The 92,415-nt window shown below is 61.1% G+C and carries 86 protein-coding genes (1 of these 86 only partly in view); 55 read left to right on the top strand and 31 right to left on the bottom strand.

The genetic code is table 11. The features are described 5' to 3' along the window. Positions 1-168 precede the first annotated feature (168 nt). On the bottom strand, positions 169-660 hold the full coding sequence (locus JGZ97_RS13500; protein ID WP_207063164.1) for a hypothetical protein: 492 nt from the start codon (positions 658-660) through the stop codon (positions 169-171). 398 nt (positions 661-1,058) lie between these two features. Between JGZ97_RS13500 and JGZ97_RS13495 the strand changes: the two genes are divergently transcribed. From JGZ97_RS13495 to prpF, 5 genes are all read left to right on the top strand, one after another. After that, positions 1,059-1,760, top strand: coding sequence for a GntR family transcriptional regulator (locus JGZ97_RS13495; RefSeq protein ID WP_207063163.1), 702 nt, complete (start codon positions 1,059-1,061; stop codon positions 1,758-1,760). Between the two features lie 13 nt (positions 1,761-1,773). Continuing rightward, positions 1,774-2,664, top strand: a complete 891-nt coding sequence (prpB, locus tag JGZ97_RS13490; RefSeq protein ID WP_207063162.1) for a methylisocitrate lyase — start codon at positions 1,774-1,776, stop codon at positions 2,662-2,664. A gap of 67 nt (positions 2,665-2,731) precedes the next feature. Further along, positions 2,732-3,862 (top strand): 2-methylcitrate synthase, encoded by a 1,131-nt coding sequence (gene prpC / locus JGZ97_RS13485; protein WP_207063161.1) that lies wholly within the window; start codon positions 2,732-2,734, stop codon positions 3,860-3,862. A 59-nt stretch (positions 3,863-3,921) separates the two neighbouring features. Continuing rightward, on the top strand, positions 3,922-6,531 hold the full coding sequence (gene acnD / locus JGZ97_RS13480; RefSeq protein ID WP_207063160.1) for a Fe/S-dependent 2-methylisocitrate dehydratase AcnD: 2,610 nt from the start codon (positions 3,922-3,924) through the stop codon (positions 6,529-6,531). Between the two features lie 135 nt (positions 6,532-6,666). Continuing rightward, positions 6,667-7,845, top strand: coding sequence for a 2-methylaconitate cis-trans isomerase PrpF (gene prpF, locus JGZ97_RS13475; protein WP_207063159.1), 1,179 nt, complete (start codon positions 6,667-6,669; stop codon positions 7,843-7,845). A gap of 191 nt (positions 7,846-8,036) precedes the next feature. Here the strand turns inward: prpF and JGZ97_RS13470 are convergent, their stop codons facing one another. Together JGZ97_RS13470 and JGZ97_RS13465 are read right to left on the bottom strand one after the other, a co-directional pair. Continuing rightward, positions 8,037-8,462, bottom strand: coding sequence for a DUF6524 family protein (locus tag JGZ97_RS13470; RefSeq protein WP_207063158.1), 426 nt, complete (start codon positions 8,460-8,462; stop codon positions 8,037-8,039). 57 nt (positions 8,463-8,519) lie between these two features. Continuing rightward, positions 8,520-9,428: a neutral zinc metallopeptidase gene (locus tag JGZ97_RS13465; RefSeq protein WP_207063157.1), complete on the bottom strand. Its 909-nt coding sequence runs from the start codon at positions 9,426-9,428 to the stop codon at positions 8,520-8,522. Between the two features lie 694 nt (positions 9,429-10,122). On the opposite strand from JGZ97_RS13465, the gene JGZ97_RS13460 reads away from it, so the two are divergent. The 3 genes from JGZ97_RS13460 (at position 10,123) to JGZ97_RS13450 (ending at position 13,863) form a co-directional block, all read left to right on the top strand. Then, a complete protein-coding gene (locus JGZ97_RS13460) occupies positions 10,123-10,809 on the top strand; it encodes a sulfotransferase family protein (protein WP_207063156.1) in 687 nt (228 codons plus the stop codon). Between the two features lie 251 nt (positions 10,810-11,060). Then, on the top strand, positions 11,061-11,453 hold the full coding sequence (locus JGZ97_RS13455) for a YbaN family protein (protein ID WP_207063155.1): 393 nt from the start codon (positions 11,061-11,063) through the stop codon (positions 11,451-11,453). A gap of 67 nt (positions 11,454-11,520) precedes the next feature. After that, a complete protein-coding gene (locus tag JGZ97_RS13450) occupies positions 11,521-13,863 on the top strand; it encodes a helicase-related protein (RefSeq protein WP_207063154.1) in 2,343 nt (780 codons plus the stop codon). Positions 13,864-13,900: 37 nt separating this feature from the next. On the opposite strand, the gene JGZ97_RS13445 is transcribed toward JGZ97_RS13450, so the two are convergent. Beyond that, on the bottom strand, positions 13,901-14,293 hold the full coding sequence (locus tag JGZ97_RS13445; protein ID WP_207063153.1) for a hypothetical protein: 393 nt from the start codon (positions 14,291-14,293) through the stop codon (positions 13,901-13,903). Positions 14,294-14,374: 81 nt separating this feature from the next. Then, positions 14,375-16,654, bottom strand: coding sequence for an NADP-dependent malic enzyme (locus JGZ97_RS18535; protein ID WP_207063152.1), 2,280 nt, complete (start codon positions 16,652-16,654; stop codon positions 14,375-14,377). Positions 16,655-16,984: 330 nt separating this feature from the next. Between JGZ97_RS18535 and JGZ97_RS13435 the strand changes: the two genes are divergently transcribed. Beyond that, positions 16,985-17,308 carry a hypothetical protein gene (locus JGZ97_RS13435; protein WP_207063151.1) on the top strand — a complete coding sequence of 108 codons (324 nt, stop codon included), beginning with the start codon at positions 16,985-16,987 and terminating at the stop codon, positions 17,306-17,308. 29 nt (positions 17,309-17,337) lie between these two features. Here the strand turns inward: JGZ97_RS13435 and JGZ97_RS13430 are convergent, their stop codons facing one another. Together JGZ97_RS13430 and JGZ97_RS13425 are read right to left on the bottom strand one after the other, a co-directional pair. After that, entirely contained in the window at positions 17,338-18,033 is a 696-nt protein-coding gene (locus JGZ97_RS13430; protein WP_207063150.1) for a glutathione binding-like protein, read from the bottom strand. 165 nt (positions 18,034-18,198) lie between these two features. After that, positions 18,199-19,878 (bottom strand): alpha/beta hydrolase, encoded by a 1,680-nt coding sequence (locus tag JGZ97_RS13425; RefSeq protein WP_242521764.1) that lies wholly within the window; start codon positions 19,876-19,878, stop codon positions 18,199-18,201. A gap of 216 nt (positions 19,879-20,094) precedes the next feature. Between JGZ97_RS13425 and JGZ97_RS13420 the strand changes: the two genes are divergently transcribed. Continuing rightward, the gene (locus JGZ97_RS13420; RefSeq protein WP_207063148.1) at positions 20,095-20,331 is read left to right on the top strand and encodes a glutaredoxin family protein; all 237 of its coding nucleotides are present in this window, start codon (positions 20,095-20,097) and stop codon (positions 20,329-20,331) included. Here JGZ97_RS13420 and JGZ97_RS13415 read toward each other — a convergent pair. Continuing rightward, entirely contained in the window at positions 20,326-21,129 is an 804-nt protein-coding gene (locus JGZ97_RS13415) for a TatD family hydrolase (RefSeq protein ID WP_207063147.1), read from the bottom strand. The genes JGZ97_RS13420 and JGZ97_RS13415 overlap by 6 nt on opposite strands. A gap of 110 nt (positions 21,130-21,239) precedes the next feature. Here JGZ97_RS13415 and JGZ97_RS13410 point away from each other — a divergent pair, with 110 nt between their 5' ends. Then, on the top strand, positions 21,240-22,178 hold the full coding sequence (locus tag JGZ97_RS13410; protein ID WP_207063146.1) for a chemotaxis protein CheV: 939 nt from the start codon (positions 21,240-21,242) through the stop codon (positions 22,176-22,178). A 6-nt stretch (positions 22,179-22,184) separates the two neighbouring features. Then, positions 22,185-22,979: an MOSC domain-containing protein gene (locus tag JGZ97_RS13405; protein WP_207063145.1), complete on the top strand. Its 795-nt coding sequence runs from the start codon at positions 22,185-22,187 to the stop codon at positions 22,977-22,979. Here the strand turns inward: JGZ97_RS13405 and JGZ97_RS13400 are convergent. After that, a complete protein-coding gene (locus JGZ97_RS13400; protein WP_207063144.1) occupies positions 22,976-25,075 on the bottom strand; it encodes a transglycosylase SLT domain-containing protein in 2,100 nt (699 codons plus the stop codon). The two genes, JGZ97_RS13405 and JGZ97_RS13400, sit on opposite strands and share 4 nt — an antisense overlap. Positions 25,076-25,202: 127 nt before the next feature. Between JGZ97_RS13400 and JGZ97_RS13395 the strand changes: the two genes are divergently transcribed. Beyond that, complete coding sequence (locus JGZ97_RS13395; protein ID WP_207063143.1) at positions 25,203-27,116, top strand: ATP-binding cassette domain-containing protein; 1,914 nt, start codon at positions 25,203-25,205, stop codon at positions 27,114-27,116. Positions 27,117-27,137: 21 nt separating this feature from the next. On the opposite strand, the gene JGZ97_RS13390 is transcribed toward JGZ97_RS13395, so the two are convergent. Further along, positions 27,138-27,572 carry a universal stress protein gene (locus JGZ97_RS13390; RefSeq protein ID WP_207063142.1) on the bottom strand — a complete coding sequence of 145 codons (435 nt, stop codon included), beginning with the start codon at positions 27,570-27,572 and terminating at the stop codon, positions 27,138-27,140. 89 nt (positions 27,573-27,661) lie between these two features. Between JGZ97_RS13390 and JGZ97_RS13385 the strand changes: the two genes are divergently transcribed. Both JGZ97_RS13385 and JGZ97_RS13380 read left to right on the top strand, forming a co-directional pair. Beyond that, the gene (locus JGZ97_RS13385; RefSeq protein WP_207063141.1) at positions 27,662-28,168 is read left to right on the top strand and encodes a hypothetical protein; all 507 of its coding nucleotides are present in this window, start codon (positions 27,662-27,664) and stop codon (positions 28,166-28,168) included. Beyond that, a complete protein-coding gene (locus JGZ97_RS13380; protein ID WP_370584068.1) occupies positions 28,165-28,410 on the top strand; it encodes a DUF1653 domain-containing protein in 246 nt (81 codons plus the stop codon). The genes JGZ97_RS13385 and JGZ97_RS13380 overlap by 4 nt, the downstream gene beginning before the upstream one ends. On the opposite strand, the gene JGZ97_RS13375 is transcribed toward JGZ97_RS13380, so the two are convergent. Further along, positions 28,392-29,129 (bottom strand): hypothetical protein, encoded by a 738-nt coding sequence (locus tag JGZ97_RS13375; protein ID WP_207063140.1) that lies wholly within the window; start codon positions 29,127-29,129, stop codon positions 28,392-28,394. The genes JGZ97_RS13380 and JGZ97_RS13375 overlap by 19 nt on opposite strands. A 197-nt stretch (positions 29,130-29,326) precedes the next feature. Between JGZ97_RS13375 and topA the strand changes: the two genes are divergently transcribed. Together topA and JGZ97_RS13365 are read left to right on the top strand one after the other, a co-directional pair. Beyond that, positions 29,327-31,996, top strand: coding sequence for a type I DNA topoisomerase (topA, locus tag JGZ97_RS13370; RefSeq protein ID WP_207063139.1), 2,670 nt, complete (start codon positions 29,327-29,329; stop codon positions 31,994-31,996). A gap of 40 nt (positions 31,997-32,036) precedes the next feature. Beyond that, entirely contained in the window at positions 32,037-32,561 is a 525-nt protein-coding gene (locus JGZ97_RS13365; RefSeq protein ID WP_207063138.1) for a DUF6586 family protein, read from the top strand. A gap of 40 nt (positions 32,562-32,601) precedes the next feature. Here JGZ97_RS13365 and JGZ97_RS13360 read toward each other — a convergent pair whose 3' ends face one another. Together JGZ97_RS13360 and lexA are read right to left on the bottom strand one after the other, a co-directional pair. Then, complete coding sequence (locus JGZ97_RS13360; protein ID WP_242521763.1) at positions 32,602-33,042, bottom strand: cell division inhibitor SulA; 441 nt, start codon at positions 33,040-33,042, stop codon at positions 32,602-32,604. Positions 33,043-33,047: 5 nt separating this feature from the next. Continuing rightward, entirely contained in the window at positions 33,048-33,656 is a 609-nt protein-coding gene (lexA, locus tag JGZ97_RS13355; protein ID WP_207063137.1) for a transcriptional repressor LexA, read from the bottom strand. A gap of 88 nt (positions 33,657-33,744) precedes the next feature. Between lexA and JGZ97_RS13350 the strand changes: the two genes are divergently transcribed. The 4 genes from JGZ97_RS13350 (at position 33,745) to JGZ97_RS13335 (ending at position 38,719) form a co-directional block, all read left to right on the top strand. Next, complete coding sequence (locus tag JGZ97_RS13350) at positions 33,745-34,083, top strand: glutathione S-transferase N-terminal domain-containing protein (RefSeq protein ID WP_207063136.1); 339 nt, start codon at positions 33,745-33,747, stop codon at positions 34,081-34,083. Next, on the top strand, positions 34,080-36,194 hold the full coding sequence (gene dinG, locus JGZ97_RS13345; protein WP_370584066.1) for an ATP-dependent DNA helicase DinG: 2,115 nt from the start codon (positions 34,080-34,082) through the stop codon (positions 36,192-36,194). The genes JGZ97_RS13350 and dinG overlap by 4 nt, the downstream gene beginning before the upstream one ends. A gap of 128 nt (positions 36,195-36,322) precedes the next feature. Then, positions 36,323-37,633 (top strand): ATP-dependent RNA helicase RhlB, encoded by a 1,311-nt coding sequence (gene rhlB, locus JGZ97_RS13340; RefSeq protein ID WP_207063135.1) that lies wholly within the window; start codon positions 36,323-36,325, stop codon positions 37,631-37,633. Positions 37,634-37,669: 36 nt separating this feature from the next. After that, the gene (locus JGZ97_RS13335; protein WP_207063134.1) at positions 37,670-38,719 is read left to right on the top strand and encodes an NAD(P)H-dependent glycerol-3-phosphate dehydrogenase; all 1,050 of its coding nucleotides are present in this window, start codon (positions 37,670-37,672) and stop codon (positions 38,717-38,719) included. On the opposite strand, the gene JGZ97_RS13330 is transcribed toward JGZ97_RS13335, so the two are convergent. Next, positions 38,704-40,503 (bottom strand): PglL family O-oligosaccharyltransferase, encoded by a 1,800-nt coding sequence (locus JGZ97_RS13330; protein ID WP_207063133.1) that lies wholly within the window; start codon positions 40,501-40,503, stop codon positions 38,704-38,706. The genes JGZ97_RS13335 and JGZ97_RS13330 overlap by 16 nt on opposite strands. A gap of 101 nt (positions 40,504-40,604) precedes the next feature. On the opposite strand from JGZ97_RS13330, the gene JGZ97_RS13325 reads away from it, so the two are divergent. Beyond that, the gene (locus JGZ97_RS13325) at positions 40,605-41,516 is read left to right on the top strand and encodes a DUF4892 domain-containing protein (RefSeq protein WP_207063132.1); all 912 of its coding nucleotides are present in this window, start codon (positions 40,605-40,607) and stop codon (positions 41,514-41,516) included. A gap of 40 nt (positions 41,517-41,556) precedes the next feature. Here the strand turns inward: JGZ97_RS13325 and folE are convergent, their stop codons facing one another. Both folE and JGZ97_RS13315 read right to left on the bottom strand, forming a co-directional pair. Continuing rightward, a complete protein-coding gene (folE, locus tag JGZ97_RS13320) occupies positions 41,557-42,096 on the bottom strand; it encodes a GTP cyclohydrolase I FolE (protein ID WP_207063131.1) in 540 nt (179 codons plus the stop codon). A 39-nt stretch (positions 42,097-42,135) separates the two neighbouring features. Further along, a complete protein-coding gene (locus tag JGZ97_RS13315) occupies positions 42,136-42,708 on the bottom strand; it encodes a Smr/MutS family protein (RefSeq protein WP_207063130.1) in 573 nt (190 codons plus the stop codon). Between the two features lie 90 nt (positions 42,709-42,798). On the opposite strand from JGZ97_RS13315, the gene prmB reads away from it, so the two are divergent. The 4 genes from prmB (at position 42,799) to phaR (ending at position 46,769) form a co-directional block, all read left to right on the top strand. Then, on the top strand, positions 42,799-43,713 hold the full coding sequence (gene prmB / locus JGZ97_RS13310; RefSeq protein ID WP_207063129.1) for a 50S ribosomal protein L3 N(5)-glutamine methyltransferase: 915 nt from the start codon (positions 42,799-42,801) through the stop codon (positions 43,711-43,713). A 35-nt stretch (positions 43,714-43,748) separates the two neighbouring features. Then, entirely contained in the window at positions 43,749-44,852 is a 1,104-nt protein-coding gene (gene aroC, locus JGZ97_RS13305) for a chorismate synthase (protein WP_207063128.1), read from the top strand. A gap of 8 nt (positions 44,853-44,860) precedes the next feature. Then, positions 44,861-46,012 carry an MFS transporter gene (locus JGZ97_RS13300; protein ID WP_207063127.1) on the top strand — a complete coding sequence of 384 codons (1,152 nt, stop codon included), beginning with the start codon at positions 44,861-44,863 and terminating at the stop codon, positions 46,010-46,012. Between the two features lie 238 nt (positions 46,013-46,250). After that, positions 46,251-46,769: a polyhydroxyalkanoate synthesis repressor PhaR gene (gene phaR, locus JGZ97_RS13295; RefSeq protein ID WP_207063126.1), complete on the top strand. Its 519-nt coding sequence runs from the start codon at positions 46,251-46,253 to the stop codon at positions 46,767-46,769. Between the two features lie 2 nt (positions 46,770-46,771). Here phaR and phaC read toward each other — a convergent pair whose 3' ends face one another. From phaC to JGZ97_RS13280, 3 genes are read right to left on the bottom strand one after another with little or no spacing between them, the layout of a single operon-like run. Continuing rightward, the gene (phaC, locus tag JGZ97_RS13290; RefSeq protein WP_207063125.1) at positions 46,772-47,836 is read right to left on the bottom strand and encodes a class III poly(R)-hydroxyalkanoic acid synthase subunit PhaC; all 1,065 of its coding nucleotides are present in this window, start codon (positions 47,834-47,836) and stop codon (positions 46,772-46,774) included. Beyond that, positions 47,833-48,774 (bottom strand): poly(R)-hydroxyalkanoic acid synthase subunit PhaE, encoded by a 942-nt coding sequence (locus JGZ97_RS18530; protein WP_207063124.1) that lies wholly within the window; start codon positions 48,772-48,774, stop codon positions 47,833-47,835. The genes phaC and JGZ97_RS18530 overlap by 4 nt, the downstream gene beginning before the upstream one ends. Before the next feature lie 58 nt (positions 48,775-48,832). Continuing rightward, positions 48,833-49,720 carry a LysR family transcriptional regulator gene (locus JGZ97_RS13280; RefSeq protein ID WP_207063123.1) on the bottom strand — a complete coding sequence of 296 codons (888 nt, stop codon included), beginning with the start codon at positions 49,718-49,720 and terminating at the stop codon, positions 48,833-48,835. 115 nt (positions 49,721-49,835) lie between these two features. Between JGZ97_RS13280 and leuC the strand changes: the two genes are divergently transcribed. The 24 genes from leuC (at position 49,836) to JGZ97_RS13160 (ending at position 74,224) form a co-directional block, all read left to right on the top strand. Beyond that, complete coding sequence (gene leuC, locus JGZ97_RS13275; protein WP_207063122.1) at positions 49,836-51,266, top strand: 3-isopropylmalate dehydratase large subunit; 1,431 nt, start codon at positions 49,836-49,838, stop codon at positions 51,264-51,266. A 10-nt stretch (positions 51,267-51,276) separates the two neighbouring features. Continuing rightward, positions 51,277-51,921: a 3-isopropylmalate dehydratase small subunit gene (gene leuD / locus JGZ97_RS13270; protein ID WP_207063121.1), complete on the top strand. Its 645-nt coding sequence runs from the start codon at positions 51,277-51,279 to the stop codon at positions 51,919-51,921. Between the two features lie 39 nt (positions 51,922-51,960). Further along, a complete protein-coding gene (gene leuB, locus JGZ97_RS13265; protein ID WP_207063120.1) occupies positions 51,961-53,037 on the top strand; it encodes a 3-isopropylmalate dehydrogenase in 1,077 nt (358 codons plus the stop codon). 110 nt (positions 53,038-53,147) lie between these two features. Beyond that, on the top strand, positions 53,148-54,263 hold the full coding sequence (gene asd, locus JGZ97_RS13260) for an aspartate-semialdehyde dehydrogenase (RefSeq protein ID WP_207063119.1): 1,116 nt from the start codon (positions 53,148-53,150) through the stop codon (positions 54,261-54,263). 276 nt (positions 54,264-54,539) lie between these two features. Next, positions 54,540-57,416, top strand: coding sequence for a FimV/HubP family polar landmark protein (locus JGZ97_RS13255; protein ID WP_207063118.1), 2,877 nt, complete (start codon positions 54,540-54,542; stop codon positions 57,414-57,416). A gap of 1 nt (position 57,417) precedes the next feature. Beyond that, positions 57,418-58,257 (top strand): tRNA pseudouridine(38-40) synthase TruA, encoded by an 840-nt coding sequence (gene truA / locus JGZ97_RS13250; RefSeq protein WP_207063117.1) that lies wholly within the window; start codon positions 57,418-57,420, stop codon positions 58,255-58,257. A gap of 56 nt (positions 58,258-58,313) precedes the next feature. Further along, positions 58,314-58,940 carry a phosphoribosylanthranilate isomerase gene (locus tag JGZ97_RS13245; RefSeq protein WP_207063116.1) on the top strand — a complete coding sequence of 209 codons (627 nt, stop codon included), beginning with the start codon at positions 58,314-58,316 and terminating at the stop codon, positions 58,938-58,940. 13 nt (positions 58,941-58,953) lie between these two features. Next, complete coding sequence (gene trpB, locus JGZ97_RS13240) at positions 58,954-60,144, top strand: tryptophan synthase subunit beta (RefSeq protein ID WP_207063171.1); 1,191 nt, start codon at positions 58,954-58,956, stop codon at positions 60,142-60,144. A gap of 15 nt (positions 60,145-60,159) precedes the next feature. Further along, positions 60,160-60,966, top strand: a complete 807-nt coding sequence (trpA, locus tag JGZ97_RS13235) for a tryptophan synthase subunit alpha (RefSeq protein WP_207063115.1) — start codon at positions 60,160-60,162, stop codon at positions 60,964-60,966. Between the two features lie 66 nt (positions 60,967-61,032). After that, positions 61,033-61,896, top strand: coding sequence for an acetyl-CoA carboxylase, carboxyltransferase subunit beta (gene accD, locus JGZ97_RS13230; protein WP_207063114.1), 864 nt, complete (start codon positions 61,033-61,035; stop codon positions 61,894-61,896). Between the two features lie 25 nt (positions 61,897-61,921). Next, on the top strand, positions 61,922-63,196 hold the full coding sequence (gene folC / locus JGZ97_RS13225) for a bifunctional tetrahydrofolate synthase/dihydrofolate synthase (RefSeq protein WP_370584065.1): 1,275 nt from the start codon (positions 61,922-61,924) through the stop codon (positions 63,194-63,196). Further along, entirely contained in the window at positions 63,193-63,771 is a 579-nt protein-coding gene (locus JGZ97_RS13220) for an SPOR domain-containing protein (protein ID WP_207063112.1), read from the top strand. The genes folC and JGZ97_RS13220 overlap by 4 nt, the downstream gene beginning before the upstream one ends. A 61-nt stretch (positions 63,772-63,832) precedes the next feature. After that, positions 63,833-64,327: a CvpA family protein gene (locus JGZ97_RS13215; protein ID WP_207063111.1), complete on the top strand. Its 495-nt coding sequence runs from the start codon at positions 63,833-63,835 to the stop codon at positions 64,325-64,327. Positions 64,328-64,435: 108 nt separating this feature from the next. Continuing rightward, on the top strand, positions 64,436-65,950 hold the full coding sequence (gene purF, locus JGZ97_RS13210; RefSeq protein ID WP_207063110.1) for an amidophosphoribosyltransferase: 1,515 nt from the start codon (positions 64,436-64,438) through the stop codon (positions 65,948-65,950). A gap of 9 nt (positions 65,951-65,959) precedes the next feature. Further along, on the top strand, positions 65,960-67,177 hold the full coding sequence (locus JGZ97_RS13205) for an O-succinylhomoserine sulfhydrylase (protein ID WP_207063109.1): 1,218 nt from the start codon (positions 65,960-65,962) through the stop codon (positions 67,175-67,177). Between the two features lie 249 nt (positions 67,178-67,426). Next, the gene (locus tag JGZ97_RS13200; RefSeq protein WP_207063108.1) at positions 67,427-69,055 is read left to right on the top strand and encodes a methyl-accepting chemotaxis protein; all 1,629 of its coding nucleotides are present in this window, start codon (positions 67,427-67,429) and stop codon (positions 69,053-69,055) included. 102 nt (positions 69,056-69,157) lie between these two features. Beyond that, a complete protein-coding gene (locus JGZ97_RS13195; RefSeq protein WP_207063107.1) occupies positions 69,158-70,057 on the top strand; it encodes a DMT family transporter in 900 nt (299 codons plus the stop codon). 63 nt (positions 70,058-70,120) lie between these two features. Then, positions 70,121-70,795 carry a haloacid dehalogenase type II gene (locus JGZ97_RS13190; protein ID WP_207063106.1) on the top strand — a complete coding sequence of 225 codons (675 nt, stop codon included), beginning with the start codon at positions 70,121-70,123 and terminating at the stop codon, positions 70,793-70,795. Between the two features lie 23 nt (positions 70,796-70,818). Next, on the top strand, positions 70,819-71,406 hold the full coding sequence (locus JGZ97_RS13185; RefSeq protein ID WP_207063105.1) for a carboxymuconolactone decarboxylase family protein: 588 nt from the start codon (positions 70,819-70,821) through the stop codon (positions 71,404-71,406). A 13-nt stretch (positions 71,407-71,419) separates the two neighbouring features. Continuing rightward, a complete protein-coding gene (locus JGZ97_RS13180) occupies positions 71,420-72,208 on the top strand; it encodes a DUF547 domain-containing protein (RefSeq protein WP_207063104.1) in 789 nt (262 codons plus the stop codon). A 60-nt stretch (positions 72,209-72,268) separates the two neighbouring features. Then, positions 72,269-72,907, top strand: coding sequence for an RNA polymerase sigma factor (locus tag JGZ97_RS13175; protein WP_370584064.1), 639 nt, complete (start codon positions 72,269-72,271; stop codon positions 72,905-72,907). Continuing rightward, positions 72,901-73,149, top strand: a complete 249-nt coding sequence (locus JGZ97_RS13170; protein ID WP_207063103.1) for an anti-sigma factor — start codon at positions 72,901-72,903, stop codon at positions 73,147-73,149. The genes JGZ97_RS13175 and JGZ97_RS13170 overlap by 7 nt, the downstream gene beginning before the upstream one ends. A 125-nt stretch (positions 73,150-73,274) precedes the next feature. Continuing rightward, entirely contained in the window at positions 73,275-73,820 is a 546-nt protein-coding gene (locus JGZ97_RS13165; protein ID WP_207063102.1) for a hemerythrin domain-containing protein, read from the top strand. A gap of 2 nt (positions 73,821-73,822) precedes the next feature. Continuing rightward, positions 73,823-74,224 carry a PilZ domain-containing protein gene (locus JGZ97_RS13160; RefSeq protein WP_207063101.1) on the top strand — a complete coding sequence of 134 codons (402 nt, stop codon included), beginning with the start codon at positions 73,823-73,825 and terminating at the stop codon, positions 74,222-74,224. A 38-nt stretch (positions 74,225-74,262) separates the two neighbouring features. Here JGZ97_RS13160 and JGZ97_RS13155 read toward each other — a convergent pair whose 3' ends face one another. Both JGZ97_RS13155 and JGZ97_RS13150 read right to left on the bottom strand, forming a co-directional pair. Further along, positions 74,263-75,411 (bottom strand): sensor domain-containing diguanylate cyclase, encoded by a 1,149-nt coding sequence (locus tag JGZ97_RS13155; protein WP_207063100.1) that lies wholly within the window; start codon positions 75,409-75,411, stop codon positions 74,263-74,265. A gap of 74 nt (positions 75,412-75,485) precedes the next feature. Next, entirely contained in the window at positions 75,486-76,094 is a 609-nt protein-coding gene (locus JGZ97_RS13150) for a riboflavin synthase subunit alpha (RefSeq protein WP_207063099.1), read from the bottom strand. A gap of 72 nt (positions 76,095-76,166) precedes the next feature. Between JGZ97_RS13150 and JGZ97_RS13145 the strand changes: the two genes are divergently transcribed. Beyond that, positions 76,167-77,093, top strand: a complete 927-nt coding sequence (locus tag JGZ97_RS13145; RefSeq protein ID WP_207063098.1) for a TIGR01777 family oxidoreductase — start codon at positions 76,167-76,169, stop codon at positions 77,091-77,093. A gap of 12 nt (positions 77,094-77,105) precedes the next feature. Here JGZ97_RS13145 and JGZ97_RS13140 read toward each other — a convergent pair whose 3' ends face one another. The 9 genes from JGZ97_RS13140 to JGZ97_RS13100 all read right to left on the bottom strand — a co-directional run bounded on the left by JGZ97_RS13140 (position 77,106) and on the right by JGZ97_RS13100 (position 85,573). Further along, complete coding sequence (locus tag JGZ97_RS13140) at positions 77,106-78,731, bottom strand: BatD family protein (RefSeq protein ID WP_207063097.1); 1,626 nt, start codon at positions 78,729-78,731, stop codon at positions 77,106-77,108. Positions 78,732-78,903: 172 nt separating this feature from the next. Next, positions 78,904-79,101, bottom strand: coding sequence for a hypothetical protein (locus JGZ97_RS13135; RefSeq protein ID WP_207063096.1), 198 nt, complete (start codon positions 79,099-79,101; stop codon positions 78,904-78,906). Between the two features lie 126 nt (positions 79,102-79,227). Further along, positions 79,228-79,695: a hypothetical protein gene (locus JGZ97_RS13130; protein ID WP_207063095.1), complete on the bottom strand. Its 468-nt coding sequence runs from the start codon at positions 79,693-79,695 to the stop codon at positions 79,228-79,230. Between the two features lie 62 nt (positions 79,696-79,757). After that, a complete protein-coding gene (locus JGZ97_RS13125; RefSeq protein ID WP_207063094.1) occupies positions 79,758-80,750 on the bottom strand; it encodes a hypothetical protein in 993 nt (330 codons plus the stop codon). 363 nt (positions 80,751-81,113) lie between these two features. Continuing rightward, complete coding sequence (trmJ, locus tag JGZ97_RS13120) at positions 81,114-81,830, bottom strand: tRNA (cytosine(32)/uridine(32)-2'-O)-methyltransferase TrmJ (protein ID WP_207063093.1); 717 nt, start codon at positions 81,828-81,830, stop codon at positions 81,114-81,116. A 55-nt stretch (positions 81,831-81,885) separates the two neighbouring features. Next, on the bottom strand, positions 81,886-82,752 hold the full coding sequence (locus tag JGZ97_RS13115) for an alpha/beta fold hydrolase (RefSeq protein ID WP_207063092.1): 867 nt from the start codon (positions 82,750-82,752) through the stop codon (positions 81,886-81,888). An 8-nt stretch (positions 82,753-82,760) separates the two neighbouring features. Then, positions 82,761-84,128 carry an adenylosuccinate lyase gene (gene purB, locus JGZ97_RS13110; protein WP_207063091.1) on the bottom strand — a complete coding sequence of 456 codons (1,368 nt, stop codon included), beginning with the start codon at positions 84,126-84,128 and terminating at the stop codon, positions 82,761-82,763. 98 nt (positions 84,129-84,226) lie between these two features. Continuing rightward, entirely contained in the window at positions 84,227-84,895 is a 669-nt protein-coding gene (gene hflD, locus JGZ97_RS13105; protein WP_207063090.1) for a high frequency lysogenization protein HflD, read from the bottom strand. Between the two features lie 45 nt (positions 84,896-84,940). Beyond that, positions 84,941-85,573 carry a pseudouridine synthase gene (locus JGZ97_RS13100; protein ID WP_207063089.1) on the bottom strand — a complete coding sequence of 211 codons (633 nt, stop codon included), beginning with the start codon at positions 85,571-85,573 and terminating at the stop codon, positions 84,941-84,943. 252 nt (positions 85,574-85,825) lie between these two features. On the opposite strand from JGZ97_RS13100, the gene JGZ97_RS13095 reads away from it, so the two are divergent. The 3 genes from JGZ97_RS13095 (at position 85,826) to JGZ97_RS13085 (ending at position 91,468) form a co-directional block, all read left to right on the top strand. After that, positions 85,826-86,554 carry a DUF599 domain-containing protein gene (locus tag JGZ97_RS13095; RefSeq protein WP_207063088.1) on the top strand — a complete coding sequence of 243 codons (729 nt, stop codon included), beginning with the start codon at positions 85,826-85,828 and terminating at the stop codon, positions 86,552-86,554. A gap of 91 nt (positions 86,555-86,645) precedes the next feature. Then, positions 86,646-88,547, top strand: a complete 1,902-nt coding sequence (htpG, locus tag JGZ97_RS13090; protein ID WP_207063087.1) for a molecular chaperone HtpG — start codon at positions 86,646-86,648, stop codon at positions 88,545-88,547. 182 nt (positions 88,548-88,729) lie between these two features. After that, positions 88,730-91,468 carry a bifunctional acetate--CoA ligase family protein/GNAT family N-acetyltransferase gene (locus JGZ97_RS13085; RefSeq protein WP_207063086.1) on the top strand — a complete coding sequence of 913 codons (2,739 nt, stop codon included), beginning with the start codon at positions 88,730-88,732 and terminating at the stop codon, positions 91,466-91,468. A gap of 30 nt (positions 91,469-91,498) precedes the next feature. Here the strand turns inward: JGZ97_RS13085 and JGZ97_RS13080 are convergent, their stop codons facing one another. Further along, entirely contained in the window at positions 91,499-91,783 is a 285-nt protein-coding gene (locus JGZ97_RS13080) for a metalloregulator ArsR/SmtB family transcription factor (RefSeq protein ID WP_207063169.1), read from the bottom strand. Positions 91,784-92,070: 287 nt separating this feature from the next. Between JGZ97_RS13080 and JGZ97_RS13075 the strand changes: the two genes are divergently transcribed. Continuing rightward, positions 92,071-92,415, top strand: partial view of a universal stress protein gene (locus JGZ97_RS13075; RefSeq protein WP_207063085.1) — the 5' end (the start) only. The gene runs 603 nt beyond the window's last position; the window shows 345 of its 948 coding nt (coding positions 1-345); its start codon is at positions 92,071-92,073; its stop codon lies off the right edge, out of view.

Genomic DNA, 92,415 nt, shown 5'->3' with positions numbered 1-92,415 from the left:
AGGGGTGAAAACTGAAACGACTGTGGTAACATTTTGCTCACGGCTGTAGCTGCGTGGAAGTAGGCTCGACACCAACAACCATAAGGCTTTCAGCCGTTTCTGTTTACCCCTTCATGAAAAATGCGGGCTAGCGACAAGCCATTCAACTTTTGCGTGTAAATGTCTTGGCTAGAGGCTATGCGAGCAATTCTGATGATCAAGCGCATGAGCCATGCGCTTGACCATCCTCTCCAGGAGATCGACAACCCCCCACTCCTTGGCATCGATAAGGGCGTGTGCAATTTGATCTTCGTCGTAATCTTCAAAAAAAGAAGCCAGAAGTTCTTCATCATCACCAAAGGGCTCAATGGAAGGCAATGGATCTGAAGGCTTAACTGAGCCAAACCATGTTTTTGCTTCCTCAGGGTCAAACCGATGCACGCCATAGACATCTGCATACAGATTTGGACTTAAAAGCACTACTGCATGTGCATGCTCATACTCATAGGAATTATGCTCATCATCAAACAAACGATCTTTGTTTGGAACAACATGCTTCCTTGTGATGGTTGCTAAAGATAACCCTGTGATCCGATGGAGCGCTATCGCGAAACTATGGCACTGACCACCTGTATATAGGCACTCTTCATCTTTATGGTTGCTTTCTTTGATAAGTGGCATAGAACAACATTCCAAACACTGTTGGCCAGATATTTGGCCAATGCTAGTTATAAAGGGCGAATCCCACAGCTATGTCGCATAGCCCCTGTAAAGAGCAAACCATTCATCTATCAACACAAAAGGTGAATGGCTTGGGCTAGCGACGGTTTTTCTCCTGGGCCGGGCGTTTTGCCCGGTTGGCCTCGATGGTTCCCTCTCTCCTCTGGATGCTTCCAGAAAACCCTCTTTTTAGCGGGCGCCTGCCTTCTATACCCAAGATGGTTCCGACCGGGGCCATAGAGGGAATACCCGTATACTTTTGTCTAGGTTTTGGCAAATTGTCGACAATCCTGGTTGACGCTGTTTTGGGCCGGCGTTAAGGTGGTCCTCCAAATCACATTGTCGACAATCTGCTCCCCATGAGTTCACCGATTTCAGCTCTGCAACAAGAACAGCCCGAATCCCGGACCCTGGCCGACCGGGTTTGCCAGGAGATTGTCACCGCGATTATCGTCGGCGACATTCCGCCGGGGCAGAAGATCAGCGAGCCGGAACTGGCCCGCACCTACGGTATCAGTCGGGGGCCGCTGCGCGAAGCGATTCGGCGGCTCGAAGGGTTGCGCCTGGTGGTGCGGATTCCCCACGTGGGCGCCCGGGTGGTGTCGCTCTCCATGGAGGAGCTGATCGAGATCTACCACGTGCGCGAAGCAATGGAGGGAATGGCTTGTCGGCTTGCGGCCCAGAGCATGACCCCGGAGGAAATTCAGAGCCTGCGCAACCTGCTGGACGAGCACGAGCAGAATCTGGAAGAGACGGAAGGGCGTGCGTACTTCCAGAAAGAGGGTGACTTGGATTTCCACTACCGCATTGTTCAGGGCAGTAAAAACAGGAAGTTGAAAGAGCTTCTTGGTGGAGAGCTTTATCATTTGGTGCGGATGTACCGCTACCAGTTCAGTCTCTCCAGCTCGCGTCCGGTGCGGGCTCTCGCCGAGCACCGGCATATCGTGGAAGCGATTGCCAACCGGGACGGCGAACTGGCCGAGATGCTGATGCGCCGCCATATCAGCGCGGCGCGCAAGAACATCGAGCGCAAGCTCAAGCAAACAACCACAGAGCAATAAAAGAGGATACGTCATGGTACAGAAATTGACCGCAGGCGGACGCTTTCGCAAGGCGCTGGCCGAGAACCACCCACTGCAGATTGTCGGCACCACTAACGCCTACCATGCGCTGATGGCCGAGCGCGTCGGTCACCAGGCGATCTACCTGTCCGGTGGCGGTGTCGCCAACCACTCCTACGGTCTGCCGGACCTCGGCATGACCACCATGAACGATGTCCTTGAGGATGTGCGCCGGATCAGCAGCGCCGTGGAGACCCCGCTGCTGGTGGACATTGATACCGGCTGGGGCGGCGCCTTCAATATTTCCCGCACCGTTAAGGAGATGATCAAGGCTGGCGCCGGCGCGATCCACATGGAAGACCAGGTGGCTCAGAAGCGTTGCGGCCATCGTCCTAACAAGGAGATTGTCTCCCTGGAAGAGATGGTTGACCGGGTAAAGGCCGCCGTTGACGGTCGTACTGACGACGATTTCTTCATCATCGCCCGCACCGACGCCTTCCAGATGGAAGGGCTGGACGCCGCCGTCGAACGGGCCCAGGCCTGCATCGAGGCCGGCGCCGACGGCATCTTCGCCGAAGCGGTTCACACCCTGGAAGATTACAAAGCGTTCAGCTCCAAGATCGACGCTCCGCTGCTGGCCAACATCACCGAGTTCGGCGCCACACCGCTGTTCAACAAGAACGAGCTGGCCGAGGCCGGGTGTTCCATGGTGCTCTATCCCTTGAGCGCCTTCCGGGCAGCCAACAAAGCGGCCCTGGCAGTGTACGAGAACATCCTGTCCAAGGGCGACCAGAAAGACGTGGTGGACCTGATGCAGACCCGCATGGAACTGTACGATTTCCTCAACTACCACGATTTCGAGCAGAAGCTGGACCAGCTCTTTGCCGAAGGTAAAAACAAGTAAAACGATGATACAGGTGGGGCCTGCGGGCCCCAGCGCAATAACTCGAAAAACCTGATAGGAGTTTGTTATGTCAGACGCGAAGAAACTGGGCGGTGCTGGCCTGCGTGGCCAGTCCGCTGGTACTACCGCCCTGTGCACCGTGGGTAAGACCGGTGCCGGCCTCACGTACCGTGGCTATGACATGGTGGAGCTGGCCGAGAAGGCGAGCTTTGAAGAAGTGGCCTACCTGCTGCTCAAGGGTAAACTGCCCAACCAGTCCGAGCTGGACGCCTACGTTGCCAAGCTGAAGACTCTGCGCGGCCTGCCCGACGCCCTCAAGACGGTGCTGGAGCAGATTCCCGCCTCCGCCCACCCCATGGATGTGATGCGTACCGGCTGCTCCATGCTGGGCAACCTCGAGACCGAACAGGACTTCAGCGAGCAGGAAGACAAGGTCGATCGCATGCTGGCGGTTTTCCCCTCCATCATCAATTACTGGTACCGCTTCAGCCATGACGGCGTTCGCATCGAGACCGAGACCGATGACGACTCCATTGGCGGCCACTTCCTGCACCTGCTCAAGGGTGAAAAGCCCAGCGAACTGCACGCCAAGGTGATGAATGTCTCGCTGATCCTCTACGCCGAGCACGAGTTCAATGCCTCCACCTTCACTGCGCGGGTGTGTGCCTCGACCCTCTCTGACATCCACTCCTGCGTCACCGGCGCCATCGGCTCCCTGCGCGGCCCGCTGCACGGCGGCGCCAACGAGGCGGCCATGGAGATGATCGAGAACTGGACTTCCCCGGACGAAGCCGAGCGCGAGCTGCTGGGCAAGCTGGAGCGCAAGGAGAAGGTGATGGGCTTCGGACACGCCATCTACCGCGAGTCCGACCCGCGTAATGCCGTCATCAAGGGTTGGTCCCGCAAACTGGCCGAAGACGTGGGCGACGACGTCCTGTACCCCGTTTCCGTCCGTTGCGAAGAGGTCATGTGGCGCGAGAAGAAACTGTTCTGCAACGCCGACTTCTTCCACGCGTCCGCTTACCACTTCATGGGCATTCCCACCAAGCTGTTCACGCCGATCTTTGTCTGCTCACGCCTGACCGGCTGGGCCGCCCACGTGTTCGAGCAGCGTGCGGACAACCGCATCATTCGCCCCAGCGCCGATTACGTTGGCCCCGAGAGCAGCACCTGGGTGCCCATCGAAGAGCGCGACTAAGCCTGTTACGGTGCGGCCCGCGGCCGCACCGACCTTCACTTTGCTCCCTGGAGTAAGCCATGAATACCGAATACCGCAAAACGTTGCCGGGCACGGGGTTGGACTACTACGACACCCGTGAAGCCGTCGAAGCGATCCAGTCCGGCGCTTACGCAAAACTGAACTATACCTCCCGGGTACTGGCTGAGCAGCTGGTGCGTCGCTGCGAACCGGACGCCCTGACCGACTCCCTCAAGCAGATCATCGAGGGCAAGCAGGAGCTGGATTTCCCCTGGTACCCTGCGCGCGTTGTCTGCCATGACATCCTGGGTCAGACCGCGCTGGTCGACCTGGCGGGCCTGCGTGACGCTATCGCCGAGCAGGGCGGTGACCCAGCCAAGGTCAACCCGGTGGTCCCGACTCAGCTGATCGTTGACCACTCCCTGGCCGTTGAAGCCCCTGGCTTCGATCCCGACGCCTTCCAGAAAAACCGCGATATTGAAGATCGCCGCAACGATGACCGCTTTCACTTCATCAACTGGTGTCGGACTGCGTTCGATAACGTTGACGTGATCCCCGCCGGTAACGGCATCATGCACCAGATCAACCTGGAGAAGATGTCGCCGGTGATCCAGGCTCGGGACGGCGTTGCCTTCCCCGATACTTGCGTGGGTACCGACAGCCACACCCCGCACGTGGATGCGCTGGGCGTCATCGCCATCGGGGTCGGCGGCCTGGAAGCTGAAACCGTGATGCTGGGGCGTCCTTCCATGATGCGCCTGCCCGAGATCATCGGCGTCAGGATCGTCGGTGAGCGCAAGCCCGGCATCACCGCCACCGATATCGCCCTGGCGATGACCGAGTTCCTGCGCAACGAGAAGGTGGTTTCCGCCTACCTGGAGTTCTTCGGTCCTGGTGCCGCGTCCCTGTCCATCGGAGACCGCGCCACCATCTCCAACATGACTCCGGAGTACGGCGCTTCGGCCGGTATGTTCTATATCGACCAGCAGACCCTCGACTACCTGAAGCTTACGGGTCGTGAGCCCGAGCAGGTAGCGCTGGTGGAACAGTACGCCAAGCAGACCGGCCTGTGGGCGGATGACCTGGTTGAAGCCGAGTACCCGCGGGTGCTGGAGTTTGACCTGTCCTCCGTGGTTCGCAACATGGCGGGGCCTTCAAACCCGCACCGCCGTCTGCCGACCAGCGCTCTGAAGGAGCGCGGTATTGCCGACGAAGCCAAGCTGGCCGCGGCCAAGGCCGAAGAGGCCGAAGGCTTGATGCCCGACGGCGCTGTGATCATCGCCGCGATCACCAGCTGCACCAACACCTCCAACCCCCGCAACGTGGTGGCTGCCGGTTTGGTCGCCAAAAAAGCCAACGAGCTGGGACTGGTTCGCAAGCCCTGGGTGAAGACCTCCTTTGCACCCGGCTCCAAGGTGGCCAAGCTGTATCTGGAAGAAGCCGGGCTGCTGCCGGAACTGGAAAAACTGGGCTTCGGCATTGTCGGATACGCCTGTACCACCTGTAACGGCATGTCCGGTGCCCTGGATCCCAAGATCCAGCAGGAGATCATCGATCGCGACCTGTACGCCACCGCCGTGCTGTCCGGTAACCGTAATTTCGACGGCCGGATTCACCCCTACGCCAAGCAGGCGTTCCTGGCATCCCCGCCGCTGGTGGTGGCCTACGCCTTGGCCGGCACCGTCCGTTTCGATATCGAGCAGGATGTGCTGGGCACTGACGGCAACGGCAATCCCATTACCCTCAAGGACCTGTGGCCGAGCGACGAAGAGATCGATGCCCTGGTTGCCAAGAGCGTGAAGCCGGAGCAGTTCAACCAGGTTTACATTCCGATGTTCGATCTTGGGGATGTGGAGAAGGCGCCGAGCCCCCTCTACGATTGGCGCCCCCAGACCACCTACATCCGCCGTCCTCCTTACTGGGAAGGTGCCCTGGCGGGTGAGCGCACCATGAAGGGCATGCGTCCGCTGGCGGTGCTGGGTGACAACATCACCACCGATCACCTATCGCCGTCCAATGCGATCCTGCCAGACAGCGCGGCGGGCGAATACTGCGGCAAGATGGGCCTGGCGCCTGAGGATTACAACTCCTACGCCACCCACAGGGGTGACCACCTGACGGCCCAGCGCGCAACCTTCGCCAACCCGAAACTGCTCAACGAGATGGTGCGGGACGAAAGCGGTGAGGTGAAGCAGGGCTCACTGGCGCGGATCGAGCCGGAAGGTGTTGAGAGCCGCATGTGGGAAGCAATTGAAACCTACATGGAGCGCAAGCAGCCGCTGATCATCATCGCCGGGGCCGACTACGGCCAGGGCTCATCCCGTGACTGGGCCGCCAAAGGGGTTCGCCTGGCGGGTGTGGAAACCATCGTTGCCGAGGGCTTCGAGCGGATTCACCGCACCAATCTGGTGGGTATGGGCGTGCTGCCGTTGCAGTTCAAGGAGGGCGATACCCGCCACACCTACGGCATCGACGGTACTGAAACCTTCGACGTGGTCGGTGAGATCAGCCCCCGTTGCGACATGACCGTGGTTATGACCCGCCGCAACGGCGAGCAGGTGGAGATTCCCGTCACCTGTCGCCTGGATACCGCCGAGGAGGTGGTGGTTCACGCCGCCGGCGGCGTTCTGCAGCGCTTTGCCCAGGACTTTCTGGAAGGCAACGCGTAATCGCAGGGGAGGGTGCCTGCGGGCACCCTCCTGCTTTTTCGAGAAACCGGCTCGGTGCCAGCGCTATGAATCTTAAGGGTCAATAGCCCTTACGGATCAATAGCCCTGTCACCCCGCTATAGAGGACATTTTCCTATGGCCCACGTACCCCAGATCAAAATTCCCGCCACCTACATGCGTGGCGGCACCAGCAAGGGCGTTTTTTTCAGCCTGAGCGACCTTCCCGAGCGCGCCCAGGTGCCGGGTGAAGCCCGCGACAAGCTGCTGTTGCGGGTGATCGGAAGCCCCGATCCCTACGGCAAGCAGACCGACGGTATGGGCGGCGCCACCTCCAGCACCAGCAAGACCGTCATCCTGGCCAAGAGTGAGCAGCCCGATCACGACGTCGACTACCTGTTCGGCCAGGTATCCATCGACAAGCCTTTCGTCGACTGGAGCGGCAACTGCGGCAATCTGACCGCCGCCGTCGGCGCTTTCGCGATCAGCAAGGGGCTGGTGGACCCGGCGCGCATTCCGGAAAACGGCGTTGGCACCGTGCGCATCTGGCAGAAAAACATCGAGAAGACCATCGTCGCCCAGGTGCCGATGACCAACGGTGAAGTGCAGGAGACCGGCGATTTCGAACTGGACGGGGTGACCTTCCCCGCCGCCGAGGTGCAGGTGGAGTTCATGAGCCCGGTGGACGCCAGCGAGGCGATGTTCCCTACCGGCAACCTGGTGGATGACCTGGAGGTACCGGGTATCGGCACCTTCAAGGCCACCATGATCAACGCCGGTATTCCTACTGTATTCCTCAATGCCGACGCGCTCGGCTATACCGGGACCGAGCTACAAGAGGCGATCAATGGCGATGCGGTTGCGCTGGAGCGCTTTGAAACCATTCGTGCATACGGTGCCCTGAAGATGGGGTTGATCGGCAGCGTCGAAGAGGCTGCCGGCCGCCAGCACACCCCCAAGGTGGCATTCGTTTCACCGGCCAAGGGCTACACCGCCTCCAGCGGCAAGGCGATCGAGGCCGACGCGATTGACCTCAACGTGCGTGCGCTCTCCATGGGCAAACTGCACCATGCCATGATGGGGACCGCCGCGGTGGCCATCGGCACTGCCGCGGCCATTCCGGGCACCTTGGTGAACGCAGCCGCCGGGGGCGGTGATCGCGCCAGCGTGGTCTTTGGTCACCCTTCCGGCACCCTCAAGGTGGGCGCCGAAGCGCTCCAGGAGGGCGGGCAGTGGACCGTCAACAAGGTGGTGATGAGCCGCAGTGCACGGGTTTTGATGGAGGGCTGGGTGCGGGTGCCGGGCGACTCTTTCTAGACGATTCCCCTCTGGGGCCTTAGCCCCGCGGCGCCGCTTCGCTCGTGCCGCAGATGTTGCCTCTGGTAATGCAACAGGCCGGCGGACCAGCCTATCAGGGTCCTCACCGGCCGGAGGTCTTGGCCTCGGTATCTTCTGGTACCGAGGCCTTTTTTGTGGCGCGATACTTTACGCTTGCCGGGTGCGCCCCTTTATTCGTCGATATCGTCGACGTGCACCTGTCCGGAGAGCCGGCGGTGAATATGGGACCAGCTCATGCCAATGGCCAGCAGCAGCGCGATGAGAATCAGGATCAGCCAGGCGATGACCGAACTGCTGGCGAGTGTCAGCCAGCCGATGTCCACCAGCAGCCAGATCACGGCGACGAACAGCGCAGAGGCCAGCACCAGTCCCAAGGTGCCGAGGGCTTCCATGGTGGCCTTGACGTACACCACCCATCCGATGACCAGCAAAATTCCACTGATGGCCAAAAACGGTGTCACCGAGGGAAATACCTCAACCAGCCGGTGAATAAACGAGTGCCCGCTGGGGTTGTAGGTCAAAAAAACCAGTGCCGAAGAGAACAGCAGTCGGCCCAGAAAACTTAAAAAATCAAACTTTTCACTTTTCGCAGCCATGCTAATGACTCCCTGTCATCGTCCACCGTTGTATTCGAGAGCGGGTTCCCGGCTGATTTAAAGCGGGTCTGCTGAAAAGGTGTCGCAGGCGCTGACCTCGCCGCCGTCAAAGCCGGCGAGGAACCAGCGGTGCCGCTGTGCCGAGGTGCCGTGGGTAAAGCTCTCAGGTACGGCATAGCCCTGGGCCTGCTTCTGCAGCCGGTCGTCGCCAATGGCCGCCGCTGCGTTCAGCGCCTCATCCAGGTCGCCCTGTTCCAGCATCTGTCGGTCCATATTGGCATCGTGCCCCCAGATCCCTGCAAGGCAATCGGCCTGCAACTCCAGACGTACCGACAGGGCGTTGGCTTCGGCTTTGCCGGCGGCCTGTTGCAACTGCCTGACCCGGTCGCTGATCCCCAGCAGGTTCTGCACATGATGGCCAATTTCGTGGGCGATCACGTAGGCCTGGGCGAAATCACCGGGGGCGCCGTGTCGGGTTTTCAGGTCACGGTAGAAGCTCAGGTCGATATAGACTTTGCGGTCCAGCGGGCAGTAGAAAGGCCCCATGGCTGCCTGCCCCAGGCCGCAACCGGTGTTGACGGCCCCGGAAAACAACACCAGCACCGGCTCTTCGTAGCGTTTTCCCTGGGCTTGGAAGCGTTTGTTCCAAGTGGTTTCCGTATCGCCCAGTACCACCGACACAAAGTCGGCAAGCTCCTGGTCCTGTTGTGAAAGGGCTGCGGGTTCCTGAGGCGGGGGAGCGACGCCCTGGCCGGTGAGCAAGCCCAGCAGATCTATCCCCAGAAGGCGTGCGCCGAAAAACAGGATGACGCCCCCGATCAAGAGTCCTCGCCCTTTGCGTGATCGAAGCAGCCCTGGAAGGAAACGGAGCAGCAACAGGAGGCCGCCGCCCGTTGAAGCGTGACGTACCGTCTCGCCCCGCCTGTCTTCTACGTTACTGCTGCGACGTCCAGATTTCCAACGCACGGTCGTATCTCCTCAGTGTCGATGCCCGTCTCCCGGGAATGATGGGAGGGTCGACTCCGAGAACTGCCTGACCGCCACACTATGGTCTGGCCCGAAGTCAGCAGCGGTGGTGGAAAGTGCTCCGGCGATGGCCGGTGGTATCGGTGGCAAATCGCTTACGGGTTGGGTTTGACCCCATGCTCTGCCGATAAACGCCTGCTGAAGGGTGGCTTACTAAGGGTAAGCCTGTGAAGCCAATCCGCCAATGCGTGCAGACAGGAGTATAGAAAGACTAAAGGTTCTTTTCCTGAAAATAGGCCGAGTGTTCCGTGTCGCTGAGGGTTGCCTTCGACATGTCGGGTAAACACCTGAGTCGCGTAGGGCGGATGAGGGGTGGGGGGGAGGGATTGTCTTTACCCCCTCGTTGGCTGAACTATTATTGGATGGCACGATTTGGACGGGTGCCGTGTCGTTGTCCGTGATTATCCTATCGGTCGTGCCACCGGACCTGGGTTGACGGCGGCACTACGGATCATGGGGTACTTTGAAGTCAATACATTAGACGCGTCCCGAGGTGAGGTGTTCGCCTCTTTTCCCGGCGGATTTGATAACGCTGCTGCCAATTTGTCGGTCGAAACCGCCTCCTCAGCGGCTGTATGAAAGCGAGCATGCCTAACGGGATTGTTAGGTGCAGGAACTTGAAAATGGATGACTTATGATATCGGAAAAATATGAGTGTGTTTTCGTACATATCCCCAAGGCGGCGGGGCAAAGCATTGAACGTTTCTTTTTAAATTTACATGGGTTGTCTTGGAAGGAGAGGGCCCCCCTTTTGTTGAGATACAACCCCGAGCCTGATCTGGGCCCTGAGCGGCTGGCGCACCTCAAGTCCAGCGAGTACGTGAGTTGCGGCTACCTTGATGAAGACCAGTTCAATCGTTACTTCAAATTCACCTTTGTAAGAAATCCCTGGGCAAGGCTGGTCTCAGAATTCCGTTATCGGGATTATGATAAACAGATGTCATTCAGGGATTTCGTGCTGGGCGGCCTGCCCGAAGAGTGCGACTATTCTGACGCTTATCGCCATATCGCCCCGCAATACGACTTTGTTTATGACGAATCCGGCAAGCTGCTCGTCGACTTTGTTGGCAAATTCGAGAACCTGCAGGACGATTTCAAGGTTGTATGCGAGGCGCTTGCAATACAAGGCTCAACCCTGCCTCACGCCAATTTGTCTACGCGGGAAAACTCTCTCAAGGAGAGGGTTAAAAAGATCATATGGCGCAAAAAGCCCAGCCGGCGATACCACTATACCGAGTACTATGACGCGGAAACCAGAGAAGTGGTTGAGAATATGTACGCGAAAGACATAGCAACATTCGGCTACGCGTTCGGGGATTGAGTCCTTAACGAAGCCCGTGCTTGGGTGTTCGCAGCTTTAGCCCGTTGAGTCGGAGAAGAGCCCGCCCCGTTACGGCCCTCTCCTCTGTTGACGCGGTTGGTTGAGCTGCTCGGCTGTGTAGATCGTTGCTTCTCCAGCGCCCTCTGCTGTCCGGGGACCTTGCCCGTTTTTTGCCTTCGTGCCAGGGTGTGTCTTGCGGTGCTGCGGATTGCCCTGGCTTCCGTACAGACCCTGTCATACCGGAGCTGTTTATGCCGCGCCTGCTGTACATATCGTTGGGGTTTTTGTGCCTGTTGCTAGGGCTGGTAGGGGTGGTGTTGCCGTTGCTGCCGACCACGCCCTTTGTGATCCTGGCGGCGTTCTGCTTCTCCCGCGGCTCCGACCGGTTGCACCGGCTCCTCCTCAATCACCGCCTGTTCGGTCCACTGATACGCCAATGGGAAGCGCATGGCGTGATTCCCCTTAGGATCAAGTGGCTCTCCACCACCATGATGCTGCTGATGGTGGGGTATCCTGTGCTGTTTAAATCACTGCCGTTGTGGGCTGATGTGGGCATGGGCGGGGTAGTGCTGCTGGCCCTTGCCTATATCTGGAGCCGCCCTTCGCGTCCATCGACGCTCGAGGCCGGTGCTAACCGCCTCTGAAGCGGCTGGACTTGGATTTTTTGCCGTGCTTCGTACACTGGGCGCTTTGCGCTAGGCTCAAACCGGCATGACTTCGTCTTTACCTATCGATTCTATCAAGGGGGCCGTGCTCAGCACGCTGGCCCGGCAGCACCTGGTGGTGCAGGCTGATACCGGCTCAGGCAAGTCGACCCGGCTGCCTCTCTGGGCGCAGGAGCAGGGGCGGGTGTTGGTGGTGGAACCGCGGCGTGTGGCTTGCCTAGCCCTGGCGGATTACCTTGCCTCCCAACTGCACAGCGCCCCCGGCGAAGCGGTAGGGTATGCCATCCGATTCGATAGCTGTTTCTCCGCCGCGTCCCGTGTCGTTTTCGTTACCCCGGGAATCGCGCTCCGTTGGCTGGCTGATAACGGCCTGAGCGACTTTGACCTGGTGATCCTGGATGAATTTCATGAGCGGCGCTGGGATACCGACTTGCTGCTGGCGTTGCTGCGTAACAGGGACACTCACCGGTTATTGTTGACCTCGGCCACCTTGGATGCCGAGCGCCTGGCCGCCTTTGCTGACGCACGGGTGCTGCGCGCGGAGGGGCGTAACCATCCGGTCTCGGTCGCGTACCAGAGCGGCGGTGACGTCCGCGCCATGCCGAGCCTGGCAGCCCTGGAGGAGCGGGTGTGCAAAGCGGTGGAGTCGGCGCTGCCGAAGACGGAAGGGGACCTGTTGGTGTTTCTCCCCGGGCGGGGCGAGATTCAACGCTGCCGGACGGCGCTCAAGGGCGTCGGACCTGAGTTGCTGGCGCTCCACGGGTCGGTTCCGGCCGCCGAGCAGCGTCGTGCCCTGGCATCGGGAACCCGACGCCGGATCATCCTGGCCACCAATATCGCCGAAACCTCCCTCACCATTCCTGGGGTGCGGGTGGTGATTGACAGCGGGCTGGAGCGCCGCACCCATCAACGCAACGGTCGCACTGTTCTGGGCCTGCGCTCAGTGTCTCTGGCCAGCGCTGAACAGCGGCGCGGCCGGGCGGGACGCGTAGCGCCCGGCCATTGTATCCGTCTTTATGGCGAGCACGCCCCCCTGGAACTCAGCACTCCGCCGGAGGTGCTGCGCGAAGAGCTTACCGAACCGGTGCTCGCGGCTGCCTGCTGCGGCGTTCCGGTTGAACAGCTCCAATTTCCCGATCCGCTTCCGGTTAAGTCGCGGTGCCTGGCGCAGGAGAAACTGCAACGGATGGGTGCCCTTGATGCCCAAGGGCTCGCGACGGATCACGGCCGCCGGCTGTATCCGCTCCCTATTGACAGTTTCTTTGCACACCTGGTCAGCGCCATGCCCGATGAGGGTTGCCGGGGGGCGACCGTCGACTTGGTCGCGGCCCTGAGTGTTTCCGGGCGTTTGTTGCGCATGCCGGGGGACGAACAGGGACGACAGGCTCTGTCTGCCTGGCAGCCGATCGCCTGCGATGCTACGACCCTGGTGAAACTGGTCCGTGAGCCATTCCCGGAGGCGCTGGTTCCGGACTCGGTCACGTTGGAAGATGCCCGTCGGCTGGCGAAACAGTTGCGCGACGCCCTGGGCCTTGGGCCGCTGCGGGCGGGCCAGAACCATGACCGCGAGCGTTGGCTCCGGGCTCTGGTTGAGGCGGCGCCGGAGATCGCTTTTGTCCGTCGCCAGAAAAGGCGTGAGGCAATGGGTAACGGGTGGTCCGAAGTGGTAGTGGGGCGCGACAGCCGGCTCAGCGACGAAGCCGAGGCTGCCCTGGTGCTGGACCAGTACGCGCTACCCGGGCGAGGGGTCAAGGAGACGCGGAACATCGCCACCTGTTGCGCGCCTGTTTCCCTGACGCTGTTGGCGGTCGCCGGGGTGGGGGAAGAGCGTCTCGCTGAAGCCTCCTGGGAGGCGGGCCGGCTGCGGGTACAGGCACAACGGGTCTATGCCGGGCGTGTGATCGCCTTGCGGGAGCGCGCACCCGGCGGTGCGCTGGCGAGACAGGCCCTGGCTGAGCTTATCCTGGCGGGGCGCCTGCTGGCCCCGGCCGGGGCTCGGTTACAGGACGACCTGGCTGCCTGGGCCCTTTACCAGTCCCTGGCTGAGGAGCAGGCACCCACCACCCCCGAGCCGATTTGTTGGCTGGAGGAGCGCTTGGCCCGCCTTGGCGTGGAGCAGGGGGAGGATCTGGCCCTGCTGGAACCCGAGGATCTCGCCTTTGAGGGGGTGCCTGAGTGGGAGCGGGAGCGGTTCGACGCCGCCTATCCCCGGCAGCTATCCCTGGGTGATTTGAAGCTGCGAGTCAGCTATGAACCGCGGCGCAAGCGGGTGGTGGTAGAGCCCGTGGAAGGTACCCGCAAGACCCTTCCCAAGCGCTGGGAGCTTCCGCGCTGGAAAGGGTGGACAGTGCGCTATCAGAAAGCGAGCCGGGTGGTTGAGTTGAAATAAGCTATCGACGCCGTTTCGAGGCGCTGAGCGGGCTTGGTTAGCGTCCGAAACGGATGGCCAGAGCAGTAACGACGCCCCAGATCCAGTTAAATATAAGCACCAGCAGCGGGGTCAGCAGCCCCAGCCCCAGGCCGGCGATTCCGTGCTGGGTCTTGAGGGGGAAAACCACGAACAGCTGGACCGCAGAAGGGATCAGGCTCAGCAGGGTGCCCTTGAAAAGGGGGCGGGACCCGGCGAACGGAAGCAAAAACAGCAGGCCCCAGAGCCCGCCCCAGACAATCCGGGGGTAAAGCCAATGGGGGCTGAGCGTGGGGGCGATGCTCACCCCAAGGGCGGCAGTGATACCCAGGTCGCCCGCAAGCCAGACCGCCAGGCTGTTGGCGAGGGCGCCCAGGCAGCCGGCGCTGTAGGCGACCATTAGTTTACGCACGCTGGAATTCCTGGTGGGGGGCTGTCCGGGGCCGGCCGAGTTGAGCCGGCGTCCCGGAACAGTATAAGCCAGACTTCGTTATCAGGCCTGCTCGCCCAGGTTCTGGGCCTCGGCCACGGCGATGGCGGTCATGTTGAAAATACTGCGTACGCTGGTGCTGGTGGTCATGATATGGATGGGTTTTTCGGCCCCCAGCAGGATCGGGCCTACAGAGATGCCGCCGCCCAGGGTCTTGAGCAGGCCATAGGCAATATGGGCCGACTCCACGTTGGGCATTACCAGCAGGTTGGCCTGTCCACGCAGCACCGAATCGGGCAGCACCTTGTTACGCAGCTCTTCGGAAATGGCGGTATCGGCGTGCATCTCGCCGTCGACGATCAGTTCCGGGGCCTGCTCGAGCAGCAGTTGGCGGGCCTTGCGCATCTTCACGGCCGAGGGCAGGTTGTTGGTGCCGAAGTTGGAGTTGGACAGCAGCGCGACCTTGGGCAGGATGCCGAAACGGCGCACCTCTTCGGCGGCCAACAGGGTGCTCTGCACCACTTCCTCCGCGCTGGGGTCGGGGGTGATGTGTGAGTCGCAGATAAAGAAGGTGCCGGTGGGCAGGCTCAGCACGGTCATGGTTGAGTACTTGCCGCTGCCGCAGGACTTGCCGATCAGGCTGTCGATGCGCTTGAGGTGTTCGTGGAAACGGCCGTGGGCACCGCAGAGCATGGCGTCGGCGTCACCGCGCAGGCACATCATGGAGGCGATCACGGTCTTGTCGGAGTGGAGGATGGTCTTGGCCTCGTCCGGAGCGATCCCCTTGCGGCCCATGAGGGCGCAGTAGTCGGCCAGGTAGGGCTCGAACCAGGCACCGCCTACCGGATCCACGATGGTAAAGTCCTGGCCCTCGCGGATCCGCAGCTGCAGTGCCTCGATCTTTTCCTGGATGCGGGCGGTGTTGCCCACCAGGATCGGTTGCGCCACGCCTTCGTCAACCACTTGCTGCACCGCCTGCAGTACCCGGTTGCTCTCGCCCTCAGCGAACACCACCCGCTTGGGGGTCTGCTTGGCCCGCTCCAGGACCGGGCTCATCACCTGGGAGGAGCGGTAGGCATAGCGGGCCAGGCTGCGGCGGTAGGTTTCCAGATCCTCGATGGGCCGGGTGGCGACCCCGGTTTCCATGGCAGCCTTGGCCACTGCCGGGGCGACCTCGAAGATCAGGCGCGGATCGAAGGGCTTGGGGATCAGGTAGTCGGGGCCGAAGCGCAGGGGCTGGCCGGCGTAGGCTTTCTGTACCCGGTCGATGGGCTCGGCCATGGCCAGGTCCGCCAGGGCTTTGACGCAGGCCACCTTCATCGCCTCGTTGATGGTGGTCGCGCCGCAGTCCAGGGCGCCGCGGAAGATGAAAGGGAAGCAGAGAACGTTGTTGACCTGGTTGGGGTAGTCCGAGCGGCCGGTGGCGATGATGACGTCAGGACGCACTGCGCGGGCTTCATCCGGGTTGATTTCGGGCGTCGGGTTGGCCAGGGCCAGGATCATCGGGCTCTTGGCCATCTTCTCCACCATGGCCGGCTTGAGCACGCCGCCGGCGGAAAGCCCGAGGAACACATCGGCGTCGGCGATAACATCGTCCAGGGTGCGGGCAGAGGTGGCCTGGGCGTAACGGGCCTTGTACTCGTCCATCTGCTCCTCGCGGCCCTGGTAGACGACGCCTGCGATATCGGTAACCCAGATGTTTTCACGGGGCAGGCCCATGTTGACCAGCAGGTCGAGGCAGGAGAGGGCGGCGGCGCCGGCGCCGGAGGCGACCACTTTGATCTCGGCGATGTTCTTTCCGACCACCCGCAGGCCGTTGTAGACCGCGGCCCCGGCAACGATGGCGGTGCCGTGCTGGTCATCGTGGAAAACGGGTATGTTCATCCGCTCCTTCAGGGCCTTTTCGATGATGAAACACTCGGGCGCCTTGATGTCCTCCAGGTTGATGCCGCCAAAGGTGGGCTCAAGCCGTGCTACCGTCTCGATGAACTGCTGCGGGTCGTTCTCTGCAACTTCGATATCGAACACGTCGATGTTGGAGAACTTTTTAAACAGGACCGCCTTTCCCTCCATGACGGGCTTGGAGGCCAGAGGACCAATATTCCCCAGTCCCAGCACGGCGGTGCCGTTCGAAATGACCCCGACCAGATTGCCGCGGGCTGTGACGGTGGAGGCTTCAAAGGGGTCGCGGACGATTTCGTTGCAGGCAGCCGCTACCCCCGGCGAATAGGCCAGGGCTAAATCCCTTTGGGTAGCCATGGGTTTGGTGGCGATAATCGCGAGCTTGCCCGCGGGGCCGGAGCGGTGGTAGGCCAGTGCGTCTTTGTCGAAATCGTTGGACATTGGTTTGTTTCACCCTTGTGGTTCGTTTTCGTTATATTCGGTCAGCCGGTGTTGGCGGTTTGAGTGGCGGATTTTCGCCAAATATCACCGGGCTGTTGTGCGGAATGCCGCCGTTTACGGACGGTATTGGCGGCAGATGACTAAAAACCAACAATCCCTGCATCTTGTGTGCCATTTGAATGGGCGCTGAGTTCATTGAATTGCTATGGTTATTTTAAAATTCGTGGCTAAATGGACGCGTGGAGGGATGCCCTCAGCGAGACAGAATTAAGGCCCGGGGTGTGTGGTCTTTACTGTTTGGTCATGTGCCGTTATCAAAGGAGGGAGCTGATGTTTATCTGGATGCTGGGTCTGATCACCTTGGTCGCCTTCTTGGTGTTGAACTGGGCGAGCCTGGGCGAGCGGCTTCGGGCCCGGCCCCTGGGGATTCTGCTGGCCTGGGCGGGCGGCGCCCTGGTGCTCTGGCGCTTTGCTGCCGAATCCCTCCATGGGCAGGTGCCTTTTGCGGAACTTGTGGCCTTCGCGTTTTACCTGCTGGCGCTCGTCGGCGGCTATTACCATTTGCAGCGCTATGCCGGAGCACGGCGGCAAACGGCGCGTTCCCGGGCAGGGGTGCGCCGCAAAGTGCGCTCCAAACGCAAATCTCACCGTTAATCCATCAGGCGCTTTGACCCAGGGCTGGTTCAGCGGATACTAGATGCGTTCTGGCCAAATAATAGTTTCTTGGCCTCGTCACTCATGCCATCTTTGCTGTTGACCGCCCGTCCCTTGGTGTAGGCGGCGGTCACTGCCGGGCGCAGGGCAATTGCTTCAAACCACCGTCGTAGGTGTGGAAAGTCGTTCAGGTCCTGCTGTTGCTTCTCGTGAGAGGCTACCCAGGGGTAGCAGGCGATGTCGGCGATGGAGTATTCGCCCGCCAGATAATCCCGGTCTGCCAGCCGACGGTTCATCACCGCATAAAGGCGCGCGGTTTCGTCGACGTAACGCTTGATGGCGTAGGGGATTTTTTCGGGGGCGTACTGGGTGAAGTGGTGGTTCTGCCCGGCCATGGGGCCCAGCCCGCCCATCTGCCAGTAGAGCCATTGCAGCACTTCGAAACGCGGGCGGGGCAGTCGGGGCAGGAGCCGGTCCTGTCGGTCGGCCAGGTATTCGAGAATGGCGCCACTCTCAAATATGGAAATCGGGGCGCCGCCGTCCGCGGGGTCATGGTCGACCAGGGCGGGAATGCGGTTGTTGGGGGCGATTTTCAAAAAGCCGGCCTCGAACTGCTCCCCCTTGCCAATGTCTACCGGCACCAGGCGGTAATCGAGCTTAAGCTCCTCGAGTAGAATCAGTGGCTTGTAGCCGTTAGGTGTGGTCCAGAAATAAAGATCGATCATGGTTAACACTCCTAGCTGGAAAACGACGCCTGCCGGCGGTGCCACGCAGTTCGCCTTAGGGTAGCCCCTTGGGCGGCTCAAGGCGATATGTCGTGACGGGTAGGCCGCGCTCGCGGTAAAAAAAACGGGACCGTTGGGTCCCGTTTCTGCTGACGCGGTGTCGAATCAGTTGATCCGTTTTTTAACGTAACGACCGGGTGCCGGCTCGATGGCCTGGAAGCTGTCGTTGCCCAGGGTTTGGGGGGCGTCCACCTGCTTGCCGGCGCGCTTTTTCAGCCACTCGCTCCAGTGGGGCCACCAGCTGCCGTCCTGACGCTCGGCGGTTTCCAGCCAGTGGTCAGAACCCTTGCCGCTCTCGCCGCCCAGCCAGTAGTTGCGCCGGTTCTTGGCTGCCGGGTTAATGACCCCGGCGATATGGCCGCTGGCACCGAGCACGAACTCGTGGTTGGGGAATGTTTCGGCCCCTTGGAAGGTGCTCTTCCAGGGCGCGATGTGGTCCTCGATGCAGGAGAGGAAGTAGCAGGGGGTCTTGATCTTGCTAAGGTCCACCTTCTCACCGCAGACTTCCAGTCCGTTGGGCTGGCAGAGCTTGTTCTCAAGGTACATGTTGGTGATGTAGTAGGTGTACATCTCCGCCGGCAGGTTGGTGGGATCGCTGTTCCAGTAGAGGATGTCGAACGGTGCCGGCGCCTGACCCTTGAGGTAGTTGTTGACCACGTAGGACCAAATCAGGTCGTTGGAGCGCAGCATGTTGAAAGTGGTGGAGAGGTTTTTGCCGTTCAGCACCCCTTCACTGCGTACCTGCTGGACCAGCTTGGAAACCTGGGCCTCGTCGATGAATACGCCCAGATCACCCGGATCCTCGAAATTGGTGAGGGTGGTGAGGAAGGTGGCCGAGGCGACACTGGTGTCTTTGCGGGCGGTCATTACGCCCAGGGCGCTGGCCAGGATGGTGCCGCCCACGCACCAGGAGACGGCGTTGACCTTGGAAGCGCCGCTGATCTGCTTGGCGACTTCGACCGCTTTCAGTACACCATCACCTACGTAGTTGTCCCAGGAGAGGTGGCTCTGTTCCTTTTCGGCGTTGACCCAGGAAATCAGGAACACGGTCTGCCCCTGCTCCACGGCATAGCGGACAAAGGAGTTGCCCGGTTGCAGATCGAGAATGTAGAACTTGTTGATGCAGGGGGGCACGATCAGGGTCGGGCGCTCTGCCACCTTCTCGGTCAGCGGCTTGTACTGGATCAGCTGCATGATCTCGTTTTCGAACACCACAGCACCTTCGGTGACGGCGAGGTTCTCACCCAGGGTGAACGCGGACTCGTCGGTCATGGTGATGCGGCCCTTCTCCAGGTCGCCCAACAGGTTCTGCAACCCGTCGATCAGGCTCTGGCCCTTGGTTTCGATGGCCTGCTGAATCACCTCGGGGTTGGTGGCGGCGAAATTGGTGGGAGAGAGGGCGTCGATATATTGCTGGGTGTAAAACTCAAGCTTGGCCTGGCTCCTCTCGTCCAGGGGGGCGTTGGCCACCAGCTTGTTGAGCATGTTGGATGCGATTAGATAAGACTCTTTGATGTAATTGAAAACCGGGCTTTCGCTCCACTCCTCGGCGATAAAACGGCGGTCACCGTTGGCGGGTGAGGACTGGGTGCTGGTCTGGCCGGTGAGTATGCCGGACCAGAACTCCATTGAGGTCTTCTGGTATTCGGTGATGGCATCCACCCACCCTTGGGGGTCGTGCGGGCGATCCAGCAGCTGCTTCCAGGCACCGTTCAGGTTGTCCAGGTATTCTTCCCCAACCTTGCCGGCGAACATCTCCATGACTTTGTGGGTCTCGGTGCTCATTGCGGTCAAGAAATCCTGTGTTTGATTGGTGTCCTTGCTATCCATATTTACTCGCATCTCTGTGGTAGGCGGGTTGCATCCAAGTACCCTCCATAAGGCTTTTATTTAGGCCAACGGGTACCAATTCGACCCAGTATACCCTAAGGGCAAGCCTATCGTAACGGTTTGGTCAAGGCCCCAAGTCTGGTACCCTGATTGATTTTTTGCGGTACCGTTATGCGAACCCTGACCTTCTACACAACCTCGGGCTGCCATCTTTGCGAGTTGGCCGAAGCGATGATCTGCGCAACGCTCGATCTGGACGCCCTGAGCGTCGAAGCCGTGGATATCGCCGATTCGGATGATCTGATCGACCGCTACGGCACCCGGATTCCGGTTTTGCAAGAGGGGGCGCGGGAGCTGGGGTGGCCCTTCGATCAAGCTCAGCTTACCGCCTTCGTCAACGGCTCATAGGTCGAAAAAGGCCCGCGCCGTCGCGGTGGTGGCGGCCGCCAGTTGGGCCAGCGTCTCGCCCCTGCAATCCGCCACCCTCTGGGCGACATGGGGTAGCAGGCAAGGCTCGTTGCGACGGGACTTGGGTTTGGGGCGCAGGTCGCGGGGCAGCAAGTAGGGGGCGTCGGTTTCCAGCATCAGCCGGTTGGCGGGAATGTTCCGCACCAGGGGCTTGAGGTGCTCGCCACGGCGCTCGTCGCAGATCCAGCCTGTGATGCCGATATGCAGGTCGAGGTCGAGGCAGGCAAAGAGTGCCTCTCGACTACCGGTGAAACAGTGCAGGACCGCCCGGCTCAGGTGATCCCGGTGCGCTTTTACCCGCTCAATAAAGGCCTGGTGGGCGTCACGCTCATGCATCAGCAGCGGCATGCCGGTTTCGCAGGCCAGCTCCAGTTGTTGTTCAAAAGCCCGCAACTGCTGCTCCGGGGTGGAAAAGTTGCGATTAAAGTCCAGCCCGGTTTCCCCGAGCGCCCTCACTGCCGGCTCCTTGCATAACTCCTTGAGAGAGATCAAGCTGTCGCTGTTGAAGTCTCTGGCATAATGCGGATGAATGCCCGCAGTGCAGAATAATTGCCGCGGGTGTTGTTGACAGAGCTCGAGGGCGGCTTCGCTTTCCGCCAGGGTGCTGCCCGGAATCACCACCGCGGTAACGCCCGCGTCTGCGGCCCGGGCCAGTACCTCCCTCCTGTCGGGGGCGAATGCCTTGTCGGTAAAGTTGACTGCGATGTCGATCAATTCCGGGGAAGTGTCAGGGTTCATAAACGCCAAGCTCTGTCTCGGTAGGTTCATGGGTGGTCATTAGGGGCCGGAAAGGCCCGGCGCCGCCAGGCACCACCAAAAAGATTTTTCATACTAAGGGTACGAATGCAATGACCGGAATTCTTGATGCTGTTGACCAGCGGACACGCATGGTAGGTCAAAATCGCTTTGAGCTGTTGCTCTTTCGCCTGGGCCGCCATCAGCTCTTCGCAATCAACGTGTTCAAGGTCAAGGAGGTGCTCAAGCTGCCCCGCCTCAACGCCTTGCCCAACTCCCACCCGGTGGTCTGCGGCGTCACCAACATGCGTGGGCGTACCCTTCCTGTCATCGATTTAAGCGCTGCCATCGGTATGCCGCCGGCGGCCAGCACCGAGGGCGGGCACATGATCGTGGCCGAGTATAACGGCGCGGTGCAGGGTTTTCTGGTCAGCGACGTCGAGCGCATCGTAAACCTCGACTGGGCCGATGTCATGCCCCCGCCGCCTTCCGCCGGTCGGGCCCATTACCTGACTGCGATCACCCGTCTGGAGGACAACCGCCTGGTCGAGATTGTCGATGTGGAGAAGGTGCTGGCGGAAATCACTCCCTACACCACGGATATTTCACCGGAAATTGTGGACGAGCAGGCACGCCAGGCCGTCGCAGGACGCAATATCATGATCGTTGACGACTCGCACACCGCTCGGGATCAGGTCAGGCGCTGCCTCGCCCAGCTTGACGTCAACCTGGTGGAGGCGGTTAATGGCACCGACGCGCTACAGCAGCTCAAGGATTTCGCCGCCGAGGGAATCGATATAGCAGAAACCTTCCTCATGCTGATCACTGACGCGGAAATGCCGGAAATGGACGGTTACCGGCTGGTGACGGAGGTGCGCCAGGATCCGCAGCTACGCGATCTCTATATCATGCTGCACACCTCGATGTCGGGGTCGTTCAACGAGGCCATGGTCAAACAGGTAGGTTGCAACGACTTTCTTCCCAAGTTTGAGTCTGATCGGCTCGCCGAGAAGGTGCTGGAGCGGGTCAAGCAAGTGCAACGCCTGGGGTAGCAGGCTTTGGCCCTGTCTTTATCGGAACTGCGGATTTACCCGGTCAAGTCGGCCGCCGGATCCGTTGTTCGGGTCGCGGACGTGGATCGTTTCGGTCTCGCCGGCGACCGCCGTTGGATGCTCATCGACGAGCGGGGTGACTTCGTCACCCAGCGCACTCAGCCCCGCCTGTGTCTGGTACAGGCAACGCTCACGCCATCCGGTTTGAACCTTGCGGCTACCGGGTTTCCGCCCCTTGACGTTGCGACGCCTCGCGCAACCCCCTTGCGCCGGGTCCAGGTGTGGGCGGATAGCTGCCAGGGCCGGGATGGGGGAGAGGCGGCAGCCCTGTGGCTGAGTCGTTTTCTGGGCATGCGGGTGCGGCTGGTTCACATGCCCGGAGAGGTGCGTCGTCCGGTGGATACCGCGTATGCGCCGCCGGGCAAAACCGTGAGTTTCGCCGACGGTTTTCCCTTTCTTCTGATCAGTCAGGCGTCCCTTGCAGCGCTCAATGAGCGACTTGCCGAGCCCGTCAGCATGACACGCTTTCGTCCCAACCTGGTGGTATCCGGGGGCTGCGGTTTTCAGGAGGATGAGTGGCGCCGCATTCGTATCGGCGAGGTGGTGTTCTCCGTGGTCAAGCCCTGCGAGCGTTGCCGTGTCACCACCGTGGACCCCGCCACCGGCGAGCGGGGCAGGGAGCCTCTGAAAACACTCGCCGCCTTTCGCCGCGCTGGCAACCAGGTGCTGTTCGGGCAGAACCTGGTCCAGGAGAACGAGGGGCGTTTGCAGGTCGGCGATCCGGTGGTCGTGCTGGCTTAGCCCGAGGCGCGCGGCTCCAGGCTGGCGGCCGGCGGGCGCGCTTCGGCCGGTTTGAGAAACTCCTTGCCGAATCCCAGTAAATCTCCGTAAATCACCGAGTAGCTCAAGACGTTTTGCACGTAGCGGCGGGTTTCGTCGAAGGGGATGGTCTCGATCCAGACGTCCACCGGCAGCTCGCCCCGCTCGCGCAGCCAGCGACTGACCCGTCCGGGTCCCGCGTTGTAGGCGGCGGTGGCCAGTACCCGGTTCCCTTCGTAGCGTTTGAGCATCTTGGCCAGATAAGCGCTGCCCAGGTGGATGTTGATGTCCGGGTCCGTGAGTTGGTGGGGCCCCTGGTAGCTCAGCTCTACCGACCGCGCTGTCTGCTTGGCGGTGGCCGGCATCAGCTGCATCAGGCCCACGGCACCGGCGTGGGACCTGGCATCGGGCATAAAGGCGCTTTCCTGGCGGGCGACGGCCAGGACCCAGGAGGTGTCAATCTTAAAGCGGCTCGCGTAATCCAGCACTTCGCGTGAGTAAGGGGACGGAAACCGGATCAGCAGGTCGTCCCACTCGCGGGCGGCAATCGCCGAGCGGATGCCCTGCTCGTACCAGCCCCAGCGGCGTGCCAGCTTGGCGGCCAGGTAGTGCTGCTCGCGTGAGAAGTCCGCCGTTGCCAGATCCCACTCCCTGCGCGCCTGGGTCAGCTGGTTGTGGTAGACCAGCTCCCGGGCTCGCACCAGCGCGGGGTCTTGCGCGAGCCGTGTCAGGGCATGATGGTCGGTATCGCTCGAGCGGTTGTTGAGGCTGTAGCCGCGGCCCAGGCGGTGGCTGGCCAAAAATCCGTAGAAGCTGCGTTCGTTGGCAAGTTCCTGGTAGATCTCTTCCGCCTTTTGGGTCGCGCCGTCGCGGGTCTCGTTGTCGAGGATACGTGCCTGCCAATAGCGCCAGCGGTCCTCAAAACGCTCCTTGGCCGGGAGTTTTTCCAGAAGTTCTCCTGCGCCTTCCCAGTCGCCCTGGCGCAGTTGAAAGCGGATGCGCCACTCCAGCAGCTCCAGATCCTGGTAGCCCGAGTCAATGCGCCGCAGCCAGGTTTCGCTTTCGGGGTGATAGCTGCGAAGCATGCGCAGCCCCATGCGCCGTTGAATGCGAAACAGTTCATCATCGCTTAGCTTCAGCTCTTTTTGCATCGTGCCCAGTAGCCCGAGGGCCGCGGGACCATCCTGGCGTCCGAGGCGCTTGAGGGTGTGAATAACCAGTCGCGGGTAGACGCGGTTGTCTTCGGGGAGTGTCGTGGCGGTGAGCCGCTCGGGGTGGCGGTGAAGGCCAAGCGCGGTCTCGGCCAATTGCACACGCTCTTTGTCCTCCAGAAACCGCACCAGGTAGCGGGCGAGGCGAGGGCGGTTACGCTCCAGTGCGAGCCAGAACCGCTCCCATGCATGGTCCTCGGTCTGCTCACCGGCGTCGATCCAGGCTTTGAACAGGGCGTCACAGCTACGGGGCTGGGAAACCCCTACCACCCAGAGGTCAGGCACTTGGGACAGGGCTTCGCTGCGTTGGCCCAGCTGGTAGTCGGCCCATAGCTTCTGACAGCGAAGGCCGGTGCCCGCCAGCGCGGGGTCGTAGTTATCGACAAGGCCCTGCCAGCGCTCTTCTGCAGCCAGGTTTGAGAGCCAGTGTCGGTGCAGCCGTCTTGGCAGGGGGGTATAACTGTATTCCTTCCGAAAGGTCTCAAGCGTCGCTCGGTCCAGTTGGTCCAGCTGCTGAAGATGCTGCTCGTAAACCAGGTAGGGTTGCAGCGGGTAGTCCTCCAGCAGTTTCAGAGCCGTTGCGAATCGCGTCTGATCCTTATCGGCCAGGGCCTCGCGGGCCTCCCGGTAGGTCTCCCGCATACGGGTCAGGGTTTCCTTGGCTGGCAGGGCGATGTCGGCGGCACGGTCGGCAGCGTACGGGGGGGCAAGGGTGTTGATAGCCTGGGAGTTGGTTGTTGTTGAGCCGTCGATCTGGGTGGCGACGGCGGCCGCCTCTTGGGCCTTCGCCGGCCCCCACAGCAACAGCGGAATCAGAATCAAGGCGCTCCCCACTGGGTTGAGGGAGCGGTTACAAAGGTACGTCAAGGGACCTCCGGGAAACGGGTGCTGGTTGGAAAACTACCGGATGACTGCAGCCTTTGTCTACGTCGCTCTACCCAGGTTCAATTTCAAGATAGAATAGCCAATTTTCTACCGGAACTAGGGAGTGCTGATGGCGCTTTTTCGATTGGATCAAGCCTGCCTGGCGTTTGGCGATCATCCCCTGCTTGACCACGTGGACTGGACCGTGCAGCCCGGCGAGCGCATTGCCCTGATCGGCCGTAACGGCGCGGGAAAATCGTCGCTTTTAAAAGTGGTCAGCGGCGCGTCCCCGCTTGACAGTGGCCAGGCCTGGCGCCGGCCCCACCTGCGCGTTGGCGTGCTGGAACAGGAACTGCCCCACGCCGATGAACAAAGCGTTGCTGAGGTGGTGGCGGGGGGGCTGGCTGATGTCCAGGCTCTTCTGGCCGAATACGACGCGCTGGCCGGCTGCGCCAGCGATCCCCAGGCGCTGAAAAAACTGGAAAGCCTGCAGCAGCGCATCGAGGCCGTGGACGGTTGGCATCTGGAACAGCGGGTCGAGCGCGTCCTCAGCCGCCTGCGATTGCCTGCCGAGAAGCCGATGCGGGCCCTGTCCGGCGGCTGGCGCCGCCGGGTGGCCCTGGGGCGGGCGCTGATCGGTGAACCTGACATTCTGATTCTGGATGAGCCCACCAACCACCTCGACCTGCCCACCATCCGCTGGCTGGAAGAGCAGCTGCTGGAGTTTTCCGGAACCCTGCTGTTCGTGACCCACGACCGTGCTTTTTTGCAGCGGCTGGCCAACCGCATCGTGGAGCTGGACCGGGGCAGACTGTTGAGTTGGGAGGGGGATTACGCGAGCTTCCTGGATTACCGGGAGCGGGTGTTGGCGGAAGAGGAGCGGCGCAACGCTCTGTTTGACAAACAGCTGGCCGCGGAAGAAGTCTGGATCCGCCAGGGTATCAAGGCCCGGCGCACCCGTAACGAAGGGCGGGTGAGGGCCCTTAAGGCCATGCGCGAAGAGCGCCAGGAGCGCCGGGAGCAGCAGGGTAAGGCCAGCTTCAACCTCGAGCAGGCTAAGCGCTCCGGAAAACTGGTGGTGGAGGCCGAGGGTATCAGCTTTTCCCATGGGCGGGATGCGTTGGTGAAGGAGTTCAGCACCCGCATCCTGCGAGGCGACCGCATCGGGCTGCTGGGACCCAACGGCGCCGGTAAAAGTACCCTGCTGAAGCTGTTGCTCGGGCGCCTGGCGCCCGACGAGGGCAAGGTGGAATTGGGTACTGGGCTGGAGGTGGCTTACTTTGACCAGCTCCGGGAGCAGCTGGACCCCGACAAGACGGTGATCGACAACATCTCCGAAGGACGCGAGTTTATCAGTCTCAACGGTAAGCAACGGCACGTGATCAGCTACCTGGAGGACTTTCTCTTTGCCCCGGCCCGGGCGCGGGCGAAAGTGAGCTCGCTCTCCGGGGGAGAGCGTAGTCGCCTGCTCCTGGCCCGGCTCTTCAGCAAGCCGGCGAATCTGCTGGTAATGGATGAGCCGACCAACGACTTGGACCTGGAAACCCTTGAGCTGCTGGAGGAGATACTCTGCGAGTTCGAGGGCACCCTGCTGCTGGTGAGTCACGACCGGGCCTTCATCGATAACGTGGTGACCAGCACTCTGGTGTTTGAGGGTGGCGGCCGGATCGGGGAGTACGTGGGCGGCTTTGAAGATTGGCTGCGACAGGGGGGTGAACTGCAGGCGTCCATCGCGCCCCTGGATGAGAAGAGCCCGCCAGCCGCCGTCAAGGCCGCGCAGCCGGCAAGCCCGGTGAGGGATAAGCCGACATCCCGCAAGCTCAGCTACAAACTGCAGCGCGAACTCGACGGGCTTCCCGCACGCCTCGAGACGCTGGAGGCGGAGGTGGCGGCGCTGCAGGAAGAGACCGCGGCTGCGGATTTCTACCAGCAGGATCACGCCCAGGTGGCGGCCCGGCTGGAAGCGCTGCAGGCCAGCGAGGCGGCCCTGGAGGCCGCGATGGAACGCTGGGTCGAGCTCGAGGCCTTACAGGAAGGCGGCTAGAGCAAGGGGGTTAGGCGCTCCTCACTCGCTGTGCACCCGCACCGCCAGCACGTCACAGGAGGCCCCGTGGAGTACACCGTTGGCGGTTGAGCCGAGCAGCAGGGCCAGGCCGTGACGGCCGTGACTTCCAACGATTACCAGGTCGATGTCGTCCTGTTTGGCGATGCGGTGGATCTCGCTTTCGGTGTGGCCGGTAAGCACGTATTGTTGCTGCACCGGGATTCCGAGACCCGCGGCAAACTCGGTCAGACGCTCCTGAGCGTGCTGGTCAAGCTGCTCCTGGATGGTGGAGAGGTCCATGGGAACATCGCCGCCGTAAGCGAAGCTTAGCGGCTCGATGACATGAATCAGGCTGAGTTGGGCGTTCGTTGCCCGGCATAATGCGACGGCGCGGTCGGCCACCTGGCTTGACTCTTCTGTCAGGTCGATTGCCATTAGCACCCGTTGATAACTCATGGTCGTTCCCTCTGTATTTGCTTAATAAATAACTTAACATAGGCCGCGCAATTCCGCCCTAGGGGCGTGGTTAATGCTTGGGAGATCGGATGAACTGGGTCTTTATCGTACTGATATTGTTGGCCATCGTTGGTTCTATGATGTGGATGATGCCGTCGCCGCGGCAACGGGCTCAGGCTTTGTTGCGGCAAAAGGCGATGCGCCTCGGGATTCAGGTGCAAATTTCCAGGTTGCTGTTTCCCCGTGCTCTCGGGGAGGCGGTGGCCGACGAACGCGACTGTACGGCTTATCGGCTAGCCAGAACCCAGGACCGGCGTCGCGGGCGCCAGGCGCCCGTGCCGTGGCAGATTTTCAAGGTGCGGAGCCACGCCAATACAGGACTGCCGGAGGGGTGGAGCTGGGGGCGAGGAGAAGGGCAGCTGACTTCGGAGCAACTGGCCCTGATCGCGGGGCTGATCGAGATTCTGCCTGCGGATGTCTACGCGCTCGAGTCGACACCGGTCTCTGCCGGGGTTTACTGGAACGAACATGGTGACCTGGATACGGTCGACCTGGTCTTTGAAAATCTGGAAAAAATGTTGGAGGCCAACCTGTGACTGGCAGCGAGCTGCAAACGCCGGCCGCACCGGAGCCGGGTCTCTATCGCCACTACAAGGGTGGCCTGTACCGGGTGCTTGGGGTGGCGCGACATTCAGAGACCGAGGAGTGGCTCGTTGTCTACCGCCCGTGTTACGGGGAGCAGGGGCTGTGGGTCCGCCCCTTGGCGATGTTTCTGGAATCGGTTGAGGTGCAGGGGCGGGCCACGCCCCGGTTCCTGCGTCAGGGCGAGACCGGCTGATTCGGGGCGGTTGCCTCGGGCACGTCGCTTGACTGCTCTTCGGCGGGCTGCGGCGCTTTGTTTTTCTTGAACGGATTAACTTCGTCGTTGAGCTTGTTAATCTCGGAAATCTTTTCCTGCTTGCGAGGGTCCCGCGTCGGCACTTTGCTGATGGTTACCTTGGCGTGCTTGAAGTGGGACATCGCCAGTGCGGTTTTGCCGCTGGCCGCAAAACGTTTGCCCTGTTCGACGTAGGCGTCCGCCTCGATTCGGTGATGGAGCCAAAGCAACTCGTTGCGGAACTCAGCGAATGCCGGTGGCGTGAGTTTGCCGCGCTGTTGCAGATGCCCGAGAATCTTGATCGCGTTGCGAAGTCCAGCCTGGGCGCGTTGAATGCCGTTGGCGCTGCTCAGGTTGGGTGCCGAGGGGCCGCCCCCTTCCCGCTTTTTAGCCTGTAGCTGTTGCGCCAGGTCGGACGTGGGGGTGAGTGCCGTTAGCTGGCTGATCAGATCGGTGGAGTAGCCTTCCAGCAATTCACGAATAGCCGCCGGTGCTGAGGCGGCTTGCAGTACCTGCAGCGCTTCGAGTACCCGCTCGATCTCCCCCTGGTACTGTTTCATGAGGCGCTGGCGTTGCAGACGCGCCTGCTCCTTCTGGTGGAAAAAATAGTTTACGCCAAGGGTGGTCAACACGATGGCCAGAAGGCAGATGATCAGTAGCAGAGTATTGGCGTTGGCCATGGTAAAAGCAGCCCTTAAACCGGACGGGTTGGAATCTCATCTATAGTACTCAAATCGCTGAATACAGACCAGAATCCGAAGGTGGCTGGCGAAGGTGGTAAAGGGTGGTGCGCTTGACCCTCGCTCATTGAGTCCGTATATATGTCGCTCGCAAGGCCATCCATCTCTGCAATGCCTTAATTCGAGTTTTTTATTCTATGGGTAAATCCTTAGTCATCGTCGAGTCGCCGGCCAAAGCCAAGACCATCAACAAATACCTGGGTAGTGGCTTTGTCGTTAAATCCAGTGTGGGCCATATTCGTGACCTGCCCACCAGTGGCGCGCGTAAGCCTGTCGACGCCAAGGCCCGAGCGAAAGCGGCCGCAGAAACCCGCAAACTCGACCCGGAGCAGCGGGCGCTGCACAAGCAACGCAAGGCCCGCGAACAGCTGATTGCCCGAATGGGGGTGGATCCTGACGCGGGTTGGGAGGCGCACTATGAGATCCTGCCGGGCAAGGAGAAGGTCGTTGAGGAGCTGCGTCGTCTGGCCAAGAGTTCCGATGCCATCTATCTGGCGACGGATTTGGACCGCGAGGGTGAGGCTATCGCCTGGCATCTGCGCGAGGCGATCGGTGGCGATGAGGCGCGCTACAAGCGGGTGGTCTTCAACGAGATTACCAAGAACGCCATCACCGAAGCCTTTGAGGCACCCTCGGAGCTGGACATGCACCGGGTCAACGCGCAGCAGGCCCGTCGTTTCCTGGATCGGGTGGTGGGGTACATGGTGTCCCCGTTGTTGTGGTCCAAGGTGGCGCGGGGGTTGTCCGCCGGCCGTGTGCAGTCGGTGGCCGTGCGCCTGATCGTCGAGCGCGAACGTGAAATTCGAGCCTTCGTGCCCGAAGAGTTCTGGGAGGTGGATGCCGACCTGATGACGCAGCGGGGCGCCAAGGTCCGCTTCGAAGTCACCAAGGAGGGCGGAAAAACGTTCCGTCCCACCAGCAAGCAACAGACCGAAAAGGCCCTCGACGCCCTTCACTCCGGTAGCTACGAGGTGGCAAAGCGCGAGGACAAGCCGACCCAGAGCCGGCCTGGCGCGCCTTATATCACGTCCACCCTGCAACAGGCGGCGAGCACCCGCCTTGGCTTCGGGGTGAAAAAGACCATGATGCTGGCCCAGCGCCTTTACGAGGCCGGTCACATCACTTACATGCGTACCGACTCCACCAACCTCAGTCGCGAAGCGGTCGAGGGTTGCCGGGCGTTCATCGCGCAGCAGTTTGGCGAAAAGTACCTGCCGGACGCGCCCATAACCTATTCCAGCAAGGAAGGCGCTCAAGAGGCCCACGAGGCAATCCGACCCTCCAATGTGGAGGTGCGTGCTGCCAATCTCACGGACATGGAACGCGATGCGCAGCGACTGTATGAGTTGATCTGGCGCCAGTTCGTTGCCTGCCAAATGCCGGCAGCCGAGTTTACCAGTACCCGCATTCAGGTTCGCTGCGGCGATTTCGAGTTGAGAACGCGGGGGAGAATCCTGCGCTTTGACGGCTTCCTGAAGGTGCAGCCCCCGGCCGGGAAAAAGGAGGAAGACGTCATTCTTCCCGAGCTGGAGCCTGGGGAGAAACTGATTCTGAAAGGGCTCGATCCCAGCCAGCACTTTACCAAGCCGGCCCCGCGTTATTCTGAGGCAGCGTTGGTAAAAGAACTGGAAAAGAGGGGCATTGGTCGCCCCTCCACCTATGCCGCCATCATTTCCACCATTCAGGACCGTGGCTACGCGAAGCTTGAGAACAAGCGTTTCTATGCCGAGAAAATCGGTGACATCGTCACTGACCGGCTATTGGAAAGCTTTGAGGACCTGATGGACTTTGGCTTTACCGCCAAAATGGAAGAGGCCCTCGATGACGTGGCAAACGCCAAGCAGGAGTGGAAAGCCCTGCTGGACCGTTTTTACGCGGATTTTCAGAAGAAGCTGGAGAGCGCGGAGGACCCAGAGCAGGGGATGCGTCCAAACTCTCCCACCGAGACCGATATTCCCTGCCCGAACTGCAATCGCCCGATGATGATTCGAACCGGCAGTACCGGTGTATTCCTCGGATGTTCGGGGTACGCACTGCCGCCGAAAGAGCGCTGCAAAGGCACCCTTAACTTGGTGCACGGGGATGAAGTGATCAGCGCTGATGCCGATGACGAAGCTGAATCTCGGCTGCTGCGTAAGAAGCACCGCTGTAAGCTTTGCAGCACGGCCATGGATAGCTATCTCGTTGATGAGGCGCGTAAGTTGCACGTGTGTGGCAACAACCCCGCCTGTCCCGGTTACGAAGTGGAGCAGGGGCAGTTCAAAATCAAGGGCTATGAGGGCCCGGTGATCGAATGCGACAAGTGCGGCGCGGATATGCAGCTCAAGACCGGCCGCTTTGGGAAGTATTTTGGTTGCACCGCCGATGGTTGTAAAAACACCCGCAAGCTGCTGCGAAACGGTGACGTCGCGCCTCCGAAAATGGATCCCGTGCCCATGCCGGAACTGTCCTGCGAGAAGGTGGACGACCAGTATGTTCTGCGCGACGGGGCATCGGGGCTGTTTCTGGCCGCCAGCCAGTTTCCCAAAAACCGCGAGACCCGCGCGCCCTTGGTGAGCGAGTTGGTGCCGCACCGGGACGAAATTGATCCCAAGTACCACTTCCTCCTTGAGGCACCGCAGCAAGACCCGGAGGGGAACCCGGCGGTTATCCGCTTCAGCCGCAAAACCAAAGAGCAGTACGTGATGTCTGAAGTGGATAAGAAGGCGACCGGTTGGCGGGCTTTCTACCAGGACGGGCGCTGGGTGGAAGAGACTACGAAAAAAACCAAGGCCAAGCCGAAAGCTAAATCAGCCGCTAAAAAGTAGCCGCCAGAGCCGGACTGCATTTGAATGACAGGAGTTATTGATGTCCAGCGTGTATATTTCCCGCACTAACCAGAAACTCAATTTTGCCCGCTTGCACCTGGATCAGCTCAAAGGAGCCCGTGAAAGCGTGGGTTGGAGCAAGCACGCGCTCGTGGAGTCGTTCAACGAGTCGGTACTGTTTCATCTGGCCTGCGCCTACGGCAGCCTGCTGCGTGAAATCGCTGAAGTTTACCGTGCCGAGCCGGCCAGTATCGATTCGCTGGAGCAGCTGGAAGTTGCACTCAGCGCTCAAGGAGTGGAAACCCCCGAGGTGCGCGAGCTGAAGCAGTTGCTCGCTGCAGAGGGCTGGTTGAGTGCAATGTTGGGCGCCTACAATGCTTGCTGGTCGGCGGAGGATAGGGTGCAGGCGCAAAGTGCGTCCCACGCCAGTCTCTCGGAAATTCACGTGATCCAGGTCAATCCGGATCACAATGAGGAGGGGGCTGTTATTGAGCAGCTTGAGCAGTGGCTGGATGGGTTCCGCGAACTGGTAGACCGGCTGCGCGCCTCGATGAAAGAGTGGTAAAGCAAACGTTCGTCGGGCTTGAAGTCACTGGATCGCGCCCCTAGCGGGGGCGCACCAGAATGGCATGGCTCTGGCCGTGCCGTGCGGCCGCTTCCAGCTCCTCGCGGTCTTGTTGGCGGAGATCGCCGGGCCAACTGATCACCGCATGGCAGGTGCCGGTTTCCAGCGCGCGCCGGGCCAGTTTAAGGGCGCTGTGGCTGCCGCTGGGCTGGAGCAGTATGATTTTGTTGATGTCGATCCCTGCCTGCAGCAGCCAGGCTTTGGGTAGTTTCAGCGGTGGTGCAATCCAGGCGAACCAGCGGTCGTCGCGGCTCAGCTGGGCCAGTAAAGGCATCAGCAGCTGGAAGTTGTACTCATCTTCATCGGCCAGGATGATTTCGGTGAGTTTGCCTCCCATTCCAAAACCCAGGCCTGTTCCCTGGCGGCGCGGGCGCGCTGTCGTGCGGTGGGGCTGTTCGCTCCGAATCAGTTCTAGTTGCATATCCATCAACTCCCTTGTCTCAGCACGCCCACGGCCAGTCCTTCGATGACCAGTGCTTGCTGTTCGAGATCGATTTCGATCGGTGAGAAGTCGGGGTTTTCGGCTATCAGCAGGACCTTGTTTCGGTCCTTTTGAAAGCGTTTCACGGTCACCTCGTCCTCGATGCGTGCGACGACGATCTGGCCGTTGCGGGCTTCGCGGGTTTGGTGGACCGCCAGCAGGTCGCCGTCGAAAATTCCTGCGTCAATCATGCTTAGTCCCTGAACACGCAGGAAATAGTCCGCTTTGGGGGAGAAGAAGTCGGGGGCGAGGTTGCAGTAGTTGTCGATGTGCTCTTGGGCCAGGACGGGGCTGCCGGCGGCGACGCGCCCAATGATCGGAAGCCCCTGGCTGGGTTCTTCCATGTCGGGTATGCGAATCCCCCGGGAGGTGCCGGGAATAATCTCGATGGCGCCCTTGCGGGCAAGGGCCTTGAGGTGCTCTTCGGCGGCGTTGGCGGAGCGAAACCCCAGCTCCCGCGCAATATCTGCCCGGGTTGGCGGATATCCGGTGCTTTCTATATAGTGCCGGATGCAATCGAGTACCTCGGTCTGCCGTTGAGTCAGTTTTATCATTGCTCGCTACGCCATCTGTTTTTTTGTACAGTATATGTGTTTTTATACAGCTGTCTAGCTAATCTACCGCGTTTTTTGGAATCTGCCTTTGAAATCAGTTCGTCGCGCCTTGGGATTGGGTGTCTCTGTTCTTGAGACGCTGGTACCGCGTAACCGCAAACGTACGCTTAAGGGTCTCAGTCTTTATCACTACCCGGCCTGTCCGTACTGCTTACGGGTTCGGTTCGCCATGCATCGCCTGGGGGTTGCTGTTGAGTGCCGCGATATCGACAGGCGGCGGCGTTGGCGGGAGCAGCTGGAGGGTGAGGGGGGTAAGGTGCAGGTGCCCTGCCTGCGGATCGCCGGTGGGGATGGTGATGTCTGGCTGTACGAATCCGCCGCAATTGTCGACTACCTGCAGGCGCGTGCGCGGGAGGAGGGGCGGTGAGCGATTTGCCCAAGGCCCTGCGCGAAGAAGTACAGGGTGCCTATCGTCAATACCTGGAAAGTAAGGGCTATCGGCCCCGCTACGGGCAGCGGCTGATGATCGCTGAAGCAGTGAAGGGGCTGCTGGGGGCGGAAGGGCGACCGGCCTTTGCCGTGGTAGAGGCGGGTACCGGTACCGGGAAGACGGTGGCGTATATGCTCGCGGCGCTGCCCGTGGCCCGTCATCTGGATAAACGCCTGGTGATTTCGACAGCCACGGTGGCCTTGCAGGAGCAGATCGTTTTTAAGGATCTGCCTGACCTTCAGGCCCACAGTGGCCTGGAGTTTACCTTCGAGCTGGCGAAGGGGCGCGGTCGCTATCTGTGTCTGAGCAAGCTTGATCAGTTGTTGCAGCAGCACGAGGAGCAGGACCCCAACCGGGCGCTTTACGAAGATGAGCAGGCGCTGCGACTCGATGAGGGGAGTTACGCGCTTTACCGGGAGCTTAGTGAAGCTTACGTGCGGGGTGACTGGGACGGCGACCGCGATAACTGGCCGGATGAGCTCGATTATCGACAGTGGCAACCGGTGACGACCGACCATCGCCAGTGCACCAACCGGCGCTGCGCACACTTCTCGGGGTGCAGCTTTTTTCGTGCCCGGCAGGGGCTGGAGCAGGCGGATTGTATCGTCGCCAACCACGATCTGGTGCTGTCCGATCTGTCCCTGGGGGGCGGGGCCATCCTCTCCGACCCCCAGGATACGCTTTATGTGTTTGATGAGGGGCATCATCTGGCCGATAAGGCGCTGCAGCATTTCAGCCACCGGGTGCGGGTGCGCGCTACCGGTGCCTGGCTTAAGCAGTTGCCCAAGACGCTGCACCGATTGCTAAAGGAGCTTGGCAATCCCGACGCATTGGCGCGTCACCTAGCCCCGACCGGTGAGCTGATTGAGACCGCGGTGCCGCTGCTGACGTCCCTGGATCAGTTGGGGCTTGAGCTGGAACAGCAGACCGGAAGCAGCAGGGAACGCGAGCAACATTTTCGTTTTTCAGGTGGGCAGCTGCCGTCGGCGCTGATAGAGCTCAGCGGTCAGCTGTCGGGAATCTTCGGCCGATTGGCGACCCAGCTGGATGCCAGTGTTGAAACCCTGAAAGAGGCGATCACTGAGCCTCTTATCGGTATTCCGCGGGAAGAGGCCGAGCGCTGGTTCCCGATTCTGGCGACGATGCAGGGGCGGCTGGAAAATGCCCTGGGGCTCTGGCGCGATTACGCTGCTGCGGCCACGGAAGGGCCTTTGCCCCAGGCGCGCTGGCTAAGCCGGTTGGAAAGCATCACGGATGGCGAGGATCGGGAGTTCTGCGCCAGTCCCATCCTCGCGGCTGAAGCGCTGCGCGAGCAGTTATGGGACAAGTGTGCTGGAGCGGTGGTGACGTCTGCCACCCTAACTGCGCTCGATCGCTTCGACCACCTGTTGCTGCAGACCGGACTGCCGGCCGATGCCCGCTTCTCCCGGGTGCCCAGCCCGTTCCAGTACGAGCAGGCGGCGGAGATCCGAATTCCTCGCCTGAGTGCTGATCCCAGCGACCCCCAGGGGCATGATGCCGCGGTGGTGGAAACCCTGGAGTCGGCGCTAAAACCCGACCAGAGCGCCTTGGTGTTGTTCACCTCCTGGCGGCAGATGCTGGCGGTACGGGACGCGGCCAGTAAGGAGTTGCGGGCCCGGATTCTGGCGCAGGGGGAGCACTCCAAGCAGGAGTTGCTGCGCCGTCACCGCGAGCGGGTGGATGAGGGCAAGGGGAGCGTGCTGTTCGGGCTGGCGTCCTTTGCCGAAGGCGTTGACCTGCCCGGCGCTTACCTGCAGCACGTGGTGATTGCCAAGATACCCTTTGGGGTTCCGGGTCATCCGGTGGATGCGGCGCTCTATGATTGGGTTCGTGAGCGGGGCGGGGACCCCTTTATGGAGCTTTCAGTGCCGGAAGCCTCGGTGCGCCTGATCCAGGCCTGCGGGCGCCTGATTCGCTCGGAGCAGGATCGAGGGGTGATTACCCTGCTCGATAACCGCCTGCGCAGTAAGCGTTATGGGCGGGCCCTGCTGGATGCGCTCCCCCCGTTTAGACGTTGTTTCGACTAAGGTGAATCAGTAGGCGTCTCGGCGCTTTTGCTTTACAATCCGGCAGCGGTTGTTACAGGGAGCGTGGCTGTTCGACCAGTCCTGGCCTCGGCGACCATCCCTCTTTTTCCTGGGAACGGAGATTTCTGTTGTTTAGCAAGTGGACCGAAAAGAACGATAACCCATCTGCCGCGCAGCCCGCGCGGGATGACACCACCTCAGAGCACACTCCGCGCAACCCTGCTGCCGCGGCTTCCTGGTCCCCTGATCAGTTCAAGGTGGCACCCGCTGAAGGCAAAGTGCGGTTTCACGATCTCGACCTTCCTGACGTGGTGATGCAGGCCATCGCCGACCTGGGATTTGAATACTGCACCCCGATCCAGGCCAAGACCCTGGTCCATACCCTTGAGGGTAAGGACCTGACCGGGAAAGCCCAGACCGGTACCGGCAAGACTGCCGCCTTTCTCATCAGCATCATTACCGATCTGATCGACTACCCCCTCGAAGGCAGGCGCAAGAAGGGCAAGCCGCGTGCCCTGGTGGTTGCACCGACTCGCGAGCTGGTGATGCAAATCGCCAACGACGCCGCGGGCCTGGTCAAGTATGCGCAGCTTAAAGTGCTGACCGTGGTTGGCGGCATGGACTACGAGCGCCAGCGCCGCCAGCTGCGCGAACAGGAAGTGGATATTCTGGTGGCGACACCGGGGCGCCTGCTCGATTTCAATGAAAAGGGTGATGTGGACCTCAGCGGAGTGGAAGTGCTGGTGCTGGACGAGGCCGACCGCATGCTCAGCATGGGCTTTATTCCCGATGTGCGCCGTATTATTCGCAGCACGCCGCACAAGAAGGATCGCCAGACGCTGCTTTTCAGCGCGACCTTCTCCTACGATATTCTCAACCTAGCCCGTATGTGGACCCTCGACGCCGAGCAAGTCGAGATCGAACCCGAGCGGGTCACCGCCGACACGGTGGAGCAGCAGGTCTACCTGGTGAGCGAGGAAGATAAATTCAACCTGCTCTACAACGTGGTCAACCAGAAACACCTGGAGCGGGTGATGGTGTTTGCCAACCGGCGCGACCAGACCCGCCGACTGTGCGAGCGGCTCAAGCGGGCCGGGGTTGCTGCGGATATGCTCTCCGGCGAAGTCACCCAGAAACAACGGGTGAAAACCCTGGAGGCGTTCCGCAGCGGCAAGATCAAGGTCCTGGTCGCCACCGACGTGGCGGGGCGCGGCATCCACGTGGAAGGCGTCAGCCACGTCATCAATTACAACCTTCCGGAGGACCCGGAAGACTACGTTCACCGGATTGGCCGCACCGGTCGGGCCGGTGCCGAAGGTGTCTCCTTCAGCTTCGCCTGCGAAACCGATGCGTTCATGCTGCCGGAGATCGAGGCGCTGATCGGTCGTAAGCTGGAGTGTATCCACCCTGAGGCGGCCTTGCTGAAACGCCCCGCCTAGGGCGAAGCCGGTGTCTGAAACAAGGAAGCGTTAGCCATGAGCGATTCGCTGCAAATAAGTGTGTTGGGCGGGGGCAGTTTCGGCACCGCCCTGGCCAATATCGCGGCAGGAAATGGGCATCGGGTCTACCAGTGGATGCGCAATCCGCAGCAGGCGGAGGAAATGGCCCTGAGCCGGGAAAACCGGCGCTACCTGCCGGGAACGGAGCTGCATGGCAACCTCCACCCGGTGACCGATTTCGAGTCCCTTGCCAGCGCCGATGTGATCTTCGTCTCCATCCCCAGCAAGCACTTCCGGGATGTGATGGGCCAGGTGAAGCCCTGGCTACAGGCAGGGCAGATGCTGGTCAGCACCACCAAGGGGGTGGAGGCCGGCAGCTTTAAACTGATGAGCCAGGTGTTGTCCGAAGAGGCCCCTCAGTGTCTGGTAGGGGCGTTGAGCGGCCCCAATCTGGCCAAGGAAATCGGCGCCCGGCAACTGACCGCCACCGTGATCGCCAGCCGTTCTCCGGAGCTCTGCAGCCGCGTTCAAGCGGTGCTTCACTGCGACTATTTCCGCGTCTACGCCGGCGCCGATGTGGAGGGCGTGGAGCTCGGGGGGGCATTGAAAAATATCTATGCCATCGCCGCGGGGATGTGCGCCGCCATGGGGATGGGCGAAAACACCCGCAGCATGTTGATCACCCGCAGTCTAGCCGAAATGAGCCGTTTCGCGGTGGCCCAGGGTGCCGATGCCATGACCTTTCTGGGGCTGGCGGGGGTGGGGGATTTGATCGCCACCTGCATGTCGCCCCTGAGTCGCAACTACCGTGTCGGCTATGCCCTGGGCGAGGGAAAAACCCTCGATGAGGCTGTCGGCCAGCTTGGTGAGGTGGCCGAAGGGGTCAACAGTATCCGTTATATCAAAGCTCAGGCTGAAACTGCCGGTATTCCCATGCCGCTGGTTAATGCCCTTTACGCCGTGGTGTTTGAAGGGCAGTCGGTCGCGAGCGTGGTGCGTAACCTTATGTTGCGTGAGCAGGCAACTGACGTCGAGTTCGAGGGTGCGAGCGCACCCTCGGCAAGTGAGGATCAGGGCTTAAGGTAGCCCGGTCGCGGCACGTTAAATTCCAGCCCCTGTTTGTTGAGGTAATCCTCCGCCTGGCGTACCGGCGCCTGAGTTGGGTAGAGCGCTATGGCGTGGGTGATCATCTCAGCTCCTTCCTGTTCCTGCCCGTTTTCATAGAGGGCAACCGCCAGGGCCGACATGATGCTGGCCTCGGGAATTACCTCCAGAAACGCCTCCGCCCAGTCGATGTAGCGCGGCAGTAGCGCCGGTTCCGGTTTGGCCAGGGCATAACGTAGCAGCCCCTGCATAGCGATAAACTCCGCGCGGTCCTGATAAAAGAGGTTCTGTTCGGCAAAACGCAATTTCTTGGCCTGCTCGGCTTGCGGCGCCTGGGTAAAGGTGACATCGGTCAGGTAGCGATTGGCCACCAGGCTGTGGCTCATAAACACGGTAACGAGGGTGGGGATTGCCACCCCGGTGGCAAGAACCAGCGGGCGTGCCATTCGAGATAGCCGCACCGGGCGGGTGCGGACATGATGACTGGCCGCGAGCGCCACCAGTAGCATCAGGGTCAGCCAGTGGAGTTGTGAAATATAGAATGGAAGCTCCACTTGGGTGTGTAGGGTGATGGGAATCACCAGGGCCAGGTAGGCGCCGCCCCGCTGCCATCCCAGCCGAAAGATCTGGCGTAAAAACGCAACCGCGACCACCAGCAGGCCGAGCAGTGCCAGCAGCCCGCCCTCTAGCCCCCAGAACAGGATTTCGTTGTGGGGATGGGTGAGCCGATCCTTGAGGAATGCGGCGTCGGGGTGTTTATCGTGATACAGGGGCTTGTAGTCGTGCCAGGCTTTTTGAAAGCCGCCGATACCGTGGCCCATAATGGGTGCCTGCTTAAACAGGTCCCAGCTCGAGCCATAGATCATCAGGCGCACGTCACCTCGTTGCGGGTCGTCGGTGCCGCTTGATACGGCTTCGAGCTTGTCCAGTGTCGAGGAAAAGCCGCCTGTTCGGCTTTCAAGCTGGGTGCCGATGCCGGCGCCAATCAGCACCGCGACCAGGAAAAAAACGCCGTAACGGGGCCGGTTCAGCAGCGGTCGCAGGCGGCAGGCGCCGATCAGCAGTAGTGAGATAGTCGCCGCTAGGAGGCCGACCCGCGAACCCGCGGTCAGAAGGATCATTGTATTTAGAGTGGCAGCGCTCAGCAGCAGGGCTTTGGCGGCTGCGGCGCTGCGTCGGAAGCCGGGCGCGGTAACCAGGTAAAAACAGGCGGCAAGGCCGGTGGCCAGGAAGGTGGCCGCCAGGTTTTGTTGCTGGAAGATCCCCCTCGGCACCCCGGGGGATTGCGGCAGCCATCCCAGCGGTGGAGACGTGATCGTCAGCTGGGCCAGGCATATCAGAGCCTGCAGCAAGCTGGAGGCAACCAGTACATAGAGCAGGCGCTCGCCCCAGCGCCGGTTGAGGGGGAACTGGGCCGCCGCGAAAAACAGCAGGACGCCGCCCCAGATGGCGAGGTTGCGAAACAGCCAGGAGACCGGGGTGGAAACCTCGTTGATCACCCCTAAAAGTGTGGTCACCGCGACGAAGAAGAGCAGGGGCAGGGTCAGTGGCGGAACCCGCACCTGGTTGCTGGTGAGCAGGCGAATCAGCCCCAAGCCGATGATAAAGGAGGTGAAAACCCAGACAACATTGTTGAAGGGGATGTACAGCCCCTCGCCGCCGAGATTATCCTGATAGTAGAGCGGGGCCAGCAAAAAAAGACCGCCGCAAAGGGCCACGAAAGCGCGGTTGAAGCGTAAAAGGTGAGGGCTTTCTGCTAGGCTCATCATCGTACTCCCGGGATACTGAGGTGACGATCATAGCGAAACTTGGTCCTATCGAATACCGCCCCGGTTTTTTTGTTGTGTTGTCCTCCACAAGGAGCGTTATGAACCTGTTTATTAGGCAGCGGTGCCGGTTGAATGCGCTTGTTTGCTGTTTTTTCTCTTTTCTTTTCAGCCTGATGGCGGTCGCCGCGACGGATGTCCCCGGCTCCAGTGACCTGCCCGGTATTCCCCGTTACCCGCTTTCCTACATTGTCGACTATCAACAGCAACCAGTGCCCGAATACCGGCTGGCATTGGGGCCTATGCGTAAAATCAACGGTGTGATCTCTCCCGAGCGTGAACGCTATGTCGAGGGCATGCTAACCCGCATCACCTACCGAATTCCTGCGGGGCACACCAGCAAGGAGGCATTTGATTATCTTTTCCGCTCCCTGGCGCTCAAGCCCGACCAGGTGCTCTATCAGTGCGCGGGGCGGGACTGCGGGCCGAGCAACCAGTGGGCCAATGCGCAGCTGGGGATTGCCCGTCTTTATGGGATAGATCGCGAGCAGTTTTACCTGCTGGCGCAGTTGGAGGGGGAGCGAGCCGGATACCTCGTGGCCTACGCGATTCGCCGGGGCAATCGCCGGGTTTACCTGCAAGTAGATCACGTTCGACCGCCGACAGAGGAGGTTGGTTCCGATCCGATCTCGCTGGTGTTGTTGTTGAGCGAGGGGCGGCGCGTGTACTTGGGTCTGGAGCCCTCTGAGTCGCAGGTCCAGGATCTGGCGCAGGCGCTCGGGGAGCTGCTGGAAGGGAATAGCGACCGCCAGGTCTGGCTGGTCGGGCATACCGACTGGCGGGGTGATCCGGGGGCTCGGGGCCCGGGCCGGGCAGCCGCCCGGCGCCTGGGTAGTCGTCTGGCGGCGCTGGGGTTGCCCGGAGAACGGCTGCACGTCGAGGGGGTCGGTTTCCTGGCCCCTGCCTACGACAGGGATGTTCCGGACCGCCGGATCGAGGTGCTGGTGCGGTGAGTGCGTTTGCGGTAGCCGTTGTCTCGGTGCCCGTCGCAGCCTAGCGGAGCAGGGAGAGGAACTCGGTGCGGGTGGCCGGGTTGTTTCGGAACAGTCCCAGCATCATGGAGGTTTTCATCAGCCCGTTCTGCTTTTCCACCCCCCGCATCATCATGCACATGTGTTGGGCTTCGACGACCACGCCGACGCCCGCTGCACCCGTGACTTCCATAATGCTGTCGGCGATCTGCTTGGTAAGGTTTTCCTGAATCTGTAACCGCCGGGCGTACATGTCTACGATGCGGGCGATCTTGGAGAGTCCGAGCACCCGTCCCGAGGGAATGTAGGCCACGTGTGCCTTGCCGACAAACGGCAGCATGTGGTGCTCGCACAGGGAGTAGAGCTCGATGTCCTTGACCAGCACCATCTCGCTGTTGTCGGAGTCGAAAAGCGCACCGTTCACCACCTCGTCCAGGGTCTGTCCGTAGCCTTTGGTCAGGTAGCTCATGGCCTTGGCGGCCCGCTCGGGAGTGTCCCGCAGACCTTCTCGATCCGGGTTTTCTCCGACGGCTCTGAGTATGGAGGTGAATGCGTCTTTCATGGCGGCTTCCGGGGAAAATAAAAAAGTGCGTACGCTACGCTAAAGCGGCGATGAGGTAAAGGGTGTATCCCGGTCTCGGCGCAACAGCACGTAAAGCGCGCCGGTGCCGCCGTCGACGGGTTGTGCTGAGGTGAAGGCCAGTACTGCCGACAGCTGGCGCAGCCAGTCGTTAACGTGAGACTTGATTATCGGGGCGGTTCCGTCCCCGTTGAGCGCCTTGCCGTGCACGACCAGGACGCAACGCAGGCCCTCGCGGGCCGCGTCCCTGATAAAGCGGCCCAGTGCTTCGCGGGCGTCGTCGACCCGGTAACCGTGCAGGTCGATGCCCTGTTGCCAGGGGATATGGCCCTTGCGCAGCTTGCGCAGGGTGTTGTGCTGCACGCCGGGAGCGGCAAAAACCAGGCTTTCTTCGGATGAAACCGGGGAGCATAGGGCGTCTGACAGGCCGCTACTCACGCCCTCGGTCTCCTCGACAGCCGCTTGGCGCCGGTAAAGGTGTCCCGGGCCGCGGGGGCGGACCGCTCCCGTGTCGGCACGGTCATGCCGGTGTCGCTGCACGTTGCCGATCAGATCGGCAAAGCAGGGCGTGTCTGCGGTATCAGGGTCGGACATGGCGCTTTATCAGCAGATTCATTACTATAGGATCCCATTTTACCCGCCCTGGCCGCAGAGGCCAGTGTTAACCGACGTATCCAGACATTCATGACTCCAAAAGATCCGGCTTTTGACGAGCTACACAGCATCCTTGACTTTATTCGCCTCGGTGCGGCCCGCTTTCGCCGGGCCGGGCTCTTTTTCGGACACGGCACTGATAATGCGTGGGATGAGGCTGTGCAGCTGGTGCTGCATGCCGCGGGTTTGCCCTGGGACGCAGATCCCCAGGTGATGCATGCGCGTTTATTGAAATCCGAAAAAGCCGAGGTGCTGAGCCTTTTTCAACGCCGCATCGAGGAGCGTTTGCCCGCCCCCTACCTGACCGGGGAGGCCTGGTTTTGCGACTTGCCCTTTTACGTTGACGCGCAGGTTCTGGTGCCCCGTTCACCCATCGCTCAGTTGATCCGAAACGGCTTCGAGCCCTGGCTTTTAGAGGTGGCGGTGGACAGTGTTCTGGATCTTTGCACCGGTAGCGGTTGCATCGGTATTGCCTGCGCTAAGGCGTTCGAAGACGCATCGGTGGATCTGGTCGACCTTTCTCCCGAGGCGCTTTCGGTCGCCGAGCGCAACATCGAACGCCACCGTCTGCAAGACCGGGTTAGGACGCACCAGGGTGATCTTTTTACAGGGCTGGAAGGGCGGCGCTACCAGCTGATCGTCAGTAACCCGCCCTACGTGGACCAGCAGGATTTCGAGGCCATGCCGGCGGAGTATCGTCATGAGCCGGTGATGGGGCTTATCTCCGGGGAGGATGGCCTGGATATCACCCGTCGGATTCTGCGCCAGGCCCTGGATTTTCTCACCCCTGACGGGCTGCTCGTCGTTGAGGTGGGTAACTCCGAGGCCGCCCTGCAGGCGGCCTATCCGGAAGTGCCCTTTATCTGGGTGGATCTTCCGGAAGGGGGGAATGGCGTTTTCGTGTTGAGCGCCGAGGATCTGGCGCGTTACCAGAGTCAGTTTTAAACCCGGCCTTCGGAGGCCGGTGAGCGGAGTCGAGCATGTCAGGAAACACAATCGGAAAGCTGTTTACCGTCACCACCTTCGGTGAAAGCCATGGGCCCGCCCTGGGCTGCATCGTTGATGGCTGCCCTCCCGGGGTTCCGCTTACCGAAGACGATTTGCAGGCGGATCTTGACCGGCGTAAGCCGGGCACCTCGCGACACACCACCCAGCGTCGTGAGCCCGACCAGGTAAAGATACTTTCCGGTGTGTTTGAGGGGCTCACTACCGGCACCCCGATCGGTCTGATCATCGAAAATACCGATCAGCGCTCCAAGGACTACTCCGATATCAAGGAAAGCTTCCGGCCGGGTCACGCCGACTATAGCTACGAGCAGAAGTACGGTCTTCGGGATTACCGGGGCGGAGGACGCTCATCGGCCCGGGAAACCGCGATGCGGGTCGCAGCCGGTGCTGTGGCCAAGAAATATCTGCGGACCCTCGGGATAGAAGTGCGGGGTTACCTTTCGCAGCTGGGGCCGATCCGGGCCGAGCAGCTGGTCTGGGAGGAGGTGCATAAGAACCCGTTTTTCTGCCCTGACCCGGACAAGGTTGAGGCGATGGAATCTTACATGGACGCCCTGCGCAAAGAGGGAGACTCCATTGGTGCCCGCATCAGCGTGGTGGCCAGCGGCGTACCGGTGGGGCTGGGTGAGCCCATCTTCGATCGCCTGGATGCGGACCTGGCCCACGCCCTGATGAGCATCAACGCGGTGAAAGGGGTGGAGATCGGCGACGGCTTTGCGGTGGTCGAACAGAAAGGCACCGAGCATCGCGATGAAATCACTCCAGAGGGCTTCCTCTCCAATCACGCCGGCGGCGTGCTGGGGGGGATCAGCAGCGGCCAGGATGTTGTCGCTCATATCGCGCTCAAGCCCACCTCCAGCCTGCGCCTGCCCGGGCGCAGCGTCAATAAGGCCGGCGAGCCGATCGAGGTGGTCACCAAGGGGCGTCACGATCCCTGTGTCGGAATCCGTGCCACCCCCATTGCGGAGGCGATGATGGCGCTGGTGCTGGTGGATCACCTGTTGCGCCACCGTGGGCAGAATGCCGATGTCAGCAGTCGGGTGCCGCGGATCCCCGCCCACGCTCCCGACCGCTGAGGGCTGTCATGGAGTGCCCCGGGAGCAGCTACTGGCGGCTCTCCTCGTTCTATCTGGCATATTTTGCGCTCCTGGGAGGGATTGTTCCCTTCTGGGGGTTGTATCTGCAGTCTCTGGGGTTTGATGAAGTCGCCATCGGCGCCTTGATGGCAATGTTAATGGCTACCCGCATCATCGCCCCCAACCTCTGGGGCTGGCTGGCCGATCGCAGTGGCCGCCGGGTGCTGGTCATCCGCCTGGGGGCTTTTGCCACCCTGGCTGTTTTCAGCTTTGCGTTCGAGGCGAAAGGATTTGGACAGCTGCTCTGGCTGATGTTCGGTTTCAGCTTCTTCTGGAACGGCATTCTCCCTCAGTTTGAAGTGGTGACCCTGCGTGCGCTCGGTGAGCATAAGCACCGCTACAGCCGGGTCAGGGTCTGGGGCTCGGTGGGTTTTATCCTTGCCGTCGTTCTCCTCGGTGCCCTGTTTGATTACGTGGAGATCGGTTATTTGGTGCCGATTCTCTGGGGGCTGATGCTGCTGCTGGCCCTTTCGACCTTGTGGGTTCCGGCAACGACTGAAAACGTTGTCTCTCGGCACCACGGAGCGCTGTCAGCAACTCTGCGCCGGCCGGAGGTGCTGGCCTTTCTGGGCGTCTGCCTGTTGATCCAGCTCGGGCACGGCCCTTATTACAGCTTCTACTCCATCTACATGGCAGAGCAGGGCTATGGCAAGGTGGCGATTGGTCTGCTCTGGGCGCTGGGGGTGGTGGCCGAAGTGGGGGTCTTTCTGGTGATGCACCGCCTGATCGCCTTTGTCGGGCTTCGTCGGCTGGTTCTCGCCAGTCTGCTGACCTGCGTGCTGCGGTGGTGGTTGACCGCGGGCTATCCGGACGTGTTGCCGTTGGTGTTGATCGCCCAGGTGCTCCATGCGGTGACGTTTGGCTGTCTTCATGCCGCTGCCATCGCTCTGGTTCATCATTTTTTCCCCGCCTCGACTCAAGGCCAGGGGCAGGCCCTGTACAGCAGCGTCGGTTTTGGAATCGGCGGAGCCTTGGGGGCCTATTTGAGTGGTGTGATCTGGAGTGGTTTCGATGGAGAGGCCATTTTCTGGTTTGCAGCGGTCGTGAGCCTCATGGGGTGGGTGGTGGCCTGGCGTTGGTTGAAACTGGCGTCCATGTGAGCGTGCGATGGGCTTGTTACACGCTTGGCGCATTCAAATAAAACGACAAAATATCCTTATCAAAGAATCTATTGTAGGATTGCCAGCAATAAGCTTTTAAAAGCATCGCGTGACTTGCATCGCTTGTTGTTATTTGTCCCCGCGAAACTGTTGAGCAGGAAATTACAAGCGAAAGGCGCTAATAATAAGACCAGCAGGGCTGCCCCGTTTAGGTCTGCCAGGATGAGGAAGAGTTAACTTGCGAATTTTAAGAAAGTACACCAACCGCCGCCTCTACGACACCTCTCGAAGCTGTTATATCACCCTTGAGGATGTGAAAGAGCTGGTCCTGGAAAACGTGCAGTTTCAGGTTCAGGACTCCAAAACCGGTAAAGACCTGACCCGCAACATTCTGCTTCAGATCATCAGCGAGCAGGAAGGGGAAAGCGCGGGCATGCTGACCAACCAGGTACTGCAGCAGTTGATCCGTTTTTACGGGGACAGCATGCAGGGAATGATGCGCCAATATCTGGAGCAGAGCATCGGTGCGTTTCTTTCCCAGCAGGACCGTATTCGCGAGCAGATGGAGTCGATGATCGATGCGGCCAATCCGCTCAATATGATGAACAAGATCGCCGACCAGAACATGGCGATGTGGAATATGTTCACCCCGGGCGAAGAGCCGAAATCAGCCAAGCCGGAGTCGGAGGCTGAAACGCCAAAGGCTGCTGCGGCCGGTGAAGACAAGCAGGCACCGGACGAGAGCAGCGGCAAGTAAGGCTATTGGCGCGCCTTTAGCCAACGTCCGATTAGCGCCGGCAGGCGCGCCTGGGCCTGCCGGCCCGCGAACACGCCGATATGGCCGCCGGGGAGTTCGTGGGCGCTGTAATCGCGGCTTCCGGTGATCGCCTCCAGTGCGATGGAAGCCGAAGGTGGGACCAGGTGGTCCCGGGCGGCATAAAGGTTGAGTACCGGTCCTTTGAAAGCGGCGGGGTCGACGGCGCGGTTACCGATTTTTAGACCGCCGGTGATCAGTGCGTTTCGCCGGTAAAACTGCTCCACAAATTCGCGGCAGGCTTCCCCCGCCAGATCCGGACTGTCCTGTATCCATTGCTCCATTCGCAGGAAGTTTCCTGCCTTCTCCTGATCCGCCAGCTGCATCGGCATTTCAAGTTTCTTCTGTATCCCCAGGCGTGCCGGCATCAGACTGTTGTAGAACTGTGCCAGCAGAAAGCCCGGCACGTTGCCGTAGGTGTCCAGCGCAAGTGAAAGGTCCAGTTCCCGGGTCAGTTGGCCCAGCAGGTTGTCGTCCGTGCGAAAGTCAACCGGTGTCACCAGGGTAACCAGATTGCGGACCTTGTTTGGGTTGAGGGCGCTGTAACAGAGGCTGAAGGTACCGCCCTGGCAGACACCGAGCAGGTTTAAGGTATCTTTGCCGGCGTGACTCAGGGTCTGGTCCACGCAGTGGTCGAGATAGTTGTTCAGGTAGTCGTCCAGGTCGAGGTGGCGGTCGGTCTGGTCGGGGTAGCCCCAATCGATCAGATAGACGGGAATGCCATGCTCAGTGAGGCCTCGGATCAGCGACCGATCCGGCTGCAGGTCAAGGATGTAGGGGCGGTTGACCAGCGCATAGACGATCAATAGCGGTGCGTGGCTTGGCGTGCCGCTGCGTGCGGGATAGTGAAACAGCCGGAGCTTGTCCTCGGCGTAAATCTGGGTGCGGGGGGTGCTGCCGACCTCAATCGGTCCGAGCCCCTGAAGGGTGGTCATTCCTTTCAGAAGGGTCCGGTTTAGGGCGACCATTTCGGCGGTCAGTGCGGCGGGGTCCAGGTTAAAACGCTTCATCGGCCTTCGGGGGCTTCAGGGGCCGTCGCGTGTACCTGCTTCTGGAGTGATTTCAGGCGCTGCTCGACCCGCTGCAGGGTTTGCTGCTGGGATTCTTGAGAGGCGCGAAGCTGGGCGAGCTGTTGTTCGCTCTGGCGCAGCTGTTTGCGTAGCTGATGATGGGCGCTGAGGAGGTCGCTATAGTCCTGTTGGGAAACCAGTCCCATTAGCCGGTATTCCGGCTCCCAGTAACGGCGGGCCAGCTGTTGCAGGGCCAGCGCGGCGTTGGCCAGGCGTCCAAAGCATGTTTGGTAATGCTCGCTCTGCAGCTGTTGGTGGTAGCAGTGCTCGTAACAGTCGATCCAGAGCCGGTGCAGCCCGAGCAGGCTTTCCGGCGGATCGGTGCGTAGCGTCTCGAACATGCGGGTGCGGGTCTGGCGGTTTACCCGGCGCAGGCACTCCAGGTATTCCTGCAGGGCGTCGCGGTAACGCCGGTAAAGTTTTTGCGCTTCGCGGGTGCGTTCGCGCCACGGTGGCATCGGCGGATGGCCGGGCAGATCCAGAGGAAAGCCGCTGCCCAGGGTCTGGGTTAGGCGCTCAATAAACGCCTCGATCTGGGGCGAGGGCTCCCAGTGGCGAGCGGTGTCCAGATCCGCTTGGTGCAGTAGCTGCTCGCAGAATGCTTCCAGCGCGTCCTCTAACTCGGGGATGTCATCCGGTGTTTTCAGCGCTCGCAATAGGCGTTCGCCGCACCGGCAGAACCCCTGCACCTGTTTCGCCATCGATTCCATCAGTTTGGCATCGAGGGGGGCAGTGGCAGCCTGTGCCTGCCGCCGGCAGGCTTCGAACAGTGTCTCCCAGTCCTCGGGAGCAGCGTTTTCATCCCCCAGCAGACTCTGCCAGAAGGCGTGTTGCGCCTCTAGCCAGTCGTGCAATGTCTGCTGTGAATTCTGCGTCACCGTTCTCCTCCCGGCCCGAATATGGGCAGTGCCAATGGTACCGGTCGTGCCCGGGAACTCAAAATTTGTTTTCCGAGTCGCCTGCCGATTCAAGCAGTTGAATAAAGGCCCGGGCGGCGTTGGAAAGGGTGCGTTCCTTGTGAACGATCAGGCCCAGAGGGCGGATGATGTCCTCGGGGGAGGCGGGGAGGACCTTAAGGGAGGCGTCGATCAGGGTCTCTGGCAGCAGGCTCCAACCCAGGCCGATGCTGACCATCATGCGGATGGTGTCCAGGTAGTTGGTGGACATGACCACCCGCAGATCCAGGTTCTGGGCCCGAAAGCTCTGTTCAACGATCTGTCGGGTGAATGTGGCCCGCCCCGGGAGTATCGCGTTGTAGTCGGTCAAATCCTGCAGGCGGACCTGGGAGCGCTGGGTCAGCGGGTGGTCCTGGGCGACGCTGTAGCGTAACCGGTCGGTCCAGATCGGGGTGGAGGCGATCTGTGGATGCGGGTCCGGCGAAAGGGTGATCACGGCCAGCTCAAGCTGGCCTTGCAACACGCGGTCGTAGGCGACCTCGGACTCGGCAAATTCCAGATCCAGTTCCACCTCGGGGTATTCCCGGGAGAAGCGCTTGAGCACCCGGGGCAGGCGGTGGAGGCTGATATGGTGGCTGGTGGCCAGGGACAGGCGTCCGCCCACGGTGCCGCTGAGGTTGGACAGCTGGCGCCGGGTATCGTCGATCTCCTGCAAAATTGACCGGGCCCGGGGCAGCAGTTGGGCGCCGGCCTCGGTCAGACTGACTTGGCGGCCGATGCGGTCGAACAGGCGCTGGCCCAGCAGCGCCTCAAGGTTGGCGATCCGCTTGCTGACGGCGGGTTGGGTCAGAAACAGGCGCTCGCCGGCGGTGGAAAAAGACCCCGTGGTGGCGACGCAGACGAAGGCGTTGAGGCTTTGGGCGTCCATTTCGAATTCCTTTTTGGAATGCAAAACATAAAAAAAATAAATTTGTGTTATTTAAACGCGCTCAATAGGATGCGGTCAAACCAATTCATCCATCGGCGAGTTAGGAGATGCACGAATGGCCGGCAAAACGCTCTATGACAAACTCTGGGACGCCCACCTGGTGCGAGAGCAGGAGGACGGCAGCGCCCTGATCTACATCGATCGCCAGCTTTTGCACGAAGTGACCTCTCCGCAGGCATTTGAGGGTTTGCGCCTGGCGGGGCGCCAGCCCTGGCGCCTGGATGCCAATCTTGCCACCCCGGACCATAACGTCCCTACCACAGCCAAGGAGCGGGCCATCGGGGTCGAGGGGATCGAGGATCCGGTTTCCAAAATCCAGGTGGCGACCCTGGACGAGAACTGCGACGAGTTCGGCATTCTCGAGTTTAAGATGAAGGACCAGCGCCAGGGGATCGTGCACGTGGTGGGGCCAGAGCAGGGCGCCACCTTGCCCGGAATGACTGTGGTCTGTGGCGACTCCCATACCTCCACCCACGGGGCCTTTGGCGCCTTGGCACACGGGATCGGTACCTCCGAGGTCGAGCATGTGCTCGCCACTCAGTGCCTGATCGCCAAGAAGATGAAGAACATGTTGGTGCGGGTCGACGGCGAGCTGGGTCCCGGAGTGAGCGCCAAGGACGTGGTGCTGGCGATTATCGGAGAAATCGGCACCGCCGGCGGTACTGGCTACGCCATCGAATTCGGCGGTAGCGCAATCCGGAGTCTCTCCATGGAGGGGCGCATGACCGTCTGCAACATGGCGATCGAGGCCGGCGCTCGTGCCGGCATGGTGGCGGTTGACCAGACCACCATCGACTACGTCAAGGGACGGCCTTTTGCCCCCGCCGGGGAGAGCTGGGCCCGTGCCGTGGAGGCCTGGGCAGACCTGCACAGTGACGTTGACGCGCGGTTCGATGAGGTGGTGGTGCTCGATGCCGCAACCATCAAGCCCCAGGTGACCTGGGGCACATCGCCTGAGATGGTACTTCCCGTGGATGCGCGGGTGCCTGACCCCGCGCAGGAGGTAGACGCGACCCGGCGCCAGGGGGTTGAGCGGGCGCTGGCCTACATGGGGCTGGAGGCCAATCAGCCAATCACGGATATCAAGCTGGACCGGGTTTTTATCGGCTCCTGCACCAATGCCCGCATTGAGGACTTGCGAGAGGCGGCCGCCGTGGTCAAAGGGCGCAAAGTGGCGGCTTCGCTCAAACAGGCGCTGGTGGTGCCGGGCTCCGGGCTGGTTAAGGCACAGGCCGAGGCCGAAGGGCTGGACCGAATCTTCACCGAGGCCGGTCTGGAATGGCGCGAACCGGGCTGTTCCATGTGCCTGGCGATGAATGCCGACAAGCTGGGGCAGGGGGAGCATTGTGCCTCCACCTCCAATCGCAATTTTGAAGGGCGCCAGGGTTTTGGTGGCCGCACCCATTTGGTCAGCCCGGCGATGGCGGCAGCGGCAGCCATCGCCGGTCACTTTGTCGATGTGCGCGAAATGTTGAACCAGGGCTAGGAGTCAAAGCATGAAATCCTTTAGTCAGCACCGGGGTGTCGTGGCGCCGCTTGACCGCGCCAACGTGGATACCGACATGATCATTCCCAAGCAGTTTTTGAAGTCGATCAAGCGTTCGGGATTCGGCCCCAACCTGTTTGATGAGTTGCGCTACCTGGACGAAGGTAAGCCCGATCAGGACTGCAGCGGCCGGCCTAAGAACCCGGACTTCGTCCTCAATCAGCCGCGTTACCAGAACACCTCGATTCTGCTGGCGCGCAAGAATTTTGGTTGCGGTTCGAGCCGTGAGCATGCCCCCTGGGCGCTGGACGACTTTGGAATCCGGGCGATCATCGCTCCCAGCTTCGCTGAGATATTTTTTAACAACTGCTTCAAGAACGGCCTGTTACCGATTGTTTTAAAAGAGAGCGATGTTGACGTGCTCTTTGCAGAGGTAGGGGCGCAAGACGGCTACGAGCTTGAGGTCGACCTTGAGCGTCAGCAGGTCATCAAGCCTGACGGCGCAGCACTTGGGTTCGAGATCGACGATTTTCGCAAGCACTGCCTGCTCAACGGGCTCGATGACATTGGTCTGACCTTGCAGCACGGCGAAGAGATTCGCGCCTACGAAGCCAGAAGGCGCGAGCAGGCGCCCTGGCTGTTCGGCTCTCGTTAAACTCCCGTAAATATCAGCACAGGTAAGGACAAATCAATCATGAGCAAGCGAATTCTGGTACTGCCCGGCGACGGTATCGGCCCTGAGATCGTTACCGAGGCCTGCAAAGTGCTCGAACGGCTGAAAAGCCTCACCGGGCTCGCGATCGAGATGGAGCAGGGGTTGCTGGGCGGTGCGGCGGTGGATGCCACCGGGGTGCCGCTGCCGGAGGAAACCCTGGCGCAGGCTAAAGCGGCGGACGCCATTCTACTGGGTGCCGTGGGCGGGCCCAAGTGGGATGCGCTGGATCCAGCGATTCGGCCCGAGAAGGGGTTGCTGGGCATTCGCTCCCAGCTGGATCTGTTTGGCAACCTGCGTCCTGCCATTCTCTACCCGCAGCTCGCGGCGGCCTCGACGCTGAAGCCGGAGGTGGTCGCGGGCCTCGATATCTTGATTGTGCGTGAGCTGACCGGCGGCATTTACTTCGGGCAGCCCCGGGGGGTGCGGACGCTGGAGAACGGTGAGCGCCAGGGGTACAACACCTATGTCTACGCCGAGTCTGAAATTCGCCGGATTGCCCGGGTTGCGTTCGAGTCGGCCCGTAAGCGGAACAAGAAGGTCTGTTCCGTGGACAAAGCCAATGTGCTGGAGGTGACCGTCCTCTGGCGGGAGGTGGTGGAAGAGGTCGCCAAGGAGTATCCCGACGTGGAGCTCAGCCACATGTACGTGGACAATGCTGCCATGCAGCTGGTCCGCGATCCCAAGCAGTTTGACGTCATCGTCACCGGCAACATGTTCGGCGATATTCTCTCCGATGCGGCGGCGATGCTGACCGGTTCCATCGGTATGCTGCCCTCGGCGTCCCTCGACGAGCAGGGCAAGGGGATGTATGAGCCTTGTCACGGGTCGGCGCCGGATATCGCAGGCCAGGGTGTGGCCAACCCGCTGGCAACGATTCTCTCTGCGGCGATGATGCTGCGTTACTCCCTGGGCGAGGAGGCCGCGGCCCAACGGATCGAGGTGGCGGTAAGCCGGGTTCTCGACCAGGGCTTGCGCACGGCAGATATTCAGAGTGCCAATACTCGGCGGGTTTCAACCTCCGAAATGGGGGATGCGGTGGCCGCGGCCCTGGAATAAAAGGGCTGATTCGCTGGCGCCCTCCGGTTGCGGGCGGCGCCAATTTACGTAATCCTAAAAAGCTGATGCCGTTTCGGCATTTCGTGTTTTTTTCAAAATAGGACTCCAAGATGCGTGTAGGTTTTGTCGGCTGGCGAGGTATGGTTGGCTCCGTACTGATGCAGCGTATGCTCGAGGAGCGGGATTTTGACTCCATTGATCCCGTGTTTTTTACCACGTCCCAGGTAGGTCAGGCCGGGCCTGATATTGGTAAAGAGATTTCGGCGTTAAAAGACGCAACCAGCATCGACGAGCTGGCCCCCATGGATGTCATCATCTCCTGTCAGGGTGGCGACTATACCAAGTCGGTTTACCCGGCACTGCGCAAGGCGGGCTGGGACGGTTACTGGATCGATGCCGCCTCCTCTCTGCGCATGGAGGATGACAGTATTATCGTGCTGGATCCGGTCAATGGCGATGTCATCGCGCAGGGTCTGGACAAAGGCATCAAGACTTTTGTCGGCGGCAACTGCACGGTAAGTCTGCAGTTGATGGCCCTGGGCGGGCTTTTCAAGGCGGGGCTGGTGGAGTGGATCACCTCCATGACCTACCAGGCCGCCTCCGGGGGCGGGGCTCAGCACATGCGTGAGCTGGTGCGCCAGATGGGGCAGATCCACGGCGCCGTGGCTGGTGCCCTGGATAACCCGGCGGCCGCTATTCTGGACATCGACCGCCAGGTGGCCGAGACCATTCGGGGTGACGGCCTGAGTACGGATCATTTTGGCGTTCCCCTTGCCGGCAGCCTGATTCCCTGGATCGACACTCAGCTGGAAAACGGTCAGAGCCGGGAGGAGTGGAAGGCCCAGGCTGAGACCAACAAGATCCTGGGTCGCCAGGATAACCCGGTGCCGGTGGATGGTACCTGTGTGCGCATCGGCTCCATGCGTTGTCACAGCCAAGCCTTTACCATCAAGCTTAAGCGTGATTTGCCGCTGAATGAGATTGAGGCCCTGATGGCCCAGCACAATGACTGGGTGAAGGTGATTCCTAACGATCGTGAAGTGACCATGAAGGAGCTCACTCCCGCTGCGGTTACCGGTACCATGAGCGTGCCAGTCGGACGGATTCGCAAGCTGAACATGGGGGGCGAATATCTGAACGCGTTCTCGGTAGGGGATCAGTTGCTCTGGGGGGCTGCTGAGCCGCTACGTCGTATGCTCCAGATTTTGCAGCGCGGTTCGGCCTAGGGTTGTCGCGACTGGATTTGAAAAAGCCGGCTACTGGACAGGTAGCCGGCTTTTGTGTTTTTGGCGGTGTAGCTTTTATCTAGGTCAATAAAAAGGGGATTTGCGGTTTTCCCCCCCAGGCCGGGATATTGATTAAAGGCTGTTAATAAATAATACTTTCACCCGCATTCGTATGAGCCTGTCGGGGCTTTGACCACGCTTTTTACGTGGACTCGGTGTGAATTTCTTTATCTACTTCGAACAACGCTTCGAGGCTGTGCACAAAAGGAAGAGAGTATGTTGCGAAAGTTTGCGGTCGGTCTTGCTGCCCTGGGTGCGCTCAACGCTGCTCAGGTCAAGGCGCTCGGCCTGGGTGAGGTGACGGTCCACTCCGCCCTCAATCAGCCACTCGAGGCCGAAATAGACCTGCTTCAGACTCGGGATTTGTCGGCGTCGCAAATTATTGCGGGTCTTGCTGATACCGACGAGTTCTATCTGGCGGGTGTAAAACCGACGGCGGTGCTTTCGGATATTCGTTTTGAGCTCGAAATTCAAGAAAAGGGCGGAAAAATATACCTGAGCACCCGCGAGCCTATTCGTGAGCCCTTTCTTAATTTCCTGGTCGAGGTGAACTGGCCGAGCGGTCGCCTGGTGCGAGAGTACACCGTGCTGCTGGATCCGCCCGTGTTTACCGCCAAAGACCTTGCTCCTCGTGCCGTGCCGCTGCCTCCCACAGCAGCCGCGCCATTGGAACAACCTGTTAAGCCAGCGCTTGACGTCCCGGCAGAGACCACTCCGGCGCCGCAGGCTGCTTCCGTTGCTGATGAGTATCGGGTCGGCAAGCATGACACGCTCTGGTCTATTGCCCTGAAAACACGCCCGGAAAGTAGCATCACGCCCCAGCAGATGATGCTGGCGCTGCAGAAAACCAATCCCGATGCCTTTATCGACAACAATATCAACCGCCTCAAATCGGGTGCGGTGTTGAGGATTCCCAGCGCCGAGCAGGTTGCCATTTTGGGCAGGCAGGAGTCCATTGAGGAGGTTAAGCGACAGAATGTCGCCTGGCGTGGTGAAGGGGAGCAGCAGGAGGCGTCTGCGCAGGGCGAATCCCTGGATGCGGTCGCGGCCTCTGAGGCGGCAGAGGGTGATGCCGGTGAAGCCGAGGAGTCGCGCCTGCGTATCGTCAGTCAGCCCGAGGAGCCTGAAAGCGCTGTCGAGGAGCCCGCGGAACCGGTTGTCGCCGACGAGGCGCAGGCCAGTGACAGCGGTGCCGAGGCTGTTGAGCAGGAGCTGCTGACAAAAAACCGCGAGCTCGAAGAGCAGTTGGTGGTGACCCTGGAGGGGCTCGACAAGGTTGAGCGAGATAACGCCGAGATGTTCCAGCGTCTGGAGCAACTGGGCGAACAGATGGCGTCGATGCAGCGTCTGCTTGAGCTGAAAGATCAGCAGTTGGCCACCCTTCAGGCCGAGCTGCGTGAAGCTCAGACGCAGCCGGCCCCTGAGCCGGCGGGTGCGCTGCAAAAGCTGATGAACACCCCGGCTGTTTTGTTCGGCGGGCTCGGTGCGCTGGTGGCGCTGCTGGCCGGAGGCTTGCTCCTGGCGCGTAAGCGTAAGGCCCAAGAGGAACAGGACGTCGAGGCTGCGATGGCGGAGTTGGATTCGCGGGAGCAGGAGGAGGCGAACGAGCGAACCGCTTCCGATACCAAGGTGGTAGCGGGGGCTGCGGCGGCGTCAGCGGCGGTGGCGGCGGCCCAGGCCGGCCAGGACGATGAGCCGGAGGACCCGTTCGATATCGCGACTGAAGAGATTGCGGACGATGAGTTTGACAGCCTGACCTCTGAGGATCTCGAAGCGTCTCTTGGCGACGATCTGGACATGGATCTTCGAATCGATGAGCCGGTGGAAGAAGACCCTGAAATGGCTGAGTTTGCTGAGTCGTTGCTCAGTGATGATGAGTATGACCTGTCTGTTGATGAGTCGGCGGGCGATGAGATCGAGCCTGCGGTTGATGACGATGCTTTGGAAAGCTCTCTGCACTCTGAGGAGGATGATGACCTGGATTTTGTCCTCGCGGATAGCGCTAGCAGTTCGCTAGAACGGGTTGATTCCGCCGAAGAGGCGGAAGAGGTTGAGTCGCTGGGAGATTTGGATTCTTTCTTTGGCGCTAGTGATGCGGCTGAGAACGCCCTCGAGGCAGAAGCGGCGAGCAGTGGCGACGATGACGGTCAGGTGCTGGACGAGCTGGATGATATCCTGGGCGGGGGTGGCGATGCGTCCGTCGAGGCAAGTGCCGAGGTTGCCGAGGTTGCCGATGACTTCGAAACAATCGCTTCGGAAGTGGTAACAGAGCAGGCCGAGGAAGAGGATGTCGACCTGCTGGGTGGGCTCGATGACATCCTGGGCGAGAGCGACAGTGCTGGCGCGGTCGAGCCCGAGGGGTCTGAAGAGGTCACTGAGGAGGCCGGTGAAGAAGTTTTGCCTGACGCGGCGGAAGCTGGGATTGAGGCTGAGCTTGATGAGCTTTTAGAGCAAGCAGGCGAGCAAAAACTGCAAGATCAAGAACTGCAAGATCAACAGCTGACTGCTGATGTGGTCTCGGAGGGCGGACTGGAAGTTGAGTCCACGGCGTTTCCTGATGCTGCCGAGGCCGAATCTGAGGCCGATCTGGACGCGCTTTTTGCCAGCTTCGATAGCGGAGCGGAAGAGCAGGGCGGTGCCCAGGAAGAGATGGCTGGTCATGACGAGACGCCGGCGGCGGAGGAAGGGTTTACCCTGCAGCTGGACGATGATGATGTCGAAGCGGCACCGGAGGCGTCCGCGGAGCCGGTAGCGCCCCTCGAGGTCATTGAGGAGGCACCGACCGCCTCGGGTTTGCAGCTCGAGGACGATTTCGACGGTGCCGAAGAGCGCGACCTTGAGGCGGAGCTCAACCAGATGCTGGAGCAGGAAGGGAACGCGTTGTCCTTGGAGGAGACCTCCCTGGAGGAGGGTGGTACTGAAACCGATTACCTTGAGGGAGCTGACGAGGTGGGCACCAAGCTGGATCTGGCGCGGGCCTATATCGACATGGATGACAGCGATGGTGCTCGGGATATTCTCCAGGAAGTAATTCGCGAAGGGTCTGCCGAGCAGGTCGAAGAAGCGAAAGAGATGCTGGCAGCATTGAAATAAAATGAATCGAAATGCAGTAACCCAGGAGGCGGCCGGTCCGCCTCCTTTTCGTTATGCGCTGGCGGTAGAGTACGACGGTAGCGCCTACCATGGTTGGCAGAGTCAGCCGGGGGATGTGGCCAGCGTGCAGGGGTGTGTCGAGCGCGCGTTGTCCAGGGTAGCAAACGAGCCAGTCTTCGTGCAGTGTGCCGGGCGCACCGATGCCGGCGTTCACGCCTCCCACCAGGTCATCCACTTTGACACCCATGCCAAGCGCGATGAGCGCGCCTGGGTGCTCGGCACCAATACCAACCTGCCGCGGGATATTGCAATTCGTTGGGCTCGGCCGGTATCAGGCGATTTTCACGCCCGTTTTTCGGCGCTTGAGCGGCGTTACCGGTATGTCATCTACAACGGCCCGGTAAAGCCGGGGCTGCTGCACCGGCAGATGACCTGGACCCATAAGCCGCTGGACGTGGAGCCCATGCGTGCCGCAGCCGCCCACCTTGTGGGGCGTCATGACTTCAGCGCGTACCGTGCCGTTGCCTGTCAGGCGCGCAGCCCTGTGCGCGAAGTGAGGCGCCTCTCTGTGGAGCGCTTCGGGCACCTGGTGGTGATCGATGTCAGCGCCAATGCTTTTTTGCACCATATGATTCGTAATTTTGCCGGTGTGCTGATGAAAATCGGCGCCGGCGAGGCGGATCCCCTCTGGGCTAAGGAAGTGCTGGATGGGCGTGACCGGCGTCTGGGTGGCGTTACCGCGCCGCCGTTTGGGCTGTATTTTGTGGATGCCCGCTATCCGGCTGAATTCGGGCTCCCGGCGTCGGAGTTGGGGCCGGCATTTTTGCCGTTCCTCGACTAACCAAGCGGTCACGCATCTGATAGTATTTGGCTTTTTTGCAGCGGATAAGTATTAGCGTGCGAACCAGGGTCAAAATTTGCGGCATCACCCGGGTCGAGGATGCGCTGAGCGCGGCCGACGCGGGCGCCGACGCAATCGGGCTTGTCTTTTACGAGCCCAGCCCGCGTGCCGTTGGGCTCGAGCAGGCCGCGGCGATTTGCGCACAGCTGCCGCCCTTCATTACTGTCACGGCGCTCTTTGTTGACCCGGAGCCCGAGCTGGTGGCGGCGGTTTGCAGCCGGGTTTCACCGGACCTTCTGCAGTTTCATGGCAAGGAGCCCCCCGAGCAGTGTCGGGGCTACGGGCGACCCTATATCAAGGCGCTGCGGGTCAGGCCCGCGCTGGATCTGCTCGCAGCCGCCAAGACCTATGACGACAGCCGTGGCCTGCTGCTGGATGCGTACCGTCCCGGGGTACCCGGAGGGACCGGCGAAACCTTTGACTGGAACCTGATTCCCCGGCAATTGCCGCAGCCGGTGGTGCTTGCCGGTGGGCTCTGCGAGTTCAACGTGGCGCGGGCAATCAAAGAGGTCGCGCCGTACGCGGTCGATGTCAGCGGGGGGGTCGAGGCAGCCAAAGGCATCAAAGATCCCGCTTTGGTAAAAAACTTTTTGCACGAGGTGCGTTGTGCCGAAAAACATTGATTTCAAGACGCTGATGGACCTGCCCGATACCCAAGGGCATTTTGGTCCCTATGGCGGGCGTTTCGCCTCCGAGACCCTGATGGGGGCCCTCGACGAGCTGGCGGAGCTCTACGAGCGTCTCTGGCACAGTCCTGAGTTCCAGGAAGAGTTTGACCGCGACCTGGCCCATTACGTAGGTCGCCCCTCCCCCCTGTATCATGCCGAGCGGTTGAGCCGTGAGCTGGGCGGCGCGCAGATCTATTTAAAGCGCGAGGACCTGAACCACACCGGGGCGCACAAGGTTAACAACACCATTGGCCAGGCACTGTTGGCCAAGTTCATGGGCAAGCCGCGCATTATTGCCGAGACCGGCGCCGGTCAGCACGGAGTCGCCAGCGCTACGGTGGCAGCGCGCCTCGGCCTCAAGTGTGTGGTCTACATGGGCGCCGAAGACGTTCGGCGCCAGGCTCTGAATGTCTACCGAATGAAGCTTCTGGGCGCGGAAGTGGTGCCGGTCGAGTCCGGTACCCGTACCCTCAAGGATGCACTCAACGAGGCGATGCGGGACTGGGTCACCAACGTCGATGATACGTTCTACATCATTGGCACCGTCGCCGGTCCCCACCCCTATCCCAAGCTGGTGAGGGATTTTCAGTCGGTGATCGGTCGCGAAGCGCGTCGCCAGTGCCTGGACCAGATCGGCCGCCTGCCGGATGCGCTAGTTGCCTGCGTGGGCGGGGGCTCCAATGCGATCGGGCTGTTCTATCCCTTTATTCCCGATGCCGCGGTACGGATGGTCGGCGTCGAGGCCGGCGGTTACGGCATTGAGACGGGTAAGCATGCCGCTCCGCTGTGTGCAGGGCGCCCCGGTGTTTTGCACGGTAACCGCACCTATCTGATGGAGGACGATGCCGGTCAGATCATCGGCACCCACTCGGTTTCCGCCGGTCTCGATTACCCCGGTGTGGGTCCGGAGCATGCTTGGCTGAAGGACACGGGTCGTGCTGAATACGTCGCCATTAACGACGATGAGGCACTGGATGCGTTTCGCACCCTGACCCGGGTGGAGGGGATTATGCCGGCCTTGGAGTCCAGTCATGCCGTCGCCCAGGCCATCAAGATGGCACCGGGCATGCGTCCGGACGAAGTGCTGGTCGTTAATCTGTCCGGAAGGGGCGACAAAGATATTCATACTGTCGCTGAAATCGATGGCATCACGGTATAAAAGGATTCTGTTCATATGAGCCGTATAGAGAACCGTCTGGCTCGGCTTAAAGCCGAGGGTCGCAGTGCCTTGATCCCGTACGTGACGGCGGGAGACCCGGCGCCTGGCGTAACCGTGAATCTGATGCATGCCTTGGTGGAGGCCGGCGCCGACATCATTGAGCTCGGCGTGCCTTTTTCCGATCCCATGGCCGATGGCCCCGTGATTCAGCTCGCCTGCGAGCGGGCGCTGGTTCATGGGGTCACCCTAAAAGATGTGCTCGCCATGGTTTCGCAGTTCCGTGAAACAGATGCCGATACGCCGGTGGTGTTGATGGGCTACACCAACCCGATCGAAGCGATGGGCTACGCTGATTTCATCGAGCGGGCCAAGGTTGCCGGAGTGGATGGCGTGCTGACGGTCGACCTGCCCCCCGAAGAAGCTGAGGCATTCACAGGGCCTCTTAAGCAAGCGGGAATGGATGCCGTGTTTCTGCTGGCACCGACCACCTCCGAGGCCAGGATGCGGTCTATCTGCGAGGCAAGTAGCGGTTATGTCTACTATGTGTCGGTGAAGGGTGTTACCGGCTCGGCCGCGCTGGATGTGGAGGCGGTGGCTGGGCAGCTGGAAAAGATTCGCGCCCAGACCGGTCTGCCCCTCGGGGTGGGCTTTGGAATTAAAGACGGGGCTTCTGCCGCCGCCGTGTCCCGTATTGCCGACGGGGTGATCGTCGGCAGCGTGCTGGTAAATAAAATCGCAGAGCTTGCGAGCGAGCCGGACAAGGTGCCGGCGGCAGTGGCTGCCATCGTCGCCGACATGCGTGCCGCCATGGACCGCGCGTAGCGAAAAGATCGAGAGCATCGAGCGTAACGCCGAGGCCGACCTGAGGCGGCCTCCCCTGGAGAGATTATGAGTAACTGGCTAGATAAAATTGTCCCCTCCCTGATTCGTTCTGAGACTAAGAAGAAGCAGGATATCCCCGAGGGGTTGTGGAAGAAGTGTCCCAAGTGCGAGGCGGTACTCTACCGTCCCGAGCTGGATAAGAATCTCAACGTGTGCCCCAAGTGCGACCACCATATGCGCCTTCGGGCCCGTAAGCGGCTGGAACTCTTTCTCGACCCCGACAACCGGATCGAGATCGGGGCCGATGTAGAGCCGGTCGATCGCCTCAAGTTCCGCGATTCAAAAAAATACAAGGATCGTCTCAGCGCCGCTCAGAAGGGCACCGGCGAAAAGGACGCCCTGGTGGCGATGCGCGGAGAGGTGGAAGGCGTCCCCCTGGTGGCGGTGGCCTTTGAATTCAGCTTTTTGGGCGGTTCCATGGGAGCGGTGGTCGGTGAACGTTTCGTGCGGGCGGTCAACGTCTGTCTCGAGCAGCGTCTTCCCCTGATCTGTTTTGCTGCCAGCGGCGGTGCCCGTATGCAGGAAGCGCTCTTTTCGCTGATGCAAATGGCCAAGACCAGCGCCGCGCTGGAGAAGATGAAAGCCGAGGGCATTCCCTACATTTCCGTGCTAACCGACCCCGTTTTCGGGGGCGTGTCGGCGAGTCTGGCAATGCTGGGAGACCTCAACGTTGCCGAGCCTAACGCGTTGATCGGCTTTGCCGGTCCCCGCGTCATTGAGCAGACGGTACGCGAAAAGCTGCCCGAAGGCTTCCAGCGCAGTGAGTTTCTCCTGGACCACGGGGCGGTGGATATGATTCTACCCCGGGAGCAGATGCGCGAGCGCTTGGCGGCGATTTTGCGTAAGCTGCAATCCTTGCCCGCTGCCTGATCCTGCTGCCCCTGCATAGATGGCTGTGGAATTTTCATCCCTTTCCGAGTGGCTCGCCTTTATCGAGGCGGTCCACCCGGTGGAAATCGAGCTGGGACTTGCGCGTACCCGGGCGGTCGCCGAGGAGCTGGGGTTACTGGAGACCTCTGGCCCCAAAGTGATCACCGTGGCCGGGACCAATGGCAAGGGCTCGACCGTCGCTTACATGGGGGCGATGCTGAAGGCGGGCGGATACCGTTTCGGTGCCTATACCTCGCCCCATTTTCTGCGCTACAACGAGCGGGTGCAGCTCGACGGAGAGGCCGTCAGCGATGCCCTGTTGTGCGAGGCGTTCAGCTGCGTCGAAGCGGCGCGTGACCGTTGCAATGTTTCCCTGACCTATTTCGAATACGGCACCCTGGCGGCGCTCTGGATTTTTCGTCAGCAGCCGCTGGATGTGGTGCTGCTTGAAGTGGGGCTGGGCGGGCGCCTGGATGCGGTGAATGTCATCGATCCCGACGTGGCGGTGGTGACCACTGTCAGCCTTGATCACGAGGCGTGGCTGGGAGCAGATCTTGAACAGATCGGTCTGGAGAAGGCCGGTATTTTCCGCGCCACTGCGAAAGCCGTGCTTGGAGACCCCGGACTGCCAGCCAGCGTCGCGGCGAAAGCCAGATCGCTGGGTGTTGAACCGCTGGTTCTGGAGCAGGATTTCGGGCGCCGGAAGGGGGTGGAGGACTGGTGCTTCTACGGTGTGGATCAGTCGAATGCTGCGCGGTCGATTGGTGCGATCGGTGAGCCCCGGCTTCCCGAGGAGAATGCTGCCACCGCCATCCAGGCCCTGCTGTCTGCCGGTCTGGCGCTGTCTGATGAGGCTGTGCGCACCGCAGTGAGCCGGGCCCGCCTGACCGGTCGCTGGCAGGAGTGTGCCTATCATGGTCGAAAACTGGTGCTGGATGTTGCTCACAACCCGCAAGCGGCGGCCTACCTTGGCGCCCGCTTGGCACGGGAAGAGGGGACTACCCGTTGCGTACTGGGAATGCTTGATGACAAGGACGTGCGTGGTTGTATTAAAGCCTTGGCCCCGCACGTGACAGATTGGTGTCTGGCGTCCCTGGGTGTGCCCCGGGGGCTCCCTGCGACGGTCCTGCTGGATGCTTTGCAGCAGACGGATAGTGAGGCGCTAGCGACTTGTCATGACACCGTCGATGAGGCTCTTGATAGGGCGGTGGCGGAAAGTGCGGCCGGGGAGCGAATTCTGGTCGCCGGTTCTTTCTTTACCGTGGCCGGCGTCTTGGCCCGGCTGGAGCAAGAACAGTGACCCCACAGCGTAAGCAGCGGATACTCGGTTTTGTGGTGTTGCTCAGTGTAGCGGCGATTTTTCTGCCCATGCTGCTGGACGGTGAGGGTTATCGACAACGGCAGCTGAATACCGAAATTCCCCCGGCCCCCGAGGCCCCTCCCTGGGCGGAATTCGAGCCGGAAACGACGCCGCTGGAAGAGACAACCGACCTGGCGCCGCCCCGGCCGCAGCCCGATCCGGCGCCGGTGGTGGCGACCACGCCGAAAGCCGTCGAAGCACCCGCTGCCTCCGAAGTGTCGCCCGCCGTTCCGACCGAGGCCCTGCCGCTGGAGACCGATCCACCGGTGCTCGACACCCAGGGGGTTCCGGTGGCCTGGACCTTGCAATTGGCCAGTTTTCGCGATCATGGCAACGCCAGCAAGTTGCAAGCCCGCCTGGTCAAGGCAGGATATAAGGCCTACCTCCGGCAGAAATCGGAGCTGACCCAGGTTTTTGTCGGGCCTGACGTACAGCGCAGCAGCGTCGAGCAGCTTCGTCAGCGGCTTAAGCGGGATTTTAACCTCGACGGATTGGTGCTGCGCTTTCGCCCCTAGTGCTTGGGCATGACCGGGGGCTCTGTTAGAATTCGCAGCCGTCGCCATTGAGAGATATCACATGAACTGGGCAGACTGGGTTATCGCCGTCCTGATCGGCGTCTCCGCATTGATCAGCCTGAAGCGGGGCTTTGTCAAAGAGGCGCTTTCGTTGCTCACCTGGGTGGCGGCCTTTGTTATCGCCCGCTTGTTTACCGATCAGCTCAGTGCGGTCCTGGCCGGATACATCGATACCCCTTCGGCGCGTGTGGTGGCCGCTTTCCTGCTCTTGTTTATCGCCACCCTGTTTGCCGGCGCGCTTTTAAACAATCTGATCAGCGCCTTGGTGCGGGCCACCGGGCTGAGCGGCACAGACCGGGTGCTGGGCATGGTTTTCGGGGCGGCCCGGGGCGGCTTGATCGTGGTGGTGGCGGTGGCGCTGCTGGGCATGACTCCGGTGATTCAGGATCGCTGGTGGAGCGAATCCACGCTGATTCCCCATTTCCAACTCATGGAAGACTGGACCCGGGATGTCGCTTCGGGGGCATCTAGCCTGATTCTGAATATCGGTCGCTGATTGAGCGTTTTATAATATTTGCCCAGTGACGTCGGGGGTTGCAAAAAGCGGTCTGTCAAAGCCCGTTTTTTATAAATCCTGATTCTCGCAGTTGATGAGGTGCATTTAATGTGCGGCATAGCAGGCATCGTTGCCAAATCCAACGTTAACCAGACTTTGTTCGATGCGCTGACGGTGCTGCAGCACCGGGGCCAGGACGCGGCCGGCATGGTCACCTGCCAGGAGAGTCGTTTCCACCTGCGCAAGGACAACGGGCTGGTGAACGAAGTCTTCCGCACCCGGCACATGCGGCGGTTGCTGGGCAACATGGGCATCGCCCACGTGCGCTATCCCACCGCGGGCAGTTCCAGCTCTGCCGAAGCCCAGCCTTTCTACGTGAACTCTCCGTACGGAATTGCCCTGGCCCACAACGGCAACCTCACCAACGCCAAGGCGCTGGCTGAGGACATCTTCCGCACCGACCTGCGCCATATCAATACCAACTCCGATTCGGAGGTGCTGCTCAATGTCTTCGCACACGAGTTGCAGCGGCTGGGAAAGCTGCAACCTTCCGCCGATGATATTTTCACCGCTGTAGAACAGGTCCACAAACGCTGTCAGGGCGGTTACGCGGTGATCGGCATGATTACCGGCTACGGCGTCCTGGCGTTCCGCGATCCCAACGGTATCCGGCCGGTAGTTTACGGCAAGCGCGAGACACCCCAGGGGGACGAGTACATGGTGGCCTCGGAAAGCGTGGCGCTGGATAGCTGCGGCTTCACCCGGGTGCGGGATCTTGCTCCTGGAGAAGCGATCTACATCACCCGTGAAGGGGAGGTGCATACCCGCCTTTGCGCCACCCAGACACAACTGCGCCCCTGTCTGTTCGAATTTGTCTACCTGGCCCGTCCGGACTCCATCATCGATGGCATCTCCGTTTACAAGGCGCGTCTGCGGCAGGGAGAGCTGCTGGCCGAGAAGGTGCTGCGCGAGCGGCCGGATCACGACATCGATGTGGTCATTCCCATTCCCGACACCAGCCGCACCGCGGCTATGGAGATGGCCAACCGGCTGGGGGTCAAGTTCCGCGAGGGCTTTATCAAGAACCGCTACATCGGCCGCACCTTTATCATGCCGGGCCAGGAGCTGCGCGAGCGCACCGTGCGCCGCAAGCTCAACCCCATTGAGCTGGAATTTCGCGACAAGAACGTGATGCTGGTGGATGACTCCATCGTCCGTGGCACCACATCACGCCAGATCGTGGAGATGGCCCGGGAAATGGGCGCCAAGAAGGTCTATTTCGCCTCCGCGGCGCCGGCGGTGCGCTACCCCAACGTCTACGGCATCGACATGCCTTCGGCCAGCGAGCTGATTGCCCACGATCGCACGGACGAGGAGGTCGGGGAGCTGATCGGTGCCGACTGGATGCTCTACCAGGACCTCGAAGACCTGATCACTTCCACCCAGGGCGGTGATGCGCGCATTACCGAGTTCGACTGTTCCGTGTTCGATGGCCGCTACGTTACCGGGGATATCGACGATGCTTATCTCGCAGAACTCGATGCCCAGCGCAATGACGCGGCCAAGCAGGACAGTCCGCAGGTCGACAGCGACGAGACCAACAACCTGCACAACAAGCTTTGAGAGCCGGCCATGAGCGACCAGATTAAAGCCCCCAAGTGGCGGCTCGATTCCGACCTGCGCGAAACCGATTTTGAGACCCTGGCGGTTCGCGGTGGCCACTACCGCACGGCCGAGGCCGAGCACGGTGAGCCCATTTTCACCACCTCAAGCTTCGTATTTGAGAGCGCGGCCCAGGCCGCAGCGCGCTTCGGCGGTGACGAGGAGGGCAATATCTACTCTCGCTTTACCAACCCCACGGTGCGGGTTTTCGAGGAGCGCATTGCGGCCCTGGAAGGCGGCGAGCGGGCCGTGGCCACGTCGTCGGGGATGGCGGCCATTCTCAGTCTGGGTCTGGGCTTGTTGGAGCAAGGGGACCATGTCCTGTGCTCCTACAGCGTGTTTGGGTCTACCGTATCCTTGCTGGAAAAGTACTTCACCCGCGCCGGTATCACTACCAGCTTTGTCGACCCCACCGATCTTGAGGCTTGGCGCCAGGGCATGCGTCCCAACACCAAACTGCTGTTTCTGGAAACGCCCTCAAACCCGTTGGCCGAAGTGGCGGACATTCGCGCCATTGCTGATGTTGCCCACGCAGGCGGTGCCTGGCTGGCGGTCGACAACTGCTTCTGCACGCCCGCCTTGCAGCGCCCCTTGGCGCTGGGCGCGGATATCGTGGTGCACTCTGCCACCAAGTTTCTCGACGGTCAGGGCCGCTGCGTAGGCGGGGTGGTGGTCGGCCCCGATGCGCTGATGGAAGAGGTCTACGGGTTTGTGCGTACCGGCGGCACCTGCCTCAGTCCGTTTAACGCCTGGGTCTTCTTCAAGGGGCTGGAAACCCTGAAGCTGCGGATGGATGCCCAGAGCCGTAGCGCCCATGCCTTGGCCGAATGGATGCAGGAGCAAGGCGGGATCAGTCGCGTCTACTACGCGGGGCTGGCTTCCCACCCCCAGCACGAGCTGGCCAAGACGCAGCAGAGCGCATTCGGCGCCGTTCTCGCTTTTGAGGTCGAGGGGGGGCAGGCAGCCGCCTGGCGCTTTATCGACGCTACCCGGATGGTCTCCATCACCGGCAACCTGGGCGACACCCGCACCACCATCACCCACCCGGCAACCACCACCCACGGCCGCCTGAGTCCCGAGGCGCGGGCCGAAGCGGGCATCGGTGATAACCTGATTCGCCTCTCCGTGGGGCTGGAGGCGCAGGCCGATATTCAGCAGGACCTAGCGCGGGGGCTGCAGGCGCTGTAAAAACCGCCGGAGGTTTTTTGCGCCCGGGTGAAAAATTGACCGGGCGCAAAAAAAGGTTTTAGCCTTCCCATCCGTGCTTTACATCTTCATGCAGGCGCGTAATATCCCTCCCATCAAAAAGAACAACTTCCCAATTCCCCGCCTGTTGTAATCGAACTGGATGTTCCCGCCACCCGCGAAGGGGGCTTTGCTTTTGGATAACGGCGTTACAGGCGCCCCTATTCCCGTGCAGCAATAGCAGAGGAACTCATGCTTAAGCAATTGACGTTGGCCCAGCGTATCTGGCTGCTGGCCATACTTTCTATCGTGATTTTCGCCGCGACCTACCTGGTGGAGGTGCTTAACAAGCGTGAAGAGCTGATGGCCTTCAAGCAGGACCATATCCGTGGTGAGGTTGAGACCGCCCACGCGGTGTTAAAAGGGTTCGCCGAGCGGGCCGCCGCCGGGGAGCTGTCGGAGGCCGAGGCCAAGGAAGCGGCCAAGCAAGTCGTCGCCAGCCTGCGTTACGACAGCGGCGAGTACTTCTGGATCAATGACATGACGCCGCGGGTGGTGATGCATCCGATCAAGCCGGCGCTTAACGGCACGCCGGTGGGCGATGTGGCGGACAAAAAGGGCAAGCGCCTCTACAGCGAGTTCGTACGCGTGGTGCGGGAGCAGGGCGCCGGTTACGTCGACTATTACTGGCCGCGTCCAGGCAGCGACGAGGCCGTGCCCAAACTCTCCTACGTGAAGGGGTTTGCACCTTGGGGCTGGGTCGTGGGCACCGGCGTCTACGTTGATGACGTGGATCAGGCTTTCCGCGCCCAGCTGATGAGCCGGCTGCTGATGCTGGGTACTGTCTTGTTGCTGCTTCTGGGTCTCTCCTTCCTGATCTGCAACAGCATTATCCGGCCCCTGCGGCGGACTACGCGCGCGATGCACGATATCGCCGCGGGTGATGGTGACCTCACTGTGCGGATGGACGCAGACGGCCGCGATGAGCTCTCCGAACTGGCCGCCGGCTTTAACGCCTTCGCGGAGAAAGTTCAGCACACGGTGCTGCAGATGCGGGGCATCGGTGAGCACCTGGTCTCCTCTGCCGAGGATATGGCAGTGGTCACCGAGCAAGCCAACCAGTCCCTGGGCATCCACCAGGAAGAGACCCACCAGGTGGCGACGGCGGTCCATGAGATGAGCGCCACCGTGGCGGAAGTGGCGAAGAACGCTGCCGATGCAGCGGCTTCCGTACAGGCGGTGCGTGAGCGCGCCCTGGACGGGCAGACCGTGGTTCGCGAGAGTGTTACCTCGATTAACCGCTTGGCCGAGAGCGTTGACGAAGCGGCGCAAAGCATCCAGGTCCTGGAGTCCGAGGTGCAGAATATCGGCGGCATTCTGGATGTCATCCGCTCCATCGCCGACCAGACCAATCTGCTGGCCCTGAACGCGGCCATCGAGGCGGCCCGCGCCGGGGAGCACGGGCGGGGCTTCGCGGTGGTCGCCGATGAGGTACGCACCCTGGCCCAGCGCACTCAGGAGTCCACCGAAGAGATTCAGGGGATGATTGAGCAGTTGCAGACCGGGGCGGGCAAGGCGGTGAGCACCATTCGTTCTGGCCGCGAGCAGGCGGAGATCAGCGTGACCCAGGCCAACACCGCCGGGGAGGCGCTCAACGTCATCACCGATGAAGTGCTCAAGGCGGCGGACATGAATACCCAGATCGCCTCGGCCACGGAAGAGCAGAGCGCCACCGTGGAGATGATCAACCAGAACGTCAACAACATTAACCAGGCCTTCACGGAGACCGCCGGCGGCGCCGATCAAGTGGCCCGTTCCGGGGTGCGGTTGAAGGAGCTGGCGGACGATCTGCATCGCTTGTTGGGGCAGTTCAAAGCCTGATACAATCGCCGTTCTTTGGAAATAAAAGGCACCGCTTAGCAGCGGTGCCTTTTTGGTTTCGGCGACACCCAGCGGGGGTGTCGCAGGCGTTGAGAATGCGTGATGTCCGACCGTTCATTTGCCGCTGCCAGCCTGCTGGTGGCCATGCTGCTTTGGGCCAGCTCTTTTGTGGCGCTCAAGTTTGCTTTCCGTTACTACGACCCGATGCTGGTGGTCTTTGGCCGTATGCTGGTGGCGACACTCTGTTTCGCGCTCGTCTGGCGCTGGCTGCCACGACCCGCCTACCGCCCTGGCGATGCGCTGCTGCTGTGTTTGATGGTGCTGAGCGAGCCCTGTCTGTATTTTCTTTTCGAGGCCCGCGCCCTGGAGCTGACCAGCGCCTCCCAGGCCGGGGTGATCACCGCTATGCTGCCGTTGCTGGTGGCCATGGGGGCGTTCGTCTGGCTGCGTGAGCGGCTGGACCCCATCGCCTGGGCCGGTTTTGCCCTGGCGATGCTCGGCGCGGTATGGCTTAGCCTCGGCGCCGACAGCCAGGAATCGGCGCCAGCCCCCCTGCTGGGCAACTTCTTTGAATTCTGCGCCATGGTCTGCGCCACCGCCTATACCCTTTGTCTGAAGCGCCTGAGCGGCCGTTACTCCGCCTGGCTGCTGACCGCATTCCAGGCGTTTGCCGGTGCCTTGTTTTTCCTCCCCTGGGCGCTGGTGGCGAGCTGGGAGCAGCCGCCCGCGTACTCCGGTCCCGGGCTGGCCGCGATCATCTACCTGGGGACGCTGATCAACATCGGTGCTTACGGCCTCTATAATGTGGCAGTAGCCCGGATCAGCGCGAGTCAGGCCTCGGCTTTCGTCAACCTGATCCCGGTGTTTACCGTACTGTTGGCCTGGTGGCTGCTGGGTGAGCAGCTGAACGTTGAGCAGTGGCTTGCCGCCGCCCTGGTAATCGGGGGCGTGTTCCTGAGCCAAATGAAGCTAACCGCGCGGGCGGCGAGCGTGGCGGGATAACCGGCGCCAGCCCCCACCCGGATCTGTTCAGGCCGCCGCTACCGCAAACTGAGGAGAGGACGGATGAGCACGCACGCCTTGGCACTGGATGTGTACGGCACCCTTGTCGATCCCCTGGAGGTCAAGCATAAGCTGCAGGGCCTGGTGGGAGAGCAAGCCGAAGAGCTGGCGGCCGTGTGGCGTCAGAAACAGCTGGAATACAGCTTTCGCCGCGGCCTGATGGATCTCTACGAGGACTTTTCGGTCTGCACCGCCCAGGCGCTGGATTATGCCCAGGACCACTGTGGGGTCAGCCTGGCAGCGGAAGAGCGACAGCAGCTGTTGGAACAATACCAGGAGCTTGCCCCGTTCCCTGATGTCATTCCAGCCCTGGAAACCTTCGCCGCCCAAGGTTACAAGAAGGTCGCTTTCTCCAATGGTCACCCTGACCAGGTACGTCAGCTCCTGAGTTACGGCGGCGTGCTGGCCCATCTCGACGGGGTGATCAGCGTGCATGAAGTGGAAGTCTTCAAGCCTGCGCCCAGGGTCTATCAATATCTCCTTGATCAGCTTGGGACGCCCGGTGACCGCACCTGGTTGGTTTCCAGCAATCCGTTTGACGTGATTGGCGCCAAGGCTGCCGGCCTCAGGGCCGCCTGGGTTAAGCGTGCCCCCGGGGCGCTGTTTGATCCCTGGGGCATCGAGCCGGATCTGGTGGTGGCCGACCTCAAGGAACTCGCCCAACGCCTGGGTACCTGATACCCGCTTTTCCAGGAGCCGGGATGCACGTACAAGATAAGCCGCTCAAAGCCTACCCCTGGTGGCTGAAACCCTTTTTCTGGAGCCAGAAACGCCGCTATGGGCAGGTGTTGAAGCCGGGGTTGCTGTGGGCCCGGGTTCCGCGGCTGTTCGCCGCCGTGGCGCTGCTTTATGGCGTGCTCGATCGGCGCCGTTCGCCGGTGGACCCGGTGCTCCGTTCGCTGGTCACGGTGCGCGTCTCCCAGATCAACCATTGTGCATTCTGCGTCGATATTAACGGGGCGACCCTGGCGCGGCGTGCAGGGACCGAGGACAAAGTGGCTGCTCTGGCCGGGTGGCGGGAGAGCACGCTGTTCGATGCCCGCGAACGGGCGGTGCTGGCGTACGCCGAGGCGATGACCTACACCGACCGGGATGTCGGCGCCGGGCTGGTGGCGACACTCCGTAACTACTTCGACGATGACGGGCTGGTGGAGCTCACCGGGTTGATTGCGTTCCAAAACCTATCCAGCAAGTTCAACGCGGCCTTGGACGTCGCGCCCCAGGGGTTCTGTCAGGTGCCCGGCCTGACAGACGGTTTTGACGACGGCGCTCCCCCCGAGCGGCGTTGAAGGGGGAGCGCTCATGGGGAATAGCCGCCGTAATGGGCCTCATAAACGGGGCGGCTGGCTGCTCATCATCGGGCTTTGGCTGGGCTTTGCAGCCCTCAGTCAGGCGCAAGGCCAGGGCCAGGAGCAGGAGCAGGAGCTGCTCTGGGTCCTTTACGATACGCTCTTGCAGACTTACGTCAGTCGCCACCGCAGTGAGGGGGTGGAGCTGGCCTGGGTCGATTACAGCGGGCTGAGGCAAGATCCGCGCTTTCAACAGTTGCTCGCTGGATTGGCGGCCTATCCCGACGCGGCCCTGCGGGCGCGCGAGGCGCGCTTGGCCTTCTACATCAATGCCTACAATATCCTGGCGATCAAGGTGGTGCTGGATCACTGGCCGCTTGCGAGCATCAAGGACGCCGGCCCCTGGTACCGTTCGGTGTGGGATCTGGAAGCCGGAGAGGCGGCGGGGGAGCTGCTATCGCTGGACCAGATCGAGCATGAGCGCCTGCGCGTTCTGGGCGAGCCCCGCATCCACTTCGCCATTGTCTGCGCCTCCTTGAGCTGCCCGGACCTGCACACCGAAGCCTACCGGCCTCAACACCTGGACAGGCAGCTGGACGATCAGGCCCGTCGCTTTCTCAACAACCCCACCAAGGGGGTGAGGGAGGATGCCGACGGCTTTTGGGCTTCAAAAATTTTCGACTGGTTTGCTGATGACTTTCAGCCGCAGGGCACGCTTAACTACATTGTGCGTTATCGGCCCAAGCTCACGCCCGTGTTGAAAGGCTATCTGGATTACGACTGGTCCCTGAACGGGGAGTAGCGGCATTCTGTCAGGGGTGTATCCTGCGCAATTGAACTGTGTTGTTTACCGGAGCCCGATGTGACCCGAACGTCCGCCCCTGTTTCTACGGTTGCCGATTTTGAACGGGAGCTGTTGCCTGGACTCCGCCGGCGCGATGAGGCGAGTTTTAACCGCCTGGTGGCGGCGTATTATGCCCCCATGCGTTCCCTGGCCAGCACCATCGTGGGTGAATCCATTGCCGACGAGGTGGTGCAGGAAGCCTGGATTTCGGTTTACCGCGCCCTGTCCGGCTTTGAAGGACGCTCAAGCCTTAAAACCTGGATTTTGCGGATCACCGCCAATGAGGCCAAGACCCGATTGCGCCGCGAAAAGCGCTATACATCCCTGGAACAGCTGCAGGGAGACAGCGGGACTCTGCTGGCCGACCGCTTTGCGGACGACGGGCACTGGCAGCGTCCGCCGGTGCAGTGGCACGCGGACGCACCGGATGCATTGCTGACCAACGCGGAGATGGGGCGGTGCATCGAGCAGACGCTGCATCAGTTGCCGCCGCTCCAGCAGGCTGTGTTCACCCTCAAGGACCTGGAGGGCAGCGGGTTTGATGAAATCTGTAATATCCTCGAGATTTCGGCCTCTAATGCCAGGGTTCTGTTGCACCGGGCCAGGGTTCGTTTGTTTGGCAAAATTGAACATTTTCAGGAGACGGGCGAATGCTGAAATGCGAGCAAATTGCTGAAAAAGCCAGCGCCTACGTGGATGGTGAACTGGGCTTCTGGGCGGCCCTGCAGTATCGCCTTCACTTGGCTATGTGCCGTCCCTGCCTGCGTTTCGTTCGCCAGTTTCGCCGCACAATTGAAATGGTGCGCCGGCTGCCCTGCTCACCGGTTGAGCAGGCTAAGATCGACGCGGTTGCTCAACGCCTCGATAGTCTGGAGAAGCGCGAGTCGCCGCCAGGATGATGCTCTCCCCGGGGCGCGTTGCTTGACGCTCATCAAAGGCTTGCGCTGCGCCTTAGGCTATAGTCAGCTGTAGTCCGTGTCCGGTGTCGCTGCCCGGGGATCAGTTTTCAACGGGAGTTGTAGGCATGATGCCTTTGATGAACGAGCTGCACGAAGATCACCAGCATATCCGTTCGCTCCTGACTCTGTTGCGCAATAAGCTCGGGACCGTGGCGCTGGGACAGCCGGTCAATTTTAAGTTGATGGCCGAGGCGGTGGATTACCTGTGCGACTATGCCGACCGTTTCCATCATCGCAAGGAGACCCGGGTGTTTGAGTTTTTGCGCCGTTGGTACCCGGAGTCGACGGCCCAGGTGAACCGTCAGTTGCACGAGCACGTGGAGCTGGAAGCCGCCACCGCGCAACTGCGCCAGACGCTGGGAAGAATTAAATCCGGGGATGCCGTTGCCGAGAAGGACTTCCCCCCTCACCTGGAACGCTTCATGGATAAACAGCTTCGGCACCTCACGCGGGAGGAGGAGCGCTTATTTCCGCTGATTGAGCGCACCCTGACACCCGATAACTGGCTTCACTTCCAGGCGACGGCCCCCGAGCTTGACCGCACTGGCGAGCGACAGCTCGCCGAACGCTACCAGGCCCTCTGCGAGGCGCTGATCAAGGATCTGCACTGAATATGGCGAAGATGCTGGCTTACGTTCAGGATGCCCGTCAGGCGCCGCGGGTTGAGGTGGCGCTTGAAGGGCGGGTGCGTTGCGCAGGCGGGCGCGAATCGTCGGCGAAACTCACCAACCTGTCCAGCAGCGGTGTCCGCCTGGAAGGGAGCCGGGCGCTGGTGGACACGATTCTGCCTAACCACGGTGGCGGTGAAGCACGCCGTCGCGCGGCCTCTGTCGAGCTGGAGTTCACGCTTGATGGCACCCAGGCGCAGGCGCCGATCCTGGTTCGCTGTCAGAGCGTCTACGTGCGCCGCATTGGTCGCGACTGGTTCCAGCTAGGGCTGCTTTATACGGCGATCGAGCCGGCTTCCCAGGCGCGCCTCTCCGGATTTATCCGCGAACGGCAACGCGAGGCCTAGCGCGACACACGCGAAGCTTAGAGCGACACACGCGCAGCTTAGAGCGACAGTGGGAAGCTGCGCGGCTCCGGCGCTTCGGGCGACGCCTCGACGCCGCTTAGGGGCACGAAGATCACCTGGTCCCGTCCTGACTCCTTGGCCATGTAAACCCCCTTGTCGGCACAGGCGACAATTCGGCGAGCACAGCGCTCGAGACTCGCGTTGTCATGGCTTTGCGGTGGGCAGGTTGAAATGCCAATGGAAAGGGTGACGGGGATGGCGACCCCGTCCTCGGAAAAGAAACTGGTCCCGCAGATGTGCTGCCGAATACTTTCCGCCACCGCCAGGGCACGATCATGGTCACAGCCGGGCAGTAAAACAGCGAACTCCTCGCCCCCGTAACGGGCAATAAAATCGGTCTGGCGCAGTTTCTGTTTGATCGACTGGGCCACGCGGCTCAGGACCCGGTCGCCGGTCTGGTGTCCGTGACTGTCGTTGATCTGCTTAAAGTGGTCCAAGTCCACGAACAGGCAGCTCAAGGGCTGGTTGTTGCGCCCGCTGCGAGAGATCTCGCGCACCAGCTCCTGGTCAAAGGCGCGGCGGTTGTTCACCTTGGTCAGCATGTCCACGATGCTGAGCCGCCGCAGGGTCTCCTGGTTGATGCAGTTTTCGATACAGACCGAGACGATCGAGGAGAGGTGGTTGATGTAATCGGTGGCCACGTGCTTGTTGTAGCGGCTGGCGTCGTTGCTGCCCAGGTGCAGGCTGCCGATGATCACGTTCTGGCGAACCAGGGGGAGCAGGGCGCAACTCATGATCCTCGGTTTGCCGGGAAAGGCGAAGGCCCGGGTGTCGTGGCTGGGAATACCGAGGTGGGTGCGTGGCTTGCCCGGATAGAGCTGGCGCAGGTGAGCGTAGGTTTCGGTGAATTCGAGGCTGGCGGCGCCGCTGGGAGGCTTGTACTCGCCGATCAGGTCACGGGCGGCGTGCTCCGGGTCGAACAGCACCAGGTTGACGGCATCCAGCTGGAAGTATTCGCGCAGGCTGATCAGAATCATGTCCAGCAGGTCCGCGAGGTTGCCGCAGGACAGCAGCCGCAGTTCTATTTCCTGGAAAGTGTGCAGCACGTCCCGGTTTCGCTCAGCCTTGCTGATAAGGACGTGGAGGGTGCGCTTTAAGCTGCGGTTCTCTTTTTCCAGCGGGTTCATACTGCATCGATGCCCTGAGTCACCGGTTGACATTACCACCCTGTCGGGAAAAAGCCCAGTACGGCCACGCAGGCTCAGCCACGTTCTGCGAGCACCCGTTCGACGGTTTCGACAATGGCCTGTGTCTGAGGGTCGACCTCGATATTGACCCGGTCCCCGATTTGGCGCCAGCCGAGGTTGGTTCGCTCCAGCGTTTCGGGGATCAGGTTGACGCAGAAGCGGTCGCCCTCAACCTCGCCGATGGTGAGGCTGACTCCGTCAATGCCGATATAACCTTTGGTAAACAGGTAGCGGTGCCAGGGGGCGGGTACCTGGAACCAGAGTTGCCGGTTGTTTTCGGTATCGATTCGGTCACAGACGGGGGCCGTGCAGACGATATGGCCGGACATGGCGTGGCCGCCGATGTCGTCGCCGAAACGGGCGGCACGCTCCACGTTAACCCGGTCTCCAATCTTTAGCGTGCCCAGGTTGGTCACCTTGAGCGTCTCCTGCATCAGGTCGAAACGTACCCGGTCGTCTTGAATATCGGTGACTGTCAAGCAACAGCCGTTGTGCGCGACGGAGGCGCCGGTGACGAGCCCCGGTAACAGTTCGCCGGGAAGTGCCAGGGTATGGGTGCGCAACCCTGGCTTTTCTTCGAGGGCGACAATTTCAGCGGTGCCCTGGACAATCCCGGTAAACATGAATGGTTGCTCCTGTAGCTGGCTGCTAAGCTTTTTTGCATCGTTGCGCCATTTTATGAGGTTGGGTAAACAATGGAAAGCCAAGGAAAAACCAAAGTGGTGCTGGTTACCGGGGCCACTGGATTTATCGGCTCCCACCTTATCGATTCACTGCTCGCTGATGGTCATGACGTATGGGGGGTAAGCCGCTCCCCCTCGAAGCTGAAAAAACGCTGGGGAAAAGGGGTTCGTGCCTTGGATTCATTGCAGCAAGTGCCGGAAAGCCAGCCCATCGACGTGATCTTCAACCTGGCCGGTGCCCCCATCCTGGACCGGCGCTGGAGCGAGGCGCGCAAGCAGGAACTTTACGATAGCCGGCTGAAAACCACCGAGGCGGTGCTGGGGCTGATCGAACGGCTGTCGGGTCCTGCGCCGACGCTGATCAGCGGCTCGGCGGTGGGGTTTTACGGCTCCCAGGTCGATGACCTGAAGCGAGGCGAGGGGGCCCAGCCTTCTCACTGCTTTGCGCACAAGCTCTGTCACGACTGGGAGCAGAAAGCCTTACAGGCTGAAAACCTGGGCGCACGGGTCTGTCTTTCCCGGACGGGGATTGTGCTGGGTGGCGACGGCGGCGCTCTGAAGCGCATGCTGCTGCCCTTCAAGCTGGGGCTCGGCGGCCCGATCGGAAGTGGCAAGCAGTGGTTTTCCTGGATCCATATTGACGACATGGTGGCGGTGTTGCGTTTTCTGATGGAGCGGGAGACCCTCGCCGGTGCTTTCAACGCCACGGCCCCGGAACCGGTAACCAATGAAGTTTTTACCCGGGAGCTTGCCGCCCGCTTGAAGCGTCCCGCGCTGTTCCGTGTTCCCGCCCCGGTATTGAACCTGTTGTTGGGGGAGGGCGCGGAGTTGCTGGTGGAAGGTCAGCGGGTGGTCCCTGCGCGCCTGGAAGAGGCGGGGTTTGAATTCCGCTACCGAACGCTGGAAAGGGCTCTTGCCGCAGCGGTCAAGGGCGGATAAAAGATTGCCGGGCTAGCGCCGGCGGCGCCGGCGCAGGCGGTCCACCTGGCTCAGCAACAGATCTCCCATCCAGGGGTCGTCGTCGACTCCGCTGAGACTGTGTTCCAGGTTGCGCAGAAGGTAGCTGAGGGTGGGGTCCTGGGCATTGATCTCCAGGTCGGAAAAGCTGCCGATCGCCTGCTCAGGCCAGCTGTACTTTGCCCATTGGATGAGGGCCCGTGTCGCACCTTCCGGGTCGTTTTGCCGGCAGGCGTGGGCGAGGGCGTTGAACGCATGCGCCTCTTCTTCACGATAGTCCGCCTGGGCGTTGGCCTGGCGTTGCGTTTGCAGCTCCTCACGTGCTTGCGCCAGCAACGCTTCAGTCTGTCTGAGCTTGCTTCGACTCAAGGACCAGCCTGCTGCGCAGATCAGCCCGATCAGGGCCCAAAGCCAGGCACTCCACTGTCCCCCGACAAAACTGCCGGCAGCGGCTTCCGAGGGAGCCGCGGGGCGTGCCTCGCTGGGGGCCGATTCCGACTCGGTGTCAACAAATCCCTCGATCACCAGGTTGGTGGCGGCGAGTTCTGAGCGTTCCGGGCGCTCGCGGACGCTGTCCCACCAATCCAGCGCCAGGCTGGGGAGGGTGACCGGGCCGGGGCGGGTAAAGAGCAGGCCAATATCCATCTCCAGGCGGCTGACCAGGGTTCCGTTGCGGGTGTCCTGGGTCCTGCGTACCGGCTGGGGAAACACTCGTACACCTTCCGGTGCTTCAAGGGACGGCACGGGAAGCCAGCTGGCGGGAATGCCGTGGGCCTCGATTGTGATCGTGCGGTTGAGGGTGTCTCCGGCGCGCAGGTTCTGCGGCGGTTGGGCCCATTGTTGGCTGAGGCGCAGTTCGGTGGCTGCAAGCCAGGGTTCGACGCTTTCGGCTGGGGGCGGTAACACCTCAAGGCTCAGGGGTTCGGTTTTCAGGCGGAGCCCTTCGGCAGAGCCCGAGGGCGCAACGCCCTCAAATTCGATGGGGGGAATTTCAAACGTTCCGGCATGCTCGGCCAGGAGCAGGTAGTGCTGCTCGATGGTGCGGTACGCTTGACCGTCGACCGTCTCCTGTCCGTGGTGAGGTTCGCCGAGGGCCTCGATATGCAGCCCCTCGACGCTCGGTTCGGTGAGTTCCGCATGGCTGAGTGGCACGGCATAGTGGAGCCGGACTCGAAGCTGGTTGGGGGTGCGGCTGTACACCAGCGTTTCCAGCAGCTCGACGCTTAAGCGCACGGAGTTTTTTGAAGGCGTCGAAAGGGCCGGTTTCTGGGCGCCAGGCGTGGCCTGATATCGAAACAGCGGGCTGCGCTCATAGCCCACGACCAGGGGGGGGATGGTCAGGGTGCCGGTAGTGCGGGGCTTAAGCTGTAAGTTCCAACGGTGGGTGTAGAGGCTTTGACCGCCTTGAAAGCTGGAGCGGGAACTGTGTCGCTGGCTGAGGATTTCAAACTGGTTCTTTACCGGGGCTAAATCCAGGCTCGATATCGGGCGGGACTGGGTAGCTTCGATCACCAGTTCGAACGCGGTGCCGGCCGGCCCCGAATCGCGTTCGGCATTGAGTTGAACCTCGGCCAAGGCCAGAGAGGGGAGCAACAGCAGGGGCAAACAACGGGTCAGCATTCGGGTCCTGGGGGCGACGCCTGACTCTCAGCCGCGAGCGGTGAAAAGTACAGCGGGTGTTAAGGTCGGCAAATGCGGAGGATTTTATCCCGCCCCCCCGGGGTTGAGCAAACCCCGGGGGCGAACGGCCACTCCTTTGATTTATGTCGTGCGGTGGTTGATCGAAAACGGCTTATGCGCGGGGGCGCGATGTGGGTGGGGGTTGCAGTTCATCCCGGGTGCAGCTCGTTACCTCGCCCCGCGGGTCGCGAACCAGAAACCGGCCACCGGTTTCGGCCACGACTTCACCCAGAAATCCCTGCAGGTGCATCTGACTGTCGCAATAGCCGGTTACCACGAAGACCTCCGTTCCTCTGGTTACGGTAAACATAGACGCCTCCTGTATCGCTTTGTCTGCACACAGTATTGCAGCCGGCACGTACATTTGCCCCGAGAGTTGTATGGTTTTTTGCGCGGGCGCAAGACGTAGCCCGAATTGATGTGCTGCGCAAGGGGTTCAGAGTCCGCCGTAAGCTTTCAGTAAAGTGTCGAGCTCCTCCCGGGTTGCGGCCAGGTTATCCTGAAATACCAGGGAAAACTCCTGGCAGGCTTGGCGTTGGCGCTCGTTTAGGCTTTGGTTGAGACCGACCAGTCCCGGTGCGCCCAGCAGGCTGGCGATACCGCGGCTGTTCTCCTCCAACAGTTGCTGTACCTGGGGCGATTGGAACAGTGCCTCGAATCCGGCACGGTGTTCCTCCCTGAGCCTGTCCAGCAGCCAGCGCCGGGCTGCCTCCAGGTTGTGGGGGCTGGCCGCTGAAGCCCCGCATGGGGTGGCGTCGAGTTTTTGCAGTTGGTCGGTGTAGATCAGGTACTCGACGCTGAGAAAACGGAGCTGTTCAAGTACGCTTGGCTGAGCCTGTGCGTTAGCAGTGTTTGCTGTCAGGCAGACGAATAGCGCCGTAGTCGCCAGCATGTTTTTGGTCATGAAGCCCCCTCCCGGTAAAAATCGCCATTTTAACAACAGCGGCCTTGCGCTGGACAGGTGGCTTAGCGCACAGGAAGGTCTGGGTCGCCCGAGGCGCGGGAGGGTTGGCCTGCCGTGGCTTGCTTGAGCGAGGTAGCGGCGAGCGGATGGGGCGGCATCAGCAGGGCAAAGCCCATCGTTTCAAGCTGGCGGCAAAACGCGGGCATGGGCGGGATCGGGCCACCGTAGGCAAAACGCTTGCCGGGGAATTGGCGCTTGAATGCCGTTACCCAGCGGGCGGTGCAGTCCAGGTCATGGCAATCCAGCTCAAGAATCAACACATCGGCCTGTTTTCCCCACTGGCAAATGGGGCGAAACCGCTGTTCTATGGCGTCATCACTGGGGGCAGGGCCGAGGCTGCCGGTTCTGGCCAGGATCAGCGTCCCCGCGTCGAGTACATCCGCGGCCAGGTGGGCGGCGATGAGACGCTTGATCATCAGCTCCGGGTTCAGGGGCTTGAGGGAGGCATCAGGCTGCAGGCTGCTGGAGTCCAGAATCACCCCCGCTGCGCCGGCGGCAATCAGCTCCAGCACGGCCTGGTAGATGTCCAGTGAAGAGTCAAGCCGCACCCCGGTATCGGCGACAAGGGGGGGCTGCTCGGCAATGGTTGCCGCGCCGCCTTCGCGGTGAGCCGCGCGATGGAGGGCACCGGAAATTCGTTTGATCCGCGTAAGCAAGGGCGCTTCCTGTACGCCGTTCGCGGACGGGGCCAGCGCTTCGTGGTCGTCTACCAGGCTGATGGTAGCCCTTTTCTCCTGCAGGCAGGAAAGCACCTGGCCTGCGCTGCGTACGAGCGCAACCGGAACCGGCGTGGACGGTGTGCTCGTCTCCATGAGTTGGCAGAAGCGCCGGGCACCGGCTCGGGCGCGTTCAAGATCCGGCCTGGAAGGTGGCACCAGGCGCACCACGTCTTCGGCCTGGTAGGGGCGTTGTTGCGCGCGCCAGGAGGGCGTCTGCGCCCAGCGGGCCTCGATCCTTGAGATCGCATCGTGGCGATTGAGGTGGGCGTGAACCATGGACCCTCCCTTGCGTATGCTTTACCGGCGCCTGGGCCGTCAGGTCGAATAATGGGGTGCTCAGGGTATGCTGTCAAAGCTAATGTTGCGGCGCGAAGTGGCAGGTGAGTCCACAGGAATGGATAATCCACGAGGGCTGTAAAGAAACTACAAGAAGGCGAATACTGCGCCGCACAATAAGTGCTCTTGGATGTGGGAGTTAGCGGACGCTTGTCCGGAAAGCGGCCCTTGTGCGGCGACATTTGTCATTTTTTACAAAGGGCGCGGACGAGGCTTTTTATAACAAAATTTTATAAACGCCGTGACCACGGGTAGCCGCTCAAGTTAGTCGCTTGGGGCACAACGCGCGGGCCAAGCGGCGCGTTAACGGCGGCTGCGTTGCACGGCGCTGAGAATACCGCGCAGCATCTTGAGCTCGTTAACCTCCGGGCGGGCGCGGTTGAACAGGCGCTGTAGCTTGGTCAGGGTGTTGCCCGGGTGTTGAGGCACCAGAAAGTCGATCTCCCGCAGGGTCTGTTCCAGGTGCTGGTAAAAATGGGCCATCTCCGCCTGGGGCGGAAAGGGACCCTCGTTCTCAGGCGTGGGAACGTTCGCGCCCTGAGCGGCCTGCCAGATCTCGTAACAGACGATCTGTACCGCTGCGCTGACGTTCAGCACCGGGTAGGCTGGATCGGCGGGGATGGCCAGGTGAAAGTGGCACTGGCGCAGCTCATCATTGTGCAGCCCCATCCGCTCACGGCCGAAGACAACCGCGACCGGCCCCTGTGCCGCTTCGCGCACCACCTTCTCACCGCAGCTGCGGGCGTCCAGCATGGGCCAGGGCAACGAGCGGCTGCGGGCGCTGGTGCCGATCACCAGGGGGCAGTCGGCGATAGCCTCTTCCAGGGTGTTGACGACCCGGGCCTGTTCCAGAATGTCGGTGGCTCCGGCGGCCCGTGCGGTCGCTTCCGGATCGGGATAGCAGCGGGGGGCGACGAGGTAAAGCTGGCTCAGCCCCATGGTTTTGAGGGCGCGGGCGGCGGCGCCGATATTGCCGGGGTGGAAGGTGTTGGTGAGCACGATGCGGATGTTGGCGAGCATGACCGAAGCGAGTCCTGGTAGCAGTGGCTAAGTTGGAGTTGGTGGGTTGGCAGGTTTAACCCTGTGCCCGGGTGTCGTTCTTTGAGTGGCAGTGCTGGGAAAACGCACCGAGGTCCTGCAAAAAGGCATCCCGACAGGCCCCGAGATGGGGGGAGTGGTCGGCCTCGGGGTAGCGTATCAGGCGGCTGCCTGGAATCTGGCTCTGTACCCAGCGCGCCACCGCCGGTCCGTAAAACTGGCTGCGATCCCCGTAGATCAGTAGGGTCGGCACCGCGATGCGGGACAGGATCGGGCGCAGGTCCGCCTGGGTCAGGCTCTCCCAACACTGGGTTAGCAGTTCGCTGGGCAGGCCGGCCAGATACTCCTGCAGCCGTTTCAGGTAACGGGTTTTGGGTAACGGGGCGGGGTCGTCGAGGCGAGCGCAGATCAGTCGGGTGACGGCTTCTGGAAAGTGGGTTCTCAGCCGCTGGATAAACGCCTTGTTGCGGGCCGGGCTGAAGTCGCCGTAAACCCCCAGCGACCAGTCGGGACCGGTGAGCAGCCGGGGGCTTTGATCGAGAATGCAGAGTCCGGTGAGGCGCTCGCAGCCGTAACGGCCTATATAGGCCCAGGCGGTGAGCGCTCCCATGGAGTGCCCCACGACCAAGGCCCCTGTCGGCGCTTCAAGGGACAGCAGTTCGTGCAGGTCCCGGGCCATGCGGTCCAGGCTCATTTGCTCGCTGTCGCTACCGAGGGTTGCGTCGTGGCCCCGGGCGGTCCAGCAAATGACGCGAAACCGTTCCGCCAATGCTTGTGCATAGGGCAGCCACTCCGCGGCCCCTGAGGACCACCCGTGAAGAAACAGGAGCGTGGGCCCCTGGCCCAGGACCCGGTAGCTGACCCGGGCTTGGTCCGAGGTGTCCAGAATCTTCAGGGCGGCCACGGATGCGCTCAGATGGCCCGGGCCTGATCCACGGCGTTGCCGATGTAGTTCTGCGGGGTCAGGTCGCGGATCGCGGCCTTCGCCTCTTCAGGCAATTCGAGGGTTTCCACGAACGCGTCCAGTGTCTCTCGGGTAATGGTTTTGCCACGGGTGAGCGCCTTGAGCTTCTCGTAAGGCTCGGCAATGCCGTAGCGGCGCATGATCGTCTGAATGGGCTCGGCCAGCACTTCCCAGCTGTTGTCGAGATCTTCCTCGAGTCGCGCGGCGTTGACCTGCAGCTTGCTGATACCCTTGAGGGTGGCCTGATAGGCGATCAGGCTCTGGCCAAAGCCAACCCCGAGGTTGCGCAACACGGTGGAGTCGGTGAGGTCACGCTGCCAGCGCGAGATCGGCAGTTTGGTCGCCAGGTGCGCCATGATGGCGTTGGCAATACCCAGGTTGCCCTCGGAATTCTCGAAATCGATGGGGTTGACCTTGTGGGGCATGGTGGAGGAACCCACCTCGCCGGCGATGGTCCGCTGCTTAAAGTAGCCCAGGGAGATGTAGCCCCAGATGTCCCGGTCGAAATCGATCAGGATGGTGTTGAAGCGGGCTACCGCGTCGAAGAGTTCGGCGATGTAGTCATGGGGCTCGATCTGGGTGGTGTAAGGATTCCAGGTCAGTCCGAGGCTCTCGACGAAGGCCTGGGCATTGGCCTGCCAGTCGATCGCAGGGTAGGCGCTGAGATGGGCGTTGTAGTTACCCACGGCGCCGTTGATCTTACCCAGCAGTTCCACCTCTTTGACTTGGTTCAGCTGGCGGCGCAGACGGGCTACGACGTTGGCCATTTCCTTACCCAGGGTGGTGGGGGAGGCGGTCTGTCCGTGGGTGCGCGACAGCATGGGCTGATCGGCAAATGTCCGGGCCAGCTCGGCGATGGCCTCAACCACCTGTTCCATCTGCGGAACAACCACCTGGTCGCGGCTGGTGCGCAGCATCAGGGCGTGGGAGAGGTTGTTGATGTCTTCAGAGGTGCAGGCGAAGTGGACGAACTCGCTGACCGCCTCGAGCTCGGCGTTGCCCTGGAATTTCTCCTTGATGAAGTACTCAACCGCCTTAACGTCGTGGTTGGTGGTGCTCTCAATGGCTTTCACCCGTTCCGCATCGGCTTCGCAGAAGTTGGCGACGATGTTGTCCAGCAGGTGATCGGCGTCGGCGCTGAACGCGGGCACTTCGCTGATTCCGGGGTGCCGGGCCAGTTGTTGCAGCCAGCGAATCTCTACCTCGACACGAAAACGAATCAGGCCATATTCACTGACAATCGGGCGCAGGGCGGCGGTTTTGCTGCCGTAGCGGCCGTCGACCGGAGACAGGGCGGTAAGGGCGGAAAGCTGCATGGACACTCTCACTTTGAAAAGGCTGAAAAAATTGAGCGCAGATTATACACGAAAGCGCCGCGGGGGAGCAGGCCGGCGGCGCCCTTAGGGGGAAAGTTTTAGCGCCGGCAGTCGAGAATCCGTTGCGCAGCCTTGGCGACCCGGCTGCGGAAAAACAGCAGGTGCCAGCGGCGCCCGCCCACCTGGCGCCAGAGAATGGCGGCACGGATGCCGGCCAGCAGCAGGGCCCGGATTTTGTCGGCGTTGTCGTTGTTCTGCAGGTTGCGGGGCTCTCCGGTCACCTGGATTCGAAAGCTGAAGGTGCTCAGGGTCTCCTGGTAGAGGCCGGCGATATTGGCGATCACCTTGGGGTGGGTGTAGCGCGCGGGGCCTTCATCGGGCGCCTGGGCGTCGTCGAAAAATCGCGACTGCTGCTGGATCTGGTCGAGCCGTTGCCCGATCTTATCCAGCATCTGGGGCGTTTTGTTCAGCCGGGCCTCCAGGTGGAGCATGCTCAGGGCATAGCGGGTCAGCTCTTTGCCCTGGCTCTGGCGCTTGTCGCCGAGTTCCAGCAGGCTTTTGAGCCCCAGGCTCAAGTTGTAGGGGAGTTCCTCGCGGCCGCCGAAGACGTCTTCCGTGGCTTTGGGGGAGGTGACGAAGATGCTGTTGATGGAGGCTTCAAAGCTGTTCTGTGGAATCAGCCCCCGACGGGCAACCTGGTCTACCAGGGAGGCGGCCTGGAAAACGCCGGCCAGGGCGATCGCCTGCTCGTCAAACGTGCGTGACATGAATTACAAATCTCTAACCTTGGTGATTGAGCTTCACATCATAACCTAATCCCGACGACTTGCCTTCCCGCGCCGGGGCGGCCGTCGGTTGCTTGGCGTTCCTTGTCGGTTCCTTCCAGTCTTGGGAGTCTGGGCCAGGTGAACGGATTCCAGGCGCCCTTCGCCCGGAGCCAATCCGAATACCGTCCAGTTGCCGATCGCAATGCGCACCAGGCGCAGGGTGGGAAATCCTACCGCCGCGGTCATGCGCCTTACCTGCCGGTTACGCCCTTCGCGGATTTTTAGCTCCAGCCAGGAGGTGGGCTCATTTTGGCGTTTGCGGATGGGCGGGTGGCGGGGCCAGAGGTCGGGGGCGTCGATCCGTTGCGCCTTGGCCGCCCGTGTCGGGCCGTCCTTGAGCGCGACGCCCTTGCGCAGCTGTGCCAAAGCAGCGTCGTCAATCACGCCGGCAACCTGGACCCAGTAGGTTTTTTCCAGTTTGAAGCGCGGATCGGCAATCTGCTGCTGGAGCCCGCCGTGGTCGGTGAGCAACAACAGGCCTTCGGAGTCGAAATCAAGCCGCCCGGCAGGATAGATGCCGGGGGTGTCGATATAATCGGCGAGCGTGGCGCGCCCCTGGTCGTCGGTGAACTGGGTGAGGACCCGAAAGGGTTTATTGAACAGGTAAAGCTGAGGCATTGGATCAGGCCGGAAATCGTGTCGGGGGTCATGGCGAAGCTGGCTTAGGTGCGCCCACAGCATACCATAGCCCGACTCCTTCGCTGCGAAGCGGCTTGATTGGGCAACAGACCCGAGCAGCTGTACGGGTGGCGCGCTCGAGGGGTAAGCTTGATCTGTGTGAGTCAAGGCGGAGTCTGGGCCAGGGGCTTGTTGAGGCGCCGGGTGTGGAAACGTCCGTTGCGGAACTGTCAGTTAAGGGAACGAGAACGCATGGAGTTGATGGAGGGGGGATTTGATGGGCTGAACCTGCTGGCCCTGGTTTGGTTCCTGTTGTGCCTGAACGGCTATGCCTGGTTTGCGGCCTATCGAGCGCGCACCACGCCCTGTCTGGCAAGCGTGCTGCATCTCTACCGAACCGACTGGATGCGGCGCATGCTGTCCCGGGATACCCGTATCGCCGACACCTCGGTGATTGCCAACCTGGAACGTGGGGTGGCTTTTTTCGCCTCTAGCACCATGCTGGTGCTGGCCGGGCTGCTGACGGTGCTGGGGGCCTCGGAAGAGGCGATCGCGGTGGTGTCAGACCTGCCCCTGGTCTCCCCGCCCACCAAGCTTGAGTGGGAGCTGAAACTGTTGGTGCTGATCGGGCTGTTCGTCTACGCCTTCTTTAAGTTCACCTGGAGTCTGCGCCAGTACGGCTTCTGTTCGGTGCTGATCGGCAGTGCCCCCACACCCCAGGAAAACCCCACCGAGTCGGAGCGCCACGCCTTTACCGAGCGCAGCGCCCGCATCATCTCCATGGCGGCCAATAACTTTAATTTCGGACTCCGTGCCTGCTACTTCAGCCTGGCGCTGCTGGGCTGGTTCATCAACGCCTGGGTGATGATGCTGCTCTGCGCCGGCGTGGTGTACGTGCTCTATCACCGTGAGTTTCGCTCATCGACCCTGCGTACCCTCAAAGAGAGTGTCGCCGACGGCGCGACCGTGGACGTCAACTGAATTAAGCTGAAACGGCTGGCTTGAAAACCGATCCGCTGCCCCCATCTACCTTTGCAGCCTTACCAATGGAACCGCTGATTGGGTAGTTGATATGACCACTGAAACACAAAAAGAGACGCTTGGTTTTCAAACAGAAGTGAAGCAGTTGCTGCACTTGATGATCCACTCGCTCTATTCCAACAAGGAAATCTTCCTGCGCGAGCTGGTGTCGAATGCATCCGATGCCGCCGACAAACTGCGCTTTGCCGCACTGAGTGACGACAGCCTCTATGACGGCGACAGCGACCTCAAGATCCGCATCGAGCATGATGCCGAGAACAAGCAGATCCGAGTCAGCGACAACGGCATCGGCATGACCCGTGACGAGGTGATCGAACACCTGGGCACCATTGCCAAGTCCGGTACGGCTGAATTCCTCTCCCGCCTGACCGGGGACGAGAAGAAAGACTCCCAGCTTATCGGCCAGTTCGGCGTCGGCTTCTATTCGTCCTTTATCGTTGCCGACCGGGTGGAAGTGCTGACCCGCAAGGCCGGCGCGCCTGCCTCCGAGGGGGTGCACTGGGAGTCCACCGGTGAAGGTGAATTCAACGTCGGGACCGTGGAAAAAGCCCAGCGCGGCACCACCATCATTTTGCACCTCAAAGAGGATGAACAGGAGTTCGCCGACGGCTGGCGCCTGCGCAGCCTGGTGCGCAAGTACTCCGATCACATCTCCCTGCCGGTCGAGATGCTCAAGGAGAATCACGGTGAAGACAAGGAGAAGTCCGAACCCGAGTGGGAGACTGTAAACCACGCGACCGCGCTCTGGACCCGCCCCCGCAGCGAGGTGAGCGATGAGGAGTACAAAGAGTTCTACAAGCACGTTTCCCACGACTTCCAGGATCCACTGAGCTGGAGCCACAACAAGGTCGAGGGCAAGTTGGAGTACACCAGCCTGCTCTACGTTCCCAGCAAGGCTCCCTTTGACCTGTGGAACCGGGACGGAGTCCGCGGCCTGAAACTGTATGTGCAGCGGGTTTTCATCATGGACGAGGCCGAGCAGTTCCTGCCTCTTTACCTGCGCTTTATCAAGGGGGTGGTGGACTCCAACGATCTTTCTCTGAATGTCTCCCGGGAAATCCTGCAGAAGGACCCTGCTATCGACTCCATGCGCGGCGCCCTGACCAAACGGGTGCTGGACATGCTCGGCAAACTCGCCAAGAAGGACCCCGAGGCCTACGGTGCGTTCTGGAAGGAGTTCGGCCAGGTGCTCAAGGAAGGCCCGGCGGAAGACTTTGCCAACCGCGAGAAAATCGCCAAGTTGCTGCGCTTTGCCAGCACCCACAGCGACAGCAGCGAGCAGAGCGAGTCGTTGGACGCCTACATTGAACGTATGAAGGACGGTCAGGACGCCATCTATTACGTGGTGGCCGACAGTCACACCACGGCCAAGAACAGCCCCCACCTGGAGATCTTCCGCAAGAAGGGGATCGAGGTGTTGCTGCTCTCCGACCGTGTAGACGAGTGGCTGATGAGCAATCTCCACGAATATGACGGCAAGTCGTTCAAGGATGTCGCCAAGGGCGACCTGGACCTTGGCAAGGTGGAAGACGAGGCAGAGAAGAAGCAGCACGAAGAGACCGCGAAGGCGTTCGATGATCTGGTCAAACGGGTCAAGGAAGCGCTGGGCGACCAGGTTAACGAGGTTCGCGTCACGCATCGCCTCGTGGATTCGCCGGCCTGTCTGGTGGTGGGTGAGCACGAAATGGGGGCGCAGATGCGCCAGATCATGGAAGCCGCAGGGCAGGCCGTGCCCGAAACCAAACCGACTTTCGAGATCAACCCCGAGCATCCGCTGGTAAAGAAGTTGGACAGCGAAACGATTGAAGATCGTTTCAAGGAGCTGACCCTGGTCCTGTTTGACCAGGCTAAGCTGGCCGAGGGCAGCAGTCTCGAGGATCCGGGCGCCTACGTGCGCCGCCTCAACCAGCTGCTGCTGGATCTGAGCCGCTAAACTGGGTGAATAGAACGGCGAAAGGGGTGATCATCGATCACCCCTTTTTTTGTGCTGGCTCTCGGGCAATGTATGATGGGCCAAGCTTATCCTGCACCGCAGCATGCATTCGGTCTGTTTTTGTTCTGGTCAATTTAATAAGGGGTTAGATTCATCCCCGCACCCAGTTAAGGAGCGCCACCTTGAGCACCAGCTATCTGAAACGGTTTTTCAAACCCCGGTCCATAGCCGTTTTCGGCGCATCGGAAAAGCCCAACAGCATGGGCGGTGTGGTCTTGCAGAATCTGATCGAAAGCGGCTACGAAGGTCACCTGATGGCAGTTAACAAGGCCGGCTACCAGGAGGTTTTCGGGGTTCCCTGCTACAGCGGCGTCAGTGAGCTGCCCAGCATGCCGGATTTGGCCATTATCTGTTCACCACCCCAGGCGGTGCCGGACATCATCCGTAAGCTCGGGGCCAGCCTGGTACGGGCGGCGATGGTGCTGACTGGGGGCCTCTCCCGTAGCCAGAACGACAGCCTCCAGCCGCTCAAAGATGCCATTCACGAGGCGGCTAAGCCCTACGGCATCCGGATTCTGGGGCCTGACTGCATGGGGCTGCTTGTGCCGGGGCAGAACATGAATGCCAGCTATTCCCACCTCAATATCCAGAAAGGGAAGGTGGCCTATATCGGCCAGTCGGGGATTCTCGGTACCGCGATGATCGACTGGGCCAATGGGCAGGGCATTGGTTTTTCCAACTTCCTGACCCTGGGCGGCAGCGTGGATGTCGACCTGCCCAGCGTGGTCGACTACTTGGCCACCGATCCTTATACCCAGGCGATCCTGGTGCAGGTGGACACTATCAGCCATTCGCGCCATTTCATCTCGGCGATTCGGGCCGCGGCCCGCAATAAACTGGTACTGGTGCTGAAGAACAGTATTACCTTTCACCTCGAAGACAAAAAGGCGCTGCTGCCCCAAGGCATTAATGATGCCGACCAGGTCTATGACGCCGTCCTGCGCCGGGTGGGGGTGGTGCGGGTAGAGACCACGGACGAACTCTTCGACGCCCTCGAAACCCTGACCACGATGAAACCGTTGCGGGGCGAGCGACTGGCTATCGTGGGGAACGGCATGGGCCCCAATTCCCTGGCGGCTGAGTGCCTGTTCCGCCATCAGGGTAAGCTCTCCCGCCTGCACGAAGATACCGTCAATAAGCTGGCCGAACTGTTGCCCGAGTTCTGGGACCGGCGCAACCCCGTGGATCTTAATGCCGATGCCACGCCGGCCCTTTTTGCCCAGGCGGTGGAGATCCTCAGCAAGGATCCGGATGTGGATGCGGTACTGGTGATTCATGCGCCAACCCGGCTGGCTCCCAGTTCGGAAACCGCAGATGCCGTGATCGAAGTGGCCAAGAAAACGCGCCGTAACGTGCTGACCAGCTGGATGGGGCGCAGTACGGCGATCGGTGCTCGCAACCGCTGCAACGAGGCTCATGTGGCCACCTACATCACCCCCGAAAAGGCGGTGGAAGCTTTCATGCACATGGTGGATTACCGGCGTAACCAGGAGGCGATGCGCCAGACCCCGATCGCCCTCAATCTGCAGAAAAACCGCCGCAGCCGGATGGTGGCACGGGAGCTGGTGAACAACGCCGTGTCCCGGGGGCGTGATTACCTGCGCCACGAGGAGGCCTGTCAGCTTTTGGAGTGCTATGACATTCCCGTCGCCAACTCTCATTACGCCACCGATATCGACGGGGTGGTGGAGATCGCCAAACACCTGGGCGGCTCAGTGGCGGTCAAGGCCCTGCACAGGGAGAACCGAAAGCCCTTCAGCTACGACCAGGGGGGCGGACAGCGCTGGCGGGACCTGGCCCTGGATCTTTACTCCATCAAAGAGGTAAAAGAGGCCGTCACCAAACTCGCGTACCGGGTTAGTGAACGCCACCCTGAAGAGGAGCTCAGGGGGTATTGTGTGCAGCAGATGAAGCGGGGCTTCCAGTCACTGCAAATCAGCGTGGGAGTGACCCGTGATCCTATTTTCGGTCCTCTGATTTTCTTTGGTGCCGGCGGTTACTCGGTGGATGTGCAGGCGGACCGCCAGGTTATGCTGCCGCCGTTGAATGAGAGCCTTGCCCGGCGGCTGATCAAGCAGTCGCGGATCCACCGCTTCCTCAAGGAGAACAGCTACCGGTTTAAGGAGGATATCGCGAACCTGTGCGAGCTCCTGGTGCATCTGTCGCAGATGGTGGTGGACCTGCCGGAAATCCGCGCGGTGGATATCAATCCTCTGCTGATCAACAAGCGGGGGCTGCTGGCGGTCGACGTGGCCGCGGCGATCGATGCGCCCGTTGCCACGTCGATTTCGCCGTACCCGGAAAACCTAAGTGAAACCCGTTACCTCAAACGCAGCGGTCGGGAGGTGATCTTGCGGCCGATCAAGGGCGAGGATGAACCCAATCACCTTGAGTTTTTCAAGAAGCTGAGCCCGGAGTCGATTCGCCTGCGGTACTTTTACAGCCGCGGTGAGCCGACCCATATCGAACTGGCCAACTGGACCCAGATCGATTATGACCGGGAGATGGCGTTTATCGCCACCACCCGCCGGGAGGACGGCGAGGGGTTCGAAACCCTGGGGGTGGCGCGTACCAGTACGGACCCGGACAACGTGCAGGCGGAGTTTGCGGTGGTGGTGCGTGATGACCTGCAGGGCGAGGGGTTGGGGGTGATGTTGATGCAGAAAATGATCGACTACTGCCGCCAGCGGGGTACCTTGCAGCTCATGGGATCAACACTGCCCAGCAACCTGGGCATGCAGACGCTCGCCAAGAAACTGGGCTTTGAAAACAGCTTCAACGCCGAGGAAGAGGTTGTTGAAATGAAGATGATGCTCAACGACCCTACCGAAGACTGGCAGTTCCATCGCCTGCAGCACTGATGTGTTGACGGTGCGGTGCTGCCCGGGGGCTTACATTTCCGGGCAGTACATCTGGTGCAGGGTGTTAATGACCCGGCTGGCGCTATCCCCGGCCAGCGAGTAGAAAATCGTCTGGGATTCGCGGCGGGTCTTGACCAGCCCGTCTCGACGCAGGACCGCCAAATGCTGGGACAGGGCCGACTGGCTGAGATCCAGGTGCTGGTTGAGTTCCGTTACCGACAGCTCCTTGCCGTCCAGGTGGCAGAGGATGAGCAAACGGTTTTCATTGGCCAACGCCTTGAGCAGTTGCGCCGCCTGGGATGCATTTTCCCGCATCTGGTCAATCGCAAGTGGTTGAGCTTGAGCAGCTACGGCCACGGTTTTTCTCCTCTCACCCAAATTAAACTTCCCAATTTACCAAACAAGCAGTATCGGCGAAATCGCCAGTAAGGAATAGGCTTATTCGAGTGATCTATATCAATAAGCAGAGATTAATAAAATCCTAGTTCCATTTGGGCATAATTTCCCCCGCTAAGCACACATTGTTTTTAAGCGTATTGCCGATGTCGGGCACCAGCTGCTCGGGATTGCTATGGTTAGCGCAGGGAGAGAGGAGTGCGGCAATGGCGGAGATCGGAAAGATTCTGGTGGTCATCGAAGCGAACGAAAGCGCTGATAGCGCGGAGCGTCTGGTGACGAAAGCGGGGCAGCTGGCGTGCCGAGTCGGTGCGGTACTGGAGCTCTTTGTTTGTTGCTTCAACCGTGCCCTGGCGGCGACGTACCTCTTTGACCCCGAGGCGCGGCAGCATGCAGAGCAAGGGTTCCTCCATGGCCAGGAAAAACGAATCGAGAGCTTGATCAGCGACTGCCTGCCCGAGGGCGTGGAGGCGACCGGAGACGTGCACTGGGAACGCGACCTGGAGCATGGCATTCTGCAAAAAATCGCTCGTTACGCGCCGGATATGGTG

Source organism: Motiliproteus sp. SC1-56, assembly GCF_017309075.1.
GTDB lineage: Bacteria > Pseudomonadota > Gammaproteobacteria > Pseudomonadales > Balneatricaceae > Motiliproteus.
Note: the sequence above shows the minus strand (reverse complement) of the source record. Positions and strands in the feature narration are given on the sequence as shown.

Coding starts and splice junctions, on each gene's coding strand:
- aroC (WP_207063128.1), top strand. CDS start 43,749: ATGTCAGGAAACACAATCGGAAAGCTGTTTACCGTCACCACCTTCGGT.
- JGZ97_RS13450 (WP_207063154.1), top strand. CDS start 11,521: ATGACTTCGTCTTTACCTATCGATTCTATCAAGGGGGCCGTGCTCAGC.
- hflD (WP_207063090.1), bottom strand. CDS start 84,895: ATGTCACGCACGTTTGACGAGCAGGCGATCGCCCTGGCCGGCGTTTTC.
- JGZ97_RS13410 (WP_207063146.1), top strand. CDS start 21,240: ATGACCGGAATTCTTGATGCTGTTGACCAGCGGACACGCATGGTAGGT.
- leuB (WP_207063120.1), top strand. CDS start 51,961: ATGAGCAAGCGAATTCTGGTACTGCCCGGCGACGGTATCGGCCCTGAG.
- JGZ97_RS13195 (WP_207063107.1), top strand. CDS start 69,158: ATGTCCGACCGTTCATTTGCCGCTGCCAGCCTGCTGGTGGCCATGCTG.
- JGZ97_RS13200 (WP_207063108.1), top strand. CDS start 67,427: ATGCTTAAGCAATTGACGTTGGCCCAGCGTATCTGGCTGCTGGCCATA.
- leuC (WP_207063122.1), top strand. CDS start 49,836: ATGGCCGGCAAAACGCTCTATGACAAACTCTGGGACGCCCACCTGGTG.
- prpC (WP_207063161.1), top strand. CDS start 2,732: ATGTCAGACGCGAAGAAACTGGGCGGTGCTGGCCTGCGTGGCCAGTCC.
- lexA (WP_207063137.1), bottom strand. CDS start 33,656: ATGATAAAACTGACTCAACGGCAGACCGAGGTACTCGATTGCATCCGG.
- JGZ97_RS13255 (WP_207063118.1), top strand. CDS start 54,540: ATGTTGCGAAAGTTTGCGGTCGGTCTTGCTGCCCTGGGTGCGCTCAAC.
- leuD (WP_207063121.1), top strand. CDS start 51,277: ATGAAATCCTTTAGTCAGCACCGGGGTGTCGTGGCGCCGCTTGACCGC.
- JGZ97_RS13300 (WP_207063127.1), top strand. CDS start 44,861: ATGGAGTGCCCCGGGAGCAGCTACTGGCGGCTCTCCTCGTTCTATCTG.
- JGZ97_RS13365 (WP_207063138.1), top strand. CDS start 32,037: ATGTCCAGCGTGTATATTTCCCGCACTAACCAGAAACTCAATTTTGCC.
- JGZ97_RS13415 (WP_207063147.1), bottom strand. CDS start 21,129: ATGAACCCTGACACTTCCCCGGAATTGATCGACATCGCAGTCAACTTT.
- JGZ97_RS13215 (WP_207063111.1), top strand. CDS start 63,833: ATGAACTGGGCAGACTGGGTTATCGCCGTCCTGATCGGCGTCTCCGCA.
- JGZ97_RS13140 (WP_207063097.1), bottom strand. CDS start 78,731: ATGCTGACCCGTTGTTTGCCCCTGCTGTTGCTCCCCTCTCTGGCCTTG.
- JGZ97_RS13375 (WP_207063140.1), bottom strand. CDS start 29,129: ATGGCCAACGCCAATACTCTGCTACTGATCATCTGCCTTCTGGCCATC.
- JGZ97_RS13280 (WP_207063123.1), bottom strand. CDS start 49,720: ATGGACGCCCAAAGCCTCAACGCCTTCGTCTGCGTCGCCACCACGGGG.
- JGZ97_RS13500 (WP_207063164.1), bottom strand. CDS start 660: ATGCCACTTATCAAAGAAAGCAACCATAAAGATGAAGAGTGCCTATAT.
- phaC (WP_207063125.1), bottom strand. CDS start 47,836: ATGAAGCGTTTTAACCTGGACCCCGCCGCACTGACCGCCGAAATGGTC.
- JGZ97_RS13315 (WP_207063130.1), bottom strand. CDS start 42,708: ATGTCCGACCCTGATACCGCAGACACGCCCTGCTTTGCCGATCTGATC.
- JGZ97_RS13135 (WP_207063096.1), bottom strand. CDS start 79,101: ATGTTTACCGTAACCAGAGGAACGGAGGTCTTCGTGGTAACCGGCTAT.
- JGZ97_RS13460 (WP_207063156.1), top strand. CDS start 10,123: ATGATATCGGAAAAATATGAGTGTGTTTTCGTACATATCCCCAAGGCG.
- JGZ97_RS13160 (WP_207063101.1), top strand. CDS start 73,823: ATGGCGAAGATGCTGGCTTACGTTCAGGATGCCCGTCAGGCGCCGCGG.
- acnD (WP_207063160.1), top strand. CDS start 3,922: ATGAATACCGAATACCGCAAAACGTTGCCGGGCACGGGGTTGGACTAC.
- JGZ97_RS13335 (WP_207063134.1), top strand. CDS start 37,670: ATGAGCGATTCGCTGCAAATAAGTGTGTTGGGCGGGGGCAGTTTCGGC.
- JGZ97_RS13495 (WP_207063163.1), top strand. CDS start 1,059: ATGAGTTCACCGATTTCAGCTCTGCAACAAGAACAGCCCGAATCCCGG.
- prmB (WP_207063129.1), top strand. CDS start 42,799: ATGACTCCAAAAGATCCGGCTTTTGACGAGCTACACAGCATCCTTGAC.
- JGZ97_RS13325 (WP_207063132.1), top strand. CDS start 40,605: ATGAACCTGTTTATTAGGCAGCGGTGCCGGTTGAATGCGCTTGTTTGC.
- JGZ97_RS13470 (WP_207063158.1), bottom strand. CDS start 8,462: ATGGCTGCGAAAAGTGAAAAGTTTGATTTTTTAAGTTTTCTGGGCCGA.
- JGZ97_RS13155 (WP_207063100.1), bottom strand. CDS start 75,411: ATGAACCCGCTGGAAAAAGAGAACCGCAGCTTAAAGCGCACCCTCCAC.
- JGZ97_RS13180 (WP_207063104.1), top strand. CDS start 71,420: ATGGGGAATAGCCGCCGTAATGGGCCTCATAAACGGGGCGGCTGGCTG.
- htpG (WP_207063087.1), top strand. CDS start 86,646: ATGACCACTGAAACACAAAAAGAGACGCTTGGTTTTCAAACAGAAGTG.
- JGZ97_RS13435 (WP_207063151.1), top strand. CDS start 16,985: ATGTTTATCTGGATGCTGGGTCTGATCACCTTGGTCGCCTTCTTGGTG.
- JGZ97_RS13395 (WP_207063143.1), top strand. CDS start 25,203: ATGGCGCTTTTTCGATTGGATCAAGCCTGCCTGGCGTTTGGCGATCAT.
- truA (WP_207063117.1), top strand. CDS start 57,418: ATGAATCGAAATGCAGTAACCCAGGAGGCGGCCGGTCCGCCTCCTTTT.
- JGZ97_RS13100 (WP_207063089.1), bottom strand. CDS start 85,573: ATGCCTCAGCTTTACCTGTTCAATAAACCCTTTCGGGTCCTCACCCAG.
- JGZ97_RS13360 (WP_242521763.1), bottom strand. CDS start 33,042: ATGCAACTAGAACTGATTCGGAGCGAACAGCCCCACCGCACGACAGCG.
- JGZ97_RS13080 (WP_207063169.1), bottom strand. CDS start 91,783: ATGCGGGAAAATGCATCCCAGGCGGCGCAACTGCTCAAGGCGTTGGCC.
- asd (WP_207063119.1), top strand. CDS start 53,148: ATGCGTGTAGGTTTTGTCGGCTGGCGAGGTATGGTTGGCTCCGTACTG.
- JGZ97_RS13330 (WP_207063133.1), bottom strand. CDS start 40,503: ATGAGCCTAGCAGAAAGCCCTCACCTTTTACGCTTCAACCGCGCTTTC.
- JGZ97_RS13145 (WP_207063098.1), top strand. CDS start 76,167: ATGGAAAGCCAAGGAAAAACCAAAGTGGTGCTGGTTACCGGGGCCACT.
- accD (WP_207063114.1), top strand. CDS start 61,033: ATGAGTAACTGGCTAGATAAAATTGTCCCCTCCCTGATTCGTTCTGAG.
- JGZ97_RS13125 (WP_207063094.1), bottom strand. CDS start 80,750: ATGGTTCACGCCCACCTCAATCGCCACGATGCGATCTCAAGGATCGAG.
- JGZ97_RS13165 (WP_207063102.1), top strand. CDS start 73,275: ATGATGCCTTTGATGAACGAGCTGCACGAAGATCACCAGCATATCCGT.
- JGZ97_RS13430 (WP_207063150.1), bottom strand. CDS start 18,033: ATGATCGATCTTTATTTCTGGACCACACCTAACGGCTACAAGCCACTG.
- JGZ97_RS13420 (WP_207063148.1), top strand. CDS start 20,095: ATGCGAACCCTGACCTTCTACACAACCTCGGGCTGCCATCTTTGCGAG.
- JGZ97_RS13170 (WP_207063103.1), top strand. CDS start 72,901: ATGCTGAAATGCGAGCAAATTGCTGAAAAAGCCAGCGCCTACGTGGAT.
- JGZ97_RS13130 (WP_207063095.1), bottom strand. CDS start 79,695: ATGACCAAAAACATGCTGGCGACTACGGCGCTATTCGTCTGCCTGACA.
- trpB (WP_207063171.1), top strand. CDS start 58,954: ATGGACCTGCCCGATACCCAAGGGCATTTTGGTCCCTATGGCGGGCGT.
- JGZ97_RS13205 (WP_207063109.1), top strand. CDS start 65,960: ATGAGCGACCAGATTAAAGCCCCCAAGTGGCGGCTCGATTCCGACCTG.
- JGZ97_RS13425 (WP_242521764.1), bottom strand. CDS start 19,878: ATGAGCACCGAGACCCACAAAGTCATGGAGATGTTCGCCGGCAAGGTT.
- trpA (WP_207063115.1), top strand. CDS start 60,160: ATGAGCCGTATAGAGAACCGTCTGGCTCGGCTTAAAGCCGAGGGTCGC.
- JGZ97_RS13455 (WP_207063155.1), top strand. CDS start 11,061: ATGCCGCGCCTGCTGTACATATCGTTGGGGTTTTTGTGCCTGTTGCTA.
- JGZ97_RS13185 (WP_207063105.1), top strand. CDS start 70,819: ATGCACGTACAAGATAAGCCGCTCAAAGCCTACCCCTGGTGGCTGAAA.
- prpB (WP_207063162.1), top strand. CDS start 1,774: ATGGTACAGAAATTGACCGCAGGCGGACGCTTTCGCAAGGCGCTGGCC.
- JGZ97_RS18535 (WP_207063152.1), bottom strand. CDS start 16,654: ATGTCCAACGATTTCGACAAAGACGCACTGGCCTACCACCGCTCCGGC.
- purB (WP_207063091.1), bottom strand. CDS start 84,128: ATGCAGCTTTCCGCCCTTACCGCCCTGTCTCCGGTCGACGGCCGCTAC.
- JGZ97_RS13385 (WP_207063141.1), top strand. CDS start 27,662: ATGAACTGGGTCTTTATCGTACTGATATTGTTGGCCATCGTTGGTTCT.
- topA (WP_207063139.1), top strand. CDS start 29,327: ATGGGTAAATCCTTAGTCATCGTCGAGTCGCCGGCCAAAGCCAAGACC.
- trmJ (WP_207063093.1), bottom strand. CDS start 81,830: ATGCTCGCCAACATCCGCATCGTGCTCACCAACACCTTCCACCCCGGC.
- JGZ97_RS13390 (WP_207063142.1), bottom strand. CDS start 27,572: ATGAGTTATCAACGGGTGCTAATGGCAATCGACCTGACAGAAGAGTCA.
- JGZ97_RS13095 (WP_207063088.1), top strand. CDS start 85,826: ATGGAGTTGATGGAGGGGGGATTTGATGGGCTGAACCTGCTGGCCCTG.
- JGZ97_RS13190 (WP_207063106.1), top strand. CDS start 70,121: ATGAGCACGCACGCCTTGGCACTGGATGTGTACGGCACCCTTGTCGAT.
- folE (WP_207063131.1), bottom strand. CDS start 42,096: ATGAAAGACGCATTCACCTCCATACTCAGAGCCGTCGGAGAAAACCCG.
- prpF (WP_207063159.1), top strand. CDS start 6,667: ATGGCCCACGTACCCCAGATCAAAATTCCCGCCACCTACATGCGTGGC.
- JGZ97_RS13150 (WP_207063099.1), bottom strand. CDS start 76,094: ATGTTTACCGGGATTGTCCAGGGCACCGCTGAAATTGTCGCCCTCGAA.
- purF (WP_207063110.1), top strand. CDS start 64,436: ATGTGCGGCATAGCAGGCATCGTTGCCAAATCCAACGTTAACCAGACT.